Annotated in this window: 101 protein-coding genes and 1 tRNA gene (2 of these 102 running past the window's edge); 69 read left to right on the plus strand and 33 right to left on the minus strand. The window is 66.5% G+C overall.

Annotation, left to right across the window (positions count from 1 at the left end; genetic code table 11):
- Positions 1 to 744: the 5' portion of an SGNH/GDSL hydrolase family protein gene (locus HH308_RS03815; protein ID WP_170192844.1), read on the minus strand. The gene continues 54 nt to the left of window position 1, outside the view; only the first 744 of its 798 coding nucleotides appear in the window; the start codon lies at positions 742 to 744; the stop codon falls past the left edge of the window.
- A 194-nt stretch (positions 745 to 938) separates the two neighbouring features.
- A complete protein-coding gene (locus tag HH308_RS03820; protein WP_170192845.1) occupies positions 939 to 1,940 on the minus strand; it encodes an ADP-ribosylglycohydrolase family protein in 1,002 nt (333 codons plus the stop codon).
- Between the two features lie 221 nt (positions 1,941 to 2,161).
- On the opposite strand from HH308_RS03820, the gene HH308_RS03825 reads away from it, so the two are divergent.
- Positions 2,162 to 3,790: a DUF726 domain-containing protein gene (locus HH308_RS03825; protein WP_170192846.1), complete on the plus strand. Its 1,629-nt coding sequence runs from the start codon at positions 2,162 to 2,164 to the stop codon at positions 3,788 to 3,790.
- A gap of 51 nt (positions 3,791 to 3,841) precedes the next feature.
- On the opposite strand, the gene HH308_RS03830 is transcribed toward HH308_RS03825, so the two are convergent.
- Positions 3,842 to 4,327 (minus strand): PPOX class F420-dependent oxidoreductase, encoded by a 486-nt coding sequence (locus tag HH308_RS03830; RefSeq protein WP_170192847.1) that lies wholly within the window; start codon positions 4,325 to 4,327, stop codon positions 3,842 to 3,844.
- Positions 4,328 to 4,568: 241 nt separating this feature from the next.
- Between HH308_RS03830 and HH308_RS03835 the strand changes: the two genes are divergently transcribed.
- The 13 genes from HH308_RS03835 (at position 4,569) to HH308_RS03895 (ending at position 17,569) form a co-directional block, all read left to right on the plus strand.
- Complete coding sequence (locus HH308_RS03835) at positions 4,569 to 5,609, plus strand: protein kinase family protein (protein ID WP_170192848.1); 1,041 nt, start codon at positions 4,569 to 4,571, stop codon at positions 5,607 to 5,609.
- A 429-nt stretch (positions 5,610 to 6,038) separates the two neighbouring features.
- Complete coding sequence (locus tag HH308_RS03840) at positions 6,039 to 6,995, plus strand: hypothetical protein (RefSeq protein ID WP_170192849.1); 957 nt, start codon at positions 6,039 to 6,041, stop codon at positions 6,993 to 6,995.
- Positions 6,996 to 7,334: 339 nt separating this feature from the next.
- On the plus strand, positions 7,335 to 8,609 hold the full coding sequence (locus HH308_RS03845; RefSeq protein ID WP_170192850.1) for an adenylosuccinate synthetase: 1,275 nt from the start codon (positions 7,335 to 7,337) through the stop codon (positions 8,607 to 8,609).
- A 131-nt stretch (positions 8,610 to 8,740) separates the two neighbouring features.
- Positions 8,741 to 9,379, plus strand: a complete 639-nt coding sequence (locus HH308_RS03850) for an NUDIX hydrolase (RefSeq protein ID WP_170192851.1) — start codon at positions 8,741 to 8,743, stop codon at positions 9,377 to 9,379.
- A gap of 625 nt (positions 9,380 to 10,004) precedes the next feature.
- Entirely contained in the window at positions 10,005 to 11,054 is a 1,050-nt protein-coding gene (locus HH308_RS03855) for a GIY-YIG nuclease family protein (protein ID WP_170192852.1), read from the plus strand.
- Positions 11,055 to 11,447: 393 nt separating this feature from the next.
- The gene (locus HH308_RS03860) at positions 11,448 to 12,545 is read left to right on the plus strand and encodes a hypothetical protein (protein WP_170192853.1); all 1,098 of its coding nucleotides are present in this window, start codon (positions 11,448 to 11,450) and stop codon (positions 12,543 to 12,545) included.
- A gap of 321 nt (positions 12,546 to 12,866) precedes the next feature.
- Positions 12,867 to 13,328, plus strand: a complete 462-nt coding sequence (locus HH308_RS03865) for a PNPOx family protein (RefSeq protein WP_246284196.1) — start codon at positions 12,867 to 12,869, stop codon at positions 13,326 to 13,328.
- The gene (locus HH308_RS03870; RefSeq protein ID WP_170192854.1) at positions 13,325 to 14,092 is read left to right on the plus strand and encodes a crotonase/enoyl-CoA hydratase family protein; all 768 of its coding nucleotides are present in this window, start codon (positions 13,325 to 13,327) and stop codon (positions 14,090 to 14,092) included. The genes HH308_RS03865 and HH308_RS03870 overlap by 4 nt, the downstream gene beginning before the upstream one ends.
- 60 nt (positions 14,093 to 14,152) lie before the next feature.
- On the plus strand, positions 14,153 to 14,899 hold the full coding sequence (locus HH308_RS03875; RefSeq protein ID WP_170192855.1) for a hypothetical protein: 747 nt from the start codon (positions 14,153 to 14,155) through the stop codon (positions 14,897 to 14,899).
- A gap of 202 nt (positions 14,900 to 15,101) precedes the next feature.
- Complete coding sequence (locus tag HH308_RS03880) at positions 15,102 to 15,608, plus strand: O-acetyl-ADP-ribose deacetylase (RefSeq protein WP_170192856.1); 507 nt, start codon at positions 15,102 to 15,104, stop codon at positions 15,606 to 15,608.
- Between the two features lie 56 nt (positions 15,609 to 15,664).
- Entirely contained in the window at positions 15,665 to 16,294 is a 630-nt protein-coding gene (locus HH308_RS03885) for a hypothetical protein (protein ID WP_170192857.1), read from the plus strand.
- A 7-nt stretch (positions 16,295 to 16,301) separates the two neighbouring features.
- Positions 16,302 to 16,937: an RES family NAD+ phosphorylase gene (locus tag HH308_RS03890; RefSeq protein ID WP_170192858.1), complete on the plus strand. Its 636-nt coding sequence runs from the start codon at positions 16,302 to 16,304 to the stop codon at positions 16,935 to 16,937.
- Positions 16,938 to 17,245: 308 nt separating this feature from the next.
- Positions 17,246 to 17,569 (plus strand): putative quinol monooxygenase, encoded by a 324-nt coding sequence (locus tag HH308_RS03895; protein ID WP_170192859.1) that lies wholly within the window; start codon positions 17,246 to 17,248, stop codon positions 17,567 to 17,569.
- On the opposite strand, the gene HH308_RS03900 is transcribed toward HH308_RS03895, so the two are convergent.
- Positions 17,508 to 18,374, minus strand: a complete 867-nt coding sequence (locus HH308_RS03900) for an exonuclease/endonuclease/phosphatase family protein (RefSeq protein WP_170192860.1) — start codon at positions 18,372 to 18,374, stop codon at positions 17,508 to 17,510. The two genes, HH308_RS03895 and HH308_RS03900, sit on opposite strands and share 62 nt — an antisense overlap.
- A 169-nt stretch (positions 18,375 to 18,543) precedes the next feature.
- Between HH308_RS03900 and HH308_RS03905 the strand changes: the two genes are divergently transcribed.
- Positions 18,544 to 19,215, plus strand: a complete 672-nt coding sequence (locus HH308_RS03905) for a vWA domain-containing protein (protein ID WP_170192861.1) — start codon at positions 18,544 to 18,546, stop codon at positions 19,213 to 19,215.
- An 18-nt stretch (positions 19,216 to 19,233) separates the two neighbouring features.
- Here HH308_RS03905 and HH308_RS03910 read toward each other — a convergent pair whose 3' ends face one another.
- The 3 genes from HH308_RS03910 to HH308_RS03920 form a co-directional block, all read right to left on the minus strand.
- Positions 19,234 to 21,738 carry a polynucleotide kinase-phosphatase gene (locus HH308_RS03910; protein ID WP_312870347.1) on the minus strand — a complete coding sequence of 835 codons (2,505 nt, stop codon included), beginning with the start codon at positions 21,736 to 21,738 and terminating at the stop codon, positions 19,234 to 19,236.
- Positions 21,731 to 23,125 (minus strand): 3' terminal RNA ribose 2'-O-methyltransferase Hen1, encoded by a 1,395-nt coding sequence (locus HH308_RS03915; protein ID WP_170192863.1) that lies wholly within the window; start codon positions 23,123 to 23,125, stop codon positions 21,731 to 21,733. The genes HH308_RS03910 and HH308_RS03915 overlap by 8 nt, the downstream gene beginning before the upstream one ends.
- A gap of 659 nt (positions 23,126 to 23,784) precedes the next feature.
- On the minus strand, positions 23,785 to 24,564 hold the full coding sequence (locus HH308_RS03920; RefSeq protein WP_170192864.1) for an alpha/beta hydrolase family protein: 780 nt from the start codon (positions 24,562 to 24,564) through the stop codon (positions 23,785 to 23,787).
- Between the two features lie 58 nt (positions 24,565 to 24,622).
- Between HH308_RS03920 and HH308_RS03925 the strand changes: the two genes are divergently transcribed.
- Positions 24,623 to 25,645 carry a hypothetical protein gene (locus HH308_RS03925; RefSeq protein WP_170192865.1) on the plus strand — a complete coding sequence of 341 codons (1,023 nt, stop codon included), beginning with the start codon at positions 24,623 to 24,625 and terminating at the stop codon, positions 25,643 to 25,645.
- Positions 25,646 to 25,705: 60 nt separating this feature from the next.
- Here the strand turns inward: HH308_RS03925 and HH308_RS03930 are convergent, their stop codons facing one another.
- The 3 genes from HH308_RS03930 to acnA form a co-directional block, all read right to left on the minus strand.
- Complete coding sequence (locus HH308_RS03930; RefSeq protein ID WP_170192866.1) at positions 25,706 to 26,035, minus strand: hypothetical protein; 330 nt, start codon at positions 26,033 to 26,035, stop codon at positions 25,706 to 25,708.
- 787 nt (positions 26,036 to 26,822) lie between these two features.
- Positions 26,823 to 27,407, minus strand: a complete 585-nt coding sequence (locus tag HH308_RS03935) for a TetR/AcrR family transcriptional regulator (protein WP_170192867.1) — start codon at positions 27,405 to 27,407, stop codon at positions 26,823 to 26,825.
- Between the two features lie 10 nt (positions 27,408 to 27,417).
- Positions 27,418 to 30,219, minus strand: coding sequence for an aconitate hydratase AcnA (gene acnA, locus HH308_RS03940; RefSeq protein ID WP_312870372.1), 2,802 nt, complete (start codon positions 30,217 to 30,219; stop codon positions 27,418 to 27,420).
- A 341-nt stretch (positions 30,220 to 30,560) separates the two neighbouring features.
- On the opposite strand from acnA, the gene HH308_RS03945 reads away from it, so the two are divergent.
- From HH308_RS03945 to HH308_RS03980, 8 genes are all read left to right on the plus strand, one after another.
- Positions 30,561 to 31,295, plus strand: coding sequence for an Rv1476 family membrane protein (locus tag HH308_RS03945; protein WP_170192869.1), 735 nt, complete (start codon positions 30,561 to 30,563; stop codon positions 31,293 to 31,295).
- Positions 31,296 to 31,556: 261 nt separating this feature from the next.
- Positions 31,557 to 33,053, plus strand: coding sequence for an NlpC/P60 family protein (locus HH308_RS03950; RefSeq protein ID WP_312870348.1), 1,497 nt, complete (start codon positions 31,557 to 31,559; stop codon positions 33,051 to 33,053).
- A gap of 160 nt (positions 33,054 to 33,213) precedes the next feature.
- Positions 33,214 to 34,431, plus strand: a complete 1,218-nt coding sequence (locus HH308_RS03955) for an AAA family ATPase (RefSeq protein ID WP_170192870.1) — start codon at positions 33,214 to 33,216, stop codon at positions 34,429 to 34,431.
- The gene (locus tag HH308_RS03960; protein ID WP_170192871.1) at positions 34,418 to 35,368 is read left to right on the plus strand and encodes a DUF58 domain-containing protein; all 951 of its coding nucleotides are present in this window, start codon (positions 34,418 to 34,420) and stop codon (positions 35,366 to 35,368) included. Before HH308_RS03955 ends, HH308_RS03960 begins: the two co-directional genes overlap by 14 nt.
- Positions 35,369 to 35,371: 3 nt before the next feature.
- Positions 35,372 to 36,349 (plus strand): VWA domain-containing protein, encoded by a 978-nt coding sequence (locus HH308_RS03965; protein ID WP_170192872.1) that lies wholly within the window; start codon positions 35,372 to 35,374, stop codon positions 36,347 to 36,349.
- 58 nt (positions 36,350 to 36,407) lie between these two features.
- Positions 36,408 to 37,145 (plus strand): 3-oxoacyl-ACP reductase FabG1, encoded by a 738-nt coding sequence (gene fabG1 / locus HH308_RS03970; protein ID WP_170192873.1) that lies wholly within the window; start codon positions 36,408 to 36,410, stop codon positions 37,143 to 37,145.
- Between the two features lie 43 nt (positions 37,146 to 37,188).
- Positions 37,189 to 38,028 carry an NADH-dependent enoyl-ACP reductase InhA gene (gene inhA / locus HH308_RS03975; protein ID WP_170192874.1) on the plus strand — a complete coding sequence of 280 codons (840 nt, stop codon included), beginning with the start codon at positions 37,189 to 37,191 and terminating at the stop codon, positions 38,026 to 38,028.
- Between the two features lie 4 nt (positions 38,029 to 38,032).
- Positions 38,033 to 39,088 (plus strand): ferrochelatase, encoded by a 1,056-nt coding sequence (locus HH308_RS03980; protein ID WP_170192875.1) that lies wholly within the window; start codon positions 38,033 to 38,035, stop codon positions 39,086 to 39,088.
- 106 nt (positions 39,089 to 39,194) lie between these two features.
- On the opposite strand, the gene HH308_RS03985 is transcribed toward HH308_RS03980, so the two are convergent.
- Positions 39,195 to 40,055 (minus strand): Rv1486c family protein, encoded by an 861-nt coding sequence (locus HH308_RS03985; RefSeq protein WP_170192876.1) that lies wholly within the window; start codon positions 40,053 to 40,055, stop codon positions 39,195 to 39,197.
- Between the two features lie 39 nt (positions 40,056 to 40,094).
- Here HH308_RS03985 and HH308_RS03990 point away from each other — a divergent pair, with 39 nt between their 5' ends.
- Complete coding sequence (locus HH308_RS03990; RefSeq protein WP_170192877.1) at positions 40,095 to 40,973, plus strand: DUF3097 domain-containing protein; 879 nt, start codon at positions 40,095 to 40,097, stop codon at positions 40,971 to 40,973.
- Here HH308_RS03990 and HH308_RS03995 read toward each other — a convergent pair.
- Positions 40,943 to 41,998 carry a LacI family DNA-binding transcriptional regulator gene (locus HH308_RS03995; protein WP_170192878.1) on the minus strand — a complete coding sequence of 352 codons (1,056 nt, stop codon included), beginning with the start codon at positions 41,996 to 41,998 and terminating at the stop codon, positions 40,943 to 40,945. The genes HH308_RS03990 and HH308_RS03995 overlap by 31 nt on opposite strands.
- Positions 41,999 to 42,212: 214 nt before the next feature.
- Here HH308_RS03995 and HH308_RS04000 point away from each other — a divergent pair, with 214 nt between their 5' ends.
- The 6 genes from HH308_RS04000 to HH308_RS04025 all read left to right on the plus strand — a co-directional run bounded on the left by HH308_RS04000 (position 42,213) and on the right by HH308_RS04025 (position 48,567).
- Complete coding sequence (locus HH308_RS04000; RefSeq protein ID WP_211188136.1) at positions 42,213 to 43,508, plus strand: oligosaccharide MFS transporter; 1,296 nt, start codon at positions 42,213 to 42,215, stop codon at positions 43,506 to 43,508.
- Between the two features lie 77 nt (positions 43,509 to 43,585).
- Positions 43,586 to 45,043, plus strand: a complete 1,458-nt coding sequence (locus HH308_RS04005; RefSeq protein WP_170192879.1) for a glycoside hydrolase family 32 protein — start codon at positions 43,586 to 43,588, stop codon at positions 45,041 to 45,043.
- A 13-nt stretch (positions 45,044 to 45,056) separates the two neighbouring features.
- Positions 45,057 to 45,962: a carbohydrate kinase family protein gene (locus tag HH308_RS04010; RefSeq protein ID WP_170192880.1), complete on the plus strand. Its 906-nt coding sequence runs from the start codon at positions 45,057 to 45,059 to the stop codon at positions 45,960 to 45,962.
- A gap of 61 nt (positions 45,963 to 46,023) precedes the next feature.
- Entirely contained in the window at positions 46,024 to 46,452 is a 429-nt protein-coding gene (locus HH308_RS04015; protein ID WP_170192881.1) for an NfeD family protein, read from the plus strand.
- 62 nt (positions 46,453 to 46,514) lie between these two features.
- On the plus strand, positions 46,515 to 47,780 hold the full coding sequence (locus tag HH308_RS04020) for an SPFH domain-containing protein (protein WP_312870351.1): 1,266 nt from the start codon (positions 46,515 to 46,517) through the stop codon (positions 47,778 to 47,780).
- Between the two features lie 154 nt (positions 47,781 to 47,934).
- Positions 47,935 to 48,567 (plus strand): MspA family porin, encoded by a 633-nt coding sequence (locus tag HH308_RS04025; RefSeq protein WP_170192882.1) that lies wholly within the window; start codon positions 47,935 to 47,937, stop codon positions 48,565 to 48,567.
- On the opposite strand, the gene HH308_RS04030 is transcribed toward HH308_RS04025, so the two are convergent.
- Positions 48,536 to 49,270, minus strand: a complete 735-nt coding sequence (locus HH308_RS04030; protein ID WP_376767159.1) for a TVP38/TMEM64 family protein — start codon at positions 49,268 to 49,270, stop codon at positions 48,536 to 48,538. The genes HH308_RS04025 and HH308_RS04030 overlap by 32 nt on opposite strands.
- 151 nt (positions 49,271 to 49,421) lie before the next feature.
- Between HH308_RS04030 and HH308_RS04035 the strand changes: the two genes are divergently transcribed.
- The 3 genes from HH308_RS04035 to meaB are packed head-to-tail and all read left to right on the plus strand — an operon-like array spanning position 49,422 to position 54,634.
- Positions 49,422 to 51,386, plus strand: coding sequence for a methylmalonyl-CoA mutase family protein (locus tag HH308_RS04035; protein WP_170192883.1), 1,965 nt, complete (start codon positions 49,422 to 49,424; stop codon positions 51,384 to 51,386).
- Positions 51,386 to 53,647 carry a methylmalonyl-CoA mutase gene (gene scpA / locus HH308_RS04040; RefSeq protein WP_170192884.1) on the plus strand — a complete coding sequence of 754 codons (2,262 nt, stop codon included), beginning with the start codon at positions 51,386 to 51,388 and terminating at the stop codon, positions 53,645 to 53,647. Before HH308_RS04035 ends, scpA begins: the two co-directional genes overlap by 1 nt.
- On the plus strand, positions 53,648 to 54,634 hold the full coding sequence (gene meaB, locus HH308_RS04045; RefSeq protein WP_170192885.1) for a methylmalonyl Co-A mutase-associated GTPase MeaB: 987 nt from the start codon (positions 53,648 to 53,650) through the stop codon (positions 54,632 to 54,634).
- 329 nt (positions 54,635 to 54,963) lie between these two features.
- Here meaB and HH308_RS04050 read toward each other — a convergent pair whose 3' ends face one another.
- From HH308_RS04050 to HH308_RS04060, 3 genes are read right to left on the minus strand one after another with little or no spacing between them, the layout of a single operon-like run.
- Positions 54,964 to 55,659 carry an MgtC/SapB family protein gene (locus HH308_RS04050; RefSeq protein ID WP_246284198.1) on the minus strand — a complete coding sequence of 232 codons (696 nt, stop codon included), beginning with the start codon at positions 55,657 to 55,659 and terminating at the stop codon, positions 54,964 to 54,966.
- 10 nt (positions 55,660 to 55,669) lie between these two features.
- Positions 55,670 to 56,620 carry an LLM class F420-dependent oxidoreductase gene (locus HH308_RS04055; RefSeq protein ID WP_170192886.1) on the minus strand — a complete coding sequence of 317 codons (951 nt, stop codon included), beginning with the start codon at positions 56,618 to 56,620 and terminating at the stop codon, positions 55,670 to 55,672.
- A gap of 21 nt (positions 56,621 to 56,641) precedes the next feature.
- Positions 56,642 to 57,667 carry a nucleoside hydrolase gene (locus HH308_RS04060; protein ID WP_170192887.1) on the minus strand — a complete coding sequence of 342 codons (1,026 nt, stop codon included), beginning with the start codon at positions 57,665 to 57,667 and terminating at the stop codon, positions 56,642 to 56,644.
- 147 nt (positions 57,668 to 57,814) lie between these two features.
- On the opposite strand from HH308_RS04060, the gene HH308_RS04065 reads away from it, so the two are divergent.
- From HH308_RS04065 to HH308_RS04075, 3 genes are all read left to right on the plus strand, one after another.
- Entirely contained in the window at positions 57,815 to 59,422 is a 1,608-nt protein-coding gene (locus tag HH308_RS04065) for a thiamine pyrophosphate-binding protein (RefSeq protein WP_170192888.1), read from the plus strand.
- A gap of 39 nt (positions 59,423 to 59,461) precedes the next feature.
- Positions 59,462 to 60,940 carry a sodium:solute symporter family protein gene (locus HH308_RS04070; protein WP_170192889.1) on the plus strand — a complete coding sequence of 493 codons (1,479 nt, stop codon included), beginning with the start codon at positions 59,462 to 59,464 and terminating at the stop codon, positions 60,938 to 60,940.
- 227 nt (positions 60,941 to 61,167) lie between these two features.
- The gene (locus tag HH308_RS04075; protein ID WP_170192890.1) at positions 61,168 to 63,021 is read left to right on the plus strand and encodes a putative bifunctional diguanylate cyclase/phosphodiesterase; all 1,854 of its coding nucleotides are present in this window, start codon (positions 61,168 to 61,170) and stop codon (positions 63,019 to 63,021) included.
- A gap of 72 nt (positions 63,022 to 63,093) precedes the next feature.
- Here the strand turns inward: HH308_RS04075 and HH308_RS04080 are convergent.
- Positions 63,094 to 63,182, minus strand: a tRNA-Leu gene (locus tag HH308_RS04080).
- A gap of 116 nt (positions 63,183 to 63,298) precedes the next feature.
- On the opposite strand from HH308_RS04080, the gene HH308_RS04085 reads away from it, so the two are divergent.
- Positions 63,299 to 64,642 (plus strand): M20/M25/M40 family metallo-hydrolase, encoded by a 1,344-nt coding sequence (locus HH308_RS04085; protein ID WP_170192891.1) that lies wholly within the window; start codon positions 63,299 to 63,301, stop codon positions 64,640 to 64,642.
- A gap of 20 nt (positions 64,643 to 64,662) precedes the next feature.
- The gene (locus tag HH308_RS04090) at positions 64,663 to 65,211 is read left to right on the plus strand and encodes a YbhB/YbcL family Raf kinase inhibitor-like protein (RefSeq protein ID WP_170192892.1); all 549 of its coding nucleotides are present in this window, start codon (positions 64,663 to 64,665) and stop codon (positions 65,209 to 65,211) included.
- A 521-nt stretch (positions 65,212 to 65,732) separates the two neighbouring features.
- Here HH308_RS04090 and HH308_RS04095 read toward each other — a convergent pair.
- Entirely contained in the window at positions 65,733 to 66,830 is a 1,098-nt protein-coding gene (locus HH308_RS04095) for a quinone-dependent dihydroorotate dehydrogenase (RefSeq protein WP_170192986.1), read from the minus strand.
- A 44-nt stretch (positions 66,831 to 66,874) separates the two neighbouring features.
- The gene (locus HH308_RS04100; protein WP_170192893.1) at positions 66,875 to 67,885 is read right to left on the minus strand and encodes a YncE family protein; all 1,011 of its coding nucleotides are present in this window, start codon (positions 67,883 to 67,885) and stop codon (positions 66,875 to 66,877) included.
- Between the two features lie 56 nt (positions 67,886 to 67,941).
- Here HH308_RS04100 and HH308_RS04105 point away from each other — a divergent pair, with 56 nt between their 5' ends.
- Genes HH308_RS04105 through HH308_RS04130 form a run of 6 tightly spaced genes read left to right on the plus strand, consistent with a single transcriptional unit; the run spans position 67,942 to position 72,650 of the window.
- Entirely contained in the window at positions 67,942 to 68,784 is an 843-nt protein-coding gene (locus tag HH308_RS04105) for an undecaprenyl-diphosphate phosphatase (RefSeq protein ID WP_170192894.1), read from the plus strand.
- A 24-nt stretch (positions 68,785 to 68,808) separates the two neighbouring features.
- Entirely contained in the window at positions 68,809 to 69,543 is a 735-nt protein-coding gene (locus tag HH308_RS04110; protein WP_170192895.1) for an Rv2135c family putative phosphatase, read from the plus strand.
- Entirely contained in the window at positions 69,543 to 70,235 is a 693-nt protein-coding gene (locus HH308_RS04115) for an Rv2134c family protein (protein ID WP_170192896.1), read from the plus strand. The genes HH308_RS04110 and HH308_RS04115 overlap by 1 nt, the downstream gene beginning before the upstream one ends.
- On the plus strand, positions 70,228 to 71,031 hold the full coding sequence (locus HH308_RS04120; RefSeq protein WP_170192897.1) for an Rv2133c family protein: 804 nt from the start codon (positions 70,228 to 70,230) through the stop codon (positions 71,029 to 71,031). The genes HH308_RS04115 and HH308_RS04120 overlap by 8 nt, the downstream gene beginning before the upstream one ends.
- Positions 71,032 to 71,061: 30 nt before the next feature.
- Positions 71,062 to 72,300 carry a cysteine--1-D-myo-inosityl 2-amino-2-deoxy-alpha-D-glucopyranoside ligase gene (gene mshC / locus HH308_RS04125; protein WP_170192898.1) on the plus strand — a complete coding sequence of 413 codons (1,239 nt, stop codon included), beginning with the start codon at positions 71,062 to 71,064 and terminating at the stop codon, positions 72,298 to 72,300.
- 41 nt (positions 72,301 to 72,341) lie between these two features.
- Positions 72,342 to 72,650: a hypothetical protein gene (locus tag HH308_RS04130; protein WP_170192899.1), complete on the plus strand. Its 309-nt coding sequence runs from the start codon at positions 72,342 to 72,344 to the stop codon at positions 72,648 to 72,650.
- A gap of 50 nt (positions 72,651 to 72,700) precedes the next feature.
- Here HH308_RS04130 and HH308_RS04135 read toward each other — a convergent pair whose 3' ends face one another.
- Positions 72,701 to 74,098 carry a cytochrome P450 gene (locus tag HH308_RS04135; RefSeq protein WP_170192987.1) on the minus strand — a complete coding sequence of 466 codons (1,398 nt, stop codon included), beginning with the start codon at positions 74,096 to 74,098 and terminating at the stop codon, positions 72,701 to 72,703.
- Positions 74,099 to 74,416: 318 nt separating this feature from the next.
- Between HH308_RS04135 and HH308_RS04140 the strand changes: the two genes are divergently transcribed.
- Positions 74,417 to 75,040: a TetR/AcrR family transcriptional regulator gene (locus tag HH308_RS04140; RefSeq protein ID WP_170192988.1), complete on the plus strand. Its 624-nt coding sequence runs from the start codon at positions 74,417 to 74,419 to the stop codon at positions 75,038 to 75,040.
- A 31-nt stretch (positions 75,041 to 75,071) separates the two neighbouring features.
- On the opposite strand, the gene HH308_RS04145 is transcribed toward HH308_RS04140, so the two are convergent.
- Entirely contained in the window at positions 75,072 to 77,120 is a 2,049-nt protein-coding gene (locus tag HH308_RS04145) for an MDR family MFS transporter (protein WP_312870356.1), read from the minus strand.
- Positions 77,121 to 77,362: 242 nt separating this feature from the next.
- Here HH308_RS04145 and HH308_RS04150 point away from each other — a divergent pair, with 242 nt between their 5' ends.
- The 4 genes from HH308_RS04150 (at position 77,363) to HH308_RS04165 (ending at position 83,820) form a co-directional block, all read left to right on the plus strand.
- On the plus strand, positions 77,363 to 78,823 hold the full coding sequence (locus HH308_RS04150) for a DUF3375 domain-containing protein (protein ID WP_170192900.1): 1,461 nt from the start codon (positions 77,363 to 77,365) through the stop codon (positions 78,821 to 78,823).
- On the plus strand, positions 78,820 to 79,677 hold the full coding sequence (locus HH308_RS04155; protein ID WP_170192901.1) for a DUF4194 domain-containing protein: 858 nt from the start codon (positions 78,820 to 78,822) through the stop codon (positions 79,675 to 79,677). Before HH308_RS04150 ends, HH308_RS04155 begins: the two co-directional genes overlap by 4 nt.
- Positions 79,674 to 83,036: an ATP-binding protein gene (locus HH308_RS04160; protein WP_170192902.1), complete on the plus strand. Its 3,363-nt coding sequence runs from the start codon at positions 79,674 to 79,676 to the stop codon at positions 83,034 to 83,036. Before HH308_RS04155 ends, HH308_RS04160 begins: the two co-directional genes overlap by 4 nt.
- Before the next feature lie 562 nt (positions 83,037 to 83,598).
- Positions 83,599 to 83,820 (plus strand): ribbon-helix-helix protein, CopG family, encoded by a 222-nt coding sequence (locus tag HH308_RS04165; RefSeq protein WP_170192903.1) that lies wholly within the window; start codon positions 83,599 to 83,601, stop codon positions 83,818 to 83,820.
- Between the two features lie 428 nt (positions 83,821 to 84,248).
- Here the strand turns inward: HH308_RS04165 and HH308_RS04170 are convergent, their stop codons facing one another.
- Entirely contained in the window at positions 84,249 to 84,860 is a 612-nt protein-coding gene (locus HH308_RS04170) for a LysE/ArgO family amino acid transporter (protein ID WP_170192904.1), read from the minus strand.
- Between the two features lie 84 nt (positions 84,861 to 84,944).
- Between HH308_RS04170 and HH308_RS04175 the strand changes: the two genes are divergently transcribed.
- Entirely contained in the window at positions 84,945 to 85,814 is an 870-nt protein-coding gene (locus tag HH308_RS04175; protein WP_170192905.1) for a LysR family transcriptional regulator ArgP, read from the plus strand.
- 24 nt (positions 85,815 to 85,838) lie between these two features.
- Here HH308_RS04175 and HH308_RS04180 read toward each other — a convergent pair whose 3' ends face one another.
- Both HH308_RS04180 and HH308_RS04185 read right to left on the minus strand, forming a co-directional pair.
- Entirely contained in the window at positions 85,839 to 86,831 is a 993-nt protein-coding gene (locus tag HH308_RS04180) for an alpha/beta hydrolase (protein WP_170192906.1), read from the minus strand.
- A gap of 53 nt (positions 86,832 to 86,884) precedes the next feature.
- Positions 86,885 to 87,874, minus strand: a complete 990-nt coding sequence (locus tag HH308_RS04185; protein ID WP_170192907.1) for an alpha/beta hydrolase — start codon at positions 87,872 to 87,874, stop codon at positions 86,885 to 86,887.
- Here HH308_RS04185 and HH308_RS04190 point away from each other — a divergent pair.
- Together HH308_RS04190 and HH308_RS04195 are read left to right on the plus strand one after the other, a co-directional pair.
- Positions 87,873 to 88,016 (plus strand): hypothetical protein, encoded by a 144-nt coding sequence (locus HH308_RS04190; protein WP_170192908.1) that lies wholly within the window; start codon positions 87,873 to 87,875, stop codon positions 88,014 to 88,016. The genes HH308_RS04185 and HH308_RS04190 overlap by 2 nt on opposite strands.
- Before the next feature lie 30 nt (positions 88,017 to 88,046).
- The gene (locus HH308_RS04195; protein ID WP_170192909.1) at positions 88,047 to 89,315 is read left to right on the plus strand and encodes a vWA domain-containing protein; all 1,269 of its coding nucleotides are present in this window, start codon (positions 88,047 to 88,049) and stop codon (positions 89,313 to 89,315) included.
- A 471-nt stretch (positions 89,316 to 89,786) separates the two neighbouring features.
- On the opposite strand, the gene fabG is transcribed toward HH308_RS04195, so the two are convergent.
- From fabG to HH308_RS04210, 3 genes are read right to left on the minus strand one after another with little or no spacing between them, the layout of a single operon-like run.
- Positions 89,787 to 90,512, minus strand: a complete 726-nt coding sequence (gene fabG / locus HH308_RS04200) for a 3-oxoacyl-ACP reductase FabG (protein WP_170192910.1) — start codon at positions 90,510 to 90,512, stop codon at positions 89,787 to 89,789.
- Between the two features lie 40 nt (positions 90,513 to 90,552).
- Positions 90,553 to 91,767 carry a CaiB/BaiF CoA transferase family protein gene (locus HH308_RS04205; protein ID WP_170192911.1) on the minus strand — a complete coding sequence of 405 codons (1,215 nt, stop codon included), beginning with the start codon at positions 91,765 to 91,767 and terminating at the stop codon, positions 90,553 to 90,555.
- Complete coding sequence (locus HH308_RS04210; protein ID WP_170192912.1) at positions 91,764 to 92,942, minus strand: acyl-CoA dehydrogenase family protein; 1,179 nt, start codon at positions 92,940 to 92,942, stop codon at positions 91,764 to 91,766. The genes HH308_RS04205 and HH308_RS04210 overlap by 4 nt, the downstream gene beginning before the upstream one ends.
- An 89-nt stretch (positions 92,943 to 93,031) precedes the next feature.
- Here HH308_RS04210 and HH308_RS04215 point away from each other — a divergent pair, with 89 nt between their 5' ends.
- Positions 93,032 to 93,919 (plus strand): LysR substrate-binding domain-containing protein, encoded by an 888-nt coding sequence (locus HH308_RS04215; RefSeq protein WP_170192913.1) that lies wholly within the window; start codon positions 93,032 to 93,034, stop codon positions 93,917 to 93,919.
- A gap of 18 nt (positions 93,920 to 93,937) precedes the next feature.
- Here the strand turns inward: HH308_RS04215 and HH308_RS04220 are convergent, their stop codons facing one another.
- Positions 93,938 to 94,762: an alpha/beta fold hydrolase gene (locus tag HH308_RS04220; RefSeq protein WP_170192914.1), complete on the minus strand. Its 825-nt coding sequence runs from the start codon at positions 94,760 to 94,762 to the stop codon at positions 93,938 to 93,940.
- 210 nt (positions 94,763 to 94,972) lie between these two features.
- On the opposite strand from HH308_RS04220, the gene HH308_RS04225 reads away from it, so the two are divergent.
- The 3 genes from HH308_RS04225 to HH308_RS04235 all read left to right on the plus strand — a co-directional run bounded on the left by HH308_RS04225 (position 94,973) and on the right by HH308_RS04235 (position 99,204).
- Complete coding sequence (locus tag HH308_RS04225) at positions 94,973 to 95,782, plus strand: PaaX family transcriptional regulator (protein WP_170192915.1); 810 nt, start codon at positions 94,973 to 94,975, stop codon at positions 95,780 to 95,782.
- 99 nt (positions 95,783 to 95,881) lie between these two features.
- Positions 95,882 to 97,522, plus strand: coding sequence for an FAD-dependent monooxygenase (locus HH308_RS04230; protein WP_170192916.1), 1,641 nt, complete (start codon positions 95,882 to 95,884; stop codon positions 97,520 to 97,522).
- Complete coding sequence (locus tag HH308_RS04235) at positions 97,519 to 99,204, plus strand: (2,3-dihydroxybenzoyl)adenylate synthase (RefSeq protein ID WP_170192917.1); 1,686 nt, start codon at positions 97,519 to 97,521, stop codon at positions 99,202 to 99,204. The genes HH308_RS04230 and HH308_RS04235 overlap by 4 nt, the downstream gene beginning before the upstream one ends.
- Before the next feature lie 7 nt (positions 99,205 to 99,211).
- On the opposite strand, the gene HH308_RS04240 is transcribed toward HH308_RS04235, so the two are convergent.
- From HH308_RS04240 to HH308_RS04255, 4 genes are all read right to left on the minus strand, one after another.
- A complete protein-coding gene (locus tag HH308_RS04240; RefSeq protein ID WP_170192918.1) occupies positions 99,212 to 100,363 on the minus strand; it encodes an acyl-CoA dehydrogenase family protein in 1,152 nt (383 codons plus the stop codon).
- A gap of 5 nt (positions 100,364 to 100,368) precedes the next feature.
- Positions 100,369 to 101,001, minus strand: a complete 633-nt coding sequence (locus HH308_RS04245; RefSeq protein ID WP_170192919.1) for a TetR/AcrR family transcriptional regulator — start codon at positions 100,999 to 101,001, stop codon at positions 100,369 to 100,371.
- A 6-nt stretch (positions 101,002 to 101,007) separates the two neighbouring features.
- Positions 101,008 to 102,201 carry a thiolase family protein gene (locus tag HH308_RS04250; RefSeq protein ID WP_170192920.1) on the minus strand — a complete coding sequence of 398 codons (1,194 nt, stop codon included), beginning with the start codon at positions 102,199 to 102,201 and terminating at the stop codon, positions 101,008 to 101,010.
- Positions 102,202 to 102,377: 176 nt separating this feature from the next.
- Positions 102,378 to 102,875, minus strand: coding sequence for a B-4DMT family transporter (locus HH308_RS04255; RefSeq protein ID WP_170192921.1), 498 nt, complete (start codon positions 102,873 to 102,875; stop codon positions 102,378 to 102,380).
- A gap of 78 nt (positions 102,876 to 102,953) precedes the next feature.
- On the opposite strand from HH308_RS04255, the gene HH308_RS04260 reads away from it, so the two are divergent.
- The 10 genes from HH308_RS04260 (at position 102,954) to pyrF (ending at position 114,053) form a co-directional block, all read left to right on the plus strand.
- Positions 102,954 to 104,063: a M24 family metallopeptidase gene (locus HH308_RS04260; protein ID WP_170192922.1), complete on the plus strand. Its 1,110-nt coding sequence runs from the start codon at positions 102,954 to 102,956 to the stop codon at positions 104,061 to 104,063.
- 92 nt (positions 104,064 to 104,155) lie between these two features.
- Positions 104,156 to 104,719 carry an elongation factor P gene (gene efp / locus HH308_RS04265; RefSeq protein ID WP_170192990.1) on the plus strand — a complete coding sequence of 188 codons (564 nt, stop codon included), beginning with the start codon at positions 104,156 to 104,158 and terminating at the stop codon, positions 104,717 to 104,719.
- Between the two features lie 12 nt (positions 104,720 to 104,731).
- Positions 104,732 to 105,205 (plus strand): transcription antitermination factor NusB, encoded by a 474-nt coding sequence (nusB, locus tag HH308_RS04270; RefSeq protein WP_170192923.1) that lies wholly within the window; start codon positions 104,732 to 104,734, stop codon positions 105,203 to 105,205.
- Positions 105,206 to 105,266: 61 nt separating this feature from the next.
- Positions 105,267 to 105,866, plus strand: coding sequence for a bifunctional pyr operon transcriptional regulator/uracil phosphoribosyltransferase PyrR (gene pyrR, locus HH308_RS04275; RefSeq protein ID WP_170192924.1), 600 nt, complete (start codon positions 105,267 to 105,269; stop codon positions 105,864 to 105,866).
- Positions 105,866 to 106,813, plus strand: a complete 948-nt coding sequence (locus HH308_RS04280) for an aspartate carbamoyltransferase catalytic subunit (protein WP_170192925.1) — start codon at positions 105,866 to 105,868, stop codon at positions 106,811 to 106,813. Before pyrR ends, HH308_RS04280 begins: the two co-directional genes overlap by 1 nt.
- Positions 106,810 to 108,156, plus strand: coding sequence for a dihydroorotase (locus HH308_RS04285; RefSeq protein WP_170192926.1), 1,347 nt, complete (start codon positions 106,810 to 106,812; stop codon positions 108,154 to 108,156). Before HH308_RS04280 ends, HH308_RS04285 begins: the two co-directional genes overlap by 4 nt.
- Positions 108,153 to 108,737 carry a PH-like domain-containing protein gene (locus tag HH308_RS04290; RefSeq protein ID WP_170192927.1) on the plus strand — a complete coding sequence of 195 codons (585 nt, stop codon included), beginning with the start codon at positions 108,153 to 108,155 and terminating at the stop codon, positions 108,735 to 108,737. The genes HH308_RS04285 and HH308_RS04290 overlap by 4 nt, the downstream gene beginning before the upstream one ends.
- Positions 108,734 to 109,882, plus strand: coding sequence for a glutamine-hydrolyzing carbamoyl-phosphate synthase small subunit (gene carA, locus HH308_RS04295; protein ID WP_170192928.1), 1,149 nt, complete (start codon positions 108,734 to 108,736; stop codon positions 109,880 to 109,882). The genes HH308_RS04290 and carA overlap by 4 nt, the downstream gene beginning before the upstream one ends.
- Complete coding sequence (gene carB / locus HH308_RS04300) at positions 109,882 to 113,226, plus strand: carbamoyl-phosphate synthase large subunit (RefSeq protein ID WP_170192929.1); 3,345 nt, start codon at positions 109,882 to 109,884, stop codon at positions 113,224 to 113,226. The genes carA and carB overlap by 1 nt, the downstream gene beginning before the upstream one ends.
- A complete protein-coding gene (gene pyrF, locus HH308_RS04305) occupies positions 113,223 to 114,053 on the plus strand; it encodes an orotidine-5'-phosphate decarboxylase (protein WP_170192930.1) in 831 nt (276 codons plus the stop codon). The genes carB and pyrF overlap by 4 nt, the downstream gene beginning before the upstream one ends.
- Before the next feature lie 12 nt (positions 114,054 to 114,065).
- On the opposite strand, the gene HH308_RS04310 is transcribed toward pyrF, so the two are convergent.
- Entirely contained in the window at positions 114,066 to 114,275 is a 210-nt protein-coding gene (locus HH308_RS04310; RefSeq protein ID WP_211188139.1) for a GGDEF domain-containing protein, read from the minus strand.
- A gap of 465 nt (positions 114,276 to 114,740) precedes the next feature.
- Between HH308_RS04310 and mihF the strand changes: the two genes are divergently transcribed.
- Both mihF and gmk read left to right on the plus strand, forming a co-directional pair.
- Entirely contained in the window at positions 114,741 to 115,058 is a 318-nt protein-coding gene (gene mihF, locus HH308_RS04315; protein WP_170192931.1) for an integration host factor, actinobacterial type, read from the plus strand.
- Positions 115,059 to 115,343, plus strand: partial view of a guanylate kinase gene (gmk, locus tag HH308_RS04320; protein WP_170192932.1) — the beginning only. 342 nt of this gene lie beyond the right edge of the window; 285 of the gene's 627 nt are visible here — the first part of the coding sequence; the start codon lies at positions 115,059 to 115,061; its stop codon lies beyond the right edge, outside the window. It abuts the gene before it with no gap.

A 115,343-nucleotide genomic window follows, 5' to 3' on the forward strand; every position in this document is an offset into this window, starting at 1 on the left:
CGTTCGACCGTCGCCGGTCGACTTCCCGCGTACCCGCCGCCAGATCCAGGGTCGGACAGTTTCCACCAGCCACGCGACGTCACCGGCTACGCCGCCTGCCTGGTGGTGCTCGGCGTGTGGCGCAGGATCCGCCCACGAGCGATCGGTGCCTTCGAGGCCGAGCGCCTCGGCTGCGGCCAACGCGAAGCGATGGTGGCCGGCCGACGAGCCGTGCAGTCGGTCGGGGCTCCACATGCGGAGGTCAGTCATCGACTCGGCCGAGTGAAGATCCACGAGTCGAAGGTCATAGCGGTTGGCGCACAACCGAATTCGAGCGTTGATCGCGTCTAGCCGAGGTGCGAACAACCTGGCCGCGATCGGGACGACCTTGCGGACGTCTGGGAACAGCGTCGTGACGACCGTAGCGCCGGATGCGGTCACACGCCGGTACATGTCCTCCATGATGTCGAGGGCGTCGGTCATATCGGCGTCGATTGCTGTCACGTCGTTCATGCCCACACAGATTCCGACGAGGTCAGGTCGCATCGCCAGGGCGGCGTCGAGCTGCTCGTCGCGGATCTCGGAGGTGCGCCGGCCTCGGACTGCAAGGTTCGCATACAACAGGTCAGCATTGTCGACGGCGAGGCGTCGGGCAAGCCGATCGGCCCAGCCGACAACGCCGGTCTCGTCATCGCCGTCCCACAGTCCCTCAGTCTGTGAGTCGCCGATCGCCACGAATCGCGAGTAGATCGATCCCGTTGCCATCGCTTCCCTTTCCGTTTCACTCGGCACCCGACCCACGCTACCGACTCACAGCGGCTCTACCGCGTGGTGTCATCCGTCGTCGGGTCGTCGCAAGGGATCGATTCCCAGCTTGTGTCATCGGTCGAATCCAAACGATTCGATGTGACTGAAGTGGCCTGTGGTGCGGCGTCTGACGATCTATGCCTCATCGCACCTCACGATTGTCGCCTCAACGTCCGTATCGCGAGCGACGCCAACGTCTCCGCGGTCGCCGGTTGCCCGGCTGTCACCGGCCAACCGTGCACCATGTCACGCCAATGTGCGGGGATTGCCGATGCGCCCCATCGCGCACCGAGTAGGCCGCCGGCGATCGCCGCGACGGTGTCGGTGTCATTGCCGATGCGTATCGCGACGTGCAACGTGTCATGAAAGTGGCGTGAGGGATCGTCGGCGGGCACGGGGGTCTGACTGATCGCGGCTGCTGCAGCCTGGAGCGCGGTGACCGTGAATCCGTTGGGATTGAACGCGTTTGGATCCGACGTCGATGCGGCGTCGAGTCGGGCGGCCCAATCGGCTCTACGCTCCTGCGCCACCAGGTCGAGTCCCGCGCGAACGTCGATTCGCCCGTCGAGGATGGCGATGCGGATCGCCTCGCTCCACAGGACGCACGAGTCGACGGCGAGCGGATCGGCGTGGGTGAGTCGCGCGATGTCATATGCCGCGGTGGCGGTGGCCTCGCGGTCGTTGAGATTCGAGAGTCCGACGGGCGCGGTGCGCATCAGCGCGCCGTTGCCAGCGGAACGTGGATTGTCGGCGGCATACGCCAGCGCCGATGTCGTCATTGCTTCGGCGAGATCGGCACCACCGTCTGCCCGCGTCGACTTCGTCGAGGAGAGTACCGCCCGCGTTTGAATCCCGATGTCCGGCGGGCCGCCTTCGTACCACTTCAGGAAGTTGCTCGCGGCGGCTTCTACGCCCTCGGTCGACGTCAGAGAGGAGTCGGCCCCGGCGAGTGCGATGGCAACAGCCATCGAAGTGTCGTCACTCCACTGGCCGGGCGCGAAGTCGCCGAGCCCACCGCCGAGCATCTGCGCATGCTCGCCGGGCAGCAGTCGTGGGCGCGACTCGAACTCATAAGGAATACCAAGAGCATCGCCCACGGCGGTGCCGATCAGCGCGCCGACGGCGCGGTCGAGCTGAGCGTCGGTGAACGACATGGGACCTCCTCGGTTGAACTGATGATGCGATGGTGGCACGGGGGTACGACATCCGGGCGCGAGGAGAGTCGACGCACCAATGAACAACTAGTTGTCATACGATGTCGCTATTGTCTGCGTTGCTTGATGAGTTTCACTGGTGGCCGCCCGGCGGGCACGGTGAGTCCGCTCGCAAAGTGCGTTGCGCAACTAACTATCTCATCGGGTGGATTGGAGTCACCATGGCGTCGAGCCTGCTAACCGTCGTCGTTGAACCGTCGGGCGAGTTGATCTGCGGAGTTCGCTCTCCGAAGGGTCGTCCGCTCGAATTGAGTGGCCGGGCCGCCGACATCGAACCCCGAGTGCGCGGCGACAACATGCTGTGCGACAACGAAGCGTTGGTGAACAATGCGTGGGCGGCGGCGAAGTTCTTTCAGGCTGAAGCGGAGGAGATCGACGAGAAGCTGAAGTCTGACTATCTCAAGCAGCTCAAATCGCATAAGGCGACGGTGACCACGATTGTTACCCTGATCGATGGACTCACCGATATCACGCGCGAAGGTTGGTGCTCCGGCTGCTACAACTACACGTCTCATCGCCAAGTCGCACGTGAATCCGCATCGTTTCGAGTCTATTTGTGCGAATATTGCGGATCACCGACGATGGGCTGTGCGGCGCGCAATTGCACGAGCATGGCAACAACCGATTCGGGAAGTTCACGTATCCCGAAGTTCTGCGGCGAGCATCGCCACGACATCCCCAGCTTCGAGCGGGCGAGCGATACGATCCCGACGCTGCACGGCTACCGGTCCCTTCTCGAGTTCGACAAACCGAACCTCGCGAAAGGCTCGAAACTGGTCGCCGCCGGGGTACTTACCGCCGGCGTCCTCAGCGGTGCGGCGTTCATGGCGGCGCCCGCGATCGGCGGTGCGATCGGGAATTTGATGTTGGGCTACTCGGGTGCGGTCGCGACCAACGCCGGGTTGGCGGTGCTCGGCGGCGGATCTGTAGCCGCTGGAGGGCTTGGGATGGCTGGCGGCACCGCAGTCGTCGCGGCTATGGGCGCGGCCTTGGGCGCAGGTCTCGGCGCGAATGTGACCAGTGCCTATGTCAGCGAGGACAGTTCGTTCGATATCGAGAACATCATTCCGGGTTCGGGTGGGACGCCGGTCGTCATCGCCCGGGGTTTCAACACGGAGAAGAGCCCCAACTGGCATGAGGCTGTCGCGCTGGCGCAAAAGCGCTACCCCACGTCACCGGTCTTTGTGGTGACGTGGGGAAGTAAGGAATTGAAGACCCTTGCGGCATTCTTCGTCAAGAACGTTGGAACTCAACAGGCGATGCAAGCAGCGGGTGTAGCGGCCGCGCATGCCAGCAAAGCCGCTGCGAAGAAGCTGACGCCGTTGGCGCCGGCTTTCATCGCCGCCAGTCTTGTCAAGAATCCGTGGCATACCGCCAAAGTTCGCGCGGATCGGACAGGCGTCGCTCTCGCGGGACTGATCGCACGTACCGACGCGAAGGAGTACGTCCTCATCGGCCACAGCTTGGGTGCGCGCGTGATGGTGACCGCCGCTGAGACCTTGAAAACCGATAAGAAGGCTCCGAAGATCGAGGCTATTCACCTGTTGGGTGCCGCCGTCGGACAGAACCGATCGTGGCGTCAGCTGAAAGATGCGGTCAAGACTCAGGTATTCAACTATCATTCCGCGAACGACGCCGTTCTGAAATACCTTTACACCGCGGCGATGGGTGGAAGCGTTGCGATCGGGCGCAAAGGAATTGGCGCGCCATACGAGAACCTTGTCGACTGCGACGTCTCCGACGAGGTCGGTGGTCATTCGGAGTACTTCAGAAAAGTGACTTTGAAGTGATCGAAAGCGCCGTCGTCTCAGTCGTTGACCGTCGACCGGGAAACACGTGGCTCATCCCTCGCCTGCGTCCAGCCTGTCGGCGACGTCTTGCGGAAAGCCTCCTGTCGCCAACGGGCCCCAGCTGGTCGGCGTGATCCTGATCAGCGACTTTCCCTGGATCCGCATCGCGGCTCGATACTCGTCCCAGTCGGAGTGTTCGCCGGCGATCGATCGGAAGTAGTCGACCAGCGCGTCCTCTGCGTCGGGCATATCGAGTACTGCCGCGGTACCGTCGACCTGCACCCACGGGCCGTTCCATTCATCGGAGAGCACGCAGACGCTCACGGTGGGAATGCGTCGAGCGTTCACGACCTTCGCCCGGCCCGGATAGGTCGCGATGACGATGCGTCCCAGCTCGTCGATGCCCGCGGTGACCGGGGACAACTGCGGAGAACCATTTGCGCGCACCGTCTGCAGAATCATTCGGTGACGCGGCTTCAAGAAGTCGATCAGTTCGGCGAGCTCGACGGTCGTGGCAGTGGCGATTGTGCGTGGCATCACACCACCCTAGTCACTGCGGTCTGTCCGCAATGGTCAAGAGGGGACGGCCGACAGGGGGCGGCCGAGCTCTGCGCTCGTCGCGGCTGGAATGTTCCCGGATCGGCCAGGTGTCAGTGCGAACGCGCGCTTGTCCGCGCCTTCGGGGACCATCTCAGCGCTGCATAGCTCGAGTCCATCGAATGACCTACATTGCTCGGTCCACTTGCCAAATCTGTTTTAGTCGATCAGACTAAAACCTATGAACGAGACGACCCAAGCCTTCGAGACGATCGAAACGGCCACGCGCCCAACCGATCTCTTCGGCACAGCCGTGGATGCGGGTGCACGTACCGAGGCGCGGCGTGAGTACCACCGGTTGATCGCACTGGTTCACCCCGACGTCGTAAACAGACGTGACTGCGGGCGAGCGACCGTCGTGATCGGCAAGCTGATCCGCCTGTATCGACAGTGGGAAGAAACCGGCGCGACGTCGGGGACCACATTGGTCGGCGATCGTCACCTGTATACGTTCGGCGGAACCGGGATCGTCGGATCGGTTGCCGACGTCTATCGCGGCAGCAGCGACGACGGCGAGGGAGTCGTTGTGAAGATCCCGCGCAAGCCATCGTCGAACGCGCTCATGGATGCCGAGCGCGACGCCTTGATCGACATTCAGGCGTCTGGTGGCGACGGCAACGACTGGTTGCGTCACTATTTCCCGCGGTTCGTCGATCGGATCGGCCATCAGGATCCGACGACGCGCGAACGTCGAAGCATCAACGTGCTCAACGACATTGGCACATCGTTCGTGACGCTCGCCGACGTCCGCGCCGCCTATCCGGACGGCCTCGATCCCCGCGACTACGCGTGGATGCATCGTCGCCTGCTCCGGGCGTTGGCCGCGGCACATCGCGCCGGATGGGCGCACACCGCACTGACCGCCGACAACGTGCTCATCGAGCCGGAGCGACACGGCGTTGTGGTGGCGGGTTGGTCGTACGCGACGAGGATCGGCGACGTGCCGCCGCTCGCCGCGCTTGCCGAGCGGCCGCCGGAAGCGGCGTCGATGCAGCCGGTGACCGCGGGCTGGGATGTCTACATGGCGCATGGGTTGATGCTCGACACGCTGCGATCGCAGACGCCGAAGAGGTTGCGCAGCTTCGCCGATGGATGTCGACAGAAGAATCCGCAACACCGGCCCGACGCCGTCGACTTGCTCAGCGAGTTCGACGACCTCCTCGAGAACCTGTACGGGCGCAGACGATTTCGGCAGTTCGCGATGCCGGCATCGGCTGGCTGAGCCCCATCCGCGTGCAACGTTCGCGGGTGAGCCCCCATCCGCTGGTTGAGTAGCCGCCGAGGCGCTAGCCGAGGCGGCGTATCGAAGCCCCGCCCGCTGGTTGAGCCATGGTTGAGCCGGGGCGACGAGTGCAGGCGCGAACTTGCCTGCTGGTTGAGCCGGGGCGACGAGTGCAGCGAGGCGCGCACTTGCCTGCTGGTTGAGCCGGGCACGAGCGCAGCGAGACGCGAACTTGCCTGCTGGTTGAGCCGGGCACGACGAGCGCAGCGAGACGCGAACCTGCCCGCTGGTTGAGCTGGGACCGGGCGAGTGCAGCGAGACGCGAATTTGCCTGCTGGTTGAGCCGGGCCCGACGAGCGCAGCGAGACGCGCCCGAGTCGAAACCAACCAGCCACAACAAATCAGCCACCAAAAGAAGGGAAAGAGAAGATGGGATACGGATACTGGGACGACGACACCTACAAGGCGGCCGCTACCTTCCGCAAGGCGCGCGGTGACGACGACTTCGGCTACAGCGACGCGACCATGAACAAGAGCCGCGACGAATGGAAGGCGCACCCCACCCTCGACCCCAAGGGTGTCGTACGCGAGTCGCGGGACTCTGACGGTCACCCGACATCGTTGCCGATCGCGGTCCTGTTCGACGTCACCGGATCGATGGGCGTCGTGCCCCGGATCATGCAGAGCAAGCTCGCCAAGCTGCACGGCTTGTTGCAGCGCAAGGGGTACGCCGACGATCCGCAGATAATGTTCGGTGGGATCGGCGACGCCGACAGCGATCGTGTGCCGCTACAGATTGGGCAATTCGAGTCAGGCAACGCGATGGACGAACAGTTGCGCAACATCTTCCTGGAGGGCATGGGCGGTGGCCAGAAGTCCGAAAGCTATGAATTGGCAGCATATTTCATGGCACGGCACATCGTCACCGACGCGTGGGACAAGCGTGGTCAGAAGGGCTATCTATTCATCATCGGCGACGAGCTGAACAAGTCGAGGCTGTCGGCGAAGGCGGTGCGTGTGGTCATCGGCGACGACGTGCCCCAGGATGTCAGCGTCGAGTCGGTGTACCGGGAGCTGCAGCGAAAGTGGAATGTCTACTTCGTGCTGCCCAATCAGTCGTATTACTACGACGATTCGGAGATCGCGGACCACTGGCGCGGGCTGCTCGGGGAGCGGCTGCTGATGCTCGACGACCCGGCCGCGGTGTGCGAGTTGATCGCGCTGACGGTTGGGATCGGTGAGGACCGGGTCGACCTCGACGCCGGCCTGGCAGACCTCCGCGACGTGAGCACGGCGACCGAGACGGCGGCGGTGGGCAAAGCGCTGGCGGTGGTGAAGCCCAGATCGGGGCGGTCGCAGGCGACCTTGCCGGCCCCGCTGGTGTAGCAGATCGGCTTCTATGTTGGGCAGGTCGACCCATCTCGCTCTCCGAGTAGGTCAAGCGAGCTCGCGAGCTTGACCGTATCGAGGAGCCGCAACCCGCAGTCGGAACCCAGACACCCCCTCCCGACGGTTGAGTAGGCCGGCCGAGCGAAGCGAGACGTGCCCTTCTGCTGGTTGAGTAGGCCCGCCGAGCGAAGCGAGACGCGCCGTATCGAAACCCCGCAACTCGACCTCGCCCCGCAACCCGACCTCGCCCAGGAAACCGCTCTCACCCGACGCCGGGCCAGACGAGGGGCCGGCCCGGCGTCCTACCCGCGACCACCACAAGGAAAGGACCAACAAATGACCCCGTTCGCCGACAACGACATCATCGTCATCGACCTCGGATTCGGCGACGCAGGGAAAGGCGCCACCGTCGACTACCTCTGTTCACCCGACGCCGACCTCAACGTCTCCGCCGTGGTCAGATTCAACGGTGGGGCCCAAGCCGCGCACAACGTCGTCGTCGACGGGCGGCATCACACGTTCTCGCAGTTCGGGTCGGGAACCTTCTCCGGGGTCTCGACGATCCTGAGCAGGTACATGCTCGTCGAACCGTTCGCACTTGCGGGCGAGGCTCGCCAATTGGAGGAGTTGGGTGTTCCAAATCCGTTGTCGCTCATCCACATCGACAAGCGTGCGTTGGTGACCACACCGTTTCACATCATGATGAACCGAGCGAAGGAGGATCGACGCGGGGACGCACGGCACGGATCTTGCGGCAAGGGAATCGGCGAGACGGTTGCATTCAGTCTGGACTTTCCCGACGATGCCCTACGCGTAGGTGACTGCGCATACCCAAACATCATGCGGCGCAAGCTGACTGCGATGTCGGACTGGTGCTCGCCGACCGTCGGCTGGATGATGCCCAGCATCGACGACATCATCGACGTCTACCTGGAGTTCGCGGCGACGGTCAGAATGTCCGACGACGGCGACCTCGCGGAGTTCGCCAACCGGGGCCGTTTGATCTTCGAAGGTGCTCAGGGAGTATTGCTCGATGAATGGCGAGGCTTTCACCCGCACACGACATGGTCGACGGTGGAGCCGAGCAACGCGAGGTCCATGATCCGCGAATTGGGTAGGGAGCCTTACGTTCTCGGCGTGACGCGGACGTATACGACGCGCCACGGTGCGGGGCCGATGCCGTCGGAGCGGGCCGAGCTCGACGCCGTCCTGCCCGAGCCGCATAACGGCGTCGGGCAGTACCAGGGCGCATTCCGAGTCGGTGACCTTGATCTGGTGATGCTGCGGTACGCCGTCGACGTCTGCGACGGCGTGCACGGTGTGGCGGTGACACATCTCGATGCGGTCGGGCGTGCGGGTGTGGTGGACGAGTATCCCGGTCTCGGGAAGCGAATCGCATTGGGGCGCTGGCAGGACCTGGAGTATCAGCAACAGTTGACGGATCAGTTGGTTGAGGTGGTGCCGGTAGTCGGCGAGTCGTCGACCGATTCCGATGCGGTCGTTGCGCTGATTGAGGAGGCGACGCAGGCGTCGGCGGTGTTGGTTGCCGACGGCCCGGACCGAAGTGACCGCCGAGTGCTAGACCTACGCCCCACCTCGACGGACGAGTAGGGACCAGCCGCGAAGCGGTGGTCCCGTAATCGAGACCCCAGTTAGCCAAGCACTAAGCGCGACGACGTCCGCCAACGACACGCCTGACCACCGAACATCCAATCCATCACGAAATGTTGCATGATCAGCCTGTGGAACAGTCAGTCGTCTCAGTGGACGTATTAGCCCTTCGATTCGGCAACCCCGAACCAGGCCAACTGCGTTTCGCGGTCACCCCGCGCCTGGTAGAGCCGTTCAAAGGGGAGACGGCTTTGCCAGGCGTTTTGCTGCGAGCAGGGGAGCGCCTGAACGATGCTGCGCGTCGGGCGGTGGCGACAAAGCTTGGCATCCCCGACGACGCTATTGTGGCGACCGGCCAGCTTGTCGTGTTCGACGAGCCAAACCGAGACCCGCGTGGTCCCACGCTGTCGGTGGCGATGTGGGCAGTGATCCGGCCGGAATCGTTCATCGCAACGGGAAAAATCGAGGTCGAATGGCGGTCGTTCGAAGCGGTTGGCGAGTTGGCGTTCGACCACTCCCGGATCGTCGCCGAGGCTCGACAGATACTCGCAACACGCATGCTGTGGCAAGACCTCGGGTTTACGCGTGCAATCCTAGGAGAACGGTTTCCGGCTACAACCGCCGTGGCGGTCACCGCGGCGCTGAACGGAGTCAGACCAGACCAGGGAAACTTGAATCGAACGATGAGACGTATACCGGGGCTACGACGAACCGAGGAGCATCTTCAGGTTAGGGAGACCGGACGTCCGTCAGCAGTGTGGACGTGGTAGATCTGTTCCAGGACCGCAACGAGCCGAACGGCGGACGTTAGCACCGGACAAGTTGAGAGGTACGAAATGGCGTACGTACGTTCATTCTCCCAAGCTAAAGACACGGGGTCGCGGTCACGAACTGAGGTAGATGCGACATACGTAATCGTCTCGGATAAGAATCGTGGGACGATGGTGAAGATCGCCACATATGGATCTGATGCTCGACAATCCGGCCCGAAGTCAAGTCAGGTTTTCGAACTTGACCTAGCGGGCGCGGAGGCGCTCATAGCGATACTTCGACAAGCGTTTCCAGGATTAACGCCGCGGTAATCCCGTGTTGAGAGCGGGGCGCCTGACAGGCGCCTGGGTGTTCGGCCGCGGCGAAGGCTCCAATCGCCGGGGGGCGCTTCATCCGGAAGTATGGACGTGCGTGTGTGCCGTCACACATGCACGCCGTGGCGACATCAGACGAACATCGACGGTGGCTGACCTGGCATTGAAGTCCGCTCTCGATCAGTAAGGAAAGCGTCGATGACTCATATACCGGGGACATCGCGCCTCAGTTCGCTGATCCGTTCGTCCTAACGGATGAATATTGTTCTGACGCAATAGATCGCGCGCTGGCCGTCGGTACAACTTTTTCATGAGCGATACGGAACTTGGCCGCTGGGCGTTGTCGAAAGGTTACCGGCCGAGGGCACCCTTCACCGACGTTGAGCTCGCCAAGATACGCGGGCTCCGTGGCTATTACCTCGTCGGCGTCGATGACGGTTCGTGCTACATTGGGATCTCCACTAACGACGTGTCCGCGCGACTGCGTTCGCATCGGCGGGAGAAGTTCGGCGGTCACGCGGTGTCGTTCTGGGTGATGGAGTCAGACGTCACCGACCTCCGTCCAGGCGAGAAGAAGCTCGTCGAGTCGGCGGAGGCGTCAGGGTTGCTAGTCCACAATATTGAGTGGGCATCGCAGATCACTGGGCCATCCTCGCTCGACGTCGTTGTTAATGTGAAGACCCAGAAGCAGTGGCGCGCTGCTCCGAAGATTGTCAATCACAAGCACCGGAACTCTGCTCTTCCGGATTTCTCGCCGAGCAAACTGGTTGCGTATCAGGCCAAGTTTGACGCTCTGATGGCTCGCCCGGATGCCGACCGACTTGTTGCGGTGCTTGCTCAGTATCTGAATGAGACGATCTGCTGCCCGCGCGAGACCGAGTCGACGTTCTGGACAGTCAGCTGTACGCCGATACAGGGAAGTGGCCGGATATTCTGCGTGTCCGCGGCAATGATGGAGCTGTTTACTGTTCGGGAACACGCCGACGGTACGATTGGGGCCTTCTTCAGCGTCCGACCCAAGTTCGTCGCACGTACTCGAACTAAGCGCGTGATGAAGTACGCGAAGCTACGGGTGAGCGCGTGGGACCACGGCTACAAGGACGGCGCCGGCGAACAGGCCCAGATTCACGTCAAAGGGCTTGACCGACTCGAGCGAATCTTGCTGAACTCAGATGTCCTCAACGGCGCTGCTCAGTTCAACCTCGACATCATGCGACGGAGGAAGAGCGGTTACCGCGCCTCACACTGCCGCCAACTCGCTGAGGCCGCACTCGACCGTCGTCGCCTTCCGCTCAGAGTCGGCCACTTGACGGTTCCGGCGTCGTCGACGACCTCGAAGCCGTGGCCGACCCGGACGTGAGTTCCCAATCTCCCAACATGTCAGCACCGATTGCAACGATCGGTTTACAGCGGTCACCACGCAAACAGACAGTCCACGACAGGCCAAACTTCTTCTCGTCCGCGTTCTACCGACGCGACTTCTTCATCACTGGCCTGGCCCGTACGCAGTTCCGAGCGCGCGTTCAACGCGCTGAAGTGCGATGATCCGGATTAGCAGGACTTGATACTCGCGCGGAAGTCCTGGCGAAGCAAAACGTCGCGGGCTGCCGCGACGCTGCCGGCCGATTGTGCCGGGTTTGGTCGTCCATAGTGGTTGCCGCAATGTCCACCGCCGCAGTCAGTGGGGCTCAGGCAGGTGGTTGCCATGTACCTCGACGCCCCCGACGTCACCCCCGACCGCTACAACTGAGACATGACCTATCGCCCCAGCCCGTTGGCCACCGCGATCAACAACTACGGTGCCCACGCTCGCGCGGTAGTCGGATCGGACAGTGTCGTCTCTTGGCCGGGCCTGTGGCTACTGCTCGCCATCGCAGCCGACGTCGTCGGGTTCGACAATGTACCCAATCTCGGCGATCACCTCGGGATGCCGCCCGCGCAAGCGGCGGCCGCGGCCGAGGCTCTCGTCGCCGACAAACGACCGGGCATCACGGCAGCCGCAGCAGTTTGGCTGGATTCCCAAGTAGCCGAACGCTTTTCGGCGCAGGCGCCACCGATTCCCACTCAGCGCATCCTTGACGCATGGGCGTCGGACAACACAGACGGGATGAGCGACTCGTTTCCCATAGAGGTCACTCTGGACACCGTCGCGCTCCTGGCCACCGCGATGCTCGCCAATGTGGCGTGGCAACCGCCGCTGCTCGTCGACGCCGACGGGCGCCTCGTCCTGAACGAGGGTGTCCAAGCGATTGTGCACACCGACGCGGCCGGATTCGTCGCTGTCGCCAAGCCGATGGCCGAGGGCGATGCCGAGGTGATCAGTGTGATCGCCGCGCCCGACGTCGAGCAGCCCGACGTGTGGCGGGCCGTCGAGGAAGTCGTCGAGTTGGTGAATAATCGTGCGCTGCACCATGGTTCGCGAGAAGGGGTTACCGGCGACGGTCATTCGTGGACGATCCGTACCGAAACCCAACGCTTCCAACGTCATTTGGCGCCGACCGACCACACCGAAACGTGGTCGACGCACTTGCCGGCGTGGGAGCAGACCGCCAAGTCAGTGTTGACCGACGCACCAGGCGTCGCCGATATCGCGACCGTCCTCCTCGAAGGTGCGAGGGATGACGCCGAAGTGCTTGTCCAGCAAGCGGCAAGAGCCAAGTACGACGCCGAAGGTTTCGCCGCGGCCGCAGTGACCGCGATGGCGATGCGGGCCGGCAGCGTTCCCGACTACGTCAACCGCGAGGTGACGAAGGTGCGGGTGGACTTCGATCGTCCGCACGCGCTGACCGCCATCGGTCGCGGCGGGATCTGGGAGGGCATTCGGCTGTTCGACGCATGGGTGATGTCGTAGGGTCGCGCTACAACATGGACATGACCACCCACGCGTGGTCGCGATGCGGCTCGACGGCAGTACGACGCACCGTCTTCGACATGCCGACGAGCGAACGCCCCGGATACGGCACACCACGACTCGATGATCGCGCTCGGCGGACGTGCACGTGGAGCCGAGGGTCGATCTGAAATGCAGTACGTGCGGTACCTCGCGGATCGTGTGCCCGGATCTCGAATCCCGGATGCGCACTTCCGAACCGGGGTCACCGGTGGTGGCCGCGATCACGCAGCTGGCTTGCAGCCACCTGACGATATAGCCTCCTCGCGCTACGGTGGAGCCATGTCTTCAACGGGGTCTGTCAAGACAATGCGGTTTCAGAACGGCGTCAACGTCATCATGCGCGCGGCGCTGCGAACACCTGGGCTTTCGCGGCTCGTGAGCCGGAAATTGGTAACGCTGTACGTGGTCGGCCGAAAGTCGGGCTCGGTCTACGAGATTCCCGTCGCATACACCCCGTACGAGGGAAAACTGCTCGTCGCGACACCATTCGCGTGGGGCAAGAACCTACGCACCGGCGAGAGCATCGATATACAGTTCCAAGGACGCCGACGCACCGCTGACGTCGAAGTGATCGCCGACCATCCCGGCGTCGCGAAGATGTACGGCGTCATTGCCAAGGGCAACAAGCAATTCGCCCAGTTCAACGGCATCGGCTACACCCCCGACGGCGATCCCGATCCTGGCGACCTCAAACGAATCGCGGCGCAAGGCGCCCGAGCGTTTCTCTTCTCGCCGCGATGAACGACATCCGCGTCGAACACGACGCCGACGTCACCGTCATCATCATGAACCGCCCCGAACGTCACAACGCGGTCGACGGCCCGATGGCCGACGAATTGGTACGCGCCTTCCGGGATTTCGAGGCATCGGACGCCAAAGTCGCGGTGTTGGCGGGCGACGGACCGTCGTTCTGCGCTGGAGCGAATCTCAAAGCCGTCGGCACCGACGCCGCGAACAAACTCAACCTCGAGGGCGACGGACCGATGGGCCCCACGCGCATGAACCTCGATAAGCCGGTCATCGCCGCGATCAACGGCAATGCCGTCGCGGGCGGATTCGAACTCGCGATCTGGTGCGACCTTCGCGTAGCCGACGACGACGCCACTTTGGGTGTCTTCTGTCGACGCTGGGGTGTGCCGCTCATCGACGGCGGAACCGTCCGTCTGCCGCGGCTGATCGGTCACAGCCGCGCGATGGATCTCATTTTGACGGGGCGCGCGGTCGATGCCGCGGAGGCGTTGTCGTTCGGGTTGGTCAACCGGGTCGTCCCGGCCGGCACAGCCCGCGCGGCGGCGATCGCGCTGGCCCACGACATCGCCCGCATGCCACAGACGTGTATGCGAAACGACCGGCGATCCGCGTGCAGCCAATGGGGCGACGACGAAGAATCCGCACTGCGCCGAGAATTCGCCATCGGCATGAGCTCGCTGATGACCGACGGCATCGGGGGAGCGGCACGCTTCGCGTCGGGCAAGGGCCGTGGCGGCTCATTCGACGACATCTGACCGCACGTCCTTGACCTGCCGGCGAGTTACGACCACTGTGAGCTGATGCGGAGAGTTGCGGTGGCGGTGCTAGTCGGTGCGCTGACGGCGATCGCCGGATGTTCGAGCGGGTCCGGTGACACTCCGCAGGCGGTGACGTCTACGCAGGTCTCGACGACCGTTGTGACGGCGACGCGTACCACGACATCGCCTGCGGCGCAATCGACTTCGTCGTCGCAGACCTCCGATGTCCCGACGTCGACGGTGACCTTGGTCGCGGTCGACAGCGCCGGCCGTCCCATCAACGGATTCGAGGTCAACAGCCCTAATCCGGCCGGCGAGATCGACTGCGCGCACGCGTCAGTGAGCCGCTCTTCGACCACCGGCGGAATCTACGAATGCGGGGCATCGGCACAGTCGGCCGACGTATGTTGGGCCGCGAAGTCGAATACCCAACTGCTGTGCGGAGATTCGCCGTGGAGCCGCAAGCTCGACGCCTGGACGATCACGTCGGGCACGTTGCCCACGTCGGGCGCACCGTCGGCACAACCCGAACCGTGGGGATTGGAGCTCGCCGACGGGCGGCAGTGTCGGATTCGAGTCGGCGGAGCCTGGGGCGGACGCTCTGACGGGCGGGTGGGGGCGTACTCGTGTACCGGCAGCGATCGTGACGTAGTGCTGATGCGAGCGAACGCCACATCGGCCGTCGACAGGTCGTCGACGACGTGGCTCGTGGAGGTCGGGCCGCTCGGCGCGGGTAGCCCGTCGTTCCCGGCGCCGGACAAGGTCGCGGTTCGGACGGCGTATTTCGCTGCGGCTGCGGGGTGAGTGGCCGCGAGTACGTCAATTCGCGTCCCCCTCAGTAGGTTCCGAGGGCAATATGCCCTTCGGAGCACGTGAGGGGGATGCTAACGGCCAGGTCTCGTCGATGTCGATCGGGCTATCATCGTTTCACTTCGCAAACTCGGTGAGGAATCTTCATGGTGTGGACGGAATCGATCAACGTCGTGCTGTCGCAGGGACAGCGACGATGACCGTCGAGGTGATCCGTGGCGACATCACCCAGATATCGGTCGATGCCGTGGTCAATGCGGCCAACAACGGCATGCGTGGCGGTGGCGGGGTCGACGGCGCCATACATCGGGTCGGGGGACGGGCCATCCTTGACGATTGCGTACGTCGATTTCCGAATGGATTGGCCACCGGCGACGCCGGGTGGACGGTGGCCGGGAACCTACCGGCACGCTGGGTGATACACACGGTTGGTCCGAATTATCCTGCGGGACAACGGGATCGGTCGCTGCTCGAATCGTGCTACCGGGCCTCGCTCGCCGTCGCGAACGAGCTGGGCGCCCGAAGCGTGGCCTTCCCGTTGATCAGCTCCGGGGCCTACGGCTGGCCGCGTGCCGACGCGATCGAGGTCGCGATCTCCACGATTGTCGACGCCGGCAGCGATGTTGGGCGGGTACTGCTGGTCGCCTTCGACGACGCACTGGCCGATGAGATGCGGACGCGATTGGCCCGCCGCGGGCAGTGACGCGCTCGGTGCGCTATCATGGATTTACATAGCGAAATTGGCGTAAGGAGTTCCCCATGACATCTGCCGAATCGCTCGATGCGCGGGCCCAGTTTCGTTCGGGGGCAATCTCTTTCGAGGACGCACTCGGACGGGTGTCGCGATTTCCGCTCACGCGTGAGCAACTCGCCGAGGTGCTCGACAATCTCGCCGACGACACGTCGTCGCCGACCGCGGCGCTGTCCGATCACGATGCCGACCTCCTCGACGCCGCGGGCCTCATAGAGCGGCCCGGCGCGCTGACCGCGGCCACCATCGCGCGCGACATCGCGATGCAACAGCTGGTCGCCGAGTCGTTGAGTGTCAACGACGCAGCTGAGCGAGTCGGCGTCAGTACCGCTCGCATCCGGCAGCGTCTCGCCGCTCGGACGCTGTGGGCATACAAGTGGGGTGCCCGCCGACTGCTGATACCCGCGCAGTTCACCGACGACGGCGTAGTCCCCGGCGTCGACGCCGTGATCGCCCGCGTCCGTCCCGACGCACATCCGCTCGAAGTGCAGGCGCTGCTCACGTTGCCGCAACCGACGCTCGAGGTCGGGGGCGAGCCCGCGTCCATTGTCGGATGGCTGCTGTCCGGGCCGCGATCCGACGCCGAGATAGCCCGAGCCACCGACATCGTCGACGCCGCGTCGTGGGGAGCGGTGTAGCCCGCAGATGCTCCCGCCACCGCCGTCGGTCACCGATCTGAGAAGCATCGGTGTCCGGGCCAAAGAGACGTTGACCTGGAAGGTTCGCACCCCGATGTGGCGCGTCCACGCGACGGTCGGGACGCACGTGTTGCCGTGGGATGCTCATCGCACGTGGGGGCCCGTGTTGCGTTTCGACCAGCATCCGCAGCCGGTCGGCGACCATCCGAAACACGGAATCTGGTACGGAGCGGCCGATCCGCGGGGCGCACTGGCCGAAGTGTTTCAGGAGACACGCGTCATCGACCGGCACGCCGACGCGAAATACCTGACTGGACTCCATTTCACGCGGCCGCTACGACTACTCGACGTCGGGGGCGTCGGCGACGGCGTATGGATCACCCGGGCAGGCGGGAATCACGCGCTCGACTCGGCGCCGCACAGTCGTTCGCAGGAGTGGGCGCGGGTGATCTATCAGGCGTTCGACGACGTCGACGGCATCGCGTACCGTGGCCGGTTTGCGGGTGGAGTGTGCGTGGCGCTGTTCGAGCGGACAGCGGATGCGTTTCCGTCGAATCCGTTGCTGTCCCTTCCGCTTTCACATCCCGGACTGGAAGGTCGGATCGCCACCGCCGCGCTCGATCTGGGGTATCGGTTCCTGTGAGGTGGGTGAGTGCCACATAACCCATAGGTCTGCTTCCCACCGTGTTTCGGGTTATGAGAGTCCTTCGTGTCGCCGGCCCCTCGTTACACCGAAGCTCGTGCCTCGCTTCGGCACTCGGGGAGCGAGTGGGATGTGCCGGGACTTGTTGTGCCGGTTGGGTTCTTCGTGTCGCCGGCCCCTCGTTACACCGAAGCTCGTGCCTCGCTTCGGCACTCGGGGTGCGAGTGGGATGTGCCTCGCTTCGGCACTCGGGGAGCGGCGGCCCCGACTTCTCGGATTCGGCGAGTGCGCAGTGCTACCTTCCCCTCATGTACTTCATCGTCGTCAAGTTCCTCGTCAAGCCGGAATACGCCGAACGGTGGCCCGAGCTGTCCCGGCCGTTCACCGAGGCCACCCGCGCCGAGCCCGGCAACCTCTGGTTCGACTGGTCGCGAAGCCTCGACAATGCCAACGAGTATGTACTCGTCGAGGCCTTCCCCGACGACGAGGCAGCCGGAGCCCACGTCAACAGCGACCACTTCAAGCAGATGCAGCAGGACTTTCCGCAGTACTTGGTCGCGACCCCCAAGATCATCTCGCGCAAGGTCGAGGGAGAGGGGTGGGGCGAGATGGGTGAGCTGACCGTTCAGTGACCTGCCTTCGCGGGATCCCGTCGAAGGACGAGGGCTCGCGCGGTCCGATGTGATCGACGACGATGGCACGGTAGTCGCTCACGCGGCCGTCGGCGTCGCGGACGTCCATCGCGTGCACGTCGAGCGTCGATGCCGTTGCGGCGTCGGCGAATACGTGGTTGCGGCGACGCGGCGTCGAATCGACGCGCCAGGTGTCGGCCGGTCCGCGTGCGCCGTCGGGTCCGTTGGCCGGCACGTCGATGAACGGGGTGTGTGCGGCAATCCATCGGATCTCGTTGCGAGTCGCCCGAGAGCGATCGTCGTGTGGCTGGCGCGGGTCGAGCAGGTTGAAGTCGCCGCCGATGATGAAACTCGTTGTATCCAAGCAGCTTTCGAAGAAATTGAACGCGGTGCGCGCACTCGTGTGGCAGTAGGTGTTGCCGACGCGCAGGGTCTCGCCGCGCCCGGCGTCGAACCGCACGCTCTGAACTTCCAGCCAACTCGCCCAGCCGCGACCCCGTCGGCGCGGCGTGGATGCGATGCGTTGCGAGCCGCGGACGGTTCGCCGCGCGTCGGTGAGCAGCAGCGCGGTGGTCGGTATGCGATCGAGGTGCCGTCCCGCGACCACGTGGTAGCCGCGCGCCGACGCCCAGTCGGTCCACAGCGCAACCGCGCTGCAATGGACGTCGGTGAGGCCGATGATCATCGGATTGCCCAGCATGTCGAAGAACTCGAACTGACGCTGCAGTCGGCGTCGGGTCGCCGCGGTGCGTGGCGACGACCGCGCCACATTGAGCCACACCGCGTCGGGATGGGTGGCGTACATGAAAGTCTCCTGTGAGTCCGGGGGCAGAACAGATCAACATAGAAGAGGGGTCTGACAACGGCGCCGAAGTTCCCTTCTCGGGCAATGCGGCCATTCGCCTCGGGTGACGATGTCAGACTCGAGCGCTAGCCTGTGGCATCCCATCCGACGAAGCAGGAGGCTCGTTATCATGACCAATCCCGACATTTCCCTCGTCGCGGCGCTACTCGACCGGTCCGGATCGATGCAGACGATCGTCGACGACACCCGTGGAGGCTTCGATGCCTACATCGCGAAAGTGCGGGCCGACCGCGAACCACAGGAGAAGGTGTTCGTCAGCCTGGCGCAGTTCGACCACGAATACGACGACGTCTACCTCAATCGCCCGGTCGACGACGTCGCGCCGCTGACTCTTCAGCCACGCGGGATGACCGCACTGCTCGACGCGCTCGGCAGGTTCATCACCTCGGTCGGTGCCAGCCTCGCCGCGCTACCCGAACACGACCGCCCCGGTGACGTCACCGTCCTCGTCATGACCGACGGTATGGAGAATGCCAGCGTCGAATGGCAGATCGACGCCGTTCGGGCCCTCATCAAACAGCAGACCGACACCTACAACTGGGAATTCGTGTTCCTCGGCGCCAACATCGACGCCGTGGCGGTGGGCACGAATCTCGGGTTCTCCGCGGATCGGTCGATGACGTATGCGCCTTCCAGCGTCGGCGTCGCATCGAGCTACGGTGCGGTCGCCGACCTCAAAGCGCGAAAACGCGCCGCCTATCGCGCCGCGCCGGCGGGAGCGCCGCCCGCCCCGGTCGCCGGATTCAGCGACGACGACCGGAGCCGGGCGCGCGGCGAGTAGCGGCTTCGAGTGGACTCGCTACAGTCGCGGATCGACGCCTTCGGACTCCAGCGCCAGCACCGCGAAGACTGCCTGGTGGACTTTCCAGAGGGGCGCCTCGGCGACGAAACGTGTAAGCGCCTCGACCCCGAGACCGTGTTCGCGGGTCGCGAGGTGCCGTTTGTGGCCCAGGTGACGCTTACGTAGGACGGGAAGGTCGTCGAGATAGTCGGGACCGTAGATGATCCGCAGGTAATCGCGGCCACGGACCTTGAGGCCGGGCTGCGCGTTGCGCGACGACGTCAGCGGCTTGACCACCATGCCCTCGCCGCCGGCAGCGGTGAGGTCGAGCCACCACTGCACCGCGTCGGCGCAGGCGTCGGCATCACGTACGTCGACGAACCGGTGCCGCGTCGGAGTGATCATCGAATCATGGAGGCGCCCAACGGTTTCCATCTGCCACCGGTGGTCTTTCGTGAGCACGGGCGTATCGCCTTCGAAAGCAAGCACACAGAACGGAGCGAAGGTCACACCATCCAGGCCCGACGTCGGGCGGACGTAGCGTCGGTACGCCTCGCGATACGCCGCAGCGTTACCGGTGCGGCGTGCTGTGCGTTCACGCAGCGCGTCGACGTCGAGTCCACGCGCCGACGCCGCGTCGAGCACCCCGGCCAACGCGGCGAGCGACGCACCGGCGGCCGCGCCGACCGGGGCGTATTGCTCCCGAATGAGCGGCAGTGCCTTGGCGTTCCAGGGCAGCAACTCACCGTCGAGCGCGAGCCAATCGGTGTCGAGCTCGTCGAACAAATCGCTGACCGCCGCACGCAGCGTGTTGACCAGCGGCGTCGGGTCGTCGAAGAATGATCGCCCGGTCCGCGTGTAGACCATGCCCGACGATCCGTCCGCGACGCCGAAACGTCGAGCTGCCGCATCGGCGTCGCGGGCCAGAATCGCCACCGCGCGCGACCCCATGTGCTTCTCTTCGCACACCACCTCGGCGACGCCCCATTCGCGGTACGCCGCGAACGCATCCTCCGGGTGCTCCAGGAACCCGTTCCGACTCGACGCCGCGGCCGGCGACATGGTCGGCGGGAGATAGATCAGCCACCGCGGGTCGACGGCGAATCGGCTCATCACTTCGAGCGCCGCAGCGGCGCTCTCCGCCGGGATCTTCACCTTGCCCGCGTGCTCGGTCTCCAGCCACCGCGTGCCGATCACGTCGTCGATGCGCAGCGTCGACGGCTCGCGGTCATCGGTGCCGACGAGGGGTTTGACCGGCTCGTACCAGACCTCTTCGGCTGGGACACTGACGATTTCGCGGCTCGGATACCGCAGCGCCGTGAGTGCACCGCCGAAGACCGCGCCGGTGTCGAGGCAGATGGTGTTGTTCACCCACTCGGCGCGCGGCGTCGGGGTGTGACCGTAGACGACTACGGCCGCTCCGCGGTAGTCACGCGCCCACGGGAGCCGCACCGGCAAACCGAACTCGTCGGTTTCCCCGGTGGTGTCGCCGTACAGGGCGAACGAACGTACCCGACTCGACGACCGCCCGTGATAGGCCTCCTTCAAACCGGCGTGTGCGACGACGAGCCGCCCGCCGTCGAGCACGTAGTGACTGACCAGTCCGGACATGAACTGTGTTGCCGCGGACCGGAAGTCCGTGCCCATCGACTCGAGTTGCGCCAGTGACTCGGCAAGTCCGTGACTGGTCTGCACCTTGTTGCCGCGCAGCGCTCGGACAAGTTTGGCCTCGTGGTTGCCGCTGACGCACATGGCATGACCGTCGAGCACCATCTTCATCACGAGCCGTAGAACGGCGGGCGTATCCGGGCCGCGATCGACGAGGTCGCCGACGAACACCGCCGTGCGTCCCTCCGGGTGCGTAGCAGCGACCGCGGCACCGGCGTCGTCGACATCGATCTGCCAGCCGAGTTCGCCGAGCAGGGAACGCAATTCACCGATGCAGCCGTGTACGTCGCCGATGATGTCGAACGGGCCGGTCAGATCGCCGCGGTCGTTCCACGATCGCTCGCGGCGCACCACCGCCGCGTCGATCTCGGCTACGCCGTCGAGGACATGGACCCGACGGAAGCCCTCCTTGCGCATGCCCCGCAGAGACCTGCGCAGTTGCTCGCGCTGGCGCCGAATCACCTGATCGGCGAAGGTACGGTCCGCGCGCTCCCGATTACGTTGCACGGCAACGCTTTCCGGGACGTCGAGGACGACGGCGTCGACGAGGACATCGTTGTCCTTCGCCAGTCTGATCAGCGACTTCCGTGCGGCGGGCTGCACGCTCGTGGCGTCGACGACCGTCAGCAACCCACGCCGCAGCCTGGTGCCGACGATGTACCCCAGGACGTCGAACGCGTCGGGGGTTGCGCTCTGGTCGTTCACGTCGTCGGCGATGAGGCCCCGGCAGAAGTCACTGGAGATGACTTCGGTCGGCTTGAAGTGCCGCTGCGCGAACGTCGACTTTCCGCTGCCGGAAATACCCACCAGCACAACGAGTCCCATCTTCGGGACGTGTACGAGTTGCTCAGTCACGGGTGAACACCGCCATCTGGGTCGGGGCGCCGGTCGCGTCGTCGACGTCGCCGATACCCGCCAACCGCACCGAGTACTCATGTTGTGCGGCGACGCGTTGCGTCCACGCGTCGAACTCCGCGCGAGTCCATTCGAAGCGGTGGTCGGGGTGACGCATGCCGGTGAGTCCTTCGTAGTTGACGTTGTATTCGGAGTTGGGTGTGGTCACGATGACCGTGCCGGGGCGCGCCGCGGCGAACACCACATGCTCCAGGGCGCCGAGCCGGGGTGGATCGATATGCTCGATGACCTCCATCAGAACCGCGACGTCGTAACCGCGAAGGCGCGGATCCTCATAGGTCAGCGCGCCCTGGATCAGCGATATGCGGCTGCGGACGCGGTCGTCGGCATCGTCGAGGTGTAGTCGGCGAGCCGCGATCTCCAGTGATCGAGACGAGACGTCGAGCCCGGTGATCCGCGTCAGCTTGCTGTCTCGCACGAGGTCGGTGAGCAGTTGCCCTGGGCCGCAACCCAAGTCGAGTACGGACTGGGCGTTGAGTTCCGCGATCGTCCGCACGACCGCCGCCCGGCGTCGAATCTGCAACGGGATGCGGCGCTCGGCGGCCGCGGCGGGTGCCTGCTCGTCGTCGGTCGCGAAGGTGTCCGCCGTGTCGTCGCCGAGTTCGGCGAGGCGTTCCAGCGCAGCGCGCACCAGGCCGCGTCGCCCGAGGTAGCGTTGCGCGATGAGCCGCTGCTCGGGGTGGTCGGCGAGCCAGCCCGCGCCGGAGCGGATCAGTTTGTCCACCTCGTCGTCGTTCTGCCAGTAGTGTTTCGACTCGTCGAGTGCCGGGAGCAGGACGTAGAGCTGGCTGAGCGCGGCCGACAACCGCATCGTCCCGGACAGTCGAAGCGACACGTACCGTGATGCGCCCCAACCGGGAAGGGCCGCGTCGAGCGCGATGGGCTCGGCGTCGACCCGCCACCCGAGCGGTGCGAAGAGTCGGTGGGCGACGTCGGGGCCGCCGCGGCACGGGAGAACCGGAATGGTGATGTCGAGCGGGATGGGCGATGCGGCGAGGTCCGGCCGGGCTTTGCAGGTGCCCGCGCGTGCTGTGCTGAACACCTTGCCCATTGCGACGCTCAACAACGACGACGCCGCGTATGGGCGGTCGTTGACGTAGTGCGCCAGCGACGAATCCCGCCCGTTCCTGCCGAGGGTGCGGGCGAGACGAATCGGGTCGACGTCGAGGAAAAGTGCTGCCGTGCACCGTGTGTCACTCACTTCGGGGTACACCACCGTCGCTGTTCCGACGGACTCGGTGAACTGCTGCAGGCGGTCGGGGTGCTTGTGCAACAGGTAGCCGAGGTCGGAGGCGGGGCGATGGGTCGTCGAAATGGTCAGTAGCACGTGTCGCATTCTTCCCGTTCGGCGCCGACGTCGCCATCGTATTTCGGCCGCGGTCGCTCGCTCGACGGGATGTCGCGGACGAGTGTGCGTGCTCGGTACGAGTCTCGACGGCGGCGCGGCGGACCTGTCGCCCGTGTTGGGTGCGTTGAAGTCGGAGGCGCGCGAAACCACTGTGCGGTGGCTGATCTCGCGGGTCGGGTCGTGGTGGCCTCGACGTTTGAGGACTCGGGTGGGAGGGGTGCGGATTACCTATTGCTGCAATGTGTGTGGTGCGCTGGCACCGGCGGCTTCAGTGGTTTCGACACGGGCCTTCGCTTGCGCTGCGGCCCGGCTCAACCTGGTTTCACCGGTTCGGACACTCCATCTGCTGGTTGAGCCGCGAGGAGCGCTAGCGACGAGCGTGTCGAAACCCCTGTACCACAATGCATTTGATGGTAGCGCACTTGTCGAGCTGTGATGGAATCGAACATCGAAGCGTGTGCACCCGCGTCACTTGCTGGTGTCATCGCCGATATTGGCGCGGACCGTCGAAAGTCGTTGTGGCTGAGAGGTTTCGACACGGACTCGGCTAGCGCCTCGTCCGGCTCAACCAGCGGAGATACGGGCCGTGGCCCGGCTCGGCCAGCGTGGCCGACTTGGTCGTTGGGATCTGCCGACCGTTACCTCGTCACCGCATCGATAGCTGCGACAACGCTCGGCCAGGCCTCCGACGTCGGGTCACCCCACTGCGGGTCTCCGTCGATCACGGTGAGGTCGACGGCGGTGACGCCGCGGGCCTTCATGCTGGCGGCGTAGCGCCGCGAAAGATCAACCGGCACAAGGGGATCGGCAGACCCGTGCAGGATCTTGACAGGCACCGACGGCATCAGGGCGGCAGGATCCGCGAGTGCGTACGCGTTGGCGACGTCGGTCGGTGCGCCGCCGAGGAACGCGGCGACCGCGCCGTCGCCGACGCCGAGCCGTGCGGCCTGTGCGAGGTCGGCGACGGGGGCCAGCGCCACGACACCGGTGGTTTGCAGATCCGCTGGGCGCCAGCGGCTCCCACTCGGCAAACTCAACCGGCTCGCGGCCCAGAGGGCGAGATGTCCACCGGCCGAGTGGCCGACGAGAGTGATCTTTCGGGGCGCCTCGTTGCGGGTCGTCCACTCGCGACCGCTGAGTTGAATCTGGTCGATGGCCGTGGCCACGTCGTCGAACGCGGCTTCCCATGACCCAGCGCCGTGAGCGTAGGCAACGCTGGCAGTCAGATGCCCAGCCGCCGCGAGCGCGTGGCCCACGGCCCACGTGCGCATGCGGTTGGACTCGTCCCAGAAACCGCCGTGCAGCAGCAGGACGAGCGAGTCGGTGGTCTGTGCCGGCTCGAACACGTCGGCGAGCTGGGTGCGCCGTGATCCGTACCGCATCGAAGCATCGGGATACTCAACGTCGGTGCTGGTCATGCCCCCGACGCTACTCCCGGCGCGCCCGGCGTCGTCGAGCGATGGAAGAATCTCGGCCATGGGAATTTCGGAGGGTACCGGGGCCGTAGACGAACTCGCGGCGCGGCTGCTCGACGCGCAGGTGGCGTTCGCCAGACAGCAGCTGCTGGCGTCGACGGCATTCGAGACCGTGGTGACCGAAGAAGTCGACGCTTTCCTCGATCTCACCGGCGAACTGACGCTCGCCGAGGCGGTGACGGCGCAGCAGATCTCCGATGTCGCTCGTAAGTACGCCGTGCAGATCCCGGTCGAGGGAGCGATCCCGGAGCTGGTGGGGGAGATCGCCGCGCGGATCTATCGTCATCGCGCCAACGACGACACCGCTTTCGGCGACGTCGTCGACGCACGCAGCGTCGAGCAGCTGCTCACCGGCGCCGCGCAATTACATCTGACTCAACGGCTGATCCGGCTGATTCTGGAGAGTCCGGTCACCGTCGATGCGTGCGTGGAGGTCGTGCAGCGGGCGGTGGCGACGTCGATGTCGGAGTCGGCGCACGGTGATGGGCTCGGACGTCGGGGACTGTCCGAAGTGCTGCGTCGTCGACTCGCGCGGGCCGCCGAACCGGCGCTGCCGGTCATCGAGTCGGGCGTCGACCGACTCACCCGCACGGGCGCGCGGTTCGTATTGCGCGGCAATCGGGATGCGACCGATGAGGCGCTGTTGGAATCGGTACGTGAACTCGTGCGGCAACGGACCGACGACGTCGTCGGGAGCTATCGGGACCTGGTCACCGAGTCGGATCTGGAAGATATCGTCGTACTGGCCTTCGAATTCTGGCGGACTTTTCGCGACACCGACTACTTCGGGGTGATGCTCGACGAGGGCATCGCGCACGTCTTCGACAAATACGGCGACACACCACTGGCCGAGTTGTTGTCCGAACTCGGCATCGAGCGGGCCGACCTGATCGAGGAGGCGCGGCGGTTCGGGCCGTCGGTACTGGCGACGCTCGACGAGCGCGGCTATCTGGACCAGGTGTTCCGTCGTCGGCTCGCGCCGTTCTACGCGTCGTCGGCGTTCAGTGAGGCGGTGTCGGGCTGAACCCGTGCCGAGCTGCGGGGGCGTCGAACAGAAATCTGCAGGTGGGTGGCCGGGAATGCTCTATGGGCTCGTGCGCCAGCGACCACTGAGGCATACCAGGGCCTTGTTCTTCTTGGTGACCGCGGTGGAATACTGTCCGGTGCACCGCTCGCCCGTGCTGCGCCGGACGGGATCGACTTTGGTGACGCGAACCCATCGGTAGCCGCCGGAGCCGACGTGTGCGCAGACGAGATCGGCGCTGCCTTTGCCGCGGTGGAAATCGTTGGCCTGTGTACGTGCGCATTTCGCTCCGGCGTGGGGTGCGGCGTCGGCCGTCGCCGGAGTCACCGAAAGTAGTCCGGCCGACACCGCCGTGGACGCGAGGAGTGTTGCGACGGTACGTTTCATCACCCGGGTGATGGTACTGGAGTTTCGGGTGGGGTCGGTGTTGTGCAATGAAGTTGAGACCGAGTCAGCGGTCAGTTGAGGTTTCGACTCGTTGCGCATGCTCGATCGGGATTCACCGCTCGATCCGGCGTCGGCCGTCCGTCGTGCGCTGATTGGGCGGGGCCGGAGCCGCGTCGAAACCCTGGTGACGTAGTCGACTTCGCGTGACCGCCGGCCTCGAATTCTGAGTGTGGTGATCCGTTGAGTCGTGCACCCGTCGGGTGCGGTTGGCGGTTGGCATCATGTTTGCGCTTCTCGTTACCGGTGTGGCTCGACGAAAGCTGTTGTGGCACGGTGGTTTCGACACGTCGGCTAGCGCTACTTCGACTCGGCTGGCGCCTCGCTCAGCACGGTGCTCGGCCCGGCTCAACCATGGCTCAACCAGCGGGGAGGGGGCGGTGCCGTCGTACACGTCGTGCATGTTCCGGCTTGGGTCGGGTTGGGTTCTTCGTCTCACCGGCCCCTCGTTACACCGAAGCTCGTTCCTCGCTTCGGCACTCGGGGAGCGGGGAAGTGACGCTGGTTCCTCGCTTCGGCACTCGGGGAGCGGGTGTTTCGATGCTCGGGGAGCGGGGAAGTGACGCTGGTTCTTCGCTTCGGCACTCGGGGAGCGGGGTGTTTCGGCACTCGGGGAGCGGGGAAGTGACGCTGGTTCCTCGCTTCGGCACTCGAGGGAGCTGGGTGTTTCGGCACTCGGGAGCGGGGTCGCCTGGCTGGCTCGCTTCGGCATCGGGACGTCAGACTTCCCGGCTCAGCTAGCTGGGGGCGGGCGCCATCCGTTGCGCACCGACGCCTCGACCAGGTCCAGGACGGCGTCGAGGTCGGTTGTCGACTGTCCCATCGCCAATCGAGTGATCAGCCCGTCCATGACCAGGTCGAGGTACTTGAGCAGGACGTGCGACGGGATGTCGTCGCGCAGTCGGCCCGCCGTGCGCTGACGTTCCAGCCGAGCGAGCGTCGCCGAATCCAATTCCGCCGAGCGGGCCAACCACTCGTCGCGGAATGAGACGTCCGTACGGATCTTTCGGGCGATCTCCAGGCGGGTACCCAACCAGTCGAAATCCTGCGGTCGGGCCAGCATGTTGCGCATGACCTGGACGAGGCCTTCTTCGGCGGCGACGTCGGCCATGCGTTGCGCGTCCTCGTGAGCGAGGGCGAGGAAGAGTGCTTCCTTGTCGCGGAAGTGGTGAAAGATCGCACCACGAGACAGCTCGGTGGCCGCCTCCAGGCGTTTGACCGTCGCGCCGTCGTAGCCGAACTCCGCGAAACAATGCCGCGCGCCGTCGAGGATCTGACGACGGCGCGCGGCAAGGTGGTCTTCAGAGACCTTGGGCATCGCTGAGGGGTTAGCTCTTCAGCATGTTGCGCAGAACGTACTGCAGGATGCCGCCGTTGCGGTAGTAATCGGCTTCACCGGGGGTGTCGATGCGGACCTTGGCGTCGAACTCGACAGTCGAGCCGTCTTCCTTGGTCGCGGTGACGTGCACGGTCTCCGGTGTGGTGCCGTCGTTGAGCTCTTCGATGCCGGTGATGTCGAAGGTCTCGGTACCGGTCAGCTTGAGCGAATCAGCGCTCTCGCCCTCCGGGAACTGCAGCGGGATGACGCCCATGCCGATGAGGTTCGAGCGGTGGATGCGCTCGAAGGACTCGGTGATGACGGCCTTCACGCCCAGCAGGACGGTGCCCTTGGCGGCCCAGTCACGCGAGCTGCCCGAGCCGTACTCCTTGCCGCCCAGCACGACCAGCGGAATGCCCGCGGCCTGGTAGTTCTGCGAGGCGTCGTAGATGAACGACTGCGGTCCGCCGTCGAGGGTGAAGTCGCGGGTGTAGCCGCCCGAGACGTCGTCGAGCAGCTGGTTACGCAGACGGATGTTCGCGAAGGTACCGCGGATCATCACCTCGTGGTTGCCGCGGCGGCTGCCCAGCGAGTTGTAGTCCTTGCGGGCGACGCCGTGGCTGTCGAGGTACTGCGCGGCCGGGGTGCCCGGCTTGATCGGGCCGGCCGGGCTGATGTGGTCGGTGGTGACCGAGTCGCCCAGCTTGGCGAGCACGCGAGCGCCCTTGATGTCGGTGACCGGGGTGGTCTCCATCGTCATGCCGTCGAAGTACGGCGCCTTGCGGACGTAGGTGGAGTCGTCGCTCCACTCGAAGGTGTCGCCGTCCGGGGTGGACAGGTTGCGCCAGTTCTCGTCGCCCTTGAACACGTCGGCGTAGGACTTGCGGAACATGTCCTGGCTGATCGCGTTCTTGATGGTGTCGTCGATCTCCTGCGGCGACGGCCAGATGTCCTTGAGGAAGACGTCGTTGCCGTCGGTGTCGGTGCCGAGCGAGTCGGTCTCGAAGTCGAAGTCCATCGTGCCGGCCAGTGCGTAGGCGATGACCAGCGGCGGCGAGGCCAGGTAGTTCATCTTGACGTCGGGGGAGATGCGTCCCTCGAAGTTACGGTTGCCCGACAGCACCGCGGTGACGGTGAGGTCGTTGTCGTTGACGGCCTTGCTGATCTCGTCGGGCAGCGGGCCGGTGTTGCCGATGCAGGTGGTGCAGCCGTAACCGCCGAGGTAGAAGCCGAGCTTCTCCAGGTAGGGCCAGAGGCCTGCCTTCTCGTAGTAGTCGGTGACGACCTGCGAGCCCGGTGCCATGTTGGTCTTGACCCACGGCTTGGAGCTCAGGCCCTTTTCGACCGCGTTGCGGGCGAGCAGTGCCGCACCGATCATCACCGACGGGTTGGAGGTGTTGGTGCACGAGGTGATACCCGCGACGGCGACCGCGCCGTGATCGAGGATGAAGTCACCGCGTTCACCGGTCACCCGGATCGGCTTGCTCGGACGGCCGTCGGCGCCATTGGCCGCCGACTCGACCCGGACCGCGCCGTCGTCGGCGAAGGACAGCGATACCGGATCCGACGCCGGGAAAGACTCCTCGATGGCCTCGTCGAGCTTGGTCTCCGGAGTGGGGTGCTGCTCCTCGACGTAGTTGTGGATGTCCTTGCGGAACGCGATCTTGCTCTCCGAGAGGAGGATGCGGTCCTGCGGACGCTTCGGGCCGGCGATCGACGGAACGACGGTCGACAGATCGAGTTCGAGGTACTCGGAGAATTCCGGTTCACGCGAGGAGTCGTGCCACATGCCTTGCTCTTTGGCATAGGCCTCGACCAGCGCGAGCTGATCGTCGTCGCGGCCGGTCAGGCGCAGGTAGTTGATGGTCTCACCGTCGATCGGGAAGATCGCGCAGGTGGAGCCGAACTCGGGACTCATGTTGCCCAGGGTGGCGCGGTTGGCCAGCGGCACCTCGGCGACGCCCTCGCCGTAGAACTCGACGAACTTGCCGACCACACCGTGCTGGCGCAGCATGTCGGTGACGGTGAGCACGACGTCGGTCGCGGTGACGCCCGGGTTGATCTCGCCGGTGAGCTTGAAGCCGACGACGCGCGGGATCAGCATCGACACGGGCTGGCCCAGCATGGCCGCCTCGGCCTCGATGCCGCCGACGCCCCAGCCGAGAACGCCCAGACCGTTCTCCATGGTGGTGTGCGAGTCGGTGCCGACACAGGTGTCGGGGTAGGCCTGCCCGTTGCGAACCATCACGGTGCGGGCCAGGTATTCGATGTTGACCTGGTGGACGATGCCGGTGCCCGGCGGGACGACCTTGAAGTCGTCGAAAGCGCCCTGGCCCCAGCGCAGGAACTGGTAGCGCTCGGCGTTGCGCTGGTATTCCAGCTCGACGTTGCGGTCGAAGGCGTCGGCGGTGCCGAAGACGTCGAGGATGACAGAGTGGTCGATGACCATCTCGGCGGGCGAGAGCGGGTTGACCTTGTTGGGGTCGCCGCCGAGTGCGGTGACGGCCTCACGCATGGTGGCGAGGTCGACGACGCAGGGAACGCCGGTGAAGTCCTGCATGATCACGCGGGCGGGGGTGAACTGGATCTCGATGCTCGGCTCGGCGGTCGGATCCCAGTTGGCGATGGCCTCGATGTGTTCTTTGGTGATGTTCGCGCCGTCTTCGGTGCGGAGGAGATTCTCGGCGAGCACCTTGAGCGAGTAGGGGAGCTTCTCGGTGCCGGGCACCGCGCTCAGACGGAAGATCTCGTAGGAATTGTCGCCTACCTCAAGTGTGCCGCGGGCGCCAAATGAATCGTTACTCACGTGTATGCATCTCCTCTTGCCGACGGGCTGGGTGTCGGCGATTTACTACCGGTTCGTGGCCTGCAAGGTCTGTCGGGGCTGAGTCGGCGACCTTTCGGTGTGGCGTCGAAGAAAACTCTTGACGCGACGCCGTTCAGTCTAACAGTACGAGCGTACTGTTACCACCTCCGGGTGGCCGCGCCGTCCACGGCATGCTTTACCGGCGGGCGCGAATTCTCTCCCCGGGCCCATTGTGTCGTAATGTGCAGCCATACGTCGGCCAACGGGAGATCTTGTCGTTGGCCGTTCATGTGGGCGGGTTCGGTTGGAATTCGCGCGTCGTCGAGCCGTGAGGAAAGGTGTCGTCAATGAGTCCTGAACCCATCGTTATCGGACGTGTGGGGGCCTCGGTGACACATCTGGCCGACCCGACGGATTCGCCGACGACGACCCCGGGCGTCGCGCCCGACGGTTCGCCGACGCCGGCCACCGACTCGTCGGTGCCGTCGAAGATTCCCTACGGGTCACCGGTGCCGGCCGGTATCGACATCGCTGCGATCCGCAAGGATCTGCTGAGCACCGGCGTCTCGGCTCCCTCCGATCAGGTGGCTGCCCTGAAGGACGTGGTGGCGTACGGACATTCGCGCGGCCACGACTTCAAGTTCGTGGTGTTGACCGACAAGCAGGCCAAGTTCACCTACTACCGCGACGTCGCGATCGAACTGCAGTCGAGCACCGGCGGAACGGTCATCGTGCTCGGTCCCAACGCCGTCGGCAGCCAGGGCCCCGACTTCTCGCGCGTCGACCAGGAAGAGGCCGCGCAGAACAACCTCACGCTCAGCAACCCGCCGCAGGCCGCCCGGCACATGGTCGACGACCTGCTCACGCCCAGCACCAACTGGACCGCGATCACGTTGATGCTGATGTTCGTGGTGATCGTCGGAGCCGTCGTCGGGCGCTTGATGCAGCGGCGCCGGGCTGATCGCAACGCCGACGCCGGGGATTCGGCGACGACGTCGGAGCCGGTCGTCGACGGCGAATCGGAAGAGTCGTCGGGCGGGGCGGGAACGGACGCGGAGAAGTCGTCGGCTGACGCCTCCTGAGTGCGACGGCGGGCGGTGACCGCGCGATGGCGCGCCGCCCGGACATCGTTGCAAATTTGAGACCTGCGCATATCGCAGGTCTTTCCTGCTGTTCACGGCATTGACGCAGGTAATCACACCTTTGTAATTCTGTTACTGGAGTTTCGGAATGTTCCGGCAGTGACGTACGGTTCTCTTGTCGTCTATGAGACACAGGGGTCAGTTGTGGCTGAAGTGAATCATGAGACTGGTTTTCTGCGACGCGACCTGCGAGGAGTATCCGTGAATCGAGCCGACACTCGGGCTACTGGGACCGCCGGCCTCAGCGTGCCCGCTCGCCGGCGCACCGTCGGTGCCCCGTGGGCGCGCCGGCTGACGACGATCGCGGTCCTGGCGCTGGCGGTGATCGTCGGGGCGGCACAGGCCGACGCGGCACCGAAGAAGTCCGACACCAACTCGGTGGCCGGGCTGGTCAACTTGATCGCGCAGGCCAATCAGAACCTGGCCGACCTCGATCAGGACGTCGCGATCAAGCAGGAGAACGTCAACCGCGCACTGGTCGACTACCAGAACGCCATCGCCGCTCAGCGGCTGGCGACGATCGCCGCGCGCGGCGCCAAGAAGTCACTCACCGACGCCGACGTCGCCGTCGCCTCGGCACAGGCGAAGTTCAATCGCCTCGCGCGCTCGATCTACCGCAAGGGCGGCAATCCGTCGTCGTTGCGCAGTTATGTCTCCGGCGACGATCCGTCGAAGGTGATGGATCGAGCGACCGTCGGTGACCGCCTCGCCCAGCAGCAGCAGGCCACGATCGTGAAGCTGCGCGTCGCCCGCAATCAGCAGGCCAACCGCGTCGCAGCCGTGGAAGCCGCACGGCGACAAGCAGTCTCGGCGACCAAGGGTGCCGCGACGCGCAAATCCGATGCATTGCTCGCGATCGGGCAGGCGCGACAGGCTGTCAGCGCGGAGCAGACGCGTCGCCAACAGCTCGTCGTCAACCGCAACGCCGCCCAGCGTCGGCTCAATATCCTCAAGGGGGTCCCGACCACCAAGGTCGACGCGCCGATCATCCCCAAACTGCCGCCAGGCATTCCCGTCGCGGGCGGCGACGACGCCGCGCAGCTCGCCGTCGAGGCGGCCGCGAAATTGGCGGTCGACGTCGGGCAGAAGCTCCTCGCCGCACTCGTCGGCCAGCAGCAGCTGCCGCACTCGCAACTTCTCGACGAACTCGGTATCGGCGGCAGTGACCTGACCGGCTCGGGATCGAACGGATCGTTGTCGAAGCTGGGATCCGGTTCGCTCGGCAGCCTGTTCGGCAGTTCCGGCGGCGGTGGACAGGTGCAGCCGGGTCTGCGCGGGCCGCAAGCCGTCGAAGTCGTCGTCAACCGGGCGTTGTCGCAGCTGAACATGCCCTACGCGTGGGGCGGCGGCGACGCGAACGGGCCCACCCGGGGTATTCGCGACGGCGGTGAGGCCGACGCGCACGGCGACTACAACAAAATCGGTTTCGACTGCTCGGGTCTGATGATCTACGCCTTCGCCGGCATCGGCTACGACCTTCCGCACTACACCGGCTACCAGTACACCTCCGGCCCGCAGGTCCCGTTGTCGCAGATCGCGCGCGGCGACATGATCTTCTACGGTGCCAACGCCAGCGAACACGTCGCCCTCTACCTCGGCGACAACAAGATGGTCGAGGCACCGAACTCCGGCGACGTCGTCAAGATCTCGCCGCTGCGCACCGACGGTGCGATGCCCAACGTCGTGCGGCTCTGGTAAGGCTGGACTCAGGGCGTGGTCCGGTCGTACCTGTGAAGCTCGTTTGAACATGTGACCGGTGCTCGCACCGTCGAATGGGCGCGACTAGTGTGGACGCGATCGCACTTTCGTCGCCACAACGAGTTCTCATACGATTTCCACAACAGGGGAGTAAAGGGTTTTGACTTCACCGTCACCGGCCGCAGGCACGACCACCTCAGTATCGGCGGGCCCGGCCAAGCTCAGCGATGCCGACGTCAAGCTGCTCGAGCGGGCGACCTACGAGGTCAAGCGAGTCATCGTCGGGCAGGACCAGCTCGTCGAGCGCATTCTCGTCGGTCTGCTCGCCCGCGGTCACATCCTGCTCGAAGGCGTGCCCGGCGTCGCCAAGACGCTCGCGGTGGAGACCTTCGCGACGGTCGTCGGCGGTACCTTCTCGCGCGTCCAGTTCACCCCCGACCTCGTCCCGACCGACCTCATCGGTACCCGCATCTACCGGCAGGGCAAAGAGGAGTTCGACACCGAACTGGGCCCCGTCGTCGCGAACTTCCTGCTCGCCGACGAGATCAACCGTGCGCCGGCCAAGGTGCAGTCGGCGCTGCTCGAGGTGATGGCTGAACGGCATGTGTCGATCGGCGGCATCACCTACCCGATGCCCGATCCGTTCCTCGTCATGGCCACACAGAACCCGATCGAGAACGAAGGCGTCTATCCGCTGCCCGAGGCGCAGCGCGACCGCTTCCTGTTCAAGGTGCACGTCGACTATCCGTCGGTCGAGGAAGAGCGCGAGATCGTGTACCGGATGGGCAACAAGCCGCCCACCGCGTCGCAGGTCCTCGATCCCGCTGCGATGCTGCGCCTGCAGGACACCGCGGCGAATGTCTTCGTCCATCACGCTCTCGTCGACTATGTGGTGCGCGTCATCAACGCGACCCGGCGCCCCGGCGAGGTCGGGCTGGCCGACGTCGCATCGTGGCTGTCCTACGGCGCCTCACCGCGTGCCACGCTGGGCATCGTCGCGGCGTCGCGCGCGTTGGCGCTGGTCCGCGGGCGCGACTACGTGATTCCGCAGGACGTCGTGGAGATCGTGCCCGACGTTCTGCGCCACCGCCTGGTCCTGAGCTACGACGCCCTCGCCGACAACGTCGACGCCGACCAGGTGATCACCCGGGTGCTGCAGACGATCGGTCTGCCGCAGGTGAGCGCGCAGGCCGTGACGCCCGGCTACCCGACGCCGCAGGCTCAGCCGGCGGCAGCGGTGACCCCGTCGGCGAACCCGCAGCACGTTGCGCAACAGCAGTTCCCGCAGCAGCCCGCCGTCGCACCGTCGAATCACGTGGCGAATCAAGTAGGCCGCCCGTCCGGTTTCACCGCTCCGGGAAACAATGCCGGACGCTAGGGAGGCGAACAGCCAACTTCCGTCGTTCGGCGCGGGGCTGCTGGAAGATCCGAAGCTGACCGCTGCGCTCAAGAGCCTGGAGTTGACGGTTCGCCGCAAGCTCGACGGTGTGCTGCAGGGCGAACATCTCGGGCTGATCCCCGGTCCGGGATCGGAGCCGGGGGAGGCCCGTGGCTACCAGCCCGGCGACGACATCCGGCGGATGGAGTGGTCGGTGACCGCGCGTACCACCCAACCGCACGTGCGCCAGATGATCGCCGACCGTGAGTTGGAGACCTGGCTGCTCGTCGACGTATCGGCGAGCCTCGACTTCGGCACCGTGAACTGCACGAAACGCGATCTAGCGGTCGCGGCATCGGCGGCGATGGTGCATCTCACCGCGGGCGGCGGCAACCGGATCGGTGCGGTCATCATCACCGGCGACAAGGTGGTCCGCGTGCCCGCGCGCGGCGGGCGGGCGCATGCGCAGAACCTGCTGAAGACGATCGCCACCACCCGTCGCACCGGCGATCACGTCCGCGGTGACCTGCGGGAGGGTCTCGAAGCTCTGCGCAGGCCGGAGCGTCGGCGCGGGCTGGTCGTCGTGATCAGCGACTTCCTCGGTCCGATCACCTGGGACCGACCGTTGCGCGCGCTCGGCGGACATCACGAATTGCTCGGCGTCGAAATTCTCGATCCGCGCGACCTCGACCTGCCCGACGTCGGGGAGATCCGGCTCGCCGACGCCGAGTCCGGCGAAGTCCGCGACGTCGTGCTCACCGACGCGGTACGTCGTGACTTCTCGGCCGCGGCCCACGAGCATTCGAAGAAGGTCCAGCGCGAATTCCGCAGTTGTGGCGGGCCGACGCTGACCCTGCGCACCGACCGCGACTGGATCAGCGACACCGTGCGGTTCGTGGCGCAGCGTCGGCGCGGCCTGGCCGCCGGGGTGGGCTGAGGCATGTCGTCGTTCTTCTCCAACCCGTGGTACCTGCTGTTCATTCTGGTAGTCATCGGCCTCGGGGTCTTCTACGCCTACATCATCCGGGCCCGCAAACAGCGCGCCTACCGCTTCGCCAACCTCGATCTCCTCAACAAGGTCGCCCCACCCAAGCGCAACAGGTTCGAGCACGTCCCGATCGCGGTGTTGCTGGTCGCGTTGGTGTTGCTGACCGTCGCGATGGCCGGTCCGCAGGCCGACCGCAAGGTTCCGCGCAACAAGGCGACGGTGATGTTGGTCATCGACGTCTCGCGGTCGATGAACTCCACCGACGTCGCGCCGACCCGCATCAAGGCCGCCCAGGCGGCGGCCAAGAAGTTCGCCGACGACCTCACCGACGGGATCAACCTGGGGCTCATCTCGTTCGCCGGCACGGCGTCGACGCTGGTCTCGCCCACGCCCGACCACAACGCCACGAAGGTGGCCATCGACAAGCTGCAGCTGGCCGACAAGACGGCGACCGGCGAGGGCATCTTCGCCGCGATCCAGCAGATCAAGACGCTCAACGCGGTCCTCGGCGGTGACGCCGCGGCACCGCCCGCGCACATCGTGATGATGTCCGACGGCAAGCAGACCGTCCCGGACAGCCTCGACGATCCGCGTGGCGGATTCACTGCGGCGCGCAAGGCGGCCGAGGAGAAGATCCCGGTGTCGACGATCTCGTTCGGCACGCTGACCGGCACCGTGACGCTCGAAGGCGAGCAGATCCCGGTCCCCGTCGACGATGCGTCGCTGAAGAAGATCGCGAGTCTGGCCCACGGATCGTTCTTCACCGCGTCGAGCCTCGACGAGCTCAACCAGGTGTACGCCGACCTGCAGAAGAAGATCGGTTACGAGATCCGACGCGGCGACAATTCGAGGCCGTGGCTGATTTGGGGTAGCCTGCTTGCCGTTCTCTCCGCCGCACTGGCGTTGACGCTCAACCGCCGACTGCCGTGAGTGTCTCGCGCCGACGCGGCGTTGGATCCGACCCCGACTATCGATAGGTTCTTCGACTATGGCGCAAGCAAACTCCGACACCCCCGCCCAGAAGTCTCGCTCCGTGCTCGTCACCGGCGGCAACCGCGGCATCGGCCTGGCCGTCGCGCAGCGCCTGGCCGCCGACGGACACAAGGTGGCGGTCACCCATCGCGGGTCGGGTGCACCCGAGGGGTTGTTCGGCGTTCAGTGCGACGTCACCGACACGGAGTCGGTCGAGCGGGCGTTCGCCGAGGTCGCCGAGCATCAGGGTCCGGTCGAGGTGCTGGTCGCGAATGCGGGCATCACCGACAACATGCTCTTGATGCGGCTGTCCGAGGAGAGTTTCTCCAACGTGATCGACGCCAACCTGACCGGTGCGTTCCGGTGCGCCAAAGTCGCGACGAAGGGCATGCAGCGCGCCAAGTGGGGCCGCATGATCTTCTTGGGATCGGTCGTCGCGACGTCGGGGATTCCCGGGCAGGCCAACTACGCGGCCTCCAAGGCCGGCCTCATCGGACTGGCTCGTTCGATCGCCCGCGAACTGGGTTCGCGCAACATCACCGCCAACGTCGTGGCGCCGGGCTTCATCGAGACCGACATGACCGCTGCGATGGAGGACCGGTACATCGAGATGGCCAAGCAGGCAATTCCGCTGGGTCGCACCGGAAAGCCCGAGGACGTCGCGGCGGCGATCAGCTTCCTGGCCTCCGACCAGGGCGGATACATCACCGGTGCGGTGCTGCCGGTCGACGGCGGCATGGGCATGGGCCACTGACACCCAGCAATCTTCTTCTCCAACCCCGACTTCAGGAGCATTTGTGACCGGCATTCTCGACGGCAAGACCGTACTCATCACCGGCATCATCACCGACGCCTCAATCGCCTTCCATGCGGCGAAGGTCGCGCAGGAGCAGGGCGCCAAGGTGATCATCACCGGCATCCCCGAGCGCCTGCGACTGATCGACCGCATCGCCAAGCGACTGCCGCAGGAGGTGCCGCCGGCGATCCCGCTCGACGTGACCGACGAGGAGTACCTCGGTGCGCTGGCCGACAAGATCCGCGAACTGGCACCGGAGGGCATCGACGGCGTGGTGCACTCCATCGCGTTCGCGCCGCGTACCCTGATGGGCCCCGACGCCCTGCCGTTCCTCGAAGGCCCCGGCCCCGACGTCGCGAAGTCGTTCGAGATCTCCGCGTGGAGCTATGCCTCGCTGGCCCGCGCCGTGCTTCCGGTCATGAACGAGGGCGGCTCGATCGTCGGCATGGACTTCGACCCGCGCACCGCGTTGCCCGACTACAACTGGATGGGCGTCGCGAAGGCCGCGCTGGAGTCGGTGAACCGCTACGTCGCTCGCGAAGTGGGCTACGCCAAGAAGATCCGCTCCAACCTGGTGGCCGCCGGACCGATCAAGACCCTTGCCGCCAAGGCCATTTCGGGTACCGCCACCGACGACGCCAAGAAGCTGAACATGCTCAACGAGTACTGGGACGGGGCGTCGCCGATCGGCTGGAACGTGGATAACCCGGGTGTGGTGGGCACCAGCGTGTGCGCGCTGCTCTCCGACTTCCTGCCGGCGACCACCGGTTCGATCGTCTACGTCGACGGCGGCGCGAGCCACAACACCTGGTTCCCCGACACATTCCTGGATCAGGCCTAGGATCTTGGGTCTGGAGTTCGACGCCGTACTGTTCCTGTCGTTCGGCGGCCCCGACAAGCCCGACGACGTGCGACCGTTCCTGGAGAACGTCACGCGGGGTCGGGGAGTACCGCCCGAACGGCTCGACGAGGTGGCCCAGCACTACCTGCACTTCGGCGGGGTGTCGCCGATCAACGCGCTGAACTCGGCGATGATCTCGTCGATTCGCGACGAATTGGCGGCACGCGGAATCGACCTGCCGGTCTTCTTCGGAAATCGCAACTGGCATCCGATGATCGCCGACACGCTGGCGCAGATATACGACGCCGGGCATCGTCGCGTCCTGGTGTTCCCGACGTCGGCGTGGGGCGGCTACTCCGGCTGCGGCCAGTACCACGAGGACATCGCCGGGGCGCTGGCGTCGCTGGAACCCGAAGCGGCGTCGCAGATGGTGCTGCGCAAGCTGCCGCAGTACTGGCACGAGTCGCTGTTCGTCGACGCCGCGGGCGACGCGGTGCGCCGGGCGGCGGCGTCGTTGTCGGGGGAGTCGCAACCCCGGCTGGTGTTCACCGCGCACTCGATTCCCGATGCGGCCGACCGTGATTCGGGGCCGCCGGCGCAGGGGCGGCTCTACAGTCGGCAGGTGCGCGCGGCGTCGGAGCGCGCCGCCGCGGCGGCCGGTTTCGCCGAATTCGACCAGGTGTGGCAGTCGCGGTCGGGTCCGCCGCAGGTACCGTGGCTGGAGCCCGACATCGTCGATCACCTCGAAGACCTTGCCGCACAAGGTGTTCGGTCGGTGATCGTGAGTCCGATCGGATTCGTCTCCGACCATCTCGAAGTCGTGTGGGACCTCGACAACGAGGCCCGGGAGAAGGCTGCGGAGTTGGGGCTCGAATACGTCCGCGCCGACTCGGTGGGGACCGATCCGCGGTTCATCGAGATGGCCGTCGACTTGATCGAACAGTACCGCGACGGCGTTGTGCCGCAGGATGTTCCGCTCGGTGTGGGTGACAACGGGGTGTACTGCGCCGGTGGGAAGTGCTGCCGGGCGTCGGTGCGCAGACCGCGTCCGGCCGACTGACGCGCACGCAGCGCACACAGACCCGCACTCGGGGTCATTCCCCACGGCCGTCAGGCGTTGGGAATGTCGGCAAGTGCGGGGCCTGTCGACGTTGCCACACAGTCGGCTATTGCGTGTCGGGCGGACCCAGGATCTCCACGATCAATGCGTTGACGCCGACCGTCACCGCGCGGCGAGTGATCGCGCGCAGTTCTCGGATCTGGGCGTCGCCACCCTCACCTTGACGGGCGGTGAGGCCGAACGTCGCACCGCGTGCGGTGGCGACGTCGAGGATGGCGTCGATACGTGCCGCCGAAGCGAGCAGATTGTCGGCGCGGGTGCCGTCATGCGGGGGCAGCGTCACGGTCCGACGCTCGGTGGCCGCGGCGAGTTCGAGGCGCAAGGTGTCTTTGGTCCCCGACGACATCGACGGCAGGTCGCTGAGCACGTCGGCCGCGGTGCGGGTGGCCTCTTTGAGATCGCGGGCCGCCGCACCCACGCTGTAATCGGTCAGCGGCGCTGCGGGCACCTCGAATTGGGCTATGTTCCAACAGAATTGGTCACCGGTGGCACCGAATGGGCCCGCTCGCAGGCTCCCGGTGCCCGGGCGCCCCGGGAACAGCAGGGTCGGGGCGTCGTCGTCGGGCGTCGTGAGCAACAGCACCTCGCCGGAACGCAAGATCTGGCGGGTGACATCGCCCGGCGGGAGGCCGTGCGGGTCGCCGGGGGCGGGCAGCCGGAGCTCGATGAAGGTCGCCGTTTTCAGCACTGCGAGCATCTCGGCGGTGCCGGTGTCCCCGGCGGCCATCGGATCATCGGCGGGATCGTCGACGTCGGTGATGAACCGGTGGCGGGGCGCGATGTCGGCCAGCGTGTCGAGGACGGCGTCGGCCGGGACGGTACCCGCGAGCCATGCGGCTGCCCAGGCGCCGAGTGCGGCCGTAGGGCGTAGATGTGATGAAGTTTCAGAAGTATTGGAGCGAGTCATCGTTGGAGTAGTTTACCCCGCCGATTAGTGTGATCCTCCGTGCCCGACCTTCCTCCGCATCGCAGCTTCGACGACCGCTACGGACGCGACGTTCTGTCGTCGTCGAGCCCCAGTTCCAGTGCCCAGCGACGCCAGCGCAACGATCCGCCGATGCTCGTCGCCGAGCACGGGACCGTCGTCGAAGACGCGGCGTCGGGGTACTGCGGCGCCGTAGTCGGATTCGAGAAGAGCTACGACGGGCTGTTCGTGCGGTTGGAGGATCGTCGTGGCCAGACCCGGATCTTCGCCATGCGCAAGGGCGCCTTCCTGGTCGACGGCGAGCCGGTCACCCTGAAACGACCCGCGGCCCAAGCGCGCCAACCCGTTCCGACGCGCACCGCGTCGGGATCGCGGATCGCGCCGACGCAGCGGGCCCGGACGGCCCGGGCGAGCCGCCTGTTCGTCGAAGGCGTGCACGACGCCACGCTGGTCGAGCGGGTGTGGGGTGATGACCTGCGGGCCGAAGGAGTGGTCGTGGTGAGTCTGGACGGCCTGGACAATCTCGACGCCGCACTCGCCGAGTTCGGTCCCGCGCCGCATCGTCGGGCCGGTGTGCTGGTGGACCACCTCGTCGCCGGGTCGAAAGAGGCGCGGCTGACTCAGCGACTACCCGACAACGTCCTCGTCACCGGTCATCCCTACATCGACGTCTGGGAGGCGGTGAAGCCGGCGTCGGTCAAGATCCGCGCTTGGCCGACGATCCCGCGCGGCACCGACTGGAAGACCGGCATCTGCGACGAATTGGGTTGGGGGACACCGCAGGACGGCTGGCGAAGGGTGCTGGCCGGAGTGTCGAGCTACAAAGACATCGAAGTTCCGCTGCTGCGATGCGTCGAGGAGCTCATCGACTACGTGACGGCCGCACCGGGAGATGCGTAGGCGCCGCCGAGGTCGCGCACCGAATCGCGAACGATGAGCGGCATCGCGATCCGCGCCTGCCCCGGCCCGCGTCGACCGAGCAGCATGTCGACGCCGCACTTGGCCATCTCCTCGTAGGGCAGGCGCGCCGTGGTGAGCCCCGGCCGCTGGTACGCCGCGAACTCGTCGTCGTCGAACGAGATCACCGAGACGTCGTGGCCGACGCGCAGTCCCCGTTCGGTCAGCGCCTGGTAGATCCCGAACGCGACACTGTCGTTGCCCGCGATCAGAGCGGTCAGCCCGGGGTGTGCGTCGAGCAGTCGGCACGTGCTGTCGTAGCCGACGCCGGGCTGCCATGCGCTGACGTCGAGCCGGATGGCGTCTACGCCGGCGCCGGCGAGCGTCTTGGTGATTCCGTCGAATCGCTCGGCGATGGTCGCTGATCGACGCGGGTCGCTTGCGACATCGGGGAGGTCGCCGATGATGCCGATCTCGCGGTGGCCGCGGTCGAGGAGGTGGTGCGCGACGTCTTCGCCCGCTACGCGCTCGTCGGGGAGCACACTGGCGTGGCCGTCCGGGGAGATCCCGTTGACCAGCACCAGTGGCAGACCGGCCGGGACCGCGGGGACGTCGATCAACCGGGCCGCCATCAAACCGATGAGCAGGCCGTCGACGCGGCGGTCGGTCATCGACTGCACGGCGTCGCTCAGGTCGTGACCGCCCGCGGTCTCCGACATCAGCACGGTGTAGCCGTGCTCGCGGGCGGCGTCGAGCACCCCCCGGATCATTCCGGACGCGAATCGCGTGACGGTGACCTCGTCGGAGACGAAGCCGATGGTCCGCGTCTTGCCCAGCCGGAGGCTCTGCGCCGCCGGGTTCGGGCGATATCCGAGTTCGTCGGCCGCGGCTCTGATGCGATCGGCGGCGTCGGCGGACAGGCGGGAGTCGGGCCGGTCGTTGAGGACCATGCTCACCGCCGCCTTCGACATTCCCGCCCGCTCGGCGACGTCGGCGAGCGTCGGACGGCGTCCTGCTCTAGCGCCCATACCGCCTGTCTCCCGTCTTCAGCAGCTGTTCTTTCCACACGACGATAGGTCGTGTCCGGTATCCCATCTCGCCGGAGGGCTTGACGTGACGTGAATCACCCTACTAGATTCTCGTGGTGCTGAAAGGATTTAGCACCTTGCTGAATCGGTTCAGCCTTTCGACGCGATCGACCGCGCCGATCGATCGTCGAAACATCTACGGAGGTCATCGCCCATGGCCATGAACAAAGCCGTCTTCCGCAACGGCGCCTATCAACAAAGCTCGGCCACGCTGATGCTGTTCTTCGCATCGTGGGGGATCTGGTGGTCGTTCTTCCAGATCTGGCTGACGAGCGACGACGCCGGACTCGGACTGAACGGTGCACAGGTCGGCACCCTCTATTCCGCCAACTCGATGGCGACGCTGGTCGTCATGTTCCTGTACGGAACCATCCAGGACAAACTCGCGCTCAAACGGCACCTGATGATCGTCGCATCGGTCGGCATGGCATGCCTGGCGCCGTTCGTCCTGCTGGTCTACAAGCCGCTTCTCGAGCATGCCTTCGGACTCGGCGTGGTGGCCGGCATGATCTTCCTGCCCGTCGGTTTCACCGCGGCCGCGGGGCTGCTGGAGGCGTTCTCCGAACGGATGAGCCGCACCTACGGCTTCGAGTACGGTCAAGCGCGCGGCTGGGGATCGCTCGGCTACGCTATCGCCGCGCTCTTCGCGGGCTTCCTCTTCACCGTCAACCCGATGTTCAACTTCATCGGCGGTTCCGTGCTCGGTGTCATCTGCCTTCTGGTTCAGGTCTTCTGGAAGACCGACGGGGTTCCGCTCGCGCCCGGCCACACCGACCATCCGGCGACGCCGAGCCTGCGGGAGATCGCCGGTGTGCTGAAGATGCCGAGCCTGTGGCAGATCATCGTCTTCGTGATCTTCAGTTGGACGTTCTACAACCTGTACGACCAGCAGATGTTCCCCGACTTCTACACCGACCTCTTCGCGTCGAAGACCACTGGCGAGCGAACCTACGGCGTGCTCAACTCGATCCAGGTCTTCGTCGAGGCGGGCATGATGATGCTGGTACCGATCCTGATGCGCAAGGTCGGGGTGCGCAACATCCTGCTCGCCGGCGTCGCGGTGATGGCGGTGCGCATCTTCGGTTCGGCGGTCTTCAGCGATCCCATCGCGGTGTCGGTGGTGAAGATGTTCCACTCCATCGAGGTGCCGCTGTTCATCCTCGGCATCTTCCGCTACATCACGCTGCACTTCCCGTCGAACCTGTCGGCGACGCTCTATCTGGTCGGCTTCGAGGTGTCCGCTCAGGTCGGCAATGTGGTGCTGGCGCGTCCGTTCGGCAGTCTGCGCGACGCCATCGGATATCAGCCGACGTTCTACGTCATCTCCGGGGTAGTCGCGCTGGCGGGCGTCTGGGCGTTCTTCGCGCTCAAACGCGACGACCAGCAGGTCGCGGGCGACCCCTTCGTGCGCGATCCGCTACGACGACGCGCAGCCGCGGCGGTCGAGTAGCCGTCGGCCCGCGATCGTCTTCAGTATCGTAGGCGGGCGATCTCCCTTGACCGCGACCGGAACACAGATACGGATTCATGAACAGCCTGCACTACGCGCCGCTCCGCAACTGGGTGAACGACCCCAACGGTCTGCTCTTCCACGACGGCAGATATCACCTGTACTTCCAGTACAACCCGCTCGGCGTCGAGCACGCCAACCTGAGTTGGGGTCACGCGTCCAGCGTCGACCTGCTGGAGTGGGAGGACCATCCGGTCGCGTTGGAGTTCGACGACGACGAAGAAGTGTTCTCCGGGTCGGTGGTGGTCGACGATGCCGACACCACCGGGCTCGGTGCCCCGGGAAAGCCGGCGCTGGTGGCGTTCTACACGTCGATGTCGAAGACCGCGGACCTGCAGACCCAGTCGTTGGCCTACAGCGTCGACGACGGGCAGTCCTGGACGAAGTTCCAGGACAATCCGCTGATCGACCGCGGCTCACCACACTTTCGCGATCCCAAGGTGATCCGCTATCACGGCGTGGACGAGTCGTATTGGGTGATGCTGGCCGTCGAGGCGGTCGAGCGCAGGGTCGTGTTCTACCGGTCCGACGATCTACTGTCGTGGGAGTTGCTGTCCGAGTTCGGTCCTGCCGGAGCGGTGGGCGGCGATTGGGAATGCCCCGATCTCTTCGCCCTACGCGTCGAGAACACCGGTGTGCTGCGGTGGGTCCTGCTGGTCAGCCTCAATCCCGGCGGTATCGCGGGAGGCTCGGGAACGCAGTACTTCGTCGGCGACTTCGACGGGCGCACCTTCACCCCGGTTACTCCCGTCGCGCCGATCACCGCGACCGACGACGTGGCGATGCGGAGCCTGCGCTGGCTCGACTACGGGCGGGACTGCTACGCGGGAGTGAGCTTCGCCGGCCTCTCCGACGATCACCGGACTCTGATCGCGTGGATGTCCAATTGGGACTACGCGCGGGAGATGCCGGTCGACGCCGATGCGCCGCAACGGGGCGCGATGACGTTACCGCGACGGCTATCGCTGATCGAGATCGACGGCGTCGAGCGTCTGCGTCAGATCCCCGTCGTGCCCGCCGTGACCGCGGTGTCGCGCGTCGCCGATGAGGTGATCCCCCCCGGCGGCAGCGTCACCGTACCGATCCGGGCGGCGGGCCGCATCCGCCTGGCGGTCGACGTCGACGACGCCGCCGGATTCGAGGTGTCCTTCGTCGGCGACGACGAGCAGACCGTGACGCTCACCTACGACACGTCGTCCGCCGAACTCATCGTCGACCGCGTCGGGGTTGCCCAGGGGCTACCGAAGGGGTTCGCCGATGTCCACCGCATGCCGGTGGCGTCGACGCCGGTCGTCTCGTTGACGATCTGGATCGACGAGCTCGCCATCGAGATCTACGCCGACGACGGAACCCGGGTGCTCACCGATCTGCTCGGCACGCTGAGCGCGACGTCGGTGCGAATCGCGGGACGCGGCGCACCGATTCGGATCGAAACACTGGACACGTCGGCGGCGGTCGCCGCGACGTGCAGCTGAGGAGGAACCGCTGATGGAACACTCGGTGGCCGTGATAGGCGAGGCGCTGATCGATGTGGTCGACGCGCGCCCGCACGTGGGTGGTTCGCCGCTGAACGTCGCCGTCGGGCTGGCGCGGCTCGGGTTGGCAACGACGCTGTACTCCCGGATCGGCGCCGACCCCTATGGTGACCTGATCGTGGAGCATCTGCTGCGCGCGGGTGTCACGCTGGGGGACGGGTTCGTCGACTCGGGGCGAACATCGAGTGCGATCGCGACGTTGGACACCGAGGGACGAGCGACCTATGACTTCGACCTGGAATGGTCGATCCCGCAACCCGACGTCGGCGGTGCCCGCGTGATCCACACCGGGTCCATCGGAGCTATCCGAGAGCCGGGCGGGTCGATCGCGCGCCAGACGGTGCGTGGTGCGGGACCCGGCGTGCTGCGAAGTTTCGACCCGAATGTGCGCCCCGCCGTGATGGGCCCAGCCGAAACGGTGCGTGAGCGCGTCCGGCAGTGCGCCGCGGACTGTCACGTGGTGAAACTCAGCGACGACGACGCCGAATGGCTGTCCGCGGGCGCCGGGCCCGACGCTGTGCTGCAGTCGATATCCGATTCGGGAGTGCGGTTCGTCGTGATGACTCGCGGAGCCGATGGTTGCTCCGCCATCGTCGACGGCGTGCGATACCACGAGCCGTCGCGCGGCGTCGCGGTGGCCGACACCATCGGTGCGGGCGACGCGTTCATGTCGGGGCTGCTCTACGGCCTGGTGCGCAACGGGTGCGATCGGCTGCTCGTCGACGGTGCGGCAGTGCCGTCAGCCCAGGTCCGACGGGTGCTTGCGACCGCGGCTGCCGTTGCGTCGGTTACCGTTTCGCGTGCGGGAGCCAATCCGCCGACGCTGCGCGAGTTGGAAGACGTCGTCGAACTGGACTGACAACGTCGGGTCCCGAAAAACCTGTGACCGGTAGCACCGCGAAACGTGGCAAGCTGGATTCATGTCAGCGTTGGTGTGGGTGGTTCTCGGAATCGTTCTGGTCATCGCGGAGATGTTCGGCGGCGAGCTGGTATTGCTCATGCTCGCCGGAGGTGCGTTCGCCGCGGCCGGGGTGGACGCTGCGGTCGATCCGCCGTTGTGGATCGACTTCGTCGTGTTCTCCGCGGTAGCGGTCCTGCTACTGGGTGCGGTGCGGCCGGTTGCGAAACGGCACCTGCTCACGCGACCCAGGATCCTGACCAACATGGAGGCGCTGCCCGGGAAACCGGCGATGGTGCTCGAGCGCGTCGACGACCACGACGGCCGGGTGAAGATCGGCGGTGAGATCTGGTCGGCACGCACGGAGCATCCGACCGAGGTGTTCGACGTCGGCACCGAGGTGATGGTCGTACAGATCGACGGCGCGACCGCCGTCGTCGCTCGCTGCTGACTAGCGCAAAGACGTTGCCCCTCAACGTATGAACCCAGTTCGACAATTCAGAGGAGGATTCCGTGGGACCCGAAATCGCCGTACTTGTGGTACTCGTGCTGTTGGCGCTGCTCGTCGTGGTGACCCTGGCCAAGTCGGTGGCCCTGATTCCGCAGGCCGAAGCCGCGGTGATCGAGCGCCTCGGCCGCTACACCCGCACCGTGTCGGGCCAGCTCACATTGCTGGTGCCGTTCATCGACCGGATCCGCGCACGCGTCGACATCCGTGAGCGGGTGGTGTCGTTCCCGCCGCAGCCGGTCATCACCGAGGACAATCTGACCCTCGGCATCGACACCGTCGTCTACTTCCAGGTCACCAACCCGCAGGCCGCGGTCTACGAGATCAACGACTACATCATCGGCGTCGAACAGCTGACCATCACCACCCTGCGCAATGTGGTCGGCGGGATGACTCTGGAAGAGACGCTGACCAGCCGCGACTCCATCAACGCACAGCTGCGCGGTGTGCTCGACGAGGCGACCGGCCGCTGGGGTCTGCGGGTCGCGCGCGTCGAATTGAAGTCGATCATGCCACCGCCGTCGATCCAGGAATCGATGGAGAAGCAGATGAAAGCCGACCGCGAGAAGCGTGCGATCATCCTGACCGCCGAAGGCCAGCGGGAGGCGGTCATCAAGACCGCAGAAGGCAGCAAGCAGAGCCAGATCCTCGCGGCCGAGGGTGCCAAACAGGCCGCGATTCTGGCGGCCGAAGCCGACCGGCAGTCGCGCATTCTGCGCGCACAGGGTGATCGTGGCGCACAGTTCCTGCGAGCTCAAGGCGAGGCCAAGGCCATCGAAAAGACCTTCGCCGCAATCAAGGCCGCCAAGCCCACCCCGGAATTGCTTGCCTACCAATACCTTCGGCAGCTGCCGGAGATGGCCAAGGGCGAGGCGAGCAAGGTCTGGGTGGTTCCGTCCGACTTCGGCTCCGCACTGCAAGGATTCGCGAAATCCTTTGGGGCACAGGGCGACGACGGCGTCTTCCGCTATGAGCCGACGAGTACGCCCGCCGAGCCGGTCGACGACTCCGACACCGAGGACTGGTTCACGCTGTCACCCGATCCGGCCGTCGCCCGCGCCGTCGCCGAGGCGGAGGCCGTTGCGCGCACCCCGGTGGACGGCGCTCCGCTCGCGCCGGCGCCCGCCATCACCCCGTCGATCCAACAGCAGCAGCCGGTTCAGGCGTCGCCGGTCGCGCCGTCGCCCGCCCAGATTCCGCCGGCCGATCGGGGGTATGTGGACATGCCGCCGCGGCACTCGACCGAACCGGGGTGGGGACCGCAGGGATGATTTCTCGGTGGTGAATTTCTGGTGGTGAATAGCGCGAAAACAGCATTTATCGGTGATTTCCCGCCCCGCTGATTTCGCGAATTCGGCTCACAGTTTTCCTCGGTACTATCGGCCACGAATAACCGAATAGTGACCGAAAAGGAAAAACGGGTCAATGCGTACAGAATGGGTGCCGGCGATTACCGCTGTGCTGGTGGCGGCGTCGACGCTGGGGACGGGTATCGCGCAGGCGCGCACCGATCCGTTCGCGGATCGGGCCGTCACCAAGGTGACCGACGACGGCTGGCGGGTAACGGCGACGAAGTCTCGCGAATCGCTGCGCGACGTCGCCCCGCTCGACGGCTCGCAGTTCTCGCACGAAGCGTTCGTCGCGCTGACCGGGCGAATGGTGGTCACCGGGCACGGAAGTTCGCCGATCACCTCCGGGTCGATCACCGCGGGCCTGCAGGTGGGATGCAACGTCGACATCTCCTCGGGTCTGTCCCTCGGACTGTCCGCGGGTCCCTACGCCGACGTCACCGCGTCGATTCCACCCACCGTCGACGTCGGCGTATCGGTCACCCCGAACGTCGGCACCACCCTGAAACCGGGAACCATCGTCGACCTGCCGTTCGGCACGAAGAAATTCACCGCGACGCCGAAGGCGAGCATCAGCTTCGACGGTGTGCACGTGAAATCCGACGGATGTTATGGCCCGACGTCGATCCGGACTTTCGTGACGGTGAGCGTGTCGTCGAAGACCAACGATTCGACGTTCAGCGTGTACGGGGATCCGCACCGGTTGTAGCGGAGTCGCCTTCGGCGGGCACCGGCATCTTCGCGTCGAGGACCAGGCCGACGATCCCGAGGCTGAAGAAGAACACCGTCAACGCCAACAGCCACGGATTGCGGGAGCCGGTCAGCGCGTCGCCGAGAAACACCACCGCGGCCGTCCCCGGCGCCATCCCGATGAGCGTGGCAACGGTGTAGGGGACCAGCCGCACCGACGACAGCGCCGAGCAGTAGTTGGCCAGCGAGAACGGACATGCCGCGATCAGTCGCAGGGATCCCACGGCAAGCCAGCCTCGCCTGCTCAGCCGCGATTCGATGCCGCGCGCGACGGGTGTCCGCAGATACGGCTGGATGCGTTCGCGGCCGTAGCGGCGGACCAGCACCAGCGAGGTGACGGCGGCGATCATCGACGCCGTCAGCGCCCCGACGAACCCGACGACCGGCCCGAACAGCACACCTGACATCACGGTGAACGCCGAACGCGGAAACGGGAACATCGTGACCACGGCGTAGGCGGTGAAGAACAGCCACGGAAACCAGGGGCCGAGGCTCAGTCGCCATTCGCGGACCCAGTCGATCGACGGCATCGGAACCAGATAGGTCGCAACGATGATGCCGAGGATGATCACACCGATCACGATGATGCGGCGCAGCACCGTCGAACGGACGCCGGAGTCAGGGGCGTCGACGGTCGCAGCCGGTTCGGGAGGCGTGATCACCCGAACGACTCTACCGACGGTGACCGACACCCCAGAAATGTCGACAACGTCACAGGAGACCTGGGTCACCAGCCGAGCGCTCGATCGGCTATGGTTCTCCACGGACGCAAAGCCGTGAATCGGCGGCGCATGACAGACAGGTGCGAGGTTTATGAGCGAAACGCTGGACGCGCTCTATGAGAAGTGGTCGGCTTCGGCCGCGCAGGTGCTCGCCAAGAGCAAGCGCGTCGACGTCGACCAGTTGTCCGGGTCGCCGGACGAGTTGCTTGCCGTGCGGACGCGTGACGATCTGGTCATCAACCCGCTGTACACGCGGCGCCACGAGACCGCCGAACCCGGGCTGCCCGGCAGTTTCCCGTTCGTCCGCGGCGCCGACGCGGTGCGTGACGTCGTACAGGGCTGGCGGGTCACCGAGCGTCACGGTGACGACGCGTCGGCTGCCGCCGACGTCAACGAGGCGATTCTCGACGCGTTCAACAGCGGCGCCAGCGGCCTGTGGCTGCGCGTCGGCGGCGGCGTCACGCCGGCAACACTCGCCGACGTCTTCGCCGGTGTCTACCTCGACCTCGTGCCGGTGACGCTCGACGCCGGGGCCGACGGCATCGCGGCCGCTGCCGCCTTCCTGGACGTGAAGGCGGCGTCGGCGAACGCTCCGCAGGCAGTCACGCCCACCGTGGCGACCATTGCCTCCCTTGGCTTTTCGCCGTTGACGGCGGCATACTCGGGTCGCGCCGACGTCGACGAGACCGAGGCCACCGCATTCGCGGCCAAGACCGTCAGCGCATTGGACGGCATTCGGACGTTCCGGGTCGACGGCACCGACTTCGCCACCGCGGGCGCCACCGACGCGCAAGAACTCGGCTATCTGGTCGCCGCCGCGCTGACTCACGTGCGCGACCTCATCGCCGCGGGACTCACCGCGTCCGAAGCGTTGCGGCAGATCACCTTCGCGGTCTCGGTCGGCGACGACCAGTTCGGCGTCATCGCCAAGCTGCGCGCACTGCGCAAGGCGTGGTCACGCGTCGCGCAGGTCCTCGGCGCCCCCGACGACGGTGCCGCGGTCATCCACGCGGTCACCGATCTGTCGATGCTCACTCAGCGCGACCCCTGGGTCAACATGCTGCGCACCACCGTGGCAGCCTTCGGTGCGGGTGTCGGCGGCGCCGATCAGGTGACCGTGCTCGGCTACGACGCCGCGATTCCCGCCGCACAGCGCACCTCGAAGGCCACCTTCTCGCGGCGGATCGCGCGCAACACCCAGTTGCTGCTGCTCGAAGAATCCAACGTCGGCCGCGTCCTCGACCCGGCCGGCGGATCGTGGTTCGTCGAGTCGCTCACCGACGATCTCGCCGCCGCCGCATGGACGGTCCTGCAGACCGTCGAGCGTGCGGGCGGGTACCGGAAGGCATTGGTCGACAACCTGATCGCCGAGCAGATCGATGCCGCGCGCGCCGCTCGCGACACCGACGTCGCGCATCGCCGGACCTCGGTCACCGGCGTGAACGAGTTCCCCAACCTCGGCGAGCGCCTGCTCGACGCGGCGGCGTCGAGCACCGATCTCGAACTCGCGACGCCGCGGCTGTCCCGTGTCGCGCAGGCCTTCGAGGCGTTGCGCGACCGTTCCGACGCGATGCTCGCCGCGACCGGCACACGTCCGTCGATCGCGCTGGCCCCGCTCGGCAGCGTCGCAGAACACAACGGCCGCACCACTTTCGTGGCCAACCTGCTCGCCGCCGGCGGCATCGCCACCATCAATCCCGGCCCGGTGACCGCCGACAGCGTCACCGCCGAGACGCCGATCGTCGTGATCTGCGGGACCAAGGCCCGCTACGCCGACGACGGCCCGGCCCTGCTGGCCGCGCTGCGTGCCGCGGGCGCGCAGCGGGTGCTGTTGGCCGGGCCGCTGAGCGAATGGCCCGCCGCCGAGCGGGGCGAATCGGATACCGCCGCCGGGAGCGCGAGCGAGCGGGGCGAATCGGATACCGCCGCCGGGAGCGCTAGCGAGCGGGGCGAATCTGATACCGCCGGTGACAAGCCGGACGGATCGCTGCGCGTCGGCATCGACGCGGTGGGTACCTTGACAGACCTTCTCGACCAGCTGGCGGGAGCTAACTGATGACCGACACCACCACCTCCGACATCGGCAGTTTCGCCGATGTGCCGCTTGAGGACTCGGCCGCCGCGGCGTCGAACACCGACACCGCGGCCCTGCTCGACGGGCTGAGCAGCACGCACGGGTACACCGCCGAGCAGATCACCTGGCATACACCCGAACAGATCGACGTCGCGCCGGTGTACACGCGCAGTCAGCGCGACGCCGTCACCGAATCCGGGGAGCACCCCTATCCGCTGGACTCGATTCCGGGCGCGGCGCCGTTCATCCGCGGGCCGTACCCGACGATGTACGTCAACCAGCCGTGGACGATCCGCCAGTACGCGGGCTTCTCGACCGCGGCCGAGTCGAATGCGTTCTACCGGCGCAACCTGGCCGCCGGCCAGAAGGGACTGTCGGTCGCATTCGACCTCGCCACTCACCGCGGCTACGACTCCGACCACCCCCGCGTCGCGGGCGACGTCGGTATGGCCGGCGTGGCCATCGACTCGATCCTGGACATGCGGCAGCTGTTCGACGGCATCGACCTGGGCAGCGTGTCGGTGTCGATGACGATGAACGGTGCCGTGCTGCCGATCCTCGCGCTCTACGTCGTCGCCGCCGAAGAGCAGGGTGTCGCACCGGAGAAACTCGCCGGGACCATCCAGAACGACATCCTCAAAGAGTTCATGGTCCGCAACACCTACATCTATCCGCCGAAGCCGTCGATGCGGATCATCTCCGACATCTTCGCGTACACTTCGGCACGGATGCCGAAGTTCAACTCCATCTCGATCTCCGGCTACCACATCCAAGAAGCCGGTGCGACAGCCGATTTGGAGCTCGCCTACACGCTGGCCGACGGCGTCGAATACATCCGCGCCGGACTCGACGCGGGTCTGGACATCGACAAGTTCGCCCCGCGCCTGTCGTTCTTCTGGGGCATCGGTATGAACTTCTTCATGGAGGTCGCCAAGCTTCGCGCGGCGCGTCTGCTGTGGAGCGAGTTGGTCGCCGAGTTCGAGCCGAAGTCGTCGAAGTCGCTGTCGCTGCGGACTCACTCGCAGACGTCGGGATGGTCGTTGACCGCGCAGGACGTGTTCAACAACGTGGCGCGCACCTGCGTCGAGGCGATGGCCGCGACGCAGGGCCACACCCAGTCGCTGCACACCAACGCGCTCGACGAGGCGATCGCGCTGCCCACCGACTTCTCCGCCCGTATCGCGCGCAACACGCAGCTGCTGCTGCAGCAGGAGTCGGGCACCACTCGCCCGATCGACCCGTGGGCGGGTTCGAACTACGTCGAGTGGCTCACCGCGCAGCTCGCCGACAAGGCGCGCAAGCACATCGCCGAGGTGCAAGAGGCGGGCGGCATGGCGCAGGCCATCAACGAGGGCTTGCCGAAGCTGCGCATCGAAGAGGCCGCCGCGCGCACCCAGGCGCGAATCGACTCCGGTCAGCAGCCGCTGGTTGGCGTCAACAAGTACCAGGTCGACTCGGATGAGCAGATCGAGGTCCTCAAGGTCGAGAACTCCCAGGTCCGGGCCGAGCAGTTGGCGAAGCTGGAAAAGCTTCGCGCCGAACGCGATTCGGCCGCGGTTGAGAAGGCACTCGCGGATCTGACCCGAGCTGCGGGAACCGCTGACCCGGGTATGGAGAACAACCTCATGGCGTTGGCCATCGAAGCCGCCCGGCATGGCGCTACCGTCGGCGAGATCTCCGACGCCATGGAGAAGGAATTCGGCCGCCACCAGGCCGAGATCCGTACCATCAGCGGTGTGTATCGACATGAGGCGGGCAACGTGAGCAACATCGACGCGGCTACCGCCATCGTGGCCGAGTTCGCCGAGGCCGAAGGTCGACGTCCCCGTGTGCTCGTCGCGAAGATGGGGCAGGACGGTCACGATCGAGGCCAGAAGGTGATCTCGACGGCATTCGCCGATCTGGGCTTCGACGTCGACGTGGGCCCGCTGTTCTCCACCCCCGAAGAGGTGGCCGGCCAGGCCGCCGACAACGACGTACACGTGGTAGGCGTGTCGTCGTTGGCAGCCGGACACCTCACCCTGGTGCCCGCGCTGCGTGACGCGCTCAAAGACGTCGGGCGCGAAGACATCATGATCGTCGTCGGCGGCGTGATCCCGCCGGGTGACTTCGACGAGTTGTACGAGGCAGGCGCCGCGGCGATCTTCCCGCCGGGCACCGTGATCGCCGACTCCGCCGTCGAGTTGGTCACCAAGCTGGCCACCAGTCTCGGCCACGAGCTCAGCTCGGCGGCAGGGGAGTAATTGGCACGCGTCATCGACCCGCAGGCACTCGCCGAGGGAGTACTGGCCGACCGGCGCGCCGACCTGGCGCGGGCCATCACCCTCGTCGAGTCGTCCCGGTCGGATCATCGGGCGGCTGCACAGGAGATGCTGCTGACCGTGACACCGCATGCGGGACGCTCGTTCCGCGTCGGCATCACCGGTGTGCCCGGCGTCGGCAAGTCGACGACGATCGAGGCGCTGGGCATGCACCTCATCGAACTGGGTCACAAGGTAGCGGTGCTGGCGGTGGACCCGTCGTCGACGCGTACGGGTGGCTCGATCCTGGGCGACAAGACTCGGATGGGTCGGCTCGCGGTGCATCCGGATGCGTACATCCGTCCGTCCCCGACGTCGGGGACGCTGGGCGGTGTGGCCAAGGCGACCCGCGAGACGATCGTGCTCGTCGAGGCCGCCGGCTTCGACGTCGTGCTGGTCGAGACGGTCGGCGTCGGGCAGTCCGAGGTGACCGTCGCGAACATGGTGGACACCTTCTCCTTCCTGACGTTGGCGCGGACCGGGGACTCGTTGCAGGGCATCAAGAAGGGTGTGCTGGAGCTCGCCGATGTCATCGTCGTGAACAAGGCCGACGGCAAGCACCAGCTCGAAGCACGTGCTGCGGCACGGGAATTGCGCGGCGCGCTATCGCTGATCTATCCGCACGACGCCTTCTGGAAGCCGCCGGTGTTGACGATGAGCGCCCTGGAGAACACCGGCGTCGACGAGTACTGGAGCGCGGTGCTGGCGCATCGGCAGGCGATGGTCGACGACGGACGATTCGACAGCCACCGCAGCAGTCAGGAAGTCGACTGGATGTGGTCGATGGTCCACGACATCATGCTCAACCGACTCGATCAGAGCGCCGACGTCGCCGCGGTACGGGCCCAAGTCGAAGGCGCGGTGGCGTCGGGCGACCTCACACCCGCGCTTGCGGCACAACAGATTCTCGCGGCGTTCGACAACCGGTAGGTTCGGGCCACCATCCGCTGGTTGGGTCGGGCCTGCACCTGCTGGTTGAGCCGGGGCCATCGTCCGCTGGTTGAGCCGGGCCGGAGCGTAAGCGTAGGCCCGTGTCGAAACCTCGTTTGCCGACCGTGCCACTGTCTCCAGCCGCTGTGGGGCGCTTTCGAATTCGGCTCACGGTGGTTTCGACTCGCTGCGCTCGCTCAACCGACAGGGGCCTGCGCTCGCTCAACCGACAGGAAGGGGCTGCGCGCGCTCAACCGACAGGAAGGGGCTGCGCTCGCTCAACCAACAGGAAGGGGCTGCGCGCGCTCAACCGCCGGTGAGCGCAGCACCTAGGCCGACGACTCGGCCCACCGTGCGTGTTCGACGCCGCCGAGGCTTGCCAGCGACTCCAACGACTCGGTGACCGACGCTTTGCGCGTGTTGTGGGTGCTCACCTGCGCACTGATGCGGGCGTGGCTTCCCGTCTGTGTCGAGTCGACACTGACGACCCGGAACCCGTCGGCGCGCATGCGATCGAACAGCGCACCGCGGACGGCGGCCTCGGCGTCGGGTCGACAGTCGACCTCGATAAGGAAGCGCTGCTCGGTCTCACGGGTCACCGCGCGTCGACCGATTACCGCGCCGAGGGGCCGCAACACGAAATTGCCGACGAAGACGATGGCTGTCGCGACAGCCGCGGCGGCGAACATGCCGGCGCCGCAGAGCGCGCCGACGGCGGCCGTGGCCCAGATCGTCGCCGCGGTGTTCAGCCCGACGATCGACACGCCCTGCTTGAGAATCACTCCGCCACATAGGAATCCGATACCGCTGACGACCTGCGCGGCGACGCGGCGCGGATCGCCCGCGACGTCGGGGAAACTGTGTGCGCCGAAGATCACGAACACCGCCGCCCCCAGCGCGACCAGCGCATACGTCTGTATGTAGGCGTTGTGTGCCTGCCATTGACGTTCGACGCCGATCGCGACTCCCAGCAGCATCGCGACGCCGAGTTGCGCAGTGACCTCGAGCGCCGAGATGGACGTCATCGATCGTCGACTACGCGACGATGGGGGCGAGCGTCTCGCCGAGCAGCGCCACCCGACCCGGCAGATGACCGTTGGCCATCAGATTCACTGAGAATCCGTCGACGCCGGTAGCCAGCAGGTCCTCGAACCGTGCCCGCACCTCGTCGGGGGAGCCGACCACCATCGCGTCGCGGCGTGCCGCCCCGGCGGGATTGCGTTCGAGGTAGGCGTCGAGATCGGCGACGGCCTCCTCGTGGGTCGGTGCGATGCACGCGTAGGTCTGCAGGCTGACCGTGATCTCAGATCGGTTGCGGCCCAGGCGTTCACAGTGCTCGTCGAGTGCGGCGAGCTTACGCGGAATATCGTCGACCGCGCAGATGAGATTCGATTCGTCGGCGTACTGAGCGACCATCCGAAGCGTCTTGCGCTCACCGCCGCCGCCGATCATCACTGGGATCTTCGACAGCGGTGCGGGGCTGTTGATCGCATCGGTCACCTGGTACCACTTGCCGTCGAGGCTGGGTCGCTCACCGCGCAGCATGCCCAGCACGATGTGCAGCGACTCCTCGAGCCGCTCGAAACGGTCGGTGAACGTGCCGAATTCGAAGCCGAGCGACTGGTGTTCCTGCTCGAACCATCCGGCGCCGATGCCGAGCTGGGCGCGTCCGCCGGACACCAGATCGAGAGCGGTGATCGTCTTGGCCAGCAACGCGGGTGCCCGGTAGGTGTTGCCGGTGACCAATGCCGAGAGCCGCACCCGCGAGGTGTGCTGAGCGAGTGCCGACAGCAGCGTGTAGCACTCGATCATCTCCTTGTCCGGGGTGCCGATCATCGGGAGTTGATAGAAGTGATCCATCACGAAGACGGTGTCGAAGCCGGATTCGTCGGCCTCTTTGGCCTGGGCGACGATCGTGTCGAACAGGCGGTCCGCGGGGACGCCGGGGTAGGTGAAGTTGGGAATCTGGTAACCGAGTCGAGTCACCCGGCCAACCCTACGCCCGACTCACCCGACACGACGGGCAAAGCTGCTGAGCGTGTCAATCAGCTTGTCCAGCAAGGCTTCTGAGTCGGCTGACGTCACGATCGCGGCATTGGGCTCGCCGGTCATGCCGCGTTCGTCGGCGACCGTCATGCCGCGGGTGTGGGTGCCGATCAGTTCGACGGTGACGCGGGCGGGGGTCGTCGAGACGAGCGACGGATCCAGCGCGACCATTGCCGCGAACGGATCGTGCACATGCGCGATGTACCCCTCGTTCATGTCCGAATGGAACTCGAAATAGAAGCGCAGGGCGTCGACGAGGTAGCGGACGAGCGCGTTCGAAGCGACTGAGCGAATGCCGCGTTCGTCGTCGACGTCGGGCAGTTCCAACGGCGTCGACTCGGCCGACGCGGCGAGTCGCACCAGATGATCCGGGGTCAGCATCATGGTTTCGGTGATGTCGAGGGCACAGACATAGGGGTTGGGTGCGTCGTCGGCGGAGAATGCGTCGAACACTTCGGCGGCCGCCTCGGGGTCGACGACGACATTCCATTCGCCGACCGGTGTGGTGTTGCCGTGGACGTGGAAGGCCCCGCCCATGATGACGAGTCGACGCAGTTTGGTCGGCAGGGCGGGGTCGCGACGGATCGCTTCGGCCAGCGAGGTCATCGGGCCGGTGACGAGTCCGACGAGCTCGCCCGGATGCGCGTCGGCCGCGGCGAGCCATGCGTCGGCGGCGTCGACGTGTGAGGAAAGGGTTGTGGGACTTGGCAGTTCGGCATAGCCGACGCCGAGTGGCCCGTGCGTGTCCTCGCAGGTGCGCAGCGGGACGGCCAGCGGCCCGGGGGCGCCCGGGTGTACCGGGATGTCGTCGCGGCCGGTGAAGTCGAGCCACGCGAGGTTGTTGGCGGTGACGACGTCGGCGGGAACGTTCCCCGCTGTCGAGGCGACGCCGACGATGACCAACTCGGGCTGTGCGAGCAGGTAGAGCAGCGCGAGGGAGTCGTCGATGCCGGTGTCGCAGTCGTAGAAGATCGATGCCGGAGACATGCCTCGAACTATAGGTGTTCACGTTGTCGCATCGACAAATTCTCAACGGAGAATTTGACAGAACGTCGCGTACGCGTGTGGGGGATGTGATTACCATTCCCGGTGACTGAGCCTTACAGGAACCTGAGACCGATGGAGTCGCCCCGCATGTCCGCTACGCAGACCGACCACCGCAATGGGGGAGCCGCAATTGTGGAATCTATTGCGGCACATGGTATCGACGTGATCTTCGGCATTCCCGGAACGCACAATCTCGAGCTCTATCGGCACCTGCGGTCGAGTGGTATCCGCGCGATCACGCCGCGGCACGAGCAGGGGGCGGGCTATGCCGCCGAGGCCTACTCGAGGGTGACCGGGCGACCGAGCGTGGTCATCACCACCAGCGGACCCGGATTGACCAACGCGTTGACGGCGGCCGCGACCGCGTGGGCCGAGTCGCAGCCCATGCTGATCGTGTCGCCCGGGCCGGAAGTCGGAACCGAAGGGACCGACATCGGGCGACTCCACGAAACGAAGTCGACGTCGAAGGCAGCCGACGCGCTGGTCGAATGGAGCCGCCGGGTCACCACCGCAGATGAGGCCGCAGACGCGGTCACCGACGCATTCGAGTTCTTCGCCACCGGCCGACCCCGACCCGTTCACATCGAGGTTCCCCTCGACGTGCTGGAACAACCGTGGACGGGTGTCGCGCGGGTGGCGCCGACACCCCCGCCACCGGTCGCCGGCGCCGACGACATCGCGCGGGCCGCCGGCCTTCTCGCCGCGGCGCGGACCCCGCTGATCGTCGCCGGCGGTGGCGCCGTCGACGCGGCACCCCAAGTCAGGCGACTCGCCGAGCTCCTCGATGCGCCGGTGGCCACCACCTGCAACGGCAAGGGGGTCCTCGACGAATCACATCCCCTCGCCGTCGGTGCGTCGGTGCGCCTACCCGCCCTGCACGCAGCGGCCGCGGCTAGCGACGGGTTACTCGTCGTCGGCAGCGAACTCGGCGACTCGGACCTCTGGGAGGGCCGCATCCAGGGCGCCGTCACCATTCGCCTCGACATCGAAGAGGGTCAACTGCAGAAGAACAGCGCGGCCGATGTCGCCCTGCTCGGCGATGCGGCCGCGACCCTCGAAGTGCTGTGTGACGCCATCGAGTCCGGTACTCGCGCCCCGGTCGAGCCGTCCGGGCGCGCGGGTGCGCTGCGCGCCGAGTGTGCAGCGCAGGCGCGTGCGGACGCCGGGGTCTACGCCGACATCAACCAGGCGGTCCGCGCCGCACTGCCCGCCGACGGCATCCTGACCGGCGACAGCTCGCAGGTCACCTACCTGGGCTCGGTGCACTTCTTCGACGTCCCCGCGCCGCGTCGATTCTGCTACACCGCCGGATTCGCGACCCTCGGCTACGGCCTGCCGGCCGGCATCGGCGCGCTGCTCGCCGAGCCGGCGCGACCGGTCGTGACCGTGCTGGGCGACGGTGCGTTCATGTTCTCCGTGCAGGAGCTGATCACGGCTGTCGAACTACGCCTGACCTTGCCGATCGTCGTCGTCGACAGCGGTGGATACGCCGAGATCAAGGGTCAGGAAGCCATTCGGGCCATCGAACCGATCGGTGTCGATCTGGCAGTTCCCGACTTCGCCGCGATGGCGATCGCCTTCGGCGCCAACGGTGTTCGGCTCACCGAACCGACCGACCTGACCGAAGCCGTGCGCGTGGCGTTGGCCGCCGACGGCCCGACCCTCATCCACCTCGACATACGGGCACTGATCTAGGCCGATCAACCCGTTCGACATGTCAAACAAAGGAGAGCAATGGATGTCGCAGTAGTCATCGTCTACTTAGCAGCTATGATCGCGTTCGGCTTCTGGGGAAAGAAGAAGTCCGCAACGAAATCGGACTTTCTGGTCGCCGGCCGACGACTCGGGCCGATGCTGTACTCCGGCACGATGGCCGCGATCGTGCTCGGCGGGGCGTCGACCATCGGCGGCGTGGGACTCGGCTATCAATACGGAATCTCCGGAATGTGGCTGGTGATCGCCATCGGTGTCGGAATTCTGGCACTGAGTCTGCTGTTCGCCGGGCGCATCCAACGGCTCAAGGTCTACACCGTCAGCCAGATGCTGGAGTTGCGGTATGGACCGGGGTCGTCGCTGGTCTCCGGCATCGTGATGTTCATGTACACGCTGATGCTGTCGGTGACGTCGACCATCGCGTACGCCACGATCTTCGGTGCCCTGTTCGGGACCAGCAAGGTCGTGTCCATCCTCATCGGCGGCGCGGTGGTGGTGGCGTACTCGACACTCGGCGGCATGTGGTCGATCACGATGACCGATTTCGTGCAGTTCGTGATCAAGACGATCGGCATCTTCTTCATCCTGCTGCCCATGGTGTGGTCCAAGGCCGGTGGCCTGTCGGGTCTCAAAGCGCATCTGCCCGCAGACGCCATGTCGCTGACGACGATCGGCGGCAGCACGATCGTCACCTATTTCGTCGTCTACACCTTCGGCCTGCTCATCGGTCAGGACATCTGGCAGCGCGTCTTCACCGCGCGCAGTCCCGGGGTCGCCAAGTGGGCGGGTGCCGGTGCCGGCGTCTACTGCCTGCTGTACGCGGTCGCGGGTGCGCTGATCGGTATGTGCGCCAAGGTGATCCTGCCGCGCCTCGACGCCAAGGACGACGCATTCGCGCAGGTGGTCGAGTTCACCATGCCGTCCCTGCTGGCGGGCCTCGTTCTGGCAGCAGCTCTGGCCGCTGTGATGTCGACGTCGAGCGGCGCGCTCATCGCGACTGCGACGGTGTTCGGTCAGGACATCTGGACTCGTATCCGACGCACCGGCACGCCCGCGAAAGACGCTGCGGCACAAGGTGATGCCGATGATCACGTCGGCGGCAACCGGCTGCTGGTGGCGATCTTCGGCGCGGTGATGATAGCGATCGCCTGCGTGCTGCAGGATGTGGTGGCGGCCCTCACCGTCGCCTACGACATCCTGGTGGGCGGCTTGCTGGTGCCGATCATCGGCGGCCTGGTATGGCGGCGGGGAACCAACACCGGTGTCGTCGCGGCCATCGCGGTCGGCGTGGTCGGAACGCTCGGCACAATGATCGTGATGGGCGACATCTACGCCAACGAACCGATCTATGTGGGCCTCGTCGGCGGGCTGGCAGCCTATCTGATCGGCAGTCTGGTGACCGAGCCGACGCCGCCGGAGGTGATGAACGTATGGATTCGGCGATCGACAGGAGCCGAAGAACGAGCGGTGCCCGAGCAGGTTGATCAGCCGACGCATTGATCGCATCGGTCGACCGGCTCTGGTAGACACGGACTCCCCGGTCGAGGTTCCTCACCGGGGAGTCCGCGCATCGCGGGTCATGTTCCTGCCGTGTCACCGCCGAGGCTGACGTTGCGCCTGGTCGAGACACCGGCCGGAGTGCGGCTTGCGGGCCCGGCATTGGTAGTGTCCCACCAATCGGGAGAGTGGGACGCAACACGTCGCAGACGTTCAAAGGAGGTCCGCCAGTGCCGGATCGCCGCGCGACTGCCGGCTGGACCGATGCCGAGTATCGCAAGGTCACGCGCTGGGTGGTCTACACGATGCTCCTCGGCGCGATCGTCGCGCAGATCTGGTCGTGGGCGCCGTCGCAGTTTCCGATGAGTGGAAAGCTGATCGTCGCGATGTGCGGTCTGGCGATCGCACTCGTCGCCGCATGGTTGTGGCGGATCGCGAACTCCGGTGGTCGCTGGCCGCTCGAGGTCGCGATGGGAACGGTCCCCGTCATCGTGTCCGCCGGCCACATGGCCTTTCCTCGCGCGTATCTCCTCGACGCCTATGCGAGCGGCACCGCGGCCTTCTATTTATGGACGACACCCGTCGTCGTCATCGTTTTCGGTGCCGCGGCGGGAATCCGGCACACGGTGGTGTCCTCGTTGTGCATCGGTGTGTCGTTGGTCGTCACCGTCGGCGCGATCGGCCAGTGGACGTCGATCCGGATCTGGACCATGGTCACCGCCACGATGATCGGGATGACGCTGTTGGGCCGCGTTCTGCACGACGTCGCGGTCGAGCGGATCCGGGTGCAGGCCATCCACGATCCCGTCACCGGGCTGCCCAACCGACGCCATCTCGAAGCCGTCCTCGACTCACTGATCGCGCGCAACGTCGCGGTCGTCGTCATATTTCTTGACCTGGACAATTTCAAACTCGTCAACGACACCCTCGGACACCATGCCGGCGACGACATCCTCGCGGCGGTCGGTGAGCGACTGCGGGACTGCTTGCCGCGTGCGGCTGCGATCGGTCGCTTCGGCGGCGACGAGTTCGTCGCCGTCGTCGACGCCTCCGTCAACGACGTCGGTGATCTGCGGCAGCGCGTCGAATCCCTGTGGCAGGAACCGTTCGCCACCGGCGGGCAGCTGTTCCACCTGCGTGGGTCCGCGGGGCTGGCGCTGTCGCGCGGGCGCGCCGACGAGGCGCGTCTCATCATGCGCGAAGCGGATCTGGCCGTGCTCGCGGCGAAGTCGCGGGGTCGGGCACAGTCGGTGGTGTTCGAACCCTCGATGGATTCAGCCGGCGACGACCTCGACTTCGCGCAGGCACTCCACGCCGCGCTCAGGTTCGAATCGGACGCGCTTTGGGTCGGCTACCAGCCGATCGTCGATCTTCCGACGCGCCGGATCGTCGGCGTGGAGGCTCTGCTGCGGTGGACGCATCCCGAACTCGGGACCGTGTCGCCGGTGCGCGTCGTGAGCGTCGCCGAGCGCGTGGGACTGATCAACGAGTTGGGCCGGACCGTGTGCGACATCGCCTGCCGGGACCTCGCACGGCTCCGCGCGGAACTCGGCGTCGACGATCTGTACGTCAGCATCAACGTGTCGCCGATGCAGATACTCAACGACGACTTCGCCGCGCTGATCTTGGCCACCATCGACGACGCGGGCATCCCCCGGTCGGCGGTCCGCATCGAGATAACCGAGCATCTTCTCGTCGAAGACATGGATCGGGCGCTGCGTTCACTGACGACCCTGTCGGAGGCGGGAATCCGGCTCTCCCTCGATGACTTCGGCACCGGCTACGCGTCGTTGGGATATCTGGGCAAACTGCCCGTCGACACCCTCAAGATCGATTCGTCGTTCGTCCGCGACGTTGAGACCGACGCCCGCGTGTTCGTCGAGGCGATCATGGCGCTGAGCAGGGCGTTGGCGGTCGACGTCGTCGCCGAGGGAATCGAGTCCGAGGCGGAGGAGGCGGCCCTGCGTCAACTCGGCTGCCAGTACGGCCAGGGTTACCGATACGGCAAGGCGGTCTCGGTCGACGAGCTGTGGGACGTTCTGATCCGGCACTACCTGACCGCGGGCGACGCGCCCGGCGGCTGAGCAGGAGATTGAGAGCGTGTCTCCCAGAACGAAAAGAACCGCATACGAGAGAGTTCTCGTATGCGGTTCTCGTGGTGTCCGAGGGGGGACTTGAACCCCCACGTCCGTTAATAGGACACTAGCACCTCAAGCTAGCGCGTCTGCCATTCCGCCACTCGGACGAGCGCTCGACAACATTAACCGAGGATGCGGCGATAACCCAAATCGGCAGGTCGGAGGCATGTTTGCGGTCGTGGTTGCGTATCGGTGCTCCCGGTGTCGGACCGATGGGGTAAGAATGACAACCGTGAGCACCCCAACGGCAGTCGACGAAGTGGTGGACCTGGTGAGCCGACTCATTCGGTTCGACACCTCGAACACCGGCGAGCTCGCCACCACGCGCGGGGAAGAGGAGTGCGCCAAGTGGGTGGCCCAGCAACTCGAAGAGGTCGGCTACACCACCGTCTACGTCGAGTCGGGCCAGCCCGGCCGCGGTAACGTCTTCGCGCGGCTCGCCGGAGACCCGGCGTCGACGCAGGGCGCGCTGCTGATCCATACGCACCTCGACGTGGTGCCCGCCGAGCCCGCCGACTGGAGCGTGCACCCGTTCTCCGGCGCGGTGAAGGACGGCTATGTCTGGGGCCGCGGGGCGGTCGACATGAAGGACATGTGCGGGATGGTGCTGGCGCTGGCCCGACAGTTCAAACGCGACGGCACCGTGCCGCCCCGCGATCTGGTGTTCGCCTTTCTCGCCGACGAGGAGGCGGGCGGAACGTGGGGATCGCAGTGGCTCGTCGCCAACCGGCCCGACCTGTTCGAGGGCATCACCGAGGCGGTCGGCGAGGTGGGTGGATTCTCGCTGACCGTCGATCGACCCGACGGCGGGCAGCGGCGCCTGTATCTCGTCGAGACGGCTGAGAAGGGGCTGTCGTGGATGCGCCTGACCGCCACGGCCACCGCCGGGCACGGTTCGTTCCTGCACGCGGACAACGCGGTCACCGAGGTCGCCGCTGCGGTCGCGCGTATCGGGCAGCACACCTTCCCGCTCGTCATCTCCGATTCCGTCGCCGAATTCCTGGCCGTGGTGTCGGCGGAGTCGGGGATGGATCTCTCGCCCGACGCCCCCGATCTGGAGACGAGCCTGTTCAAGCTCGGGAACCTCGCCCGCATCATCGGTGCCACGTTGCGTGACACCGCCAACCCGACGATGCTCTCGGCGGGCTACAAGGCCAACGTCATCCCGCAGACCGCGACCGCCGTCGTCGACTGCCGGGTCCTGCCCGGACGCCAGGCGCAGTTCGAGGCCGAGATCGACGAATTGTTGGGGCCCAACGTGACTCGGGAGTGGATCACGCACCTGGACTCGTATGAGACGACCTTCGACGGTCACCTCGTCGACGCGATGAACGACGCGATCCTCGCCCACGACCCCGACGGTAAGACGGTGCCGTACATGCTCTCCGGCGGGACCGATGCCAAGGCCTTCGCCAAACTCGGGATCCGCTGCTTCGGCTTCGCGCCGCTGCAGCTGCCGCCCGAACTCGACTTCGCCGCGCTGTTCCACGGCGTCGACGAACGGGTGCCGGTAGACGCAGTTCTGTTCGGTACCAAGGTGTTTGAGCATTTTCTCCTTCACAGCTGAAAGTTCAGGTGATTGACCCAATGGCCTCCTCGTTCGATCCGTACGCGGCGCTGCCTGCGCTGCCGACCTTCACACTGACCTCCACGAGCGTCACCGACGGTGCGCCGCTGGCGAACCCGCAGGTGTCCGGGCTCATGGGGGCCGGCGGCAACGACGACTCACCGCAGCTGTCGTGGAGCGGATTCCCTTCGGAAACAAAGAGTTTCGCGGTGACGGTGTACGACCCCGACGCACCTACGGCGTCGGGCTTCTGGCATTGGGCCGTCGCCGACATCCCGGCGTTGGTGACCACGCTGCCGGAGGGCGCGGGCGATGAGACGGGCTCGGGCCTGCCCGACGCCGCCGTGACGCTCGCGAACGACGCGGCGCTCAAGCGCTACGTCGGCGCCGCTCCGCCGCCCGGGCACGGCCCGCACCGCTACTTCGTCGTGGTTCACGCGGTCGACGTCGAGTCGCTCGGCCTGCCCGACGGCGCGACGCCCGCGTACCTGGGTTTCAATCTGTTCTCGCACGCGATCGCCCGTGCGGTGATCGTCGGAACCTACGAGCAGACCTCCGAGGACGTCTAGCTCGCCTGGGCGGGCTTCAGGTGCTGATTGAGCGAGCGGAGCTCGGTGCGCTCGTTTGCTCTGGGAAACTCCGCCCGCTCGTCGAGTGCCGTAGCGATGCACGAGCTACGGTGTATCGAGACGTCTGTCGGCCGAAGTCGGCACGACGGCCACCATAGCCGGCACTTGAAAGCCGCACGGGTTCAGTGGGATTGGGTTGCTTTGTGGACGTCGTCTCGCCAGACCCCTCGTTACACCGAAGCTCGTGCCTCGCTTCGGCACTCGGGGAGCGGGGTTAACCGATGCTCATGCCTCGCTTCGCCCTCCGTTGGTTGAGCCGTGAGGAGCGTTAGCGACGAGCGTGTCGAAACCATGGTGAGACAACGGATTTCGCTGAGTCGTGGCTGAACGGTCGCGCGAAACCTGTTGTGTCATCGTGATTTCGACTCGCTGCGCTCGCTCAATCAGCGGGTGGTGTTCGCTCCATCAGGGGCCGAGGTGTATTCGCTCCATCAGAGGCTGGGCGGCACTCGCTTCGGCCGCTAGCTCCCGCTGCCCACCGCGTCGGAGATCGAGGTGAACCCCGCCGCCTTGACGCGCCGGGCCAGGCCCGCGTGGATCAGGTGTGCCCATAGCGGGCCGCCGTAGATGAACGCGGTGTAGCCCTGCAGCAGGGTGGCGCCGGCGCGGATGCGTTCCCACGCGTCGTCGGCCGTCTCGATCCCGCCGACGCTGACGAGGACGAGGTCGTCGCCGACGCGCGCGTACAGGCGACGCAACACCTCCAGGGAGCGTTCCTTGACCGGCGGCCCCGACAGTCCGCCCGCACCCGCGGCCTCGACGTCGGCGTCGGGTGTGACCAGACCGTTGCGCGAAATGGTGGTGTTGGTGGCGACGATGCCTGCCAGTCCTAGTTCGACGGCGAGGTCGGCGACGGCGTCGACGTCGGCATCGGCGAGGTCGGGGGCGATCTTCACCAGCACCGGCTTCTGCGTCTCGGCGAGGACCGCGGACAGGATGGGCCGCAACGAATCGACGGCCTGCAGGTCACGCAGACCGGGGGTGTTGGGGGAGCTGACGTTGACGACGACGAAGTCGGCGAGTGGCGCGAGGAGCCGTGCGCTGAACCGGTAGTCGTCGGCGGCATCGGCCGGCTCGACCACCTTGGTCTTGCCGATGTTCGCGCCGATCGGCACCCGGACCGGTCCGGGACGTAGCGCCGACAGATTCTTCGCGGCCTGCTCGGCGCCGGGATTGTTGAATCCCATCCGATTGATCAGTGCCTTGTCCGCCGGCAGACGGAAGAGCCGGGGTTGCGGGTTGCCCGGCTGCGCGCGGCCGGTGATCGTCCCCACCTCGGCGTAGCCGAAACCGAGCTGTCCCCACGAGTTGGCCGACGCCGCGGTCTTGTCGAAGCCCGCGGCCAGTCCGAGTGGGGCGGGAAAGTCGACGCCGAAAACACGTTGTGCGAGAACCGAATCCGGGCGGGCCAACAGCGCGGCGGTGAGCTGGCGCAGGCCCCACAGGTTGCCCGCGATGCGGATCGCCCGGGCGGCGACGCCGTGGATCGTCTCCGGTGCCGCCAGGAACATCATCTTGAGCAGCGGGGGATAGAGGATCGCGTTGAGTACCTTGAGGATTCGGTCGATCGCGAGGTCGACGCCGGCCCGCGGTGACGGGGCGCTCATCGAGTCACCACCGCGAGTCCCGCGCCCGTGGCCGACGCCACGTACAGGGTGCCGGTCGCCTTGTCGATCGCGATCGAATCCGGTTGTGCCACAGTCGCAATCCGCTTCTTCTCGATGGGTTCGCCGCTGCCCAGGTCGTAGGCGACGACTTCGTTGCGGCCGGTCACGCTGACCCACAACAGGTTTGCCCTGTCGTCGTAGGCGAGGGCGTACGGGCCGTCGGCGACGGGGCCGCGAAACCGCATCACCAGCGGGTCGCCGAAGAATCCGACGATCTCGTTGTCGCGCGTGTTAGCGCTGATGAAGCGGCCGAAATGGTCGCTGATCAGGGTGGTGGCGCCGTCGCCGACGCGCAGCGACAGGCCGAGGCTCGAATCGCCGAGTTTGAGTTGTGTCACCGACGACTGCGCACGGTCGAGGACGACGATCTGGTCGTCGTGCACGGCGATGTCGTCGGCGCGGACCAGTCCGCCGATGTCGCGGACCTGCTTGCCCGCGGCGTCGAACTCGCGCACGTGCCCGTCGGCCGAGCCGACCAGGGCGTCGCCGCCGCTGATGGTCGCGATCGACAGCGGTGCGGCGACGTCGATCTCGTGACGTGTCAGCGCGCCGTCGTCGGCGATGGCGACGAGCCGCTTGGGTCCGACGCCGAGGAACCCGCCCGACGGTGCTGCGATGATCCGAGTGAGGCCGTCGACCGCGACCACGCGCGGCTGCGCTGTGAGATCGCTCACCGGCTTCAGCCACACCGTCGTGCCGTCCGAGCTCAGGATCGCCATCGTGTGCCCGGTCGTGTCGAGCGTCACGCCGACCGCGCCGGCGGGAAGCGGAATCAACTGTCCGGCAGGGGCTTTCGTAGAGGTGACGGGTGCCTGAACGGCGGTGGCGGGGGTCACGGTCTCGACATCGGGGGTCGTCGACTTGTCGTTGCCGCATCCGCTGATCAACCCGACCGCCGCTAGCGCGGCCACCACCGCATAACTCACTCGCACCGCAGAACGTCCCATGGCTCTATCTTGCGGCACTGAAAAACCATGCCCGATTCCAGGTAGCATCTGCGGCCGTGACTGACACCATGAACTGGGCGCAGGCGATCGTTCTGGGCGCATTGCAGGGGCTGACCGAATTCCTGCCGATCTCGTCGTCTGGCCATCTGCGCATCGCATCGGAGGTGATGTTCGGCGGCGATGCGGGCGCGTCGTTCACCGCGGTGACCCAACTCGGGACCGAAGCGGCGGTGTTGCTGTTCTTCGCCAAAGACATCGGCCGGATCATCGCGGCCTGGTTCCGCGGACTGTTCGACGCCGATCAGCGCGACCTCGACTACCGGATGGGCTGGTATGTGATCTTCGCGACCATCCCGATCGTGGTGCTCGGGGTGTTGCTGAAGGACGAGATCCGTACCGTGGCCCGGAATCTGTGGATCACCGCGACCGTGTTGATCCTGTTCTCCGGCGTGTTCTGGCTGGCCGAGCGGTATGCGACGCAACGTCGGGGCCTGGAGCAATTGACCCTGCGCGACGGCCTCATCATGGGACTGGCCCAGTGTCTGGCGCTGGTGCCGGGCGTGTCGAGGTCGGGGTCGACGGCGAGCGCCGGCCTGTTCCTCGGACTCGATCGCGCGGCGTCGTTCCGCTTCTCGTTCCTGATCGCGATTCCCGCGGTGCTGGGGTCCGGGCTCTACAGCCTCAAAGACGCATTCGCGCCGGAAGAAGGGGTGATGGCGGCGAGCGGGCCGCAGATCCTGGTGGCCACCTTCATCGCCTTCGTGCTGGGCTACATCTCGATCGCCTGGCTGCTGAAGTTCGTCTCGCACCACTCGATGAACTGGTTCGGCGGCTACCGGGTTCTGCTCGGCGCCACTGTCCTCGCGCTGCTCGGGGCGGGAGTCATCAGCGCCACCTGATCCGACGCACTACTCTGGAACACCATGACCGTCATTCTGCTGCGGCACGGACGTTCGGTGGCCAATGCGCGCGCTCAACTGGCCGGGCGCACCCCGGGAATCGGACTCGACGAGACCGGGCGCGCGCAGGCCGCCGCACTCGTCGAACGCCTATCGGCGTGCCGCGACAAGATCGTCGCGGTGGCGCGCTCGCCGTTGCAGCGTTGCGCCGAAACCGTCGCGCCCTTGTTGGCGTCGATCGACGTGCCGGAAATCGTCGTCGACGACCTGGTGGAGGTCGACTACGGCGAGTGGACCAATCAGCCGATCAAGGATCTGTTGGCGCAGCCGTTGTGGAAGACCGTGCAGCAGCATCCGTCGGCGGCGGTCTTCCCGGGCGGCGAGGGGCTGGCGCAGGTGCAGAACCGGGCGGTCGCCGCGATTCGGCGTCTCGATCGTGAACTGGGCGGCCCGGACGGCGACCAGATCTGGGTGGCCTGTTCGCACGGCGACGTCATCAAGAGTGTCATCGCCGATGCGATGTGCAGCCACCTCGACAGTTTTCAGCGCATCGTCGTCGAACCGGCGTCGATGAGCGTCATCCAATACCATCCGACCCGACCCTCGGTGCATACCGTCAATTCGACCGCGGTGGTGGCCGTGCCATTGCCGCGGCCGCCGAAGACCGAGGAGGCTGCGGCCGCGACCAACGGCCACCACGCCGACGCGATCGGCGGCAGCACCGGCAGCGAGATACTGACTGGAGCCACGGAGGTCTGATGCCACGCGCCATACATGTGTTCCGAAGCCCCGACCGATTCATCGCGGGCACCGTCGGCGAACCCGGCGATCGATCGTTCTTCCTGCAGGCGGTCCACGAGTCGCGGGTGATCAGCGTCGCCCTGGAGAAACAGCAGGTCGCCATTCTGACCGACCGCATCGACACGCTGCTCGACGAGATCGCCCGGCGCTTCAACGCCGACGTTCCGCCGCGCACCCGCACGGTCACCGACCTCTCCGGGCTGATCACCCCGATCGACGCGGAGTTCCGGGTCGGGACGATGGGGCTCGGCTGGGATGCCGATGCGCAGTCGGTGGTCGTCGAATTGCTCGCCGTGACCGACGGCGACTTCGACGAGAGCATCGTGCTCGACGACGCCGACGAAGGCCCCGACGCCGTGCGCGTGTTCCTGACCACCGAAGCGGCCCGCGCCTTCGCCGCGCGGTCGTTGCGGGTGCTGTCGGCCGGGCGTCCGCCGTGCCCGTTGTGCGGTGATCCGCTGGACCCGTCGGGGCACCTGTGCGTGCGTACCAACGGCTACCGGCGCGACGTCGGTTTCAGCCCCGCGGGCGAGTTCATCGATCCCGAGGTCCTCAACCGGCTCGCGCAGCAGGTGGATACGGGTCTGTTCGACACCGACGAGGAGCCCGACGACGACACCGACGACCCGGACGCACCGCCGCGTGGCTGACGTCGAGACGATCCTGCGTGACGGCGACATCGAGATCCTCGGCCGAGTGCCGCACGCGAGCAACGCCACCCTGGTGTGCGAGGCACGGCTCGGCGACGGCGAACCGGTGCGCTGCGTCTACAAGCCGATTCGCGGAGAGGCTCCGCTGTGGGATTTTCCCGACGGCACCCTGGCCGACCGCGAGGTGGCGTCGTATGAGATCTCGCAGGCGCTCGGCTGGGGACTGATCCCGGAGACCGTGCTGCGCGTCGAGGCGCCCCTCGGACCGGGCATGGTGCAACGCTGGATCGACCTGCCCGACGACGAACCCGACGTCGACGTCGTCGACTTGGTGCCGGTCGACGCCGTGCCCCCCGGGGTCAAGGTGATTCTGCGCGCCTACGACGCCGCCGACCGCCCGGTGGTGCTCGTTCACCAGTCGGCCGACCGGCTGCGTCAACTGGCGGTGCTCGACGTGATCATCAACAACGCCGACCGCAAGGGCGGCCATATCCTGCGCACCGACGACGGGCGGCTGTACGGCATCGACCACGGCATCTGCCTGCACGCCGACGACAAACTGCGCACCGTGCTGTGGGGGTGGGCCGGCGAGCAGATCCCCGCGACGCTGCTCGCCGACGTCGAGCGGCTCGCCGCCAGACTGCGCGACGTCGGGGATCCGCTGCGCGCGCAACTCGCCGCACACCTGACCGCCGTCGAACTCGATGCGCTCGCGGCCCGCTGCGCGGTGCTCGCGGCCGGTGCGATCATGCCGGTGCCGCCGCCGCATCGGCCAATACCGTGGCCGCCGTTCTGAGCGTTGCGGCCGGGTCATACAGTGGAGATCATGCAGTCGTGGTCTTCTCCAACGATTCCCGAGATCACCGGTAATCCACCAGCTCTTCGCCTCTACGACACCGCCGCCCGTCAGGTGCAGCCGGTCACTCCCGGTCCCGAAGCGACGATGTACGTGTGCGGAATCACCCCGTACGACGCGACGCACATGGGCCACGCCGCAACCTACGTCACCTTCGACACCGTCAACCGGGTACTGCGTGACCTCGGGCACGAGGTGCACTATGTGCAGAACGTCACCGACGTCGACGATCCGCTGTTCGAACGCGCCGAACGCGACGGCATCGACTGGCGTGATCTCGGTACCCGGGAGATCCAGCTGTTCCGCGACGACATGGAAGCCCTGCGCGTGCTGCCGCCACGCGAGTACGTCGGGGCGATGGAGACGGTCGGCGAAGTGGTCGAGATGGTCGGCAAACTGCTCGCCAGCGGTGCGGCCTACATCGTCGACGACGCCGAGTTCCCCGACGTCTATCACCGCACCGACGCCACCGAGACCTTCGGCTACGAGTCCGGCTACGACCGGGCGACGATGGAGAAGTTCTTCGCCGAGCGCGGCGGCGACCCGGATCGGGCAGGCAAACGGGACACGCTCGACGCCGTGCTGTGGCGTGCGGAGCGGCCGGGTGAGCCTTCGTGGCCATCGCCGATGGGTCCCGGCCGGCCCGGCTGGCACGTCGAGTGTTCGGCGATCGCGCTGAACCGGCTCGGTATCGAGTTCGACATCCAGGGTGGCGGCAACGACTTGATCTTCCCGCACCACGAGTTCTCCGCCGCGCACGGTGAGGCGCTGCACGCCGACCGGCGCTTCGCGCGGCACTACGTGCACACCGGCATGATGGGCCTCGACGGCGAGAAGATGTCGAAGAGCCGCGGCAATCTGGTCTTCGTTCACAAACTGCGCGAGCAGGGCGTCGACTCCGGTGCCGTGCGGCTGGCACTGCTCGCCGAGCACTACCGCGGCGACCGGATGTGGTCCGACGAGGTGCTCGACGCCGGGGTGGCCCGGCTGGCACGGTGGCGCGCGGCCGTCGCAGCGTCGTCGGCGCCCACCGCCGACGCCGTGATCGCGCGGGTGCGCCAGCACCTCGCCGACGATCTCGACACCCCGAAAGCTCTTGCGGCCATTGACGGTTGGGCCGCCGACGTCGCGCTGGGCATCGGATCGGACCCGGATGCGGGTGCCGCCGTCGCGCAGGTCGTCGACGCATTGCTGGGTGTGAAGCTCTGACACGCTGGCACGCGCCGACGTCGGGTGGATAAAGTCTTTCCGTGGCCCAAGCGACCGAGATCGATCCCGACACCAAAGACGGCGTGTGGACCGTGGTGACTCGCACCTCGACCTACCTGCTCGACTTCGCCGAGATGACATTGCTGCGCGCTCCCGGAGTCGGCAGCTCCGACGACGAGAACTGGTCGGTCTCCCGGTTGCGCCGCGACTCCGAAGACATTCCGCTGCTGGGCGTGAAGTCGTGCCGGGTCGGCGAGTCGGCGCAATTCTGGGTCCGCGCCGCCGACGACCCCGACGTGCGAACCTGGCGGATCACGACGCCGGTGGTGTCGATCGAGAAGATCGGCTAGGTCGGCAACCAGCGCAGTGTGAAAGGTTACCGCCGCGGTAGCCGAGTGGCCTACCTGCGCCTGATGTCGATCGGCAGGCCGTCGGCTGGGGTAGGGCCGGTGCCGTAGGTCATCGCGGGGAAGTAGCCGGCGGGGACCGTCCACTCGAACTGCTGCACCATCTGGTGCATGATCGCCTTGACTTCCATCCCGCCGAAGTACAGGCCGATGCATTTGTGCGCACCGCCGCCGAACGGCGCCCAGGCGAAGCGGTGCACCTTGTCTTCGCGGCGCTGCGGCGCGAAGCGATCCGGATCCCACGTCGTCGGGTTGGGCCACCACTGCGCGAGTTGCATCGTCGCCCAGGGGTTGATCGAGATGACGGTGCCCTTCGGAATGAACTGCCCGACGAGTTCGGTGTCCTTGATCGCCTTGCGGAACAGCATTCCGACCGGCGCGTTGTAGCGCAGCGTCTCCTTGAAGGCGAGGTCGAGACTCGGCAGGGCGTCGAGATCGTCGTAGTCGAGCGTCTTCTTATCGAGTGCCAATGATTCGGCGCGCACGCGGTCCTGCCAGGCCGGATCGCGGCCGAGGAAGTAGGTCATCATCGACACCGCGATCGTGCTGGTGTCATGCGCCGCCATCATCGCGAAGATCATGTGGTTGACGATGTCTTCGTCGGTGAACGTCTCACCTTCCGCACTTTCGCTGTGGCACAGAACACTGAACAGGTCGTCGCCCGCCCCGGCGCGGCGGCCGGCGATCTCCGAGCGGAAGAATTCCTGCAGTCGCTCGCGGCCCCGCAGGCCGCGGGCCCACGTTCCGTACTTGACGTCGGCGCGGATGATGGCTTGCCCGCCGTGGACGGCGGCCTCGAACGCCTGCGCGAGCTCGGCTGCCTGATCGCCGATCTCCACGCCCATGAAGACCTCGTTGGCGACGGCGAGCAACATGTCCTTGGCGCGCGTGTAGACGGGGAACGAACTGCTGAGTTCCCACCCGTCCAGCGTCGCGGAGATGCGCGGATTCATCAGGTCGAGATAGGCGAGCAACCGCGGGCGACTGAAGGCCTGCTGCAGAATGCGGCGGTGCGCCATGTGCTCGTCGAAATCCATCAGCATGATGCCGCGCCGAAAGAAGGGGCCGATGATCGGTTCCCAGCCCTGTTCGCTGGAAAAGGCCTTGTCCTTGTTCATCCAGGCCTGCTCGACGGCGGCCGGCCCGACGACCTGCACGATCTTCATGCCCAGCGACCCCGACCACGACAGCGGGCCGAACCGCTCATACCGCTCGAGCATGGTCGGCAGCGGATCGGCCAGCGTCTCCAATGTGTGCCCGAGAAGTGGCATTCCGTAGTCGCCCATCACCGGCTTGAGATCGGACCCGGCGGGCGGCGCCGCCAGTGGCTCTACCTGCGAGGGATACCGGGCCGACGCCGCGCCGAGAGTGGTTTGGAATGTCTTCTTCATGTCGGGTAACAGCGACTTCGTCACGGTCGGCAACAGCACGGCGACTCCTCGGTTCACGGTGTTGGCACAAAAATGAAAACTTGTTTCTTTTGGCGACCATACCGAAATTCTTGCGTGACGGATAGATCTCCGCGAGTGTGTTCTGTCGGGTTCTCACCGCGCCGGTGGGTGGGCGAGGACCGGCCGCGTCGCGGTTGCGACGGATGAATAGTCTGGACTCCGACGTTGCGTACGCCCGCGGGTGCGGGTGTGGCGCTGGTGAACATTCTCGGGGCGTGCGGCTGACCGCCCGCGTCGAGGCAAGGAGCAGGAGTGGACATGGCGATCGGTACGACTGGCCGGCAGCCATCGACCAAGCAGAGGGCCGGCGCCCGTGCCGAGCACAAGCAGCGCACTCGCACCGCGATCCGCCAGGCCGCGATGAAACTGTTTGCCGCGCAGGGGTATGCCAAGACGACGGTGGAACAGATCGCCGAAGAGGCGCAGGTCTCGCACACCACCTTCTTCCGCTATTTCGGATCAAAGGAACTGGTCGTCATCTCCGACGACCTGCACGATGAGGTGATTGAGGCATTCGAGTCGATCGAACCTGGGCTGTCGCATTTCGACCTCGTGCGCCGCATGGTCTCGACGATGTACACCACGGCGGCCAACGACCCGTGGGCCAGCGACCCCGCGCGGATGGCGCTCATCCGCTCCGAACCGGCTTTGCACACCCGCTACAGCCTGGAGGCCGATCAATCGATTTCCGATGCGGCGCAAATGATTTCGGACTACACCGGCGTCGGCGTGGACGACCTGCGCCTCAAAACGTTCATCTGGGCGGTCGCCGGAGTTCTCTTTCACATTTCCGAGGACACCGCCGACCCGATGGAGCCGGGCACGCTGGACACCCTGATGGCGGCCATCGACCTGTTGGAAGCCGGGCTCCCGCTGCGCTGAGCTCGGCCGGAGTGAAACAGGCGCAGCCACGTCATTGCAGGACGTGGCGGCCCGGCTGGTAGTGCTCGGCGATGGCCCGCCGCGCGATGCGCAGGAGCGCGGCGTTCACCTCGGTCGTGAGAGCTGCCGGCTCCGTGGGGCTTTCGGCGGGCAACCAGTCCCGGACCTGGTCGACCAGCCAGTCGCGCCACGCTCCGAAGATCCGCTCGATCTCCACCCGACCGGCCTCGGTCGGTGCGAGAACCGTGCCGCGCCGCACGAGATACCCGGCGTCGACGATCTCGTCGAAGAACGACGTCAGGACACCGTCGGGGATACCGAGGCGCCGCTCGATGTCGGCCTGTCCGACCTCGGTGTCGAGGTAGCGTTCGGGCAGTCCCACCCGGAGCAGTCCCCACGCGGTCGCGACACTCAGCGGACTGCCCGCCGCAGCCAGGGCGTCGCCGAGTGCGCCGCGCCCGCGTTTGCGCAGGACCCGGCCGATGATCGTCTCGAGCTGCGTCTGCGACGACGACGAGTCGGGCATGCCGAAGCCTTCGGCGGGGCTGCGGGCGACGTCTTTGGCGTCTTGTCGCATCGCCACCTGCGGCAGAAAGAACGCGAGAATCAGCCCGACGACGGCTACCGGGACCACCCAGAGGAAGACATGCGACAGGGTGTCCGCATACGCTTCGACGATCGGTGCCCGCTGCGGTGCGGGCAGTGCATGCAGCCGCATCGGCTCGGCGGCCACCGACGGGTCGGTGACTCCGGCCTGCCGCATCGCGGCCGGCAACTCGGAATTGAGTTGATTGGAATACAGCGTGCCCATCACCGCCGCGCCGAACGAACTGCCCAGTGTGCGGAAGAAGGTCACCGCCGACGTGGAGGTGCCGAGGTCGGCGTAACTCGACGTGTTCTGCACCACGAGGGTGAGGATCTGCATGATCAGACCGATTCCGGCACCGAGCACGAACATGTACACCGACGTGACGACGATGGAGGTGTCCTGATCCATCAGCGACAGCAGGTACAGCCCGACCGCCATCACCGCCGACCCGGCGATCGGAAACACCTTGTACTTGCCGGTCCGCCCGACGACGGCCCCCGAGAACACCGACGTGAGCAGCAGACCGACGACCATCGGCAGGGTGCGCAGGCCCGACATCGTCGCCGACGTCCCCTGCACGTACTGCAGAAATGACGGCAGGAAGGTCATGGTGCCCAGCATCGCGAATCCGACGATGAACGCGAGAGTCGACGCGATGGTGAACACCGGTCGGCGGAACAGATGCATCGGCAGGATCGGCTCGGCGGCACGTGTCTCCACGACGACGAAGATCGCCAGCGCCACCACCGCACCGACGAACAGGCCGATGATGACCGGCGATCCCCACGCGTACTCCGAACCACCCCACGACAATGCGAGTGTCAGCCCGACGCTGCCCAAAGACACGAACACGACGCCCAGGTAGTCGATCCGGGCCCGGATCTTCTCGCTGGCGCCGGGAATGTAGCGGACGGCGAGGATGACGACGACGACCGCGATGGGGACGTTGATGTAGAACACCCAGCGCCAGCTGAACGTGTCGGTGAAGAATCCGCCGAGCAGCGGGCCGATGACGGTGGCGACACCGAAGACCGAACCGAGGCCGCCTTGATATTTGCCGCGTTCGCGCAGCGGAATCACGTCGCCGATGATTGCCGTCGCGGTCACCGTGATGCCGCCCGCGCCGATGCCCTGCACTGCCCGCGCGATGATCAGCATCTCCATGTTCAGCGCGAGTCCGGAGAAGAACGACCCGGTGATGAAGACGATCACCGAGAACATCAGGATGGCCTTGCGGCCGTACAGATCTCCGAATTTGCCGGCCAGGACGACCGAGACGGTCTCGGCGAGCATGTACGACGTCACCACCCAGCTCATGTGTCCGGCACCGCCGAGGTCGCCGACGATGGTCGGCAGGGCGGTCGACACAATGGTCTGATCCAGCGCCGCGAGCAGCATGCCGATGGCGATCGTGCCGAAGATGATATTGCGCTGCGAAACTGAAATCGATTCGGCGGCAACGGGTTCCGCGTCTGCGAGGGTCGTCGACACTGCGTTCTCCATCTGCTGGGGCATCGGTGTGCCGCGCGAGGGGACTTTTCGGGCGTATCTCACAAGCGAGTCGAACTGTACTACCGCTCGACTTCCCCGGCGGGTGACTTGGACGGTTGTGCACAGCGGCGCGGCGCAGCGCGGGTTATCCACCGGGCGCACCGACGCGATGGTCGTCACACCCGCGGCACGTGGCAAGATCGTCGGGTCCGATGAGAACTGCGAGTCGTGCGGAGGCGGCCATGGAGAACTTGACCCAGTCGGCGCTTTCCGCTGCTTGGGAAGCGAATCGCACCATTGCCCGCTCGGCCGCGGTGCGGCTGTTCGCGGCCACCAACTCGGCGCTCTACGTCACATTGATGGAGCGGCACCTCGATTTCGGGACCCGCCTCAACGAGACCGAACTCGCCATCCGCCTCGAACGCGACCTCGCCGAACTCGGGGCTCCCGATCAGTCCGGCGGCGCCGACCTGGTGAAACTGTGGGCCCGGCAGGGGTGGTTGCACCGCATCACCGACACCGGCGGTTCCGCGCCTACGATCACTTGCTATCTGACGAGCGAGGCCCGCTCGGTGCTCGACTACATGCGCCGCCTGCGCCGCGAGGACAGCGTCGCGACGGGTGGGTCGATCAACGGCGTCGCGGCCGGGCTACGCCGTGTCGCGGGCCAGGTGATCAGCGATCCGGACCTCATCCGGGAGGAGATCGAATCGGCACGCCACGAACTCGATCTCGAACTCGCCGACCTCGACGCCGGTGTACGCCCCGAGCCCGACATGTCCGCGGCGCACGATGAGGCGCGGGCGATCGCCTACCAGATGGAACAGATCATCTCCGACATCGGCCAGTACGGCGCCCTGCTCGACCGGATCACCACCGCGCTGCTCGACGACCCCGGCGACTCCGACCTCGCTTACCGCGACCGGCAGCGCCAGATGTTCGACGACTACGAGGCGCTGTTGGAATCGCCGCAGAGTGCGTCCTATCACGCGTTCAGCCAGATGGTTCAAGATCCCGCCGCGCGTGCCCGCCTCGTCGCCGACATCGACACGCTCACCACTGCGCTGCCCGACATCGAGCCGGGTCTGCGCTCGGTGATGGACAACTTCTTCGCGCTGGTCACCGAGCAGATGGGGGAGGTCGGCCGGACCAGGCAACGCTGTGCCCGTCGTATCCGGCGATTCGTCGCGGCAGGCACGCTTGAACAGAGCCGGGGCATCGCGCGACAGCTCAACGACGCGCTGGCCAGTGCCAACGAGATGCTCAAGACATCCCTCGCCGATCGTCGCATCGGTTACGAACTGCCCTTGGCCAAACCCGCCGTCACCTCGGTGGGGAGGCTCGCGTTCGAGATCCGCACCCCGGCGCCACCCGCTCCGGCGCTCGCCGCCGGCGGCGGCGCCGATCTGTCCTCCTTCGCGTCGCTCACCGGGCAGGTAGACACGGTCGAGCTGACCGAGTTCGTCAACTCGGCGGTGGCCCAGGGGCCCATCGCATTGGCCGACGTCATCGACCGACTCGACGAGCCCTACCTGGCACACGTCATCGTGCTGTGGTCGTGGGCACTGAAACAACCCGCGGGTAGTGGCGAGCGCTCGACGCAGGTCCGTTTTCGGTCGATGGCCGGCGCCGACCGCGCCATCGAGATACCCGACCTGTTGTTCACCGAACCCATCCCGACCGCGGAGGCGCAAGCACTGTGACCACCGACCTCGATGCGATCAACGCCGACGGCTCCGATGCCCCTGACTCCGCTGACGCGGCGACGCGTGATGCCGGCACGTCGGTGACGCCGACGCCCGAGGAGTTCGCCGGATACGACGATCTGCCGTCGGTGGCGAAGGCAGGCTCCGACGGCCCACGGCTGCCGCGGTTCGACGGTGACGTCTCGGCGCTGCCCGACCGCGCCTGCTGGGCGCTGCAGAATCTGCTGACCCGCCGCCACATCAGCGGCGAACAGCAACCGCAGCTGTGGAGCTGGGTCAGCCAATACCGCGACGAACTGCGGGTGCGACTGTCCGAGCTCGACCTGCGGCTGCGCGTCGTCGACGAGCTCGAGGTGGCGTTCGTCGAGCAGGCTGGATATGAATCACGTTGGGGCCGAAGGATTCTCAAGCGCGAGACGATCCACACCTATGACGCGATCCTGGCGCTGCACCTGGCCAAGTACCTACGCGCCGCACGCAACGAGCACGTCCTGATCACTCGCGAAGACATCCACGAGATGTTCGCCGGCGTCACCAACACGATCGATCGCGACCTCGCCCAGTTCGACAAGCGCATCGACCACGCCATCGACAAGATGGTGGAACTGGCCTTCCTGCGCGGGCACCGTGACGACCCGGACACCTTCACCGTCAGTCCGGTCATCTCGGCGGTCATGACGGCGTCGGTGATCAGCGATCTGCAACGGGAGTTCGAGCAGTTCATCGGCTCCGGCGAGGAGGGGGCGCAACCGCCGGACGGCGTCGACGCCGAGCGCTACGAGGACGACGCCGATTCGGAGGACGCCGACTCCGACTCCGACGACGCCGAAGACGAGGAGGACGAGTGGTGAGCAGTGCGCAGCGCGGCTCCGACGTCGATCAATACCGGTTGTCCAGGTTGCAGTTGATCAACTGGGGCGTGTTCGACGGCTATCACACGATTCCGTTCAGCGCGGGCGGCTCGTTGATCACCGGGTCGTCGGGCAGCGGCAAGTCGTCGTTGCTCGATGCCATTTCGCTGGCATTCCTGCCCGATCATCGACGCAATTTCAACGCCTCCGGCGATGCGACGGCGGCAGGGTCGTCGAGCGGGAAACGCACCGTCGGAAAATACGTCCGCGGGGCGTGGGGGGAGCGTCGCGACGGCACTAATGCGACCCGCGAGGTGATGTATCTGCGTGGCACCGGACCGGCGTGGGCGGCGATCTCGGTGACGTACACGTCGACGTCGGGTACGGCGATCACGGGTCTCGTGCTCAAATGGCTCGCGGCCGGGAAGATGACCGACGCGCACAGTTCGTACTTCATCTACGACGGCGACGCCGACATCGTCGAGGTGTGCAATGCCTGGGCCGCGGGCAATTACAGCCCGTCGATCTTTCGGGAGCGAGGGTGGCGCGGCGGCCCGGGCGAGGGCAAGTACCTGGCGACGCTGTACTCCTTGATCGGCATCCGCGGCTCCGACGCCGCCCAGCAGCTCCTCGGCAAGGCCAAGTCGCTCAAGAGTGTCGGTGGGCTGGGACAGTTCGTGCGGGAATTCATGCTCGACGCCCCGACGAGCATCGTCGGGATCAAAGACGCGCTCGAACAGATCGACCCGCTCGTCGAGGCCCGCGAACTGCTCGACGTCGCCCGTCGCAAACGAACGATCCTGGGAAATATCGCGGCGGTGCAGGAGCGCTACGCCACCGAGGCGGCCACCTTCACCGTCCTCGACACGATCGATTCCGGCACGGTGCGCTCCTACATCAACAATCTTCGGTTGCTCAACGCCGAGCCCGAGGTCGCGGACCTCGACGAGCAGATCGCCCGTCTCGACGGCGAGTTGGCGGCGCTGACCGCGCAACACGATCAGCTGCGGTCGGACCATTCCCATCTGCTGTCGCGGATCGCGACGTCGACCGGCGATCTTGCACCGCTGCAGGAACAGTTGTCTACGGCGCAGCGGACCGCCAGCGAGACCTCCGCGCGGCGATCCTCCTACGAGGACAAGATCACCGCGCTGGGTTTCGCCGCACCCGACGAGGCCGGGGAGTTCTGGTCGCTGCGCGAGGAGCTGATCGGCGAGGCCACCGTGATCGACGGCCAACTCGACGCGGGCAAGGGACATTTCGCGGAGCTGCTCGCCGCCGAGGTCGCCGCACGTAGTCGCCGCGACGGCGCGCGAGACGAGATGAGCCGGGTACAGCAGGCCGGTTCGGCGTTGCCGCGCGCCGAACACGAGATGCGACGAATCCTCGCCAACGCCTTGCAGATCGACGAGTCGGAACTGCGCTATGTGGCCGAGCTCGTCGAATTGCATCCCGACGAGGAACGTTGGCGACTGGCCGTGGAGAAGGTGCTGCGCGGCGCCGGACTGCGACTCCTCGTGCCGGACAGGCATTTTCGGGCCGCGCTGCGCTATGTCAACAATCACGACATGCGCGGTCGCATCCAGATTCACCATGCCGAGCACCGCGCCATGCCGGTGCCCGAGGCGGGCACCCTGGGCGCCACGTTGCGTGCCGTCGACCCCGACCATCCTTGTGCCGCAGAGGCATTGACGATTCTGGCCAAGCTCGGCAACTATGTCTGCGTCGATTCACCCGCCGACTTCGTCGGCCACCCCAAGGCTGTCACCGATCAGGGGCTGCGCAAAGACTCGGCCAAGTTGGCCGTCAAGGACGACCGGCAGCCGCTGCGCGCGTCGCAGTACATCTTCGTCGGGAACGTCGAGGCGAAGATCACCGCATTGCGCGAGGAGCTCGAGGCCGACCAGTGGGCCTACGACGTCGCCCGTGAGGCGACGGCGGAACTCGACGCCGACCGCACGCAGAAACAGCAGCGGCGCGATGCGTATCGTCGCGTCGGAGAACAGTTCACGCAGTGGAGCGAGATCGACACCGACACCGCCGACGAGCGCCTCGACCAGTTGACCGAGCAGTACGAGCTGCTGATGGCCGACAACCCCGACGTCGAAGCGTTACAGCGCAAGGCCGAAGACATCTGGGAGCAGGTGCGGGCAGCCATTTCGCAGGCGGCACTGGTGCGCGACAAGATTTCGCGTCACGACGACCGTCGCACCCAGTTGCTCGACCTGATGGACCGGATCACCTTCGACGAGATCCTGCCGCAGACGCAGGGCACACTCGACGGCTTCCGCGCGGAGACCACGGCGTCGCTCGACGTCCTGGCGCCCGAGCCCTACCGCCAGGAAATGCTGAAAGCCGTTGCGAAAGACCGAGATCGGATGCGGTCGGATGCTCGACGCTCCCGTGACGAGCTGACTCGCATCCTCGACACCTACGACGACGAGTTCCCCGACGCCATCCCGAACGACGGTGAGGACTTCGACGAGCGGGTGTACGACTATGTCTCGGTGAGCCGACGGATCGACGAGCGCGAGCTCCCGGCCGCCTACGAGCGGATGCGGCGGTTGATCACCGAACAGGCACCGGGCGCGATCCTCGGTCTGCACATGGCGGCCGACGCCGAAGAGCGGCGGATCGTCGAGCAGATCGAGCGCGTCAACACCGGGCTGTCGTCGGTCGCCTTCAATCGGGGAACCCGGCTGCGCTTGGTTCCCGGGCGCAAACACCTTGCGGCCGTCGCCGAACTGACCGAGCGCGCGAAGCTCATCTCAGCCCGAACCACGGCGGTGAGTTTCGGTGATGAGCAGGCGATCCTCGAGCAGTACGCCGACATCCTGCTGCTGCGCGAACGCCTCGCCGGCGCGACCCCCGAGGACCGCAGCTGGACCCGCGACGCCCTCGACGTCCGCAACCGATTCGACTTCTACTGCGAGGAGCACGACGCGTCGAGCGGCGAGGTGATCCGCACCTACAGCAATGCGGGCGACAACTCCGGCGGCGAGCAGGAGAAGCTGATGGCGTTCTGCCTGGCCGGTGCGCTGAGCTTCAACCTGGCCAGCCCGAACGGTACCGACAATCGGCCGATCTTCGCGCAACTGATGCTCGACGAAGCGTTCTCGAAGTCGGATCCGCAGTTCGCCCAGCAGGCGCTCAGCGCCTTCCGCAAATTCGGTTTCCAACTGATCATCGTTGCGACAGTACAGAATACGAGCACCATCCAGCCCTACGTCGACAACGTGATCATGGTGTCCAAGAGTGAGGCCGGTCAAGATTGCCAGCCGGTGGCGACGGCGATGTCGACGTCGATCCGAGAATTCTCCGACCTGCGCCGGGGGAGCGGATCACAACTGCCGGTGTAGCGGGTGGGGTTTCCGAGCTGAAGCGAGGAACCCCGCTTCTCCGAGTGCCGAGGCAAGGCGTCGTGCTGAAGTAAACGAGCGCGGGTGTGAGTTCGCGGGGCCGGTGACCGCGAGGAACGAGTTAGTCGGGTTCACCAGTCGCACCACCATCGGAGCTACGCCCGCTGCGCGATCCCGCCGCCGACAACGACCTGCCATGGCAACAGCAACGTCCCACTTACCAGTATTCAAAATGCAATCGTTTGTAATACATTGGAGTACGTGGCGGAACTCTTCGATCTGGACCTTCTTGATGGAGACGACCCGTTCGAGATCGACGTTCAGGCCGCGCACCTGTTCAAACATCCCGCTTGGGCATCGAAGACATCCGCGACGCCTGGGCTTCTGACCCCATATTTTATCCCGCGAAACCGCCCGCACACTGGCTGATGGTCGCCGAGGTTCACGGCCAGGTCCTCATGGTGCCCCTAGCCCCATCCCGAGACGCGGACCTGACCAAATGCCGGCCCATCGGCTGTTACCAAGCGTCCAAACACCTCGCCGACCAGTACCGGAGAGACCGATGAATCAACCCATGACCCCCGACGAGGAATACAACTTCTACGCACGTCCCGAGAACCAGGAACCGCAGGGCCCCGGACGGCGACGGCTCACGGCCACCGTACCCGTCCGCGTCTCGGCCGACCTCCTCGAGAAGATCCGCGCAGCAGCCGCCGCAGACGACCGATCCGTCTCGGCTTGGATTCGACGCGTCGTCGAGCACGAACTCCGCGATTCCGCCTGAACGTCGTGCGTAAAGCGAGACATTGGCCCCCAGCTGGCCCGACGCTCGACTTACGGTGCCGATGTGACCTACTCCCACTGGAACGTCGCATCTAGGTTATCGGGTACAACTGCCGAGGTTTGGGTGTTGTGGTTGTCCATGACCGCCACGTCCACCTCGTTTCCTCGCACACACCCGCCGTCAACGGCGAGGTGTCCGCGAGTACACGAGGTGAACCGTTCACGGGCGTTTCCACTCACCCGCGAGACGTTGACACGCGCGCACCTGGTGTTGAGGTTCTGCTGAGTGTGATCCGCCGGGCCGACTGCACTGACGCTGAAGTCTGCCTGCTCAGCGGTGGTGGGGTGAATGTTCCCTCGGCGCCGGTGACGGGGCAGAGTGCAATCACCCGAGTGCGGCCTGTCTTTCTGGCGGCGAGTCGTCGACCCTCACCCCATCACCAACCGCACCGCCAGCACGCCCATCACGACCGCGATCGCGGCGTCGAGCACCTGCCATGCTCGCGGCGAGGCGAACAGGGGGCGCAGATATCGGGCGCCGAATCCCAGTGCGGCGAACCAGCTCAGGCTCGCGAGCATCGCCCCGACGCCGAACCACCACCGGCCCGCTCCCTGCGCGGTCGCGACCGAGCCGAGCAGCACGACGGTGTCGAGGTACACGTGCGGGTTGAGCCACGTCAGCGCCAGGCAGGTCGCGATCACCGCGCCGGCCGATCGCACGGTCGACTCGGCCGCGTCGACGAGGGCCGTCGGCCGCAGCGCCCGGCGGGCGGCGAGCAGCGCATATCCGGCCAGGAACGCGAACCCGGCCCAGCGGATCGCCACCATCATGGCGGGCGCGTGGTGCAGCAGCGTCCCGACGCCGGCGACGCCTGCGGCGATCAGCACGACGTCGGACAGCGCGCACACCACGACGGTGTGCGGCACATGGGCTCGTACTAGTCCCTGCCGAAGCACGAAGGCGTTCTGGGCGCCGATGGCGACGATGAGCGACAAGCCGAAACCGAAGCCGGCGAAAGCGGAAATGAGCACGACCTTCACGCTAGGTCGCCGACGGTATGAAGACCAGTTAATGTTTCTGAATAACCATTAGCAGTTCTGTAGAAGGCGACGGACCGGGAGACGATGGACTTCGAACTCGCGCACCTGCGCGCACTCACCGCGGCGGCCGACCTCGGCACATTCGACGCCGCCGCGCGGCATCTGCACATCACCCCGTCGGCGCTGAGCCAGCGGATCAAAGCGCTGGAGACGGCCACCGGTCGGGTACTGCTGGTGCGGTCGCGGCCGATCCAGGTGACCGACGCGGGCGCCGCGGTGCTGCGGTTGGCGCGGCAGGTCGACGCTCTCGCCGCCGACGTCGTACGCGACCTCGGAGCCGACGCCCAGACGGTGATCCCGCTGGCGGTCAATGCGGACTCCCTGGCCACCTGGGTGCTACCCGCTCTGGCGCGGGTGACAGCCGACTGGCCGACGATCTGCATCGACATCCACCGCGACGATCAGGAGCACACCGCGGACCTGCTGCGCGCGGGCACCGTGATGGCTGCGATCACCTCGCAGTCGCGTGCCGTGCAGGGCTGCACGGTGACCCGACTCGGCGTCATGCGTTACCGGGCTTGTGCCGCACCGGATTTCGTCGCTCGCTGGTTCGACGGCCCGATCACCTCCGCTGCCTTGGGTGCGGCGCCGTATGTCGACTTCGACCGCAAAGACGAACTGCAGAACGAGTTTCTCCGACGTCGCGGAGTGGACCAGGCGAGGCGTCACCAGGTGCCCGGGTCGTCGGAGTTCATCGATGCGATCCGACTCGGCATGGGCTGGGGGATGGTGCCGAGCGGCTGGCGCAGGCGACTCGGCGACCAACTCGTCGTCCTCGACGTCGACGACCCCGGCGTCGAGGTTGAGCTGTACTGGCAGCAGTGGTCGCTGCGCACGCCCGCACTCGACGCCGTGGCGTCGGCGATCGCCTCTGCCGCGGCCGGTCAGCGGTGAACCGCCGACCCGACGCGCCCGAGATCAGCGTTCGAGCGCCCGCCGGATGAATTCGTCGCGGACGTTGATCGACGCCTGCGACAGCGCGGGCTGGCGGATCCCGATGTCGAAGCCGTGGAAGCCGCCTCCCCACATGTGCAGATCGACCGACACGCCGGCCTGCGACAGCCGTTGTGCGTAGTCGACGGCCTCGTCGCGGAAGCTCTCGACCGAGCCGACGTCGATGAAGGTTCGCGGCAGTCCGGCCAGGTCATCGGCGCGCGCGGGCGCGGCGTACGGACTCACCTCGTCGCCGCCGCGGCGGTCACCGAGGATTCCGGTCCAGGCCCACAGATTCTCGGTCCGATCCCACACGCCTTCGCGGTCCATCATCTGTGCGCTGTGAGTCTGCAGACGATCGTCGAGCATGGGGCAACCCAGCACCTGATGGGTCAACGTCGGGAACCCGCGATCGCGGGCCATCAGCGCGACCGCTGCGGCCAGGTTGCCGCCGCCACTGAAACCGATGGTCAGGATGTGGTCGACGTCGATCCGCAGCCGTTCGGCGTTTTCGGCGGCCCACCGCAGGCCCGCGTAGCAGTCGTCGGACGGCGCGGGATGCGGGTTCTCCGGGGCGAGGCGATACTCGATCGAGGTGACGACCGCCTTGCCTTCGACGACGTAGGCAAGCATCTCGTCGAGCGCACTGTAGCGGTTCCCCGACACGACGCCGCCGCCGTGAATGTAGTAGATCAACGGCCACGGTCCCGAACCCGTCGTCGGAGTGAGGACGGTCATTTCGAGCTCACGGTCGGGCCCGGGGACGGTGATTTCGGCGACGTCGACCCGGCCGTCGGCGGTCAGGTCGGGGAGTGGCCGACCGGGCAGTCCTTCGACTGAGATCCGCCGGATCTCGGCGACGGTGTCGTCGGCGAGCCATGGAATCGTGCTGCGAAAGGCTCGCAGGACGGGGACGAGTTCGGCGTCGAAGGGCGGACGAACCGGGGTGATGTCGTCGAGTGCGGGATTGGTGCTCATGTTTCCTTCCAAGGTGGGGCGGTGTTTCGGTCACCGCGTGGCGCGGCGTCGGCCTAACCGCGCAGCGCGCGCCGAATGAAGTCGTTGCGGGCGGATGCGGATGCCTGGGAGACTGCGGCCGTCGAGATGTTCTCGAAGCCGTGAAAGCCGCCCGCCCACATGTGCAGATCGACGCTGACTCCGGCCTGACTCAATCGCGCGGCGTAGTCGATCACTTCGTCGCGGAACCCCTCGGCCGAGCCGACGTCGAGATAGGCCGGTGGAAGGCCGGCGAGGACGGTCGCGCGCGTCGGCGCCGCATAGTAGGACACCTCGTCGCCGCCCCGGCGGTCGCCGAGCAACGCGGTCCAGCCGAATAGGGTGCCGATGCTGTCCCAGCTTCCGTCGTCGTCGAGCATCACCGAACTGTGTGTCGCGTAGCGATCGTCGAGCATGGGGCAGATGAGGATCTGGTGAGTCAGAGCCGGCGTACCCGCATCGCGCGACATCAGCGCGACGCCCGCGGCCAGGCCACCGCCCGCGCTGGTGCCTGCGACGATGACGTGCGAGGCATCGATGCGCAGATCGTCGTGGTGCTCGACGCACCAGGTCAGGCCGTTGTAGCAGTCGGTGACGGGCGTGGGATCGGGGTGTTCGGGAGCGAGGCGGTAGTCGAGGGATGCGACGACGGCGGTGCCGTCGGCGACGTGCGAGAGAAAGTCGTCGAGGCCGAGATGCCGTCCGCCGGCGACCATCGCACCACCGTGGATGAAGTAGATCAGCGGCCACGGACCGTCGCCCTGCGCGGGGGACAGCACGACCATGGGCAGCTCGGCGTCGGGTGTGGAGATGGTGAGCTCGTCGACGACCACCCGCCCGCCCGCGGTGAGGTCGATCGGCGGCGCCCCGGGGATGCCGTTCTTAGTGAGCGCCCGAATCTCCTCCAAGGTGTCAATCTTCAGGGCCGGCACGATGGTTCGCATCGCGGCGAGACCGGCAACGAGTTCCGGATCGTACGGCGGCCGCGGCAGCGGCACTCCAACGGGTGTGGCGATATCTGTCATGACATTCAGTGAACGGCGTGCGGGGCTGCGGTCCCACCCGCCAAAGCGACGAGAGCGGCGCGCGATTCCCGCCGACCGGCGGGTCGTCGACGCCGACGTCGTTCGCGTCGACGACCATCGCGGCGCGGGACGACTACAGTGATCGGCGAACGCCAGATCGAGAAGGAAACACATGACTTCGACGACCCTGACCCGGGGACAGAACACCGACCTGCCTGCCGTCGCCCCGCTGCGCATCGAACTCAGCGGCACCGGAGTCGACGTCCTCGCCTTCCAACTCGGCGCCGACCGCAGAGTCCGCTCCGACGCAGACCTCGTCTTCTTCAATCAGCCGCGCTCGCCCGAGGGGGCCGTCGTGCTGGCCGGGCCGTCGACGGTGACCGTCGATCTCGCCGCGCTGCCCGACGACATCGAGCGTGTCGCAGTCGCCGTGGCGGCGGAGTCCGATCTGGGCGCCGTCGCGTTGACGACGACGGTCACGGCGGGAACGTCGGTGATCGTCGCACCCGCCGAGGGCCTGTCCACCGAGCGAGCGGCGGTGCTCGTCGAGATCTACCGCCGCAACGGCGTCTGGAAGATCCGCAGCGAGTCGGCCGGCTGGGATGCCGGCTTCGCGGCGCTCGTGCGTGAGCACGGCGTCGTCGTCGATGAGGAACCGCAAGCCGCGCCTGCCGCGAATTCCGTTGGCGCGCCGACCATCCGGATGGTCAAAGGCGAGGAGAAGTTGTCACTGGAGAAGCGCAAGGTGCTCAACCTGCGCAAAGAAGCCGTGCATAAGGTGCTGCTGACGAAGGGAGTGGCCGGGGTGCGTGCCCGGGTGATCCTCGTCATCGACAAGACCCTGTCGATGCGGCCGCTGTTCGACCAGGGCACGGTGCGCCGCGTCGTCGAGCGGATGATCCCGGTCGCCACTCAGCTCGACGACGACGGCAGCCTGGAGACCTACTTGTACGGGTCGGGGTATGCGAAACTGCCCGACGTCACCGTGGAGAACGCCGAGGAGTGGACGGATACGTTCATCCACCTGACCGGGGTGCACGGCGGACGGCTGTCGCCGCCGATCGATTACGGGCGAGTGATCGGCGGCTACAACAAGGAACTGCCGATCATGACCGCCGTCGTCGACGACGTCGCGGGCACCTCGCCGGTCCTCGTGCTGTTCTTCACCGACGGCGGCTTTCACAGCAAGGTGCCCGCCATCCGCAAACTCATCACCGACGCGGCGTCGCGTCCGATCTTCTGGCAGTTCATCGGGTTGGGGCGCAACAACTTCGGGGTGTTGACCCAACTCGATACGATGACCGGCCGCGTGATCGACAACGCCGGCTTCTTTCCGATCGACGACGTCGACGCGCATTCCGACGAAGAACTGTACAAGGACGTGCTCTCGGAGTTCGGCAGCTGGCTCACCGAGGCGGGTCGGCTCGGCATCGTGCGCTGACCGGGCTTCTGTGTCGATTGCGCGACGGGAGCGAGTCGAAGGAGCGCTCGTCTACTTTGCAGGCGCTCTCCGCTGGTTGAGCTGGGTTGAGCTGGGATTCACCGATGGCACCCGTCCGCTGGTTCAACCTGGTTTCACCGGTCGGGCCACTCCGCTGGTTGAGCCGCGAGGAGCGTTAGCGACGAGCGTGTCGAAACCCCTGTACCACAATGCATTTGATGGTAGCGCACGTGTCGAACTGCGATGGTATCGAACATCGAGGCGTGTGCATCCGAAGGGTGCACACGCGACACTTGCCGGGTGAAAGTCGTCGATATTGGCGCGGACCGTCGAAAGTCGTTGTGGCTGAGAGGTTTCGACACGGACTCGGCTAGCGCCTCGTCCGGCTCAACCAGCGAGATGAGTTCTCCATCGGTGAATCCAGGCCTCAACCAGCGAAATGGTCATCCAGGCCTCAACCAGCGGCAGATTTCACAGATGACGACCGCCGGTCACCTCGGCGACCGTGCCGGTCATGTACGACGACATGCTCGACGCGTAGAACAGTGCGACAGAAGCGATCTCAGACGGTTCGCCGGCGCGCTGCATGGGAATCTCGGTCATCTTGGAGTCCCATGCCTTCTGCGGCATCGCCTCGGTCATCGCGGTACGGATCAGCCCCGGCTGGATGGCGTTGATCCGCACGCCGAGATGTGCGACCTCCTTCGCCGCGGCCTTGGTGAGACCCACGATGCCTGCTTTGGCGGCCGAGTAGTTGGTCTGCCCGACCATACCGACCTTGCCGGAGATCGACGACATGTTCACGATCGAGCCGCCGCCGTTCTCGCGCATGATCCCGGCGGCGAGCCGGGTGCCGTTCCAGCAGCCGCGCAGATGGACCGAGATGACCGCGTCGAAGTCTGCTTCGGTCATCTTGCGCATCGTCGCGTCCCGGGTGATCCCCGCGTTGTTGACCATGACGTCGAGCGAGCCGTACGTCTCGACGGCCGCGGCGAGAAGCCGCTCGACGTCGGCGGAGTCGGATACGTCGCAGCCTACGCCGATGGCGTCGGGGAGTGTCGCGGCGGCGGCCTTGGCGGCTTCTTCGTTGAGGTCGCCGATGACGATCCGCGCCCCGTTCTCGGCGAAGGTCTGGGCGATCGCCAGACCGATGCCCTGCGCGCCGCCGGTGATCACAGCGGTCTTGTCCTGCAGCATGAGTGTCTCCTCGTTGGTCGAAGCGGTGTCGAGCGGATGGTCAAATAGTCTGTGCCGTAACTGTTTTCGGTGGTGCGCCGACGACGCCGGCAGCGAGCAGCGCATCGATCTCGGTCGGCTCGAGCCCGATCTGCCTCAGCAGTTCGACGCTGTGCGCTCCGAGCGCCGGGACGTCGCCCATGGCGGCGTCGTGGTCGGCGAAGGTCGCGGGCGGGACCAACGCCGGTACTTCGGCGTTCTCGGTGTTGATCGTCCGCCACCGGTCGCGGGCCCGCAGCTGTTCGTGGTCGACCATGTCGGCGATCTGGCTGATCTGGGCGGCGGGGACGCCGGCGCGGGCCAACCGGGAGTCGAGTTCGGCGGTGGTGAACCGTCGGGTGAGCGCGGCGACTGCGGCGTCGCACTCGTGACGATGCCGGACCCGCTCGACGTTGGTGAGAAACCTGGCGTCGGTTGTCAGTTCGGGGGCGCCGAGTACATCCACGGTCAGCGCCCGCCAGCCGTTCTCGCTCTGCACGCCGATGAGGATGTCGCCGTCTGCGGTGGGGTAGGAGTCATACGGCGCAATGGCGCTGTGGCTCACGCCCATTCGCGCCGGCTGCGTACCGGTGTACATCTGCGTGTACATCGAGTGTCCCATCCACTCGACGGTCGACTCGAACATCGATACCTCGATCTCGGCTCCCTCACCGGTGCGGAGCCGTCGCAGCAGGGCTGCGAGAACCGCTTGCGCGCAATACATTCCGGCGGCGATGTCGGCGGTGGGGATCCCTGTCTTGACCGCGTCCCGCGTGGTGCCGGTCAGTGAGATCAGGCCGGACTCGGCCTGGATGAGCATGTCGTAGGCCTTGCGCTGCTCGTGCGGACCGCCGGTGCCGTAGCCGGACAAGTTCACGACGACCAGTTCGCGATGGTCGGCGCGCAGACTCGCGGCGTCGAGGTTGAGCCGCGCCGCCGCGCCGGGCGCGAGATTCTGCACGAAGACGTCGGCGTCGTCGATGAGCGTGCGCACGATCTGTTGTCCCCGTGTCGATTTCACGTCTACCGCGAGTGACTCCTTGCCCCGGTTGAGCCACACGAAATGCGCGCCGGTGCCCGCGACCACATGATCGTAGTCGCGGGCGAAGTCGCCGCCGTCGACGCGTTCGATCTTGATGACGCGGGCCCCGAGGTCGGCGAGGTTGCGGGTCGCCAACGGTGCCGCGACCGCCTGTTCGAGCGACACGACGGTGAATCCGTCCAGCGGAGCGGTCACGAAGACTTCTTCTTCTCGGCGCGGATCAAGCCGCCGCCGATGATCAGGCGCTGGATCTCACTGGTGCCCTCGTAGAGCCGGAGCAGTCGCACGTCGCGGTAGATGCGCTCGACGGGGACCTCGCGCATATAGCCCGTGCCGCCGTGGACCTGGACGGCGAGGTCGGCGACTTTGCCGACCATCTCGGTGCAGAAGAGTTTGGCGACCGACGGAGCGATTCGGCGGTCGGTGTCGTGTACCCAGGCCTTGGCGGCGTCGCGGACCAGCGCCCGACCGGCCATCACTGAAGTCTGCATGTCGGCGATCATCGCCTGAACGAGTTGGAAGTCTCCGATCGGAGTGCCGCCCTGCGTCGCGGCCGCGGCGTAGGCGACGGATTCGTCGAGTGCCCGCTGCGCCTGTCCGACAGCCACCGCGGCGATGTGCACGCGACCACGAGCGAGGATCGTCATCGCGGCTCGATAGCCGACCGCGGCGTCGCCGCCGACGAGTGCTTCCGGTCCGACGCGAACGTCGGTGAAGTTGACGTCGGCGGTCCGCGAACCCTCCTGGCCCATTTTCCGGTCCTTGACCCCGACCTGAAGGCCGGGCGAATCCGCGGGGACGAGAAAGACTGCGATGCCGTTGCCGGTCGCCGGCGCGGGGTCGGTGCGGGCGAACACCACGAACAGGTCGGCTTCGGTCGCGTTGGTGATGAATCGCTTGCCGCCGTTGATGATCCAGGCGTCCCCGTCGGCACGCGCGGTGGTCTTCAAGCCGGCCGGATCCGAGCCCGCGCCGGGCTCGGTGAGCGCGAACGACGCCACGACGTCGCCCGCGGCGATGCCCGGCAGCCATCGCGCTCGCTGCTCGTCGGTGCCGAATCCGACGAGAACCTGACCGGCGATGCCGTTGTTGGTGCCGAACATCGACCGCACACTCAGCGAGGTGTAGCCGAGGGCCATGGCGACCTCGACGTCCTGCATCAGGTCGAGGCCCAGCCCGCCCCATTGCTGGGGAATCGCGAATCCGAACAACCCCATGTCGGCGGCCTGCGTGCGCAGATCCGCCGGAATGGCGTCGGTCGCCATGATCTCGTTCTCGCGGGGCACCACCCGGGAACGAACGAATTGATTGATCTGCGTGAGGATCTCGGCGAACGTGTCGTCGTCGACTTCGGGCGTGTAGGTGACCATGGTCATAACTATGGTCGATCTATTATGATCAGTCCAATATCTAATTGGTCGTGCTGCGATACTCATGTGGTCTGAATTGGAGAACTCGGATGGAACTGTCCGACATCCGAGCCTTCCTGGCGGTCGCCGAGGAACTGCACTTCGGGCGGGCCGCGGCTCGCCTGCATATGGCCCAGCCACCACTGAGCCGAACGATCAAACAGCTCGAGCGCAAGCTCGGTGCGACGCTGTTCAACCGGAACACCAGATCGGTACAGCTCACTTCGGCGGGAGCGTCGCTGGTGGCTCCGGCTCGCGACGTCCTCGCCGCCGTCCATCGTGCCGAAGCCGCGGTGAGCGCCGCGGCCGGAGCGGAAGTAGGCGAGGTGCGCATCGCGTTCGCCGGATTGTCGACGCACATGCTGGTCGCCGAACTCGCACGCGCGGTGCGCGCGGAGCACCCCGGCGTTCACCTCGAATTGTCGAGCCAGAATTTCGCTCAGCCGGCGATGAAGAAGGTCGCGATCGGCGACACCGATCTGGCACTCGGCCGCTGGGACATCGTGCCCGCCGAGATCGCGACCGACGTCGTGATGAGTGACTCGCTCGTCGTCGCGCTGCCCGACACGCATCGCTTCGCCTGCGAACCGCAGGTGTCGATCGGGCTCCTGTCCGACGACGGGTTCGTCTCGCTCCCGCTGCACGAAGGTGCGATCATGCCCGACCGACTCCTTCGGCTTGCTCAGGTCAACGGTTTCGTGCCCAACATCATCCAGATCGCGCCGGACACCCAGACCGCCCTCGCGCTGGTGAGTGCCGAAGTCGGGGCGCACCTGACGTTGGCGTCGGTGGCGCGCAACGTCCGCGAACCCCACGTCTCGTTTGTACCGCTCGCCGACGACGCCCCCGACGTCGACCTACGTGCGGCCTGGCGCCGAAACGATGCGAATCCCGCCTTGCGGGCGGTGCTGGAGGCGTTGTTCGCGCTGAAGAGGTGACGGATTCTGTGTTCAGGCCTACCCGTCTACGAACGTGCGGATGGACTCGGCGACGCCGGCCGGGTCCATCAGATTCGCGAAATGGCCGTGGCCCTCGAAGACCACCTCGGTCGCGTTGGGCAGGTTGTTCTTGAGGTAGGTCGACGCCCCGACGAGGTGGCTCGGGCTCTCTCCGCCGACGAGTAGCAGTGTGCGGTCGGGGAGGGCCGCGTATTCGCCGATCAGCGAGTCGGTCGCGTCGATTGCCGCCAGCTCGCGCGTCCAGGTGGGGGTCAGCGCGAGGAATTGCGGCCACAGCGGCGTCGCCGCGAGTCCGTCGGTCTCGTCCTGGGAGATGCGTAGAAAGTGTTGTGCCGCAACGCGCATCGCACGGTCGTAGTCGCCCGCGTCGACGGCGTCGGCGTAATCGCGCAGATGGACGCCGGCGGTGGGGCCGTCGACCGGCAGCGGCGGCTCGTAGAGTACGACCGATGCGACGTCGGCTCCCGTGCGCACGGCCTCCAAGACGCAGATCGCCCCATAGGAATGGCCGAGCAACGCGGGCGTGGCACCGGTCTGTTCGGCCGCGACCGCGAGTACGGCGTTGATGTCCTCGGTCTCGGTGGTCAGGGTGTAGGCGTCGGCGTCGCCCGAGCGTCCGCGACCCCGGCGATCGAAAACGTACACGGCGTGGTCGGCGGCGAGTTCGGCCGCGACGGCCAACCAGGTCTCCGCGGTCGAGATGCTGCCGTGAACCAAGACGATCGGGGCGCCGGAGCCGAGCTTGAGGTAGCCGATCGACGTGCCGTCGGCGGATTCGACGGTTGCGGTCGTGGGTTCGGGAACGGCGGGTGCGTCGGTCATCGGGACCTCCAAATGGTCGTGATCGCGCGGTGGCGCGGCTGGGTCGGCGCGCTCCGGGGCGCACCGATGAAAGGGATGAGCGTGAGTGATTTCACTATGTAACATGATCATCTATTGCGTCAAGATCAATGTCACATAATATTGAGACCGGCTCTGGAATAGTGCGTCGAGCTGATCACTCAATACTCCCGAGCCCGAAAGGGGTTTGCGATGCGGCCACGATCGATCGTCTTCGATCTGTACGGCGACTACTTCCGCTACACCGGCGGGGCCGCCCGACTCGCCGTGCTCACCGAGCTGATGTCGGTGTTCGATGTCGAGCCGGCAACCGTTCGGGTGGTGATGACGCGGCTGCGCAAGGACGGCTGGTTCGACTCCGACAAGGATGGCCGCGCCGTCACCTATCGGCTCAATGCGAAGAGTTGGCAACTGCTCGACGAAGGGCGCGACCGGATCTTCGACCGCACGTTCGCCGACTGGAATCGCACGTGGACTCAGGCGTTGCTGCGCGACGACGACTTGTCGCGCGACGGTCGAAAACGCATCGAGACGTCGCTGAGCTGGTGTGGATTCGGCTGCTATTCAGGCGGGACGTGGTTCTCGCCGCACGATCGCCGCAAACGACTCGGCGAGATGCTCGCCACCGACGACGAATCGAGTGTCACCTTCCTGCACGCGGGCACGCCGAGCCTGACCGACGATCGGCTGATCGCCGAAACCTGCTGGGATCTCACCGATCTCGGCCACGACTATCGCGATTTCATCGACCGCTTCCGTCCCAATCTGGCCGCCTATCGGCGCGGCCTGTCGGGCCGGGCGGCGCTGGTCGAACGGATGAGGCTCATCGGCGACTATCGCCGGTTCCCCTTCCGTGATCCCGATCTGCCCGACGTGCTCCTGCCCGCCGGGTGGCGCGGACGCGAGGCCCACGAGGTGTTCCTGGAGGCCCATGACGCGTTGCGGGCGTCCGCCGAGGAGGCCGTCCGGACCGTCGAAAGCGGGCGAGAGCTTGATATGTAACAAATTGCTTGACGAAATTAGATCTACTGTTACATAGTTGAGGAGTCCGGTCGCCGGCTCGTGGGTCGGTGGCAATCCACCTAAGGGGCGTTACGTCACATGACTTCTGACAACTTCTCAGTCGCCTGCATCGGGGGTGGGCCAGGCGGGCTGTTTGCCGCGATCACCCTCGCCACGCGCCTGCCCGGCACGCATGTCGACGTCTTCGAGCGCAACCGCGCCGACGACGTCTTCGGGTTCGGGGTGGTCTTCTCCGACGCCACCCTCGACAACATCGACGCGGTGGATCCGGTGCTGCGCGATACCCTCGCCGTTCAGGGAACTCATTGGGACCGCATCGACGTGCGCGCACACGGTCAGTCTCATTCGGCGGGCGGCAACGGCATGTCGGCCGTTCACCGTCGGGTGCTGCTCGACGCGTTGCGTGCGCGGGCAACCGAACTCGGCGCGCACATCCACTACGACACCGCCGTCGACGTCGACGCGCTCGCGCGTAGCGGCGGCTACGATCTCATCGTCGCGGCGGACGGAGCGAACTCGGCCACACGCGAGCGGTTCGTCGACTCGCTCGACCACTCGGTCGAGGCCGCGTCGGTGAAGTTCATCTGGTTCGGCACGACCTTCCGGTTCGACGGCCTCACCTTCTTGCATCGCCAGTCCGCACACGGCAACTTCGCCGTGCACGCCTACCCGATCGGTTCGGGCCTGTCGACGTTCATCGTCGAGACCGACGAACAGACGTGGCGCGCCGCGGGACTCGACGAGTTCGACACATCGGCACCACCCGGGGTCTCGGATGAGAAGACCCAGCGTTACCTGACAGATCTCTTCGCCGCCGACATCGACGGACATCCCCTGGTAGCCAACAACTCTCGGTGGGCCAACTTCCGCACCCGCCGGACCCGACGATGGCACGCGCGCACGGCGTCGAACATCCCCGTGGTGCTGATCGGCGACGCCGTGCACACGGCGCACTTCTCGGTCGGGTCCGGAACCAAGATGGCGATGGAGGACGCAGCGGCACTGGCTGATTCGGTGGCCGCGCACCCCGACGACCTCGATGCCGCGATCGCCGACTTCGAATCGATCAGACGTCCCCGAGTGGCCCACATCCAGGACTCCTCGGTGCCGAGTCTGTCGTGGTGGGATCACTTCGGCGAGTACTACCGGTCGCTGTCGCCGTCGCAGTTCAGCTTCCACTTCTTCAGCCGCGCCATCTCGGCGGAGAAGATCCGACGCCGCGATCCGGGGTTCGTCGCCGACGTCGAGTCCAAGTGGCGGGAGGAACACGGCAGCGACCCACTCGACACGCCTCTGCCACTGGGGGACGTCCTCCTGCGACGTCGCCTGCTCGCGACGACGGCCGTCGCCGAAGATCGACTGGTGCTCAGCGACGGAGCCGCCGAACTCACCGCGACGGCGGGCCCGTCGTCCGAACCCGGCCGGGTAGTCGACGCGCCTGCGGCCGACGTGATCACCCTGGCCGCCGCGGACCGACGTCGACTCGACGAGATCGCCGCGACCACACCGGCCGTCGTCGCGGTGCGCGGCGGGACGCCGTTGACCCGGGCGCTGTCGTCGGAGTACGTGCGGTTGCGGCACCGCATCCCGACGGTCATCGTCGATTCCGCCGCGTCGATCCGTGCACGACGCGCTGTCGACGAACGTGACAACGCGGCAACCATCGTGCTGTCGGGCCGAGCCGACGCGCTCGCCTACGAACCGGAGGCGCGACGATGACACGACGCGTTCCCCTCGAGATCGACGGCGTCGTGCGCTGGCCCGACGCCGATGCTGCCGCATTCCGCGCCGAAGGCTACTGGGCGGACCGGTCGGTACCCGAATACATCGCCGATCGGGTTGGTGCGCAACCGGATTCGACGGCGCTGATCGACGGCGACTGCACACTGACCTACCGGCAGTTGTGGGATCGCTCGTCGGCGGGTGCCGCCGGACTCACGCGGCTCGGTCTCCGGCCGGGTGATCGAGTGGTGGTCCAATTGCCGAACGGATGGCAGTTCGCGGCGTTCCTCCTCGCGTGTATGCGGACCCGCGTCATCCCGGTGATGGCGATGCCCGCGCATCGGCGCAGCGAACTGACCCACCTCGCCATCCTCAGCGACGCCCGTGCGCTCGTCGTCGCCGACCGGGACCGCGATACCGACCTGCGGGCCGTCGCACAGCATGTCGCGGCGGACGCGCCGTCGGTGGAGTTCGTCGTTCTGCACGGTGAGCTGTCGTCGGGGCCGACCGGCGTCGCCGAATACTCGCTCGCGGACTGCTTGGCCGCTCCGTCGGGCGGCGATCCCGTAGACGGGCTCCCGTTGCCGGCCGGAGGCGACGTCGCCTGCCTGCTGTTGTCGGGCGGCACCACCGGACTGCCGAAGTTGATCGTGCGGACCCACGACGACTACGCGTACAACATCCTCGCGTGCAATGAGACATCCGAATTCGATTCGGACACCGTGTATCTGGGTGCGCTGCCGTGCAGCCACAATTTCGCGCTCGCGTGCCCGGGAATCCTCGGCACCTGGTTCGCCGGTGGCGTGGTGGTGTTGCTGGCCACGCCGTCGCCGCGCAGGTCATTGGAGGCGATCGAGGCGCACGGTGTCACCGCGACCGCCGCGGTCCCCGCCGTCGCCCAGGCCTGGATCGAGTACCAGCGCGAACATCATGTGTTGCGGGCGAACTCACTGCGGGTACTGCAGGTCGGCGGCTCACGCATACCCGACGAACTCGCGGCGCGCGTCGAGCCGGTGCTCGGGGCGCGGTTGCAGCAGGTCTTCGGCATGGCGGAGGGCTTGATCAACATGACCAGGCTCGACGACCCGGCCGACGTCATCGAGACGACGCAGGGGCGTCCGGTCAGCGTCGCCGACGAAGTACGAGTCGTCGACGAACGCGGCGAGGATGTGCCCGAGGGCGCCCCCGGCCGGCTGCTGACGCGCGGACCGTACACGCCGCGCGGCTACTTCCGTGCGGCAGAACACAATTCGCGGTCATTCACCCCGGACGGGTGGTATGGCAGCGGAGACATCGTGGTGCGCCGACCCGACGGAAACCTCGTCGTCGCGGGTCGCGACAAGGACATGATCAACCGGGGCGGGGAGAAGATCTCCGCCGAGGAGGTGGAGAACTTCGCCTATCAGGTCCCCGGCGTCGAAATGGCCGCGGCGGTCGCCATGCCGGATCCCGTGCTGGGGGAACGGCTATGCCTCTACGTCACCCCGGCGTCGGGTGCCGACGTGACGCTCGACGAGATCATCACCCTGATGGAATCGGCGGGCGTGGCACACTTCAAGATTCCCGAACGGTTGGAGCTGGTCGCGCAGATACCGACCACGAAGGTCGGCAAGATCGACAAGAAGGCACTTCGCGACGACATCCGCGCCCGGCTCTCGCGCGCGACGCCGGGCGCGTGATCGAGCGCTACAGGCCCAGGTCGCGCCCGATGATGTCCTTCATGATCTGCGTGGTTCCGCCGAAGATCGTCTGGATGCGGGCGTCGGTGTAGGCCTTGGCCACCCGGTATTCATTCATGTAGCCGTATCCGCCGTGCAGCTGCAGGCAGTTGTCGATGACCTTCTTCGCCAGCTCCGTGCACCACCACTTGTTCTTCGACGCGTCGACCGCGGTGAGTTCGCCATCGACCGCGGCACGCAGACAGCGGTCGATGTACTGCTCGGCGATGTCGAGTTCGGTCGCCATCTCGGCCATGGTGAATCGGTTGGCCTGAAACGAGCCGATCGGCTGGCCGAATGCCTTGCGGTCCTTGACGTATTGCAATGTCTCGTCGAACACGGCGCGTGCACCGCCGATGGCCGAGATGCCGATCGAGAGGCGTTCGGTCGGCAGGTTGTGCATCAGGTGATAGAAGCCCTTGTTCTCCTCGCCGAGCAGATTGGCCCGCGGGACGCGGACGTCGTCGAAGTGCAGCTCCGCGGTGTCCTGAGCCTTCTGGCCCATCTTGTCGAGATTGCGTCCGCGTTCGAAACCCGCCATCCCGCGCTCGACGACGATCAGGGAGAACGCCTTGTGCCCCGCGGCCGGTTCGGGATTGGTGCGGCACACCACGACGACGAGGTCGGAGTTGATACCGGCCGAGATGAACGTCTTGGAACCGTTGACGATGTAGTCGTCACCGTCGAGCTTGGCCGAAGTCTTGATGCCGGCGAGGTCGCTGCCCGCACCGGGCTCGGTCATCGCGATGGCGAGAATCGTCTCGCCCGACGCCATGCCGGGCATCCACCGGGCGCGCTGCTCGTCGTTGGCCAGATGCAGGAAGTAGGGGACGATCACGTCGTTCTGCAGGGTGAATCCCGGTGCGCTGCCGCCGAATCGGCCCAGCTCCTCGGCGACGATCGCGTTGAACCGGAAATCGTCGGACATGCCCGCGCCGCCGAATTCCTCGGGCACGTTGAAGCCGAGCAGCCCCGCCTCGCCGGCTTTGCGGTAGACGTCACGGTCGACGACCCCGGCCTTCTCCCAGTCCGCGGAATACGGTGCGACCTCACGGTCGATGAAGGCGCGGACGGACTCGCGGAACTGCTCGTGCTCGGGCTCGAAAACGGTGCGTTTCATGGCTTTCACTGCTCCTGGGAGATGGGAAGGGGTTCGGCTGGTTGGCGCGCGCCGACGGCGCGCAGGGAGGTCTCGACATACGACGCGGCGACGTCGGCCGGTGTGAGTTCGCCGCCGGGCCGGTACCAGTCGGCGGCCGACCGGCACGCGCCCAGCAGATAGCGCAGCAGGTTCTTCACGTCGCCGTCGAACTGGAAGTCACCGGCGTAGAGTCCGCGCAGCAGGACGTCTTCGAGTTGATCCTGCAGGGTCGTTCGCATGCCGATGTACTTGTGGCGCAACGGATTATCCGACTCGATGTAGCGGATCTCGTCTTCGCTGGTGGCCAGCTCGCGGTCGGTGGTCATGTGCAGGACGACCGCCTCGATGCCGTTGGAGAACTGCTCGATCACGGTGTCGCCGTCGTCGATCGCGGCGGTCACTCGGCGCAGCGCCGAGTCCATCGCGGTGAGCAGGACGGCCAGGAGGATGCCCTCCTTGTTGTCGTGGTGGTAGTACAGCGTCGGCAGCGACACCCCGGCCCGCGACGCGATGTCGCGGGTCGAGGTGCCGTGGAAGCCGCGCGCGTGAAATGCCGCCTTGGCCGCCGCCAGGATGGGCGTCAGCGGTACGGGATCGGTTGTGCGCCAGTCGGTCACGAGGACTTACAGGCGCTCGATGATGGTCGCGTTGGCCATTCCGGCGCCCTCGCACATGGTCTGCAGTCCGTAGCGTCCGCCAGTCGCCTCGAGGTGGCTGACCAGCGTCGACAGCAGCCGGGTACCCGACGATCCGAGGGCGTGGCCCAGGGCGATCGCGCCGCCACGGGGGTTCAGTTTGGCGGGGTCCGCGCCGAATTCGTGTGCCCACGCCATCGGGACCGGCGCGAACGCCTCGTTGACCTCGTAGGCGTCGATGTCGTCGATGGACAGTCCGGAGCGGGCCAGCACCTTCTGCGTCGCCGGGATCGGCGCGGTCAGCATGAAGATCGGGTCGTCCCCGGCCACCGAGAAGGAATGGAAGCGCGCACGTGGCGTGAGGTTGAGCTTCGATGCCATGGTGTCGCTCATGATCAGGGCGGCCGACGCGCCGTCGGTCAGCGGCGAGGAGTTGCCCGGCGTGATGTGCCAGCCCAGGTCGGGGAAACGCTGCGCGAATTCCTCGGAGTAGAACGACGACTTCAAGCCACGCAGCCCCTCGGCGGTGGTGCCCGCGCGGACGGTCTCGTCGGCGGTGTGCGGGTGGGTGCTGCCGTCGGGTCCGACGACGTCGATCGGAATGATCTCCCGATCGAAGAAGCCGTCGGCGATCGCCTGCGCCGCACGACGATGCGACTCGGCGGAGAAGGCGTCCAGCGCGGCACGGTCGAACTTCCACTTCGCGGCGACGAGTTCGGCTGAAATACCTTGTCCCACAAGCCCTTGTGGGTAGCGCTGGTCGATCGACGGGCCGTAGGGACGCTGTCCGACGGTGGTGAAGCCCATCGGGACGCGACTCATCGATTCCACGCCGGCCGCGATGACGATGTCGTACGCGCCCGCGATCACGCCCTGTGCGGCGAAGTGCGCGGCCTGCTGGCTCGATCCGCACTGGCGATCCACGGTGGTCGCCGGCACCGACTCGGGAAAGCCGGCCGACAGCGCCGCGGTCCGCGAGATGTTGAGCGCCTGCTCGCCGGCCTGTCCGACGCAGCCGCCGATCACATCGTCGACGAGTGCGGGATCGAGGTCGTTGCGCTCGACGATGGTGCGCAGTACGTGGGCGAGGAGCTCGACGGGCTTGGTACCCGACAGGGCGCCGCCGGGCTTGCCTTTTCCGGAGGCGAGTCGGGCGACGTCGACGATGACGGCTTCGGTCATGGTTGTGCGACCTTTCGAGGGCGGGGTGATGACGCGTCGATGAGCAGTTGGCGATGGGCCGATCTAACGCTCGTTCTATTGGTTTAGCATGCGGAAACGGCGTGCGGCAAGAGGCTCGGGGCAAAACGAAACCCCCAGGCCGGTGGCCTGGGGGTTTCAGTGAGCGTGCGGGTGAGTCAGTGACTCACGCGGGCGTCGGCGAAGCGTGCCCCGCCGGCGTCGGAATCGTCCGACGGCGGTTGGCTCTTGCGCTGCTGGCGGCGGACCAGCATGCGTCCGACGCTGGCGCCGGCGAATGCGGGGATGAAGATGATGAGGGCGGTGAAGAACGCACCCGCGGTCATCTCGATCCAGAAGCTCGCCTCGCCGATACCGGCGAAGACGAACTTGCCGAGCAGCCAGCAGACCAGTCCGGCGACCCAGCCGGCGAACAGGCCCGCCCGCAGCCAGCGGATGGTGAGATCCTCGTAGTCGTCGGGGTCCTCGTGGGCCTGCGCGTCACGCAGACCGTCGATGCCACCGCCGATGATCGCGATGAATACCACGATGGCCACGCCGACCGTCTTCCACACCGTGCCGTGCAGCGGGGCGTTCACCATGAGGATGCCCAGTACGACCCGGGTGACGATATGTGCCGCGGACATGATGACACCACGGAGCAACCACGAATTCATGGGGTTAGCGTACTCAACGGTAATCGTGAAGGGAATCACAACCCGCATATTCGTGTAGTGCGGCGTAAGTTGTCAGCCATGGCAGAATCGATATCCACAGGTCAGCGGGTTCGTCGTGACAAAGTCCGCACGGCACTCGCACCGCTCGACGTCGACGCGATCGTCGTCTCCGACCTGATCAACGTCCGATATCTCAGCGGATTCACCGGATCGAACGCCGCATTGCTGTGCCGCGCCGACGCCGCCGGCGACCCGGATTCCATCGCCACCGACGGCCGCTACCTCACCCAGATCGCCCAGCAGAGCCCCGACCTCCCGACCACCATCGAGCGCGACGTCGTCGGGGCGCTGCTCGACGCGGCGCGCGATGAGGGGCTGCGCAGGATCGCCGTCGAAGGCGACGCGCTGTCGGTCGCCGCCTACCAGCGTCTCGCCGAGCGATTCGACGGGCGACTCGAGTTGATCCCGACGTCGGGCGTGGTGGAGGCGCTGCGCGAGGTCAAGGACTCCTCCGAGATCGACCTGCTCACCCGCGCGTGCGCCGCTGCCGATCAGGCACTGGCCACCATCATCGCCGACGGCGTGCTGTCACCCGGCCGCACCGAACGCGACGTCGCCCGCACGCTCGAATGGCAGATGTACGCCCACGGCGCCGACGCGATCGCCTTCGAGACGATCGTGGCGACCGGGCCCAACTCGGCGATTCCGCATCATCGGCCGACCGAGGCGGTGCTCGCGCCGGGGGACTTCGTCAAACTCGACTTCGGGGCGGTGATCGGGGGCTACCACTCGGACATGACCCGCACCTATGTGCTCGATCACGCCGCCGACTGGCAGACCGACATCTACGACTTGGTCGCACAAGCCCAGGCGGCCGGTCGGCACGCCCTGAAACCCGGTGCTGACCTGCGTGGAATCGACGCCGCCGCACGTGAGGTGATCGCCGCCGCCGGGCACGGCGAGCATTACGTGCACGGCCTCGGCCACGGCGTCGGCCTGCAGATACACGAAGCGCCGGGAATCGGATCGCTGGCTACCGGTACACTGCCCTTCGGCGCAGCAGTAACTGTGGAGCCTGGTGTTTACGTGCCCGGCGCAGGTGGCGTCCGCATCGAGGACACCCTTGTCGTCACCGACGGCGACCCGCTTCTGCTGACCACTACCGACAAGACGTTCACCGTCCTGTGACGATGGCACACGCCGTGCTGCCCGACGACGTCGGGCGGCGCCGGCAGTGCCCTCGGCACCGGCGCGACGGTGTCAACAGGAAGGCGACGCCGATGGCGACTACCTCAGATTTCAAGAACGGCCTCGTGCTGCGCATGGACAACCAGCTGTGGCAGATCCAGGAATTTCAGCACGTCAAGCCGGGTAAGGGACCCGCATTCGTGCGCACCAAGATCAAGAACGTGATGTCGGGCAAGATCGTCGACAAGACCTTCAACGCCGGCGTCAAGGTGGAGACCGCGACCGTCGACCGGCGCGACATGACCTACCTGTACAACGACGGCTCCGACTTCGTCTTCATGGACACCGAGACCTACGAGCAGCTGCCGCTGTCGCCGGAGACCGTCGGCGACGGATCGCGCTTCCTGCTGGAGAACATGACCGTCCAGGTCTCGCTCAACGAGGGACTTCCGCTGTTCATCGAGCTGCCGGTGACCATCGAACTCGTCGTCGCGCAGACCGATCCGGGCCTGCAGGGTGACCGCTCCACCGGCGGCACCAAGCCCGCGACGCTGGAGACCGGCGCCGAGATCCAGGTACCGCTGTTCATCAACACCGGCGACAAGCTGAAGGTCGACTCGCGCGACGGCAGCTACCTCGGCCGCGTCAACAGCTGACGCCCGCCGCACGTGAAGCATTCGGGAACCCGGCACAAGGCCCGCAAACGCGCCGTCGACCTGCTCTTCGAGGCCGAGGCCAAAGGCGTGTCGCCGCTGTCGCTGATCGCCGAACGCCGGGAGCTGGTGCTCGACGACGAGAGCGTCGGCACCGTGCACGACTACACGGCGACGGTGATCGAGGGGATCGACGCCGACTACCCGCAGATCGACGCCGTCGTGGCATCCCACCTCAAGGAGTGGACGCTGCCGCGGCTGCCCGCCGTCGACCGGGCCATCCTGCGTCTGGCGACGTGGGAACTGTTCAACTCCTACGACGTCGACCCCGAGGTCATCGTCGACGAGGCCGTCGAGTTGGCCAAAGAACTGTCGACCGACGACTCGCCCGGATTCGTCAACGGGGTGCTCGGCACGATCGCCGAACTCGCCCCGCAGGTACGAGCCGCCGCACAGGCCGGTGGAACTCGTGAGGACAGGCAAGCGTAGGATTGCCACTCGGCAAGACATCCTTTAACGGACCGTCCAGTGAGGCGGGGAAGGAGGTCAGATGGTGAATCGAAGCGACGCGCAGGCGACTGGGCCTTCGCGCGTACTGCTCGATGCCGCTGACGTCGGACGGACCATCGCACGGATGGCCCACCAGATCATCGAGAAGACCGCGCTCGACGCCCCCGGGGCGAAGCCGGTCGTCATCGTCGGAATCCCGACGCGGGGAACATTCCTCGGTCGGCGGCTGGCCGAACGCATCGCCGAATTCTCCGGCGTCGACGTTCCCACCGGCTACCTCGACATCACCCTCTATCGCGACGACCTGCGCGACAAGCCGCACCGCGCGCTCGAACGTACGGTCGTCCCGCGCGGCGGCGTCGACCACGCCCGCGTGATCCTCGTCGACGACGTGCTGTTCTCCGGCCGCACGGTGCGCGCCGCCCTCGACGCACTACGCGACCTGGGGCGCCCGGCGAGTGTTCAGCTGGCGGTCCTCGTCGATCGCGGTCATCGTGAACTGCCGCTGCGCGCCGACTACGTCGGCAAGAACATCCCCACCGCCCGCGAGGAACTGGTCGCGGTGCACCTCGCCGAGCACGACGGCGTCGACGAAGTGGTACTGACGTCACCGCTGACCGACACGGCGGGGGAGAACTGATGCGCCACCTGCTGTCCACCGCGAGTCTCTCGCGCGACGACGCCACCGCGCTGCTCGACGATGCCGAACGCTTCGAGCAGGCGCTCGCCGGCCGCGAGGTGCGTAAGCTGCCGACCCTGCGCGGCCGCACCGTGATGACGGTGTTCTACGAGAACTCCACCCGCACCAGGGTGTCCTTCGAGGTCGCGGGCAAGTGGATGAGCGCCGACGTCATCAACGTGAGCGCCTCCAGTTCGTCGGCCAGCAAGGGCGAGTCCCTGCGCGACACCGTCAAGACCCTGCACGCCGCCGGTGCGGACGCGCTGATCGTGCGGCACCCGGCGTCGGGCGCGGCCCACCAGATCGCGGCCTGGACCGCGGAGACGGACGGGTCGGGTCCCTCGGTCATCAACGCCGGCGACGGCACCCACGAGCATCCCACCCAGGCGCTGCTCGACGCCCTGACACTGCGCCAACGCCTCGGATCGCTCGACGGACGACGCGTGGTGATCGTCGGCGACGTGCTGCACTCGCGGGTCGCGCGATCCAACGCGTTCCTGCTCTCGACCCTCGGCGCCGACGTCACCCTGGTCGCGCCGCCGACGTTGCTGCCCACCGGCGTCGAGCAGTGGCCGGTGAACATCAGCACCTCGCTCGACGCCGAACTGCCCGCCGCCGACGCCGTGATGATGCTGCGGGTGCAGGCCGAACGCATGAACGGCGGCTTCTTCCCGTCGTCGCGCGAGTACGCGGTCCGCTACGGGCTCAGCGAGAAGCGGATGAAAGCGCTGTCCGACGACGCCGTGGTGCTGCACCCCGGCCCGATGCTGCGCGGTATGGAGATCGGCTACTCGGTGGCCGACTCGCCGCGGGCAGCGGTGCTGGAGCAGGTCCGCAACGGCGTGCACGTGCGGATGGCCGTGCTGTTCAGACTGCTCGTGGGGACCGATGAAGGAGAGATTTCGTGAGTGCGGGCCAGTCCATCCTGATCACCGACGTCCGGCCGTACGGTGAGGGCGAACCGGTCGACATCCTGGTGCGCGACGGGGTCATCGCCGAGATAGGCACCGGGCTGAGCGCGCCCGACGACGTCGAACGCCTCGCAGGCGAGGGCGCGATCGCGCTGCCCGGCTTCGTCGACATGCATACTCACCTGCGCGAACCGGGGCGCGAAGACACCGAGACCATCGCGTCCGGGTCGGCCGCCGCCGCACTCGGCGGCTACACGGCGGTGTTCGCGATGGCCAACACCGACCCGGTCGCCGACAACTCCACCGTCACCGACGGCGTCTATCGCGCCGGCCGCGACGTCGGGCTGGTCGACGTCCACCCGGTCGGCGCGGTCACCGTCGGCCTGCGGGGCAAACAGCTCGCCGAGATGGGCATGATGGCCGCCGGAGCGGCGGGCGTGCGGATGTTCTCCGACGACGGCAAGTGCGTCGACGACCCGCTGCTGATGCGGCGGGCGCTCGAATACGCGACGGGCCTCGACGTGCTCATCGCCCAGCATGCCGAAGAACCGCGGCTGACGGTCGGGGCCGTCGCCCACGAGGGTCCCACTGCCGCGCGCCTGGGGCTGGCGGGCTGGCCACGGGCCGCCGAGGAATCCATCGTGATCCGCGACGCACTGCTCGCCCGCGACGCCGGTGCGCGTGTGCACATTTGTCACGCATCCACCGAGGGCACCGTTGAACTGCTGAAATGGGCTCGCGCACAAGGGATTTCGATTACGGCCGAGGTGACGCCGCATCACTTGCTGCTCAACGACTCTCGGCTGGAAACGTACGATCCGATCAACAAGGTCAATCCGCCGCTACGCGAGGAGAGCGACAATCTGGCCCTGCGTCAGGCCCTCGCCGACGGTGTGATCGACTGCGTCGCAACCGATCACGCACCGCACGCGAGCCAGGACAAGTGCTGCGAGTTCGCGCAGGCCCGCCCGGGCATGCTGGGCCTGGAGACCGCGCTCGGCGTCGTCGTCGAAACGATGGTGACGACCGGTCTGCTCGACTGGCGCGGCGTCGCACGGGTGATGAGTGAACGGCCCGCCGAGATCGTCCGGCTACCCGACCACGGGCGTCCGATCGCGGTCAACGAACCGGCGAACCTCACCCTGGTCGACCCGAACCGGTCGTGGGTGGTGGCCGGTGACGAACTGGCCAGCCTCTCCGACAACACACCGTATGAGGCGATGACCATGCCGGTCACCGTCACCGCGACGCTGCTGCGCGGTGCGGTCACCGCACGCGACGGCGTCGCCGCAAACCAGGGAGCCGAGAGCGGACCCGATGAACATGGGGTGATCGCATGAACGAGGTCTTCTACAACATCATCATCGTGATCGGCGTGCTGGCATTGTGGCTGCTGCTGATCTCGCTGGTCATCAAGGGCTGGCGCAACCGCGGCCGGCGCCAGCTCGACCTCGTCGGCGACTTCCCGGTTGCTCCCGAGGAACTCGGCGAAGTGCTGATCGGACCCGACAGCGGCCTCTACGTCGGCTCGACGTTGGCGCCGAGCTGGCAGGACCGCATCGCGGTCGGCGACTACGGCGATCGCGCCACCACCGATCTCGTCGGGTTCGCCTCGGGAATCCTGTTCGTCCGCAAGGGGGCGTCGGAGATCTGGATTCCCCGCGAATCGCTGACCGCGGTGCGCACCGAACGCGGTCTGGCCGGCAAGGTGATGACCGCCGACGGGCTGCTGGTCTTCCGCTGGATCCTGCCCTCGGGCACCGAGATCGACTCCGGGATCCGCGCCGACGACAAGGCCGTCTACGCCGAATGGATCGCCGAGTACGCACCGGCGCAGCCGTCGGCCGACGCGACGGCGGATGCGGCCGACGCACCCCACTCCGACATCGACGCAAGCTCAACGCAGGGAACCGATAAATGAGTACAGCACTGTTGGTGCTTGAGAATGGACAAGTCTTCACCGGCACCGAATTCGGCGCCGTCGGCGAGACCCTCGGCGAAGCGGTGTTCTGCACCGCGATGACCGGCTACCAGGAGACCCTCACCGACCCGAGCTACCACCGGCAGATCGTGGTGGCCACCGCCCCCCAGATCGGCAACACCGGTTGGAACGACGAGGACGACGAGTCCCGAAACGATAGGATCTGGGTGGCCGGTTACGCCGTGCGCAACCCCACCCGCCGGGTATCCAACTGGCGCGCGACGACGTCGCTGCAGGACGAACTCGTCAGCCAGGGCATCGTCGGCATCGCGGGTATCGATACGCGCACCGTCGTGCGGGTGCTGCGCGATCACGGCTCGATGCGCGCGGGCGTATTCTCCGGAGCCGCACTGGCACCGGTCGACGAACTGGTGGCCCGCGTGCGCAACCAACCGGCGATGGCCGGTGCCGACCTCGCCGGTCAGGTGAGCACCGACGACACCTACCTCGTCGAACCGCACGGCGAGTCGCGCTACACCGTCGCGGCGATCGACCTCGGCATCAAGACCAACACGCCGCGCATGTTCGCCCAGCGCGGCCTGCGGGTACACGTGCTGCCGTCGTCGTCGACCTTCGCCGACATCACCGCACTCGGCGTCGACGGAGTCTTCCTCTCCAACGGCCCCGGCGATCCGGCCACCGCCGACGCCGCGGTGAACCTCACCCGCGACGTTCTCGGACAGGGACTGCCGCTGTTCGGCATCTGTTTCGGCAACCAGATCCTCGGCCGCGCACTCGGGCGCGGCACCTACAAGATGAAGTTCGGCCACCGCGGCATCAACATCCCGGTCGTCGACGCCGCCACCGGCAAGATCTCCATCACCGCCCAGAATCACGGCTTCGCCCTCGAGGGCGAAGCGGGCGAGGAGTTCGACACCGACTTCGGCCGGGCGCGGGTGAGCCACGTCTGCGCCAACGACGGCGTGGTCGAAGGCGTGGAACTGCTGGGCGGACAAGCCTTCTCGGTGCAGTACCACCCGGAGGCCGCCGCCGGGCCCCACGACGCCGCCTACCTCTTCGACCGATTCGTCGACCTGCTCGACGCCCGCCACTCCACCACTCCCACCAACGGAGCCGATGCCTGATGCCACGCCGCAGTGATCTCAACCACGTCCTGGTGATCGGGTCCGGCCCGATCGTCATCGGCCAGGCCTGCGAGTTCGACTATTCCGGGACCCAGGCCTGCCGGGTGCTGCGCAGCGAAGGCCTGCGCGTCAGCCTGGTCAACTCCAACCCGGCGACCATCATGACCGACCCGGAGTTCGCCGACGCCACCTACGTCGAGCCGATCACCGCCGAGTTCGTCGAGAAGGTCATCGAGGCGGAGCGCGACGCGGGACATCCGATCGATGCCGTACTCGCCACCCTCGGTGGCCAGACGGCGCTGAACACCGCTGTCGCACTGCATGATCGCGGTTCGCTGGAGAAGTACGGCATCGAACTCATCGGTGCCGACTTCGACGCGATCCAGCGCGGCGAGGACCGCCAGATGTTCAAGGACATCGTGGAGAAGGTCGGCGGCGAATCCGCCCGCTCGGCCGTCTGCCACACCATGGACGAGGTGCGCGCCACCGTCGCCGACCTCGGCTACCCCGTCGTCGTGCGCCCGTCGTTCACCATGGGCGGCCTCGGCTCGGGCATGGCCTACAACGAAGCCGACCTCGAGCGGATCGCCGGCGGCGGCCTGGCGGCGTCGCCGACCGCCAACGTCCTCATCGAGGAGTCGATCCTCGGCTGGAAAGAGTACGAGCTCGAACTGATGCGCGACAACCGCGACAACGTCGTGGTGGTGTGTTCGATCGAGAACCTCGACCCGGTCGGCGTGCACACCGGTGACTCGGTGACCGTCGCACCGGCGATGACGCTGACCGACCGCGAGTACCAGAAGATGCGCGACCTCTCCATCGACATCCTGCGCGAGGTCGGCGTCGACACCGGCGGCTGCAACATCCAGTTCGCCCAGGATCCGGCGGACGGCCGGCTGGTCGTCATCGAGATGAACCCGCGCGTGTCGCGGTCGTCGGCGCTGGCGTCGAAGGCCACCGGCTTCCCGATCGCGAAGATCGCCGCGAAGCTGGCGATCGGCTACAGCCTCGACGAGATCGTCAACGACATCACCAAGGAGACGCCCGCCTGCTTCGAGCCGACGCTCGACTACGTCGTCGTCAAGGCACCGCGGTTCGCGTTCGAGAAGTTCCCCGGCGCCGACGACACGCTGACCACGACGATGAAGTCGGTGGGCGAGGCGATGAGCCTGGGCCGCAGCTTCGCGGAGGCGCTCGGCAAGGTGATGCGGTCGCTGGAGACCAAGGCCGCGGGCTTCTGGACCGAGGCCGACCGCCCCGACCCGGCCAGCGTCGACCTGCCCGCTCTGCTCCAGGAATTGTCGGTGCCCAAGGACGGGCGGCTCTACGGCGTGATGCTGGCGTTCGACGCGGGCGCGTCGATCGAGGACCTGTACGAGGCCACCAAGATCGACCCGTGGTTCCTCGCCGAGATCGCCGGAATCGGCGCACTGGGCAACGACCTCCGCGACGCTGACGTGCTCGACGAACCGTTGCTGCGGCTCGCCAAATCGAGTGGCTTCTCCGATCGTCAGATCGCCGCGCTGCGCAGCGATTTCGCCGACGAGGCCGCCGTTCGCGCACACCGGGTAGAACTGGGCGTGCGGCCGGTGTACAAGACCGTCGACACCTGCGCCGCGGAGTTCGAGGCGCGCACACCGTATCACTACAGCAGCTACGAGCTCGACCCGGCGGCAACGAGTGAGGTTGCGCCACAGCACGATCGGCCGAAGGTACTGATTCTGGGCTCGGGCCCCAACCGTATCGGTCAGGGCATCGAATTCGACTACTCGTGTGTCCACGCGGCTATGACGCTGTCCGAGGCCGGGTACGAGACGGTGATGGTCAACTGCAACCCGGAGACCGTCTCGACCGACTACGACACCGCCGACCGGCTGTACTTCGAGCCGCTGACCTTCGAAGACGTGCTGGAGGTGTACCACTCCGAGTCGACGTCGGGGACGGTCGCCGGTGTCATCGTGCAACTTGGCGGGCAGACGCCGCTGGGGCTGGCGCACCGGCTCGCCGGTGCCGGTGTCCCGATCGTCGGCACCAGCCCGGAGGCCATCGACCTCGCCGAAGATCGCGGCGAATTCGGCAAGGTGCTCACCGCCGCGGGCCTGCCCGCGCCGGCGTTCGGCACCGCCACCACCTTCGAGGAGGCACGCGACACAGCGTCGCGCATCGGCTACCCGGTGCTCGTCCGGCCGTCCTACGTCCTGGGCGGGCGGGGTATGGAGATCGTCTACGACGAGGCGTCGCTGGGCGACTACATCTCGCGCGCAACGGAATTGACGCCCGACCACCCGGTGCTGGTGGACCGCTTCCTGGAGGACGCGGTGGAGATCGACGTCGACGCGCTGTGCGACGGCACCGACGTCTACATCGGCGGCGTGATGGAGCACATCGAGGAAGCCGGCATCCACTCCGGCGACTCGGCGTGCGCGTTGCCGCCGGTCACGCTCGGCCGCGCCGATCTCGAAGCAGTGCGGCGCTCGACGGAATTGCTGGCCAAAGGCATCGGTGTGCGCGGTCTGCTCAACGTCCAATACGCGCTCAAGGACGATGTCCTGTACGTCCTGGAGGCCAACCCACGCGCCAGCCGGACGGTGCCGTTCGTGTCCAAGGCCACCGCGGTACCGCTGGCGAAGGCATGCGCCCGGGTGATGCTGGGGACGTCGATCGCCGAGCTGCGCGGTCAGGGCATCCTGCCCGCGACCGGCGACGGCGGTGAGGCGCCGGTGCAGACACCGATCTCGGTCAAGGAGGCCGTGCTGCCGTTCAACCGGTTCCGCCGACAGGACGGGACCGGCGTCGACTCGCTGCTGAGCCCCGAGATGAAGTCGACGGGCGAGGTGATGGGCATCGACGCCGACTTCGGGCGGGCGTTCGCCAAGTCGCAGACCGCGGCCTACGGAGCGCTGCCGCTCTCGGGGGCGATCTTCGTCTCGGTGGCCAACAAGGACAAGCGGGCGCTGCTGTTCCCGGTCAAGCGGCTCGCTGATCTCGGATTCTCCATCCTGGCGACCGACGGCACCGCGAACATGTTGGCGCGCAACGGCATCCAGTGCACTCGCGTTCGAAAGTATTCGGAGGCAAGCGAACTGGAGGCGGGGGAGACGACGATCGTCGACACCATCCGCGCCGGTGAGGTCGCCATGGTGATCAACACGCCGTTCGGTCAGTCCGGGCCGCGCGTCGACGGCTACGAAATCCGTTCCGCCGCGGTGTCGGTGAACATTCCGTGCATCACCACCGTGCAGGGCGCGGGGGCCGCGGTGCAGGGCATCGAAGCGGCACTGGACGGCGACATCGGCGTGCGATCGCTGCAGAGCCGCCACGCGGCACTGGTGCAGGGCCGATGACCGAGCCGGGCTACGCCACGCGCTACCGCGACGCCGTCGCGGCGCGTGGCCGCCTGTGCGCGGGCATCGACCCGCACCCGCCGCTGCTGGAGAAGTGGGGGCTGCCGGTGTCCGCGGCGGGCGTCGCGCGGTTCGGCGAGATCTGCGTCGAGGCGCTCGGCCCGGCGGCGTCGGTGGTCAAACCGCAGGTCGCGTTCTTCGAAGCCTTCGGCTCGGCGGGCATCGCCGCTCTGGAGTCGGTGATCGCGGGCTGCCGGGCCGCCGGAGCACTGGTGATCGCCGACGCCAAGCGCGGCGACATCGGCTCGACGATGGCCGCCTACACCACCGCGTGGCTCGACGACGAGTCGCCGCTGTGCGCCGACTCGGTGACCGCGTCGCCCTACCTGGGCTTCGGGTCGCTCTCGCCCGCCCTGGACAAGGCCGGGGCCACCGGCCGCGCCGTGTACGTGCTGGCCCGGACGTCGAATCCGGAGGGCGCCGAACTGCAGCGGGCCCAGCGCGGCGACGGCGCCTCGGTGGCGCAGGGGATAGTCGACGCCGCGGCCGCGGTCAACGCCGACGGGCGCGCGACCGTCGGGCTGGTCGTCGGGGCGACCCGGGCGCACGGACTGGACCTGTCCGCCCTGCGGGGTTCGATCCTGTCGCCCGGTCTGGGGGCGCAGGGCGCGACGCCCGCCGATCTGCCCGAGGTCTTCGCCGGCGCCGACCGCGACTGGGTGCTGCCCGCCAGTTCCCGCGGACTGTTGGCGCAGGGACCCGACGTCGGCGCACTGCGGGCCGCCTATGAGCGCGTCCGCGACGAGGTCGAGGCCGCCTTGGGGTAGCGACCGGCGTCGCTACACCTGCACTCGATTGGGTCCCTGGCGCTTGGCCCGGTACAACGCCTGGTCGGCATGGGAGAGTGCATCGTCGAGGCTGTCGCTGCCCGGATCGACCGGTGTGACGCCGATGGCGACGGTCGTCGAGATCGTCGCGCCGTCGACATCGAGGCCACCCGCGCCGGGGCTCAGGTCGCCCGACAGAACGGCGCGAGCGACATTCACCACCAGCGCACCCAGTAGGGCGAGGACTCCTGTTCGAACGCTCCGTGATCCAGCCTCCCTTTAGCGTGCGCACCGCTGAAACCCGAGGTCATCCGGCCGCGGCGGCCGATGTCGACGGTGCGTCGCGGTGCGACACGCGGATGTGATGGATTTCGTCGCCGGGGATCGTCGAGCGGTTGCGCACACAACACGCGCCACACCAGTATCAGCGCAGAATCGCCTGTGTTGACCCACTTCTTCCCTCTGACCTGCGCAGATCGGTACCGGCCCAGGGGTGTGGCCCACTCGTCCGCCGATGAGAATCCGCAGGAAGCTACAACACCGTCATCTGGGCGTTTTCGTGGGGTCCTCCTCGAAATGCCTGCTCACGTTGGGTACGGTCGAGCACGCGCCGCATTCAATCGCGGCCAGGCGGACACCACCGTGCGCCGCCGACTCAAGACGAAGAACACGATTACGGAGGAACCCGTGGCACTTCCCCAGTTGACACCCGAGCAGCGCGCCGCAGCGTTGGAGAAGGCAGCTGCTGCTCGCCGTGTCCGCGCGGAGCTCAAGGAGCGCCTCAAGCGTGGTGGCACCGACCTCAAGCAGGTCCTCACCGACGCTGAAAGCGACGAGATCCTCGGCAAGATGAAGGTTTCGGCGCTGCTCGAGGCCCTGCCCAAGGTCGGCAAGGTCAAGGCACAGGAGATCATGACCGAACTGGAGATCGCACCGACCCGCCGCCTGCGCGGACTCGGCGACCGTCAGCGCCGCGCGCTGCTGGAAAAGTTCGACCTCGCCTGAGTGAGCGAGCAGAATTCGACGGCCCCGCAGGGGACCGCTGATACTCCGAGGGGCCGACTGATCGTTTTGGTCGGCCCCTCGGCCGTCGGCAAGTCCACCGTCGTCAAACGAGTACGAGAGCGGCTGCCCGAACTGTTCTTCAGCGTGTCGGTCACCACCCGCGCCGCGCGTCCCGGTGAAGTCGACGGACGCGACTACCACTTCATCTCCGACGCCGAGTTCGATGCGATGATCGCCGATGACCGCCTCCTGGAGTGGGCGGAGATCCACGGCGGGCTGCAACGT

The organism is Gordonia asplenii (assembly GCF_012933505.1).
GTDB lineage: Bacteria > Actinomycetota > Actinomycetes > Mycobacteriales > Mycobacteriaceae > Gordonia > Gordonia asplenii.

Bases quoted from the DNA above. Each gene is read 5' to 3' on its own strand.
- HH308_RS03820 (WP_170192845.1), bottom strand. From the start codon at position 1,940: ATGTCGTTCACCGACGCTCAGCTCGACCGCGCCGTCGGCGCGCTGATC.
- HH308_RS03825 (WP_170192846.1), top strand. From the start codon at position 2,162: ATGGCGTCGAGCCTGCTAACCGTCGTCGTTGAACCGTCGGGCGAGTTG.
- HH308_RS03830 (WP_170192847.1), bottom strand. From the start codon at position 4,327: ATGCCACGCACAATCGCCACTGCCACGACCGTCGAGCTCGCCGAACTG.
- HH308_RS03835 (WP_170192848.1), top strand. From the start codon at position 4,569: ATGAACGAGACGACCCAAGCCTTCGAGACGATCGAAACGGCCACGCGC.
- HH308_RS03840 (WP_170192849.1), top strand. From the start codon at position 6,039: ATGGGATACGGATACTGGGACGACGACACCTACAAGGCGGCCGCTACC.
- HH308_RS03845 (WP_170192850.1), top strand. From the start codon at position 7,335: ATGACCCCGTTCGCCGACAACGACATCATCGTCATCGACCTCGGATTC.
- HH308_RS03855 (WP_170192852.1), top strand. From the start codon at position 10,005: ATGAGCGATACGGAACTTGGCCGCTGGGCGTTGTCGAAAGGTTACCGG.
- HH308_RS03860 (WP_170192853.1), top strand. From the start codon at position 11,448: ATGACCTATCGCCCCAGCCCGTTGGCCACCGCGATCAACAACTACGGT.
- HH308_RS03865 (WP_246284196.1), top strand. From the start codon at position 12,867: ATGTCTTCAACGGGGTCTGTCAAGACAATGCGGTTTCAGAACGGCGTC.
- HH308_RS03870 (WP_170192854.1), top strand. From the start codon at position 13,325: ATGAACGACATCCGCGTCGAACACGACGCCGACGTCACCGTCATCATC.
- HH308_RS03880 (WP_170192856.1), top strand. From the start codon at position 15,102: ATGACCGTCGAGGTGATCCGTGGCGACATCACCCAGATATCGGTCGAT.
- HH308_RS03885 (WP_170192857.1), top strand. From the start codon at position 15,665: ATGACATCTGCCGAATCGCTCGATGCGCGGGCCCAGTTTCGTTCGGGG.
- HH308_RS03890 (WP_170192858.1), top strand. From the start codon at position 16,302: ATGCTCCCGCCACCGCCGTCGGTCACCGATCTGAGAAGCATCGGTGTC.
- HH308_RS03895 (WP_170192859.1), top strand. From the start codon at position 17,246: ATGTACTTCATCGTCGTCAAGTTCCTCGTCAAGCCGGAATACGCCGAA.
- HH308_RS03900 (WP_170192860.1), bottom strand. From the start codon at position 18,374: ATGTACGCCACCCATCCCGACGCGGTGTGGCTCAATGTGGCGCGGTCG.
- HH308_RS03905 (WP_170192861.1), top strand. From the start codon at position 18,544: ATGACCAATCCCGACATTTCCCTCGTCGCGGCGCTACTCGACCGGTCC.
- HH308_RS03920 (WP_170192864.1), bottom strand. From the start codon at position 24,564: ATGACCAGCACCGACGTTGAGTATCCCGATGCTTCGATGCGGTACGGA.
- HH308_RS03925 (WP_170192865.1), top strand. From the start codon at position 24,623: ATGGGAATTTCGGAGGGTACCGGGGCCGTAGACGAACTCGCGGCGCGG.
- HH308_RS03935 (WP_170192867.1), bottom strand. From the start codon at position 27,407: ATGCCCAAGGTCTCTGAAGACCACCTTGCCGCGCGCCGTCGTCAGATC.
- HH308_RS03945 (WP_170192869.1), top strand. From the start codon at position 30,561: ATGAGTCCTGAACCCATCGTTATCGGACGTGTGGGGGCCTCGGTGACA.
- HH308_RS03960 (WP_170192871.1), top strand. From the start codon at position 34,418: ATGCCGGACGCTAGGGAGGCGAACAGCCAACTTCCGTCGTTCGGCGCG.
- HH308_RS03965 (WP_170192872.1), top strand. From the start codon at position 35,372: ATGTCGTCGTTCTTCTCCAACCCGTGGTACCTGCTGTTCATTCTGGTA.
- fabG1 (WP_170192873.1), top strand. From the start codon at position 36,408: ATGGCGCAAGCAAACTCCGACACCCCCGCCCAGAAGTCTCGCTCCGTG.
- HH308_RS03985 (WP_170192876.1), bottom strand. From the start codon at position 40,055: ATGACTCGCTCCAATACTTCTGAAACTTCATCACATCTACGCCCTACG.
- HH308_RS03995 (WP_170192878.1), bottom strand. From the start codon at position 41,998: ATGGGCGCTAGAGCAGGACGCCGTCCGACGCTCGCCGACGTCGCCGAG.
- HH308_RS04000 (WP_211188136.1), top strand. From the start codon at position 42,213: ATGGCCATGAACAAAGCCGTCTTCCGCAACGGCGCCTATCAACAAAGC.
- HH308_RS04005 (WP_170192879.1), top strand. From the start codon at position 43,586: ATGAACAGCCTGCACTACGCGCCGCTCCGCAACTGGGTGAACGACCCC.
- HH308_RS04010 (WP_170192880.1), top strand. From the start codon at position 45,057: ATGGAACACTCGGTGGCCGTGATAGGCGAGGCGCTGATCGATGTGGTC.
- HH308_RS04015 (WP_170192881.1), top strand. From the start codon at position 46,024: ATGTCAGCGTTGGTGTGGGTGGTTCTCGGAATCGTTCTGGTCATCGCG.
- HH308_RS04025 (WP_170192882.1), top strand. From the start codon at position 47,935: ATGCGTACAGAATGGGTGCCGGCGATTACCGCTGTGCTGGTGGCGGCG.
- HH308_RS04035 (WP_170192883.1), top strand. From the start codon at position 49,422: ATGAGCGAAACGCTGGACGCGCTCTATGAGAAGTGGTCGGCTTCGGCC.
- scpA (WP_170192884.1), top strand. From the start codon at position 51,386: ATGACCGACACCACCACCTCCGACATCGGCAGTTTCGCCGATGTGCCG.
- HH308_RS04050 (WP_246284198.1), bottom strand. From the start codon at position 55,659: ATGACGTCCATCTCGGCGCTCGAGGTCACTGCGCAACTCGGCGTCGCG.
- HH308_RS04060 (WP_170192887.1), bottom strand. From the start codon at position 57,667: ATGTCTCCGGCATCGATCTTCTACGACTGCGACACCGGCATCGACGAC.
- HH308_RS04065 (WP_170192888.1), top strand. From the start codon at position 57,815: ATGTCCGCTACGCAGACCGACCACCGCAATGGGGGAGCCGCAATTGTG.
- HH308_RS04070 (WP_170192889.1), top strand. From the start codon at position 59,462: ATGGATGTCGCAGTAGTCATCGTCTACTTAGCAGCTATGATCGCGTTC.
- HH308_RS04085 (WP_170192891.1), top strand. From the start codon at position 63,299: ATGACAACCGTGAGCACCCCAACGGCAGTCGACGAAGTGGTGGACCTG.
- HH308_RS04090 (WP_170192892.1), top strand. From the start codon at position 64,663: ATGGCCTCCTCGTTCGATCCGTACGCGGCGCTGCCTGCGCTGCCGACC.
- HH308_RS04100 (WP_170192893.1), bottom strand. From the start codon at position 67,885: ATGGGACGTTCTGCGGTGCGAGTGAGTTATGCGGTGGTGGCCGCGCTA.
- HH308_RS04110 (WP_170192895.1), top strand. From the start codon at position 68,809: ATGACCGTCATTCTGCTGCGGCACGGACGTTCGGTGGCCAATGCGCGC.
- HH308_RS04115 (WP_170192896.1), top strand. From the start codon at position 69,543: ATGCCACGCGCCATACATGTGTTCCGAAGCCCCGACCGATTCATCGCG.
- mshC (WP_170192898.1), top strand. From the start codon at position 71,062: ATGCAGTCGTGGTCTTCTCCAACGATTCCCGAGATCACCGGTAATCCA.
- HH308_RS04135 (WP_170192987.1), bottom strand. From the start codon at position 74,098: ATGAAGAAGACATTCCAAACCACTCTCGGCGCGGCGTCGGCCCGGTAT.
- HH308_RS04140 (WP_170192988.1), top strand. From the start codon at position 74,417: ATGGCGATCGGTACGACTGGCCGGCAGCCATCGACCAAGCAGAGGGCC.
- HH308_RS04150 (WP_170192900.1), top strand. From the start codon at position 77,363: ATGGAGAACTTGACCCAGTCGGCGCTTTCCGCTGCTTGGGAAGCGAAT.
- HH308_RS04165 (WP_170192903.1), top strand. From the start codon at position 83,599: ATGAATCAACCCATGACCCCCGACGAGGAATACAACTTCTACGCACGT.
- HH308_RS04175 (WP_170192905.1), top strand. From the start codon at position 84,945: ATGGACTTCGAACTCGCGCACCTGCGCGCACTCACCGCGGCGGCCGAC.
- HH308_RS04180 (WP_170192906.1), bottom strand. From the start codon at position 86,831: ATGAGCACCAATCCCGCACTCGACGACATCACCCCGGTTCGTCCGCCC.
- HH308_RS04190 (WP_170192908.1), top strand. From the start codon at position 87,873: ATGACATTCAGTGAACGGCGTGCGGGGCTGCGGTCCCACCCGCCAAAG.
- HH308_RS04185 (WP_170192907.1), bottom strand. From the start codon at position 87,874: ATGACAGATATCGCCACACCCGTTGGAGTGCCGCTGCCGCGGCCGCCG.
- HH308_RS04195 (WP_170192909.1), top strand. From the start codon at position 88,047: ATGACTTCGACGACCCTGACCCGGGGACAGAACACCGACCTGCCTGCC.
- fabG (WP_170192910.1), bottom strand. From the start codon at position 90,512: ATGCTGCAGGACAAGACCGCTGTGATCACCGGCGGCGCGCAGGGCATC.
- HH308_RS04210 (WP_170192912.1), bottom strand. From the start codon at position 92,942: ATGGTCACCTACACGCCCGAAGTCGACGACGACACGTTCGCCGAGATC.
- HH308_RS04215 (WP_170192913.1), top strand. From the start codon at position 93,032: ATGGAACTGTCCGACATCCGAGCCTTCCTGGCGGTCGCCGAGGAACTG.
- HH308_RS04220 (WP_170192914.1), bottom strand. From the start codon at position 94,762: ATGACCGACGCACCCGCCGTTCCCGAACCCACGACCGCAACCGTCGAA.
- HH308_RS04225 (WP_170192915.1), top strand. From the start codon at position 94,973: ATGCGGCCACGATCGATCGTCTTCGATCTGTACGGCGACTACTTCCGC.
- HH308_RS04230 (WP_170192916.1), top strand. From the start codon at position 95,882: ATGACTTCTGACAACTTCTCAGTCGCCTGCATCGGGGGTGGGCCAGGC.
- HH308_RS04235 (WP_170192917.1), top strand. From the start codon at position 97,519: ATGACACGACGCGTTCCCCTCGAGATCGACGGCGTCGTGCGCTGGCCC.
- HH308_RS04240 (WP_170192918.1), bottom strand. From the start codon at position 100,363: ATGAAACGCACCGTTTTCGAGCCCGAGCACGAGCAGTTCCGCGAGTCC.
- HH308_RS04250 (WP_170192920.1), bottom strand. From the start codon at position 102,201: ATGACCGAAGCCGTCATCGTCGACGTCGCCCGACTCGCCTCCGGAAAA.
- HH308_RS04255 (WP_170192921.1), bottom strand. From the start codon at position 102,875: ATGAATTCGTGGTTGCTCCGTGGTGTCATCATGTCCGCGGCACATATC.
- HH308_RS04260 (WP_170192922.1), top strand. From the start codon at position 102,954: ATGGCAGAATCGATATCCACAGGTCAGCGGGTTCGTCGTGACAAAGTC.
- efp (WP_170192990.1), top strand. From the start codon at position 104,156: ATGGCGACTACCTCAGATTTCAAGAACGGCCTCGTGCTGCGCATGGAC.
- pyrR (WP_170192924.1), top strand. From the start codon at position 105,267: ATGGTGAATCGAAGCGACGCGCAGGCGACTGGGCCTTCGCGCGTACTG.
- HH308_RS04280 (WP_170192925.1), top strand. From the start codon at position 105,866: ATGCGCCACCTGCTGTCCACCGCGAGTCTCTCGCGCGACGACGCCACC.
- HH308_RS04290 (WP_170192927.1), top strand. From the start codon at position 108,153: ATGAACGAGGTCTTCTACAACATCATCATCGTGATCGGCGTGCTGGCA.
- carA (WP_170192928.1), top strand. From the start codon at position 108,734: ATGAGTACAGCACTGTTGGTGCTTGAGAATGGACAAGTCTTCACCGGC.
- carB (WP_170192929.1), top strand. From the start codon at position 109,882: ATGCCACGCCGCAGTGATCTCAACCACGTCCTGGTGATCGGGTCCGGC.
- pyrF (WP_170192930.1), top strand. From the start codon at position 113,223: ATGACCGAGCCGGGCTACGCCACGCGCTACCGCGACGCCGTCGCGGCG.